At 58.7% G+C, this 87831-nt stretch carries 90 protein-coding genes, 4 tRNA genes and 1 rRNA gene; 50 read left to right on the top strand and 45 right to left on the bottom strand.

From position 1 onward, the window contains the following. The 5 genes from NIG5292_RS12155 to NIG5292_RS12135 form a co-directional block, all read right to left on the bottom strand. On the bottom strand, positions 1-405 hold a 405-nt coding region (locus NIG5292_RS12155; RefSeq protein WP_144412756.1), incomplete at its 3' end, for an IS3 family transposase. An 11-nt stretch (positions 406-416) separates the two neighbouring features. Continuing rightward, positions 417-704, bottom strand: a complete 288-nt coding sequence (locus NIG5292_RS12150; RefSeq protein WP_048599378.1) for a transposase — start codon at positions 702-704, stop codon at positions 417-419. A 602-nt stretch (positions 705-1306) separates the two neighbouring features. Beyond that, on the bottom strand, positions 1307-2788 hold the full coding sequence (locus NIG5292_RS12145; protein WP_038008245.1) for a tripartite tricarboxylate transporter permease: 1482 nt from the start codon (positions 2786-2788) through the stop codon (positions 1307-1309). A gap of 1 nt (position 2789) precedes the next feature. After that, the gene (locus tag NIG5292_RS12140; RefSeq protein ID WP_038008243.1) at positions 2790-3272 is read right to left on the bottom strand and encodes a tripartite tricarboxylate transporter TctB family protein; all 483 of its coding nucleotides are present in this window, start codon (positions 3270-3272) and stop codon (positions 2790-2792) included. Between the two features lie 80 nt (positions 3273-3352). Further along, a complete protein-coding gene (locus NIG5292_RS12135; protein ID WP_038008242.1) occupies positions 3353-4339 on the bottom strand; it encodes a Bug family tripartite tricarboxylate transporter substrate binding protein in 987 nt (328 codons plus the stop codon). Positions 4340-4444: 105 nt separating this feature from the next. Between NIG5292_RS12135 and NIG5292_RS12130 the strand changes: the two genes are divergently transcribed. The 3 genes from NIG5292_RS12130 to NIG5292_RS12120 are packed head-to-tail and all read left to right on the top strand — an operon-like array spanning position 4445 to position 7456. After that, positions 4445-5113, top strand: coding sequence for a response regulator transcription factor (locus NIG5292_RS12130; RefSeq protein WP_038008240.1), 669 nt, complete (start codon positions 4445-4447; stop codon positions 5111-5113). Beyond that, positions 5103-6470, top strand: a complete 1368-nt coding sequence (locus tag NIG5292_RS12125) for a sensor histidine kinase (protein ID WP_038008239.1) — start codon at positions 5103-5105, stop codon at positions 6468-6470. Before NIG5292_RS12130 ends, NIG5292_RS12125 begins: the two co-directional genes overlap by 11 nt. Further along, positions 6449-7456: an ABC transporter substrate-binding protein gene (locus NIG5292_RS12120; RefSeq protein ID WP_038008237.1), complete on the top strand. Its 1008-nt coding sequence runs from the start codon at positions 6449-6451 to the stop codon at positions 7454-7456. Before NIG5292_RS12125 ends, NIG5292_RS12120 begins: the two co-directional genes overlap by 22 nt. A 1-nt stretch (position 7457) precedes the next feature. On the opposite strand, the gene NIG5292_RS12115 is transcribed toward NIG5292_RS12120, so the two are convergent. The 3 genes from NIG5292_RS12115 to NIG5292_RS12105 all read right to left on the bottom strand — a co-directional run bounded on the left by NIG5292_RS12115 (position 7458) and on the right by NIG5292_RS12105 (position 10361). Continuing rightward, positions 7458-7730 (bottom strand): PfkB family carbohydrate kinase, encoded by a 273-nt coding sequence (locus tag NIG5292_RS12115; RefSeq protein WP_048599806.1) that lies wholly within the window; start codon positions 7728-7730, stop codon positions 7458-7460. 59 nt (positions 7731-7789) lie between these two features. Beyond that, the gene (locus NIG5292_RS12110; RefSeq protein ID WP_048599805.1) at positions 7790-9349 is read right to left on the bottom strand and encodes an ABC transporter permease; all 1560 of its coding nucleotides are present in this window, start codon (positions 9347-9349) and stop codon (positions 7790-7792) included. Between the two features lie 82 nt (positions 9350-9431). Further along, the gene (locus tag NIG5292_RS12105) at positions 9432-10361 is read right to left on the bottom strand and encodes a sugar ABC transporter substrate-binding protein (protein WP_038008232.1); all 930 of its coding nucleotides are present in this window, start codon (positions 10359-10361) and stop codon (positions 9432-9434) included. A gap of 178 nt (positions 10362-10539) precedes the next feature. On the opposite strand from NIG5292_RS12105, the gene NIG5292_RS12100 reads away from it, so the two are divergent. The 5 genes from NIG5292_RS12100 (at position 10540) to NIG5292_RS12080 (ending at position 17450) form a co-directional block, all read left to right on the top strand. Next, positions 10540-11322 (top strand): ATP-binding cassette domain-containing protein, encoded by a 783-nt coding sequence (locus tag NIG5292_RS12100; protein ID WP_038008231.1) that lies wholly within the window; start codon positions 10540-10542, stop codon positions 11320-11322. 71 nt (positions 11323-11393) lie between these two features. Continuing rightward, entirely contained in the window at positions 11394-12578 is a 1185-nt protein-coding gene (locus NIG5292_RS12095; RefSeq protein WP_038008229.1) for an ROK family transcriptional regulator, read from the top strand. A gap of 336 nt (positions 12579-12914) precedes the next feature. Beyond that, positions 12915-13817 carry a recombinase zinc ribbon domain-containing protein gene (locus NIG5292_RS12090; protein ID WP_053084910.1) on the top strand — a complete coding sequence of 301 codons (903 nt, stop codon included), beginning with the start codon at positions 12915-12917 and terminating at the stop codon, positions 13815-13817. Between the two features lie 226 nt (positions 13818-14043). After that, positions 14044-16344: an AAA family ATPase gene (locus NIG5292_RS12085; RefSeq protein ID WP_048599804.1), complete on the top strand. Its 2301-nt coding sequence runs from the start codon at positions 14044-14046 to the stop codon at positions 16342-16344. 284 nt (positions 16345-16628) lie between these two features. After that, positions 16629-17450: an RES family NAD+ phosphorylase gene (locus NIG5292_RS12080; RefSeq protein ID WP_158441663.1), complete on the top strand. Its 822-nt coding sequence runs from the start codon at positions 16629-16631 to the stop codon at positions 17448-17450. A gap of 114 nt (positions 17451-17564) precedes the next feature. Here NIG5292_RS12080 and NIG5292_RS12075 read toward each other — a convergent pair whose 3' ends face one another. Further along, positions 17565-18692 carry a helix-turn-helix transcriptional regulator gene (locus NIG5292_RS12075; protein WP_082136700.1) on the bottom strand — a complete coding sequence of 376 codons (1128 nt, stop codon included), beginning with the start codon at positions 18690-18692 and terminating at the stop codon, positions 17565-17567. A gap of 102 nt (positions 18693-18794) precedes the next feature. Here NIG5292_RS12075 and NIG5292_RS12070 point away from each other — a divergent pair, with 102 nt between their 5' ends. Continuing rightward, complete coding sequence (locus NIG5292_RS12070; RefSeq protein ID WP_048599801.1) at positions 18795-19391, top strand: hypothetical protein; 597 nt, start codon at positions 18795-18797, stop codon at positions 19389-19391. A 14-nt stretch (positions 19392-19405) separates the two neighbouring features. Here the strand turns inward: NIG5292_RS12070 and NIG5292_RS12065 are convergent, their stop codons facing one another. Then, a complete protein-coding gene (locus tag NIG5292_RS12065; RefSeq protein WP_048599800.1) occupies positions 19406-20671 on the bottom strand; it encodes a tyrosine-type recombinase/integrase in 1266 nt (421 codons plus the stop codon). A 785-nt stretch (positions 20672-21456) separates the two neighbouring features. On the opposite strand from NIG5292_RS12065, the gene NIG5292_RS12055 reads away from it, so the two are divergent. From NIG5292_RS12055 to NIG5292_RS12020, 7 genes are all read left to right on the top strand, one after another. Further along, positions 21457-21771 carry a hypothetical protein gene (locus NIG5292_RS12055; protein ID WP_306372344.1) on the top strand — a complete coding sequence of 105 codons (315 nt, stop codon included), beginning with the start codon at positions 21457-21459 and terminating at the stop codon, positions 21769-21771. After that, entirely contained in the window at positions 21768-22163 is a 396-nt protein-coding gene (locus NIG5292_RS12050) for a VRR-NUC domain-containing protein (RefSeq protein WP_048599797.1), read from the top strand. The genes NIG5292_RS12055 and NIG5292_RS12050 overlap by 4 nt, the downstream gene beginning before the upstream one ends. Then, complete coding sequence (locus NIG5292_RS12045; RefSeq protein ID WP_048599796.1) at positions 22160-23113, top strand: helix-turn-helix domain-containing protein; 954 nt, start codon at positions 22160-22162, stop codon at positions 23111-23113. The genes NIG5292_RS12050 and NIG5292_RS12045 overlap by 4 nt, the downstream gene beginning before the upstream one ends. Further along, entirely contained in the window at positions 23110-23784 is a 675-nt protein-coding gene (locus NIG5292_RS12040; RefSeq protein ID WP_048599795.1) for a hypothetical protein, read from the top strand. Before NIG5292_RS12045 ends, NIG5292_RS12040 begins: the two co-directional genes overlap by 4 nt. Before the next feature lie 319 nt (positions 23785-24103). Beyond that, complete coding sequence (locus NIG5292_RS12030) at positions 24104-25021, top strand: Abi family protein (RefSeq protein ID WP_158441662.1); 918 nt, start codon at positions 24104-24106, stop codon at positions 25019-25021. A gap of 549 nt (positions 25022-25570) precedes the next feature. After that, positions 25571-26833: a site-specific DNA-methyltransferase gene (locus NIG5292_RS12025; protein WP_048599792.1), complete on the top strand. Its 1263-nt coding sequence runs from the start codon at positions 25571-25573 to the stop codon at positions 26831-26833. Then, a complete protein-coding gene (locus NIG5292_RS12020) occupies positions 26833-27039 on the top strand; it encodes a DUF7220 family protein (RefSeq protein WP_370726551.1) in 207 nt (68 codons plus the stop codon). Before NIG5292_RS12025 ends, NIG5292_RS12020 begins: the two co-directional genes overlap by 1 nt. Before the next feature lie 9 nt (positions 27040-27048). On the opposite strand, the gene NIG5292_RS12015 is transcribed toward NIG5292_RS12020, so the two are convergent. The 5 genes from NIG5292_RS12015 to NIG5292_RS11995 form a co-directional block, all read right to left on the bottom strand. Beyond that, complete coding sequence (locus NIG5292_RS12015; protein ID WP_048599790.1) at positions 27049-27618, bottom strand: DUF3489 domain-containing protein; 570 nt, start codon at positions 27616-27618, stop codon at positions 27049-27051. A gap of 35 nt (positions 27619-27653) precedes the next feature. Beyond that, positions 27654-28055 (bottom strand): hypothetical protein, encoded by a 402-nt coding sequence (locus NIG5292_RS12010; protein WP_048599789.1) that lies wholly within the window; start codon positions 28053-28055, stop codon positions 27654-27656. 54 nt (positions 28056-28109) lie between these two features. Continuing rightward, positions 28110-28451, bottom strand: coding sequence for a hypothetical protein (locus NIG5292_RS14835; protein WP_058124210.1), 342 nt, complete (start codon positions 28449-28451; stop codon positions 28110-28112). Between the two features lie 102 nt (positions 28452-28553). Then, positions 28554-28838, bottom strand: coding sequence for a hypothetical protein (locus tag NIG5292_RS12000; protein ID WP_048599787.1), 285 nt, complete (start codon positions 28836-28838; stop codon positions 28554-28556). A gap of 10 nt (positions 28839-28848) precedes the next feature. Beyond that, positions 28849-29031: a hypothetical protein gene (locus NIG5292_RS11995; RefSeq protein ID WP_048599786.1), complete on the bottom strand. Its 183-nt coding sequence runs from the start codon at positions 29029-29031 to the stop codon at positions 28849-28851. 121 nt (positions 29032-29152) lie between these two features. On the opposite strand from NIG5292_RS11995, the gene NIG5292_RS11990 reads away from it, so the two are divergent. The 9 genes from NIG5292_RS11990 (at position 29153) to NIG5292_RS11950 (ending at position 37342) form a co-directional block, all read left to right on the top strand. Next, positions 29153-29707 (top strand): hypothetical protein, encoded by a 555-nt coding sequence (locus NIG5292_RS11990; RefSeq protein WP_048599785.1) that lies wholly within the window; start codon positions 29153-29155, stop codon positions 29705-29707. Further along, entirely contained in the window at positions 29673-31694 is a 2022-nt protein-coding gene (locus NIG5292_RS11985) for a phage terminase large subunit family protein (protein WP_370726550.1), read from the top strand. The genes NIG5292_RS11990 and NIG5292_RS11985 overlap by 35 nt, the downstream gene beginning before the upstream one ends. A 3-nt stretch (positions 31695-31697) precedes the next feature. After that, on the top strand, positions 31698-31907 hold the full coding sequence (locus NIG5292_RS11980) for a phage head-tail joining protein (protein WP_048599783.1): 210 nt from the start codon (positions 31698-31700) through the stop codon (positions 31905-31907). Then, entirely contained in the window at positions 31907-33403 is a 1497-nt protein-coding gene (locus tag NIG5292_RS11975; RefSeq protein WP_048599782.1) for a phage portal protein, read from the top strand. The genes NIG5292_RS11980 and NIG5292_RS11975 overlap by 1 nt, the downstream gene beginning before the upstream one ends. Next, complete coding sequence (locus NIG5292_RS11970) at positions 33403-34824, top strand: S49 family peptidase (protein ID WP_048599781.1); 1422 nt, start codon at positions 33403-33405, stop codon at positions 34822-34824. The genes NIG5292_RS11975 and NIG5292_RS11970 overlap by 1 nt, the downstream gene beginning before the upstream one ends. Before the next feature lie 95 nt (positions 34825-34919). Then, the gene (locus NIG5292_RS11965; protein ID WP_048599780.1) at positions 34920-35300 is read left to right on the top strand and encodes a head decoration protein; all 381 of its coding nucleotides are present in this window, start codon (positions 34920-34922) and stop codon (positions 35298-35300) included. Between the two features lie 66 nt (positions 35301-35366). Further along, positions 35367-36389 carry a major capsid protein gene (locus NIG5292_RS11960; protein WP_048599779.1) on the top strand — a complete coding sequence of 341 codons (1023 nt, stop codon included), beginning with the start codon at positions 35367-35369 and terminating at the stop codon, positions 36387-36389. Positions 36390-36401: 12 nt separating this feature from the next. Continuing rightward, complete coding sequence (locus NIG5292_RS11955; RefSeq protein WP_048599778.1) at positions 36402-36713, top strand: head-tail joining protein; 312 nt, start codon at positions 36402-36404, stop codon at positions 36711-36713. Next, entirely contained in the window at positions 36710-37342 is a 633-nt protein-coding gene (locus tag NIG5292_RS11950; protein WP_048599777.1) for a DUF6441 family protein, read from the top strand. The genes NIG5292_RS11955 and NIG5292_RS11950 overlap by 4 nt, the downstream gene beginning before the upstream one ends. Positions 37343-37348: 6 nt before the next feature. Here NIG5292_RS11950 and NIG5292_RS11945 read toward each other — a convergent pair. From NIG5292_RS11945 to NIG5292_RS11935, 3 genes are all read right to left on the bottom strand, one after another. Further along, a tRNA-Ser gene (locus tag NIG5292_RS11945) sits at positions 37349-37438 on the bottom strand. A 3-nt stretch (positions 37439-37441) separates the two neighbouring features. Further along, positions 37442-37525 (bottom strand) — tRNA-Leu (locus NIG5292_RS11940). A 2-nt stretch (positions 37526-37527) separates the two neighbouring features. Beyond that, positions 37528-37604 (bottom strand) — tRNA-Ile (locus NIG5292_RS11935). A 43-nt stretch (positions 37605-37647) separates the two neighbouring features. On the opposite strand from NIG5292_RS11935, the gene NIG5292_RS11930 reads away from it, so the two are divergent. The 23 genes from NIG5292_RS11930 (at position 37648) to NIG5292_RS11820 (ending at position 55423) form a co-directional block, all read left to right on the top strand. After that, positions 37648-38073 (top strand): hypothetical protein, encoded by a 426-nt coding sequence (locus NIG5292_RS11930; RefSeq protein WP_048599776.1) that lies wholly within the window; start codon positions 37648-37650, stop codon positions 38071-38073. 25 nt (positions 38074-38098) lie between these two features. Beyond that, positions 38099-39040, top strand: a complete 942-nt coding sequence (locus tag NIG5292_RS11925; RefSeq protein ID WP_048599775.1) for a phage tail tube protein — start codon at positions 38099-38101, stop codon at positions 39038-39040. Between the two features lie 2 nt (positions 39041-39042). Then, complete coding sequence (locus tag NIG5292_RS11920) at positions 39043-39405, top strand: phage-derived protein YdaY family protein (protein ID WP_048599774.1); 363 nt, start codon at positions 39043-39045, stop codon at positions 39403-39405. A gap of 59 nt (positions 39406-39464) precedes the next feature. Next, on the top strand, positions 39465-39731 hold the full coding sequence (locus tag NIG5292_RS11915) for a DUF7697 family protein (RefSeq protein ID WP_048599773.1): 267 nt from the start codon (positions 39465-39467) through the stop codon (positions 39729-39731). Further along, positions 39724-42162: a phage tail tape measure C-terminal domain-containing protein gene (locus NIG5292_RS11910; protein WP_048599772.1), complete on the top strand. Its 2439-nt coding sequence runs from the start codon at positions 39724-39726 to the stop codon at positions 42160-42162. Before NIG5292_RS11915 ends, NIG5292_RS11910 begins: the two co-directional genes overlap by 8 nt. 1 nt (position 42163) lies before the next feature. Then, positions 42164-42751 carry a hypothetical protein gene (locus NIG5292_RS11905; protein ID WP_048599771.1) on the top strand — a complete coding sequence of 196 codons (588 nt, stop codon included), beginning with the start codon at positions 42164-42166 and terminating at the stop codon, positions 42749-42751. Next, complete coding sequence (locus NIG5292_RS11900; RefSeq protein WP_048599770.1) at positions 42751-43311, top strand: hypothetical protein; 561 nt, start codon at positions 42751-42753, stop codon at positions 43309-43311. Before NIG5292_RS11905 ends, NIG5292_RS11900 begins: the two co-directional genes overlap by 1 nt. Then, a complete protein-coding gene (locus tag NIG5292_RS11895; RefSeq protein ID WP_233486484.1) occupies positions 43308-43721 on the top strand; it encodes a DUF6950 family protein in 414 nt (137 codons plus the stop codon). Before NIG5292_RS11900 ends, NIG5292_RS11895 begins: the two co-directional genes overlap by 4 nt. A gap of 15 nt (positions 43722-43736) precedes the next feature. After that, positions 43737-46283 carry a phage tail protein gene (locus NIG5292_RS11890; protein WP_048599769.1) on the top strand — a complete coding sequence of 849 codons (2547 nt, stop codon included), beginning with the start codon at positions 43737-43739 and terminating at the stop codon, positions 46281-46283. A gap of 102 nt (positions 46284-46385) precedes the next feature. Continuing rightward, positions 46386-47042: a tail fiber domain-containing protein gene (locus NIG5292_RS14655; RefSeq protein WP_072936736.1), complete on the top strand. Its 657-nt coding sequence runs from the start codon at positions 46386-46388 to the stop codon at positions 47040-47042. Beyond that, on the top strand, positions 47039-47350 hold the full coding sequence (locus tag NIG5292_RS11880; protein ID WP_048599768.1) for a phage holin family protein: 312 nt from the start codon (positions 47039-47041) through the stop codon (positions 47348-47350). Before NIG5292_RS14655 ends, NIG5292_RS11880 begins: the two co-directional genes overlap by 4 nt. Before the next feature lie 74 nt (positions 47351-47424). Next, on the top strand, positions 47425-48357 hold the full coding sequence (locus NIG5292_RS11875) for a C40 family peptidase (protein WP_048599767.1): 933 nt from the start codon (positions 47425-47427) through the stop codon (positions 48355-48357). Further along, a complete protein-coding gene (locus NIG5292_RS11870; RefSeq protein ID WP_048599766.1) occupies positions 48354-48572 on the top strand; it encodes a hypothetical protein in 219 nt (72 codons plus the stop codon). The genes NIG5292_RS11875 and NIG5292_RS11870 overlap by 4 nt, the downstream gene beginning before the upstream one ends. Beyond that, the gene (locus NIG5292_RS11865; RefSeq protein ID WP_048599765.1) at positions 48569-48826 is read left to right on the top strand and encodes a hypothetical protein; all 258 of its coding nucleotides are present in this window, start codon (positions 48569-48571) and stop codon (positions 48824-48826) included. The genes NIG5292_RS11870 and NIG5292_RS11865 overlap by 4 nt, the downstream gene beginning before the upstream one ends. Before the next feature lie 135 nt (positions 48827-48961). Continuing rightward, positions 48962-49315 (top strand): hypothetical protein, encoded by a 354-nt coding sequence (locus NIG5292_RS11860; RefSeq protein WP_048599764.1) that lies wholly within the window; start codon positions 48962-48964, stop codon positions 49313-49315. After that, positions 49312-49518: a hypothetical protein gene (locus tag NIG5292_RS11855; RefSeq protein ID WP_048599763.1), complete on the top strand. Its 207-nt coding sequence runs from the start codon at positions 49312-49314 to the stop codon at positions 49516-49518. The genes NIG5292_RS11860 and NIG5292_RS11855 overlap by 4 nt, the downstream gene beginning before the upstream one ends. After that, positions 49518-50501: a hypothetical protein gene (locus tag NIG5292_RS11850; protein ID WP_048599762.1), complete on the top strand. Its 984-nt coding sequence runs from the start codon at positions 49518-49520 to the stop codon at positions 50499-50501. Before NIG5292_RS11855 ends, NIG5292_RS11850 begins: the two co-directional genes overlap by 1 nt. Before the next feature lie 2 nt (positions 50502-50503). Next, entirely contained in the window at positions 50504-51637 is a 1134-nt protein-coding gene (locus NIG5292_RS15275) for a tail fiber domain-containing protein (RefSeq protein ID WP_053084907.1), read from the top strand. Beyond that, complete coding sequence (locus tag NIG5292_RS11840; protein ID WP_048599761.1) at positions 51634-52539, top strand: hypothetical protein; 906 nt, start codon at positions 51634-51636, stop codon at positions 52537-52539. The genes NIG5292_RS15275 and NIG5292_RS11840 overlap by 4 nt, the downstream gene beginning before the upstream one ends. Next, positions 52539-53279: a hypothetical protein gene (locus tag NIG5292_RS11835; protein ID WP_048599760.1), complete on the top strand. Its 741-nt coding sequence runs from the start codon at positions 52539-52541 to the stop codon at positions 53277-53279. Before NIG5292_RS11840 ends, NIG5292_RS11835 begins: the two co-directional genes overlap by 1 nt. After that, positions 53269-53565 (top strand): hypothetical protein, encoded by a 297-nt coding sequence (locus tag NIG5292_RS11830; protein ID WP_048599759.1) that lies wholly within the window; start codon positions 53269-53271, stop codon positions 53563-53565. Before NIG5292_RS11835 ends, NIG5292_RS11830 begins: the two co-directional genes overlap by 11 nt. A gap of 2 nt (positions 53566-53567) precedes the next feature. Then, the gene (locus NIG5292_RS11825) at positions 53568-54200 is read left to right on the top strand and encodes a hypothetical protein (RefSeq protein WP_048599758.1); all 633 of its coding nucleotides are present in this window, start codon (positions 53568-53570) and stop codon (positions 54198-54200) included. After that, positions 54200-55423: a radical SAM/SPASM domain-containing protein gene (locus NIG5292_RS11820; protein ID WP_048599757.1), complete on the top strand. Its 1224-nt coding sequence runs from the start codon at positions 54200-54202 to the stop codon at positions 55421-55423. The genes NIG5292_RS11825 and NIG5292_RS11820 overlap by 1 nt, the downstream gene beginning before the upstream one ends. Positions 55424-55452: 29 nt before the next feature. Here NIG5292_RS11820 and NIG5292_RS11815 read toward each other — a convergent pair whose 3' ends face one another. The 25 genes from NIG5292_RS11815 to NIG5292_RS11695 form a co-directional block, all read right to left on the bottom strand. Then, on the bottom strand, positions 55453-55941 hold the full coding sequence (locus tag NIG5292_RS11815; RefSeq protein ID WP_048599756.1) for an NUDIX domain-containing protein: 489 nt from the start codon (positions 55939-55941) through the stop codon (positions 55453-55455). Then, complete coding sequence (locus NIG5292_RS11810) at positions 55938-57902, bottom strand: polysaccharide biosynthesis protein (RefSeq protein WP_048599755.1); 1965 nt, start codon at positions 57900-57902, stop codon at positions 55938-55940. The genes NIG5292_RS11815 and NIG5292_RS11810 overlap by 4 nt, the downstream gene beginning before the upstream one ends. Positions 57903-58278: 376 nt before the next feature. Continuing rightward, positions 58279-59412 (bottom strand): DegT/DnrJ/EryC1/StrS family aminotransferase, encoded by a 1134-nt coding sequence (locus NIG5292_RS11805; RefSeq protein ID WP_048599754.1) that lies wholly within the window; start codon positions 59410-59412, stop codon positions 58279-58281. 3 nt (positions 59413-59415) lie between these two features. Next, on the bottom strand, positions 59416-60042 hold the full coding sequence (locus NIG5292_RS11800; protein ID WP_048599753.1) for an acetyltransferase: 627 nt from the start codon (positions 60040-60042) through the stop codon (positions 59416-59418). Continuing rightward, entirely contained in the window at positions 60039-60632 is a 594-nt protein-coding gene (locus NIG5292_RS11795) for a sugar transferase (protein WP_048599752.1), read from the bottom strand. Before NIG5292_RS11795 ends, NIG5292_RS11800 begins: the two co-directional genes overlap by 4 nt. A 41-nt stretch (positions 60633-60673) precedes the next feature. Then, on the bottom strand, positions 60674-61891 hold the full coding sequence (locus tag NIG5292_RS11790) for a glycosyltransferase family 4 protein (protein ID WP_048599751.1): 1218 nt from the start codon (positions 61889-61891) through the stop codon (positions 60674-60676). 2 nt (positions 61892-61893) lie between these two features. Then, positions 61894-63684, bottom strand: a complete 1791-nt coding sequence (locus tag NIG5292_RS11785; protein WP_048599750.1) for a heparinase II/III family protein — start codon at positions 63682-63684, stop codon at positions 61894-61896. Then, entirely contained in the window at positions 63666-65555 is a 1890-nt protein-coding gene (asnB, locus tag NIG5292_RS11780) for an asparagine synthase (glutamine-hydrolyzing) (RefSeq protein WP_048599749.1), read from the bottom strand. Before asnB ends, NIG5292_RS11785 begins: the two co-directional genes overlap by 19 nt. A 1-nt stretch (position 65556) precedes the next feature. Then, positions 65557-66864 carry an O-antigen ligase family protein gene (locus tag NIG5292_RS11775; protein ID WP_048599748.1) on the bottom strand — a complete coding sequence of 436 codons (1308 nt, stop codon included), beginning with the start codon at positions 66862-66864 and terminating at the stop codon, positions 65557-65559. Continuing rightward, positions 66861-68330 (bottom strand): MATE family efflux transporter, encoded by a 1470-nt coding sequence (locus NIG5292_RS11770; RefSeq protein WP_048599747.1) that lies wholly within the window; start codon positions 68328-68330, stop codon positions 66861-66863. Before NIG5292_RS11770 ends, NIG5292_RS11775 begins: the two co-directional genes overlap by 4 nt. Continuing rightward, positions 68324-70237, bottom strand: a complete 1914-nt coding sequence (locus NIG5292_RS11765) for a CDP-glycerol glycerophosphotransferase family protein (RefSeq protein WP_048599746.1) — start codon at positions 70235-70237, stop codon at positions 68324-68326. Before NIG5292_RS11765 ends, NIG5292_RS11770 begins: the two co-directional genes overlap by 7 nt. A gap of 4 nt (positions 70238-70241) precedes the next feature. Then, positions 70242-71402 (bottom strand): polysaccharide pyruvyl transferase family protein, encoded by a 1161-nt coding sequence (locus NIG5292_RS11760; RefSeq protein ID WP_048599745.1) that lies wholly within the window; start codon positions 71400-71402, stop codon positions 70242-70244. A gap of 12 nt (positions 71403-71414) precedes the next feature. Continuing rightward, complete coding sequence (locus tag NIG5292_RS11755; protein WP_143082012.1) at positions 71415-72485, bottom strand: acyltransferase family protein; 1071 nt, start codon at positions 72483-72485, stop codon at positions 71415-71417. Positions 72486-72529: 44 nt separating this feature from the next. After that, positions 72530-73747, bottom strand: coding sequence for an N-acetyl sugar amidotransferase (locus tag NIG5292_RS11750; RefSeq protein ID WP_048599743.1), 1218 nt, complete (start codon positions 73745-73747; stop codon positions 72530-72532). Continuing rightward, positions 73740-74393, bottom strand: a complete 654-nt coding sequence (gene hisH / locus NIG5292_RS11745) for an imidazole glycerol phosphate synthase subunit HisH (protein WP_072936739.1) — start codon at positions 74391-74393, stop codon at positions 73740-73742. The genes NIG5292_RS11750 and hisH overlap by 8 nt, the downstream gene beginning before the upstream one ends. A gap of 5 nt (positions 74394-74398) precedes the next feature. Then, complete coding sequence (gene hisF / locus NIG5292_RS11740) at positions 74399-75133, bottom strand: imidazole glycerol phosphate synthase subunit HisF (RefSeq protein ID WP_048599741.1); 735 nt, start codon at positions 75131-75133, stop codon at positions 74399-74401. Between the two features lie 10 nt (positions 75134-75143). Continuing rightward, positions 75144-75848, bottom strand: coding sequence for an acylneuraminate cytidylyltransferase family protein (locus NIG5292_RS11735; RefSeq protein WP_058124208.1), 705 nt, complete (start codon positions 75846-75848; stop codon positions 75144-75146). After that, a complete protein-coding gene (neuC, locus tag NIG5292_RS11730; RefSeq protein ID WP_048599739.1) occupies positions 75845-76990 on the bottom strand; it encodes a UDP-N-acetylglucosamine 2-epimerase in 1146 nt (381 codons plus the stop codon). Before neuC ends, NIG5292_RS11735 begins: the two co-directional genes overlap by 4 nt. 9 nt (positions 76991-76999) lie before the next feature. Continuing rightward, positions 77000-78028: an N-acetylneuraminate synthase family protein gene (locus NIG5292_RS11725; RefSeq protein WP_048599738.1), complete on the bottom strand. Its 1029-nt coding sequence runs from the start codon at positions 78026-78028 to the stop codon at positions 77000-77002. Between the two features lie 36 nt (positions 78029-78064). Continuing rightward, on the bottom strand, positions 78065-79327 hold the full coding sequence (wecC, locus tag NIG5292_RS11720) for a UDP-N-acetyl-D-mannosamine dehydrogenase (RefSeq protein WP_048599737.1): 1263 nt from the start codon (positions 79325-79327) through the stop codon (positions 78065-78067). Positions 79328-79338: 11 nt separating this feature from the next. After that, on the bottom strand, positions 79339-80466 hold the full coding sequence (gene wecB, locus NIG5292_RS11715; RefSeq protein WP_048599736.1) for a non-hydrolyzing UDP-N-acetylglucosamine 2-epimerase: 1128 nt from the start codon (positions 80464-80466) through the stop codon (positions 79339-79341). 111 nt (positions 80467-80577) lie between these two features. Then, on the bottom strand, positions 80578-80937 hold the full coding sequence (locus NIG5292_RS11710; protein WP_048599735.1) for a MarR family EPS-associated transcriptional regulator: 360 nt from the start codon (positions 80935-80937) through the stop codon (positions 80578-80580). 452 nt (positions 80938-81389) lie between these two features. After that, a complete protein-coding gene (locus NIG5292_RS11705; RefSeq protein WP_072936738.1) occupies positions 81390-82487 on the bottom strand; it encodes a plasmid partitioning protein RepB C-terminal domain-containing protein in 1098 nt (365 codons plus the stop codon). Positions 82488-82507: 20 nt separating this feature from the next. Continuing rightward, positions 82508-83389, bottom strand: coding sequence for a ParB N-terminal domain-containing protein (locus NIG5292_RS11700; protein WP_038008854.1), 882 nt, complete (start codon positions 83387-83389; stop codon positions 82508-82510). A gap of 69 nt (positions 83390-83458) precedes the next feature. Continuing rightward, on the bottom strand, positions 83459-85009 hold the full coding sequence (locus tag NIG5292_RS11695; protein ID WP_267884467.1) for a recombinase family protein: 1551 nt from the start codon (positions 85007-85009) through the stop codon (positions 83459-83461). Between the two features lie 215 nt (positions 85010-85224). Between NIG5292_RS11695 and nusG the strand changes: the two genes are divergently transcribed. Both nusG and NIG5292_RS11685 read left to right on the top strand, forming a co-directional pair. Then, positions 85225-85737 carry a transcription termination/antitermination protein NusG gene (nusG, locus tag NIG5292_RS11690; RefSeq protein WP_048599734.1) on the top strand — a complete coding sequence of 171 codons (513 nt, stop codon included), beginning with the start codon at positions 85225-85227 and terminating at the stop codon, positions 85735-85737. A 184-nt stretch (positions 85738-85921) separates the two neighbouring features. After that, positions 85922-87019: a Fic family protein gene (locus NIG5292_RS11685; RefSeq protein ID WP_048599733.1), complete on the top strand. Its 1098-nt coding sequence runs from the start codon at positions 85922-85924 to the stop codon at positions 87017-87019. A 218-nt stretch (positions 87020-87237) separates the two neighbouring features. Here NIG5292_RS11685 and NIG5292_RS11680 read toward each other — a convergent pair. Both NIG5292_RS11680 and rrf read right to left on the bottom strand, forming a co-directional pair. Next, positions 87238-87314: transfer RNA gene (locus tag NIG5292_RS11680), tRNA-Met, on the bottom strand. 332 nt (positions 87315-87646) lie between these two features. Then, a 5S ribosomal RNA gene (rrf, locus tag NIG5292_RS11675) occupies positions 87647-87761 on the bottom strand. Between the last annotated feature and the right edge of the window lie 70 nt (positions 87762-87831).

The raw sequence follows: 87831 nt of genomic DNA, 5'->3' as shown, positions 1-87831 counted from the left end.
CAGCATCTTGTAGCTGCGCCCGTTACTCAGCTTGTCGTGAACAAAATCAATTGCCCAAACATGATTGGGATGCATTGGGCGCAAACGGATGACCGAACTGTCTTTGTGATACAGCCGCCTTCGTTTCTTATGCCGCTCTGGCAGCTTCAGCCCTTCTTCGCGCCATAAACGCTCAACTTTCTTGTGATTGACGTGCCAACCTTCGATCCGCAGCAACTCAGCGATCTTTCGATATCCGTACCGACCATACTGCTTGGCAAGGCGGATCATGGCCAAGCGCAATGCGTCATCACCTTGAACCTTCGTTTTGTAATGCAAGCCAGAACGCGAGACGCCGAGAACCGCACATGTGCGCCGTTCTGACGTATCAAGTCTTTGGCGGGTATGGATTACGGCCTGACGCAACCCATCAACCGTCAGGCCTTCGGCTTTAAATAATCGAGGCTCTCTTTCAAGATCAGCTTGTCCAGTTGGAGGTCCGCAACGATTTTCTTCAGCCGCTCGTTTTCCTTCTTCAGTGCTTTCATTTCTGAGAGCTGCGGTCGCCCTAGACCACCGAACTTCTTGCGCCAATAGTAATAGGTCTTGTCCGAAATACCCGCCTTGCGACACGCGCCCACAACATCCAACCCATCATGCAAATGAACATCAATCTCGCGCAATAACTTCAGTGCATCCTCATGTGAATACCGTTTCCGTGCCATTCTCTGTCACTCCCTTAGTCAACAAATAGTGGCACAGTTTTAGGGGGCCAAGACACTCCAACGCCACAGCAATCCCCGTCAGGCATGCCACAGGCGACCAGTACGGCAACGTCACAGGCAGACTATGACAGGCTTAAGCCGCAAGGCACACAGGGAACTGTGGGTGGCTTGTAGTGCAGTGGTACCTAGTGCGCTGTGTAAGCAGGTGTAAGGCGGTGAGTTTGCTGGGATCGCTAAGTGTGAGTGTTTACGCGGGTTGATGTGTTACGTGCGCTTTTGGGCAGAATATATGCAGATGTTGGAATTCGTAGGGCTTGTAGGTTTTGGTTGTGAGAAGGCGCGAGAAGCATAGTTAAGAAGATGAAAGGCCAACGTTTGCAAATCCGACATTGATGCAAAGTGAAGCGAACAGCGACTTCGAGCCTGAGCAGCCTAATCCGACTGAGCCACGTTGATTGTAAGTACATGATTGACTTCTGGTTCATGATTATGATGGCTTCCGGTGCACATGGGCAATACCATAATAAGTTGTGCGGGCTATCGGTGTTGAGGTGAATACGCCGCACTGTTGCTACCCTCAGACAGCCCCTCAGTCTCCGAAGTCACTTGGCCAAGCGGGTCCTCAAGATCGGAACAATGATCAGACCTGCCGCAATGACCAACAGGCCAAGCGTCATGGGGCGTTCCAAAACAAAAGACACGCCGCCATAGAGTTGCATTGAACGAGAAAAGTTATCCTCCATCATGCCACCGAGGATAAATCCAATTAAAAGAGGTGGCAGAGGGTAGTTAGCGAATTTCAACGCAATGCCACAAATGCCAAACCCAACAAGCATCAGCAATTCCGTCGCGTTATTTTGTCCGATGTAGGCGCCCATCAATGTGAAAAACAGGATGAAGGGGATCAGGTAGTTGCGCGGGATTGCCAGCAATTTGGCAATGTAGGGGATCAGGGGTAGGTTCAAAACCAAAAGCACCAGATTGCCAATAAACATCGACATGATAACAGCCCAGAAAATCTGTGGTTCGTCAATCATTAGGCGCGGACCTGGCGTAACGTTCAGCGCGATCAATGCGCCCAGCAAAATAGCAGTTGTGCCAGACCCGGGAATACCAAGCGTCAGCAGCGGCACAAACGAGCCAGTGCAAGCCGCGTTGTTAGCAGTTTCAGGTGCGGCAAGGCCTTTGATAGAACCTTTGCCGAATTCATCTTGTTCATGTTTCGGGGCAATATTGCGCTCAACTGCGTAGCCAAGAAAAGACGCGATTGTTGCACCCGCGCCGGGCAGCACACCAATAAAAAACCCTTGAACAGACTGGCGGCCAATGACCGGAGCGATAGCCCGAGCTTCGGCGCGTGTGATGCGCAGGTCTTTGATTTCACCGCCATCAGCACCAAGGTTTTTTGGTTTAAGAACAAGAAAAATAGCTTCCGGCAACGCGAACATGGCCATAGCCAAGGTGATGAAGCCAAAGCCCGATTGAAGATCCATGATGCCGCCCGTAAAACGTGGCAGATTAAACAATGCGCCTTCGCCTACAGTTGCCATGATCAGGCCAAGAACGGTCATCATCAGAGCTTTGGTCACTTGACCAGGCCCCGCAAATGCCGCGATGGCCGACAGGCCGACGACCATTAACGCGAAATATTCCGGTGAGTGGAACAACAAGGCGACGCTCGACAACATCGGCGCAAAGATCATCAACAACAAAGCGCCGATCGTACCACCTGCAAAGCTAGCAATGGCGGCAATTGTCAGAGCCTTGCCGGCTTTGCCCTGTCGCGACATGGGGTAACCATCGAAGGAGGACGCAACGGTGCCCGCCACCCCGGGTGCATTTAGCAGGATTGACGATGTCGAGCCGCCAAAAATTGCCCCGTAATAAACACCTGCCAGTAGAATTAGCGCTGCCGAAGGATCGCCCATAGTGATCGCCACGGGTATCATAATAGCAATGATCGACATGGGGCCAAGGCCCGGCAACATGCCAATGAATGTGCCGATCAAACAGCCACCAATAACGACCAATAAGTTTTGCATGGATAGGGCCGTTTGCAGACCGATCAGAATACCTTCTAACATATCAGACCCCCACGAAAATTGGCAGGGGACGCAGGAATATCCCAAGCACTTCTTGCACCAGATACCAAACAGCTCCAGTAGCGATGAAGGCGACTGGGATCATCACATGCAATTTACGTTCGCCCAAGATAAACGAGCCAACAATCAGGAATGCCGAGGTTGAAAACAAGAAACCAAGCGGGCGCAGACACAGCGCGTAGACAACCATAAGGCCAAGCAACACCAAGGCCTGACCAAGGAAGTAATCGCCTAAGCGACGGTGGTCTATCTCGCCGATTTTCTCTTCGCCCTTTTCAAGTCCAATCAGAATAATAAATGAGGCGCTAATACCCAAAACGGATAAAACTTTGGGGAATGTGCTGGGCCAAATGGGGTTGCGGCGCATAAATGGCGCAAGGCTTGCATCCATGGTGAACCATGCCGTGTACCCGTACAAGATACAGAGCCCAAGAAGACAGAGTGCGATCCAACGATCCAAGGCCATTTTGTTCCCTCAAATTCCCGAAATAGAAAGAGGCGGAGCGTCTGTACGCTCCGCCCATTGATATCGAATGCCGCAAGCTTTTAGAGGAAGCCCAGCTTTTTCATCAGATCGCCAATGACAGTTTCTTGCGCCTCAAGAAATGTGCGGAAATCCTCGCCTGAATTGTGGATGTTGACCCAACCATTGCGCGCACGCACGGCTTCCCATTCGGGTGTGTCATACATGGCTTCGATTGCGGCTTGGTATTGGGCCAGCTTTTCGTCCGACATACCAGGTGCACCAAAGAAGCCGCGCCAGTTGACGAATGTTGTATCAATGCCTTGTTCCACCATGGTCTTCGCATCTGAAGCGGCAGCAACGCGTGCATCAGATGTGACACCGATGATTTTGACTTCGCCCGCGTTCGATAGATCAACTGCTTCGGAGAAACCGGTGGACAGTGCTGCGATTTCACCTGACAGCAATGCCGCCATTGCTGTGCCACCAGCGTCGTAGGGGATATAATTCACTGCAAGTGCATCACGACCAGATGCTTCCATGACCATCGCTGCAACTAGGTGGTCCATGCCACCAGGAACTGAACCGCCACCAATTGGTGTACCGCTCTGGTCTGCATCCCATGCCGCCAGAAGGTCATCCATAGAATTAATCGGGCTGTCTTTGCCGACAACGATTGCCGCATAGTCGCCGATGGTGCCGGCCACCAAAGTCAAATCGTTGAAGTTGTAAGGAAACACACCGGTCAAGGAACGGATCACGATGGGCGTAGAGTTAACCATCAAAGTGCCCTCAAGGCTTTCGGCGTTTTCGATCATGTAACCGATTGCCACACCACCGCCGCCGCCAGACATGTTTTCATAAGTCGCTGTGCCAACAAGTCCTGCTTCGGTCAACGCTTCGCCTGTGCCACGCGCAGTGCCATCCCATCCACCGCCAGCACCACCTGGGATGATGAAGTGAATTTCGTCAATAATCTGGTGGCCGTCGGCAAATACTGGCGCGCCAAAGCTAAGCGTCGCCGTAGCTGCAGCGATTAAGGCACGGCGGCCCATTTTCAAAGTTGTCATTTTACTCTCCCATTTGATAGCCATTCTTCAGACGGCTAGATGGTGTATGTAAACCATGGCAACCTGACACAAACCTGTCACGTACTTGAAAGGTTAGATGCCTAGATGAAATACCTTCTGGTCGAAGACAATTTGGAGCTAGCCGAGGCGATTGCCTCGCGTATCCGTCTGGATGGGCATGCCGTTGATCATGCTGCTACAATTGCTGATGCGCGTGCATTTGTGAACACCGGTGAATACGATCTGATTTTGCTTGATATTATGCTCCCTGATGGGGATGGTCGGACTTTTCTAAAACAACACCGTGCCGCTAAAAACCTGACATCGGTGATTGTTTTGACGGCCCGAAGTCAGGTGTCAGACAGAATCGGTTTGTTGGATTTGGGAGCCGATGATTACCTCACCAAGCCATTTGATCATGCCGAACTGCAGGCGCGGTGCCGTGCCGTTTTGCGGCGAAACGCAGGTTCTGCCCAATCGGTTCAGACAATCGGGGATGTAGATTTTGATGCCGTATCCGGTCTGTTGCGCGTCAACGGCAACAGTATCAATTTGCGCAACCGTGAACTTCGGCTGCTAGAACTTTTGATCGCCAATAAGGGGCAGGTTTTCTCGAAACAAAAGCTCGTGGATCGTTTATTTTCCTATAACGACGATGTGTCGGAAAATGCTATCGAGGTTTATATTGGGCGATTGCGCAAACATCTTGAGGGGTCACAGCTGCGGATCGTGACGCTGCGCGGACTGGGCTATAGGTTAAATCATGACGCCTGATGTTGTTGTCTCAGGATCATTGCGCAACCGGTTGGCGTTGATCTTGACGGGCGGTGCTGCGTTGTTGGCCGTCGTCTTGTTTATTGTGGTTCGGGTGTTAGCAGCGCAGGTGGCACAACAAGGCCAAGACAACATATTAAAGGCATCGATGTCGTCGGTGCTGGATACAGCAGCCATACGCGATGGCCGGGTAACGCTCGATTTCCCGTATTCGTCACTGTCTATGTTGAACACGGAGGCCGATGATCGCGTATTCTACGCAATCTACGAAGATAACACTCTGTTATCGGGGTATGATTGGCTGACATCACCGCGTGATGTGGCGCCCGAAAACACAATTTTTAAAAACACGACCCTCAAAGGGGAGGTTTTGCGCGTTGCCTCAGGGGCGCGAACCTTGATCGGATCAAACGGCCCTAGAAACGTTTTTGTGTCGGTGGCCCAAACACAGGACGCCCTATCAAACACACTTAACGCAATTTCACGCAATGTCGCGTTTCTGGGGCTTGGGTTCTTTGCAATGTCATCGGCACTTGCAATTTGGGCTGCATCCACAACAAGCCGTCAGATGCGCCGACTGACATCGTCCGTGACCCGCCGTGGTCCACAAGACCTAAGCCGCTTTACCAAACCTGTCCCATCAGAAATGGCCCCTTTGGTGGCATCTCTAAACACATTTATGTTGCGGCTGGATCACTCGCTGACACAATCCGAAGAGTTCATCGCCGAGGCTGCGCATCGCATTCGCACCCCACTTGCGACAGTAAGGTCACATGCCGAGGCGACGTTGCAGCGTGTGGACCGTGACGAAAATCGTACATCGCTACAAGCGATGGTACGCGCGATTGACGAAAGCAGCCGCGCCGCTGGACAGTTGCTGGACCATGCGATGGTGACTTTTCGAGCCGGGAACCTTGAAATGGTCCAGGTCGATCTGGCTGATTTATTGCATGAACTGGTCCAAAGCATGACGCCCGTGGCAGAAATGAAGGACATCACGATGACAATGGAACTGGAGCGCCCTGCAACGCTGCAAGGGGATGCGATTTTGCTCCAGAATGCGCTGCGCAACCTGATAGATAATGCGCTAAAATATGCGCCCGCAGAAACGGGCGTGATTATAAAAGCCTCTAACTCGCCAACCTTATCAGTTAGCATCTATGATGACGGACCGGGGTTTGCGGTGGACGAAATCGAAACACTGTCCGGACGTTTTGTGCGTGGCAAAGATATGGGCAACACGATCGGGTCGGGGCTCGGCCTGACGATCGCGCAAGAGGTTATCGTCGCCCATAACGGTTCAATGGCCTTGACCAACAGAGAAGAGGGCGGCGCATGCGTTACATTATCTTTCTGATTGCTCTTTGGTTGCCAGTGTCCAGCTTCGCCCAAGGCTGGGAAGACCAACAGTCTTTCGGTGAACCCAATCAAGCACAATTGCGTATTCTGTCCAGCACCGACACCTCGTTTTTCGCCCCGATTATTGAAGACTTTCTCGCGTCATCCCCGGACATTTCGGTGGAATACCTTGTCACTGGCACGGCTGATATCGATCGTCTGTACCGCGCTGCACCCGATGAGTTTGATGTGGTCATTTCCAGCGCAATGGACCTCCAGCTTAAGTTGGTAAACGATGGATTTTCTGCGCCAGTCATGAATATTGACCACCCTGAATGGGCTCAATGGAATAACAGCCTTTTTGCATTTACATCGGAACCTGCTGCTATTGTCCTTAACCGCCAAGCCTTTAAGCAGATTCACGTCCCAAGCAGTCGGCAAGATTTGATTCAGTTGATGCGAGACCACCCAGACCATTTTCAGGGACGGGTTGGGACTTATGACGTGAGGCAATCTGGCTTAGGCTACCTTTTTGCCACACAAGACGCCCGTGCTACCGAAACCTATTGGCGCTTGACTGAAGTCATGGGGCGCGTAGGAGCAAGGCTCTATTGCTGTTCCGGTCAGATGATTAACGATCTACGGACTGGTAAATTGATAATAGCTTATAACGTCTTGGGAAGCTACGCAAAGGCGCAGGCAGAGAATTCGGACGATTTGATAATCATTCTGCCATCAGAATTTCCAACAACTATGATGCGGACGATTTTAGTATCCGCGGCCGCTCCAGCCCCTCAGCACGCTAATAATTTTGTCCGCCACCTCCTGAAACTTCAATCGATCGGCGATCCGTTAACCTTCCCTCTACCGCCGCTTTCGCGGTCCCAAGATTTTCAAAACCTACGGACCATCAATCTAGACCCGGCTTTGATGACATATCTGGATCAAATGAAACGAGCAGCATTTATCCGGGAATGGGAGGATGCTATTGTTCAAGAGAAGTGAGTTAGCTGATGGCCTGCTCGGCCGTCCCTTCCCGATGGAACACATCGCTCGGTATGCCATTTTCGAGCGTGACAATGGCTTGGGTCGTCGGTTCGGACCGGCGTTCACCTGCCAATACGACGCCTTCGCGCTGTAAGTGATCTGCCAGCTGTTCACCAAAATCATCGATCGAAATCGGGGTAAGGTAATGTGGCGTCATCCCCTGACGCGCAAGGGCCACCGCAACATTATACGGTGACCCTCCAAGGTTATGATTTTGCGCAACTTCGCCCACTTGTCAAAGACCTGTTCACGGTGTCGATCAGGTTTTCGCCACCGATCGCTATGTCAAAATTACCGCGCATTTACGTCCAACATGCGAGCCTTCGCAAACATCGCATGCACATAGGTGCTTCCCAATAAAGCAGCGGCACCTAGGACAAGGAATGGCACGGTGATTTCATAGCCCAACAAGGACACCGGAAGGATCATCACAATGAACACGGCCGCCAAACCAAAACTGATCAGGCGCGATGTTTTCAGCACCACAAATGCGGTCGCAAGTACCAGAACCAGCAACAAGAGCGTTGCAGTAAGGTTCGCCGATGCAGCGGATTGCAACTGTGTAATTTCATCCGGCGACAAGAGGCGTGCATTTTGGCCCGCGGCAAGTGATGTTCCTGCTTCGCGTAGTGTGGTTGCAGCACCATGCTCCAACAATGCGATCTTGGCGCGAAGAAAGATAGCTCCGGGTGTCATCAGGGCAAGGAAGGCCATGACAGCCGCAATCGCCCCCAACAGCTTGCGCACGCTTTCAGGGTTCTTGGATTGACGCACGATGTCCAAGCCGACGGCGACCAGAATAATCAGACCGGTGACAACCATCTGCCAGAAGGTATCAAGCTGGGCCAATGTCAGGCCGTTGTTGATCAGCTTGAGCAGGATCACCCCCATAAAGGTCCCCCAAAGCGACCCACGTCCGCCGAAAAGGGACGTGCCGCCAATAACCACAGCGGCAATTGCGTCGAGTTCCCACATCTGCCCGTAGTCTGATTTTGCATAAGGAGCGCGGCCAAGGAACAGCAAGGCCCCCAATGCCGCCGAGAACGAACAGAACATATAGGTCAGCAGCGTATAGCGCGGCGTATTGATACCTGCCTGACGTGCGCCCGGCTCATTCGATCCAATCGCGTAGACCCAGCGACCATAGCGCGTGTTCGAAATAATAATGGTCAGGACGATGAAGAAGCCAATAAAGATCAGCATCGACATTTGAAAGGTGCGAAAAAAGTTTATCCAATTGTCATCAATAAAGCCACCCACACTTTCCCAAAAGCCCGACAATTCCCCCTCTTTATAGGCGTCGCGCAGACCTGAAAACGGGTTGTAGCGTCCAAACATGTCGAAGGTTTCAGGCAACTTTGGCGTAGCCTGCGCGCCTGTAGAAAGGTGACCAGTGCCCCGCCAGATCGAAAGACCAGCCAGCGTGACAATAAACGCGGGCATCCCAAAATAGGCCACGAGTGAGCCGTTGAAGGCCCCAATTGCAAGGCCGATCCCAAGGCCGGTCATGATAGCAAGGTAAGGCGGAAACCCCCAGAAACTGGCGACATACCCCGTCAGCGCGGCGGTCATCCCCATTACTGATCCAACCGATAGGTCGATGCCTGCGGTGATAATGACAAGCGTCATCCCCCCCGCCACGATGCCGATCGCGGCCGAGTTGTTGAGGATTGTCATCAAGTTTGATGGGTGAAAGAACGGGCGGCCTGACGTGGCAAGCTCGATGGATATGCCAAGGATTACGATCGCAAGAAAAGCGCCGGACCATTCCGCCTTAAAGAACTTGACCAAGCCGAGCACGATGCGGTCTTGAAGTGAAGTAGTGGCTTTGGCACGCGAGATGTCTGTCATTTTTTTCTTCCGCCGGAAAAATTTGAAGTTTGTATGAAAAAGGACGCGTCGAACGACGCGCCCTCATTAAAAAGTCGGTCGATTATTCGATGCCAACCATTGCTTTATAAGTGCCCGAAGTCATCGGCGTCACAAGGAAAAACCCTGTGTCGATGCGTGCGGATACGTCTTCACCGCGCGCCGCAGCGGAAGCCGCTTTGATGCCTTGGTAACCCATCTGGTACAGCATCTGCGCTGTGTTGGCGTGTACCCAGCCTTCATCCATAGCAGCAATCGCATCGCCAGCACCGTCGAAGCCAACCAGCTTTACGTCGCCCGCAGAGAAGCCAAGGTTTTCAAGGGCTGCTTTGGCACCCATTGTGCCGCCATCCCATGCGTTTGCAACCATTGCAACATCCTGACGGCTGTTGAGGATCGCCTCAACGCCTTCTTGCGCTTCCTGGCTGTTCCATTCGGTTGGAACTTCAAGGATTTCAGAGTTTGGACGCGCGGCAGAGAAGGATTCAACGAAACCGTTGCGGCGCTCTTGTCCTGTGGATTGTGCTTGATTGCCTGTCACATAGATGATCGGCTGGCCATCTTCGACCAAGGTCGCAGCAACAGCGCCTTGAACTTTGGCCACTGCGTAGTTGTCTGTCGCAACAAAGGACGTCACCTCTGCTCCAGCGACACCGGTGTCAATTGCGACAACTGGAATGCCTGCGCCCATGGCGTCATTTACGGCAGGCGCGATACCCGCGCTGTCAACTGGCGCCACGGCAATTGCGGCCGCGCCCTGAGCAACAAGGTTTTCAAAAACTTCGAGCTGGCTTGAAAGGTCACCTTGGAATGCTGGGCCAACAGAAACAAGGTTTACACCCTCTTCTTCCGCAGCATCAGCTGCACCTTGGTTAATCATCATCCAGCCAGCGTTTGTCGCGGACTTTGTGATATAGCCGATTACGTCCTGCGCGCTTGCAGTGGACCCGGCAATAAGCGCAGCAACAGCTACACCTGCGAATGTCATATTCATTTTCACGTTTATTCCTCCCAGAAGTTGCTGAGCCTCCAACGCCCAGCTTCGTGTGTCCCTAAAAGAGGAAATAATCGATTCAATGTCAATAATTAATTCAACTTGATTTAATTATTGACATTCCGGTCTGAAATGTTGCTTTTGGACCCAACAGAGACGCCGTCGGGAGGAAATAAAGATGGATGATGTCCGCAAGGTCATTCTAGAAACACGTGGGTTAACAAAGCACTACGGGGGTGTTCAGGCGCTCAACAACGCTGACTTCAAAATGTTTGCCGATGAACACATCGCGATCGTGGGCGACAACGGCGCGGGCAAATCAACCTTTGTGCGTAACATCACCGGCGTGGAACAACGCACCGCGGGCGAAGTTTTGATCGACGGAGTTCCCGTGAATTTCAAAGCGCCCAATGACGCGCGCGAACATGGTATTGAAACTGTTTATCAAAATCTCGCTCTCGCTGATCACCTAAATGTCCCGCAGAATATCTTCTTGGGCCGCGAAGATGTTTATTTCGAATTCGGACCACTTTCATGGCTTAAGAAAAAGGCGATGGCCAAGCGCGCTGAAGAGCTGTTGGAAGAAACTGGCATTAAGATTCCAGATACAACCCAATCGGTCGCTGGTATGTCTGGCGGCCAACGCCAATGCGTCGCGATTAGTCGTGCGGCGGGCTGGGGATCCAAACTGATTATCATGGACGAACCCACAGCGGCCTTGGGAATTCAAGAAACAACACGAGTCGAAAACATCATCAGAGGCCTTAAAGAACGCGGGGTACCCGTGATTATTGTGTCTCATAACTTACGCCAGGTCTTCAATCTGGTGGACCGGATTGTCGTCTTTCGTCAAGGGCGGATCGCCGGTGTTCTGAATGCCAAGACCGCAAGCGGAAACGACGTGGTAGCGATGATTACCGGCGTGGATCAGGGTGTGCATGAAGATGCCAGCTATATTTAGAAAATCGAGTTTCAGTTTTGAGAATAGTTTGCTCGCTTGGGCAAACGCGCGAAAAACAGGACTAAAGTTTAATGCTTAAAGACGCACCTATCGCAATATCTCCAAAACAGAGGAGCGTTGCACGACCCCAAAACGAGAGGCTGTTCTTAGACTTAATCCGTGACAACGGCCCCATGAGCAAAGCAGAGTTGACGCGCGCGTCAGAACTTAGCGCACAATCGGCAACAGTAATAGTTAACCGGCTTGTGAAAGACGGTTTACTACAGCCAGGTAAAGCCGTTAAGGGCAAGGTTGGCCAGCCCTCGGTCCCATTTTCATTGGACCCCACAGGTGCGGTTTCGATAGGCATCAAAGTGGGCCGCCGCTCGCTCGAAGTGGTCAGTATGTCATTCGATTACTCCATACTTGAACGCATTGTGCGACGATATTCATTCCCTAATCTCGACGCGATCCGTCAGGATATGCTGGCTTGTACGGCCGGACTCTTTGACAAAATGACCGCGGCCCAAAAAGAACGGGTTGTGGGCATCGGTATCGCGCTTCCAGACGAATTGAGCGCTTGGGAATCGACGGTTGGAGCACCGAAGGGTGCGATGGCCGACTGGGCGTCATCGGACCTTTCTAAAGATATGGAAGCCGCCTTCGGCCTCCCTACGACTGACTTAAACGACGCTTCAGCTGCCTGTCTGGCTGAAATCGCTGTGGGCGCCCGTCAGCGAAACAAAAGCTTCGTCTATTTCTATGTTGGAACTTTTATTGGCGGAGGCATTTCTCTGGGTGGGCAGCTCTACACAGGGCAAAACAACCTGGCAGGTGCTATTGCTTCGCTACCTACTGGCGCTGTGTCGTCTGGGGTGGCTAGCCAACTGCTTGAAGGCGCTTCCTTGCATTATCTTGAAGCAGCGGCAGAAGCCGCTGGACTAAGCCCGAATGGCTTTTATGAGAACAGGCCCCTGAACATAACTGAACGGGGATTGTTTGAAGATTGGTTGAAAATTGCGGCTCCGCAAATTGCTTTTGCTGCAGTCGCGGGGCGGGCCTTCCTAGACCCAGAAATGATTGTCATAGACAGCAGTCTGTCGCCGGAGCTTACGCAAGAGATGGTCGAGGCTGTTAAGGATGCTATGGGACGCAACTACGATAAACGCGGCTTGGCAAAGATCAACATTGAAGCAGGCGAAATCGGAATAGCGGCCCGCGCAATAGGTAGCGGAATCCTTCCATTCCTCTCACAGTTCGGATTAGAAAAGGAGTAGCCAAACATCGGATACTAGCGCTTACCAAGTTGGCTTGTGTAGGCCATTCAAACTCAAGTCTGAGCTCTTGAAGGCTTGGAAAAGCCGCCGTTCGCAATAGAACCATCAAGGTCCGCTTTGTCCCGCACTTCGGCCATAAACAATAGTCCAAGCGAACTTCCACTTCATTTAGTCCGTGTACAGTCTTGCGTCTTTTGGAGTGTTGAACAGTGTGTTAGCGTTGAAATCCTTCGATTACCGAGTCCAACACGGCGTTTCCGCCCTGCCCTCAAAATGACACTAAAAACACACTTACGCGCACACTAAAAATATTGATGCACAAGTCATTGATAACAAATGCCTAAATTACACCACCTCCATTGGGTCATCACCGAAGTTCCCGAGTTGCGCATTATTGAGCAACCGCTCTGGGACGAAGCAAAGGCCCGCCAAGGAGCCCTAAAGACCAAAGGCACAATCGACAACATCTGGGATCGACGCCGCCCGCGCACATTGTTTTCAGGTTTGTTGAAGTGTGGCTTCTGTGGGGGTGGGTTCTCGAAGGTTTCTCAAACCCAGTTCGGCTGCTCCACAGCGCGCAACAAGGGCAAGTCGCTCTGCACCAACCGCCTCACGATCTCAAAAACAGATCTCGAAGAGCGCGTATTGGGCGCCCTGCAGGACAACCTGATGGATCAAGACCTGTTAGAAGTCTTTTGCAAGGAATACGCCAAGGAGCGGAACCGCCTGAATGCAGAAGCCGAACATGGACGCGGCGCACTCGAGAAAGAACTGGCCACCGTAAACCGCGACCATGCAAAACTCGTAGATGCCATTATCGCTGGCATTCCCGCTGATCAAGTGAAGGACAAGATGCAAGCTCTTACAGAGCGACGTAAAGCCCTTGAGGCACAGCTTTCACACACAGCTCCCTCGGACCCCATTCGCATTCATCCAAATATGGCGGCAACATATCAAACGCGTGTGCGATCATTGATTTCAGGGTTGAGCAAAACGGGTGAGATGCAAGAGGCTCAGGAGGCATTGCGTTCACTCGTCGACAAAATCGTCCTGCAGCCCTCACCTGAGAGAGCCAAGCTCGATATCGTTCTTGAAGGTGCTCTATCTGGTCTTCTAACGCTTGCTTTGGGCGTTAAACGCAGAAAGGGCCTGAGTTTAAAAAATCAAGCCTTTGATAATGTTGGTGAATTAGTGTTGGTTGCGGGAGTAGGATTTGAACCTACGACCTTCAGGTTATGAGCCCATTATTGAATGAATTCAATAATTTAACGATTTCAAATACATAGGCAACAAGCCTTTGAATTCACAAAATTACAGCCCTAAAAATCGCTGACATTGGGACGCTTTCGTCGTGCCCCACACTCAAAAAATGACGTACGCTCGTTGACATGGCGTTGACATGGATGATCGTTAGACAAACGGGCAGTAATCGTTATCGACCCATAGCGGACTTTGAGGGAGTATCATGTTACGGAATATAACCGTCATAGAGAATGTCGGTCGATTTGCTAAGGCGCTCTCGACCCAAAATGTCCGCTTCGAAAAGTGCACGCTTTTCTATGGAGAGAACGGTTGGGGCAAATCGACGATTGCAGATATTCTACGATCTCTGTCACGCAGAGATCCGGAAATCATCATCGGCCGCAAGACACTCGCTGGGGGGCCGGACCAGAAGATTTCTCTTCAGCTTGATTCAGGTCGGGCGAATTTCGAGCGAGGCAGTTGGAGCGGAACCCAGAACCGCGTGGCAGTGTTCGACAGCCTCTTTGTGAATGAGAATGTCTATTCCGGCGACACGGTATCAGCTGACCATCTGCGTCGGCAGTATGGTCTCGTTGTCGGCGAAAAGGGCGTGCGACTCGTTCGCCAGATCGTGGCGCTGGATGAGGAAAACACCGAGAACAACAAGACCATTCGCGCCCTCGAAGCGGAGCTGACAGCCGGTATTCGAGGGATAGGCCCAGCAACCATGAGCCTGCCAGACTTCGAAGCTCTGGAACAGGATCCGGACATCGATACAGCAATCGCTAAAAAGCAGGCAGAGGTTTCCCGCGCAGCGAAATCGAAAGAGCTTAAAGCCGCTGCCGGTGCGAGCGCATTTCCGCTTCCATCCGAACCGGCGACCTTCGAGGCAGTCCTAAACAAGACGGTCGAAGGAATTGCCGCAGATGCCGTGGAAGCCGTAAGGTCCCATGTCGCAGCGCATGAATGCGAGGAGCCGACCGAACCGGGGCTGGAAACGTGGGTGGAACAGGGTCTGCCATTCAAAGCGGAGGACAATTGTCCATTCTGCGGCCAGGAACTTAGAGATCGGAGCCTGCTGGAAGCGTATAGCCGTTTTTTCAGTGAATCGTATCGACAGCTGGCCGAAGATGTTCAGAAGCTCCGTCGAACCTGTCAGCGCTACTCAAATGGCGACTTCCGAAACGCAGCGGAACAAGGCTCCAAATCCAACGAGAAACAATTCGAGTATTGGCGCGAGGCGGCTGGCGTCGATGCCCCCGCGACCATCGATCTTGACGCAATGATTTTAGGGATAGAGCGCGCTGCTGCGGAAATGGATTCAGCTTTGCAGACGAAAGCCGCAAACCTCACTGTGGCGTTAGGCATGGAGCAACTTGGCGCTGCAATCGATGCCTGGACGAGCGCGAGGGCGGCCATCGAAACTGCCAATGCAGCGCTTGGTGAGTACAACCGGAAGGTCGATGCCGTTAAGGACACGGTTGACGCTGGGCAGCTTGATTGCCTCACAAACGAGCTTAAGAGCCTTCAGGCTCGAAAGCATCGCTTCGAAGCGGAGGTCATTACCAAAGTCACGGACCTGCTAATGAAGAGGCAGCGCAAAGGCGACATTGCAAAAGAGAAAGCCAAGCTTCGCGATGAGCTGACCGCCCACGGCAAGACCATCACCGAAAGTCTCGGCAAGACGATCAATTCCTATCTCAAGCGTCTGAATGCGGGCTTTCGGATCGATTACAAAGAACCTGACTATCGCGGCAAGGAGCCTACCGCCAGCTACCAGATTCTCATCAACGAGGTTCCGGTTCCACCCCGAGTGAGCGGGGATACAACTGGTGCGCCGAGCTTCCGAAACACACTCAGCGCCGGAGACAAGTCGGTTCTCGCACTGGCGCTGTTTTTGGCGCAATGCAACGCGGACCCGGATCTCAGCGAAACAATCATCGTTTTCGATGACCCGTTCACGAGTTTGGACAATTTTAGGCGGCAGTTCACGGCCATTGAGATAAGAAGGATTTGTGACCGGTCCAAACAGACGATCGTTCTGTCGCACGACAAGGGATTCCTCCGCCTTCTATGGGATAAAATCGACCAGAAACTCATCAGGTCATTCGCGCTACAAACAGGCGCTCCCGGCGTGACGACCATCGCGCCCTACGACATTCCTGGCTCAACGCAACCGCGCTATGTTACGGAGCGCATGAAAATAGAAGAGTTCATCGAGGGCGAGCCCCACGAATTATCATACATAAGGTCGCGCCTGCGAACCGTCTGCGAGGACTTCTACCGCAAAGCTGACTCCGGACTCTTTGGCGAAGCTGCAACGCTCGACCAAATCATTCGAGCGCTAAATACTGCGAACGAAGATCACCCGTTCAAAGGTGCACTCGAGGGCCTTAGGGATATCAACGCCTATTCGAGGGTCGAGAACCATGCCGAGATCAATGGCGATCCATACGGCGATACAAATCCCGACGAATTGAGGGGGTTCTGCAGTCTTGTCCTCGGCCTGACGCGTGGGATGTAAAAGTCCGCTCCTGTCATTGTGATCAGATCGGTTTGCGACCGCGGCGAACGGCAGCTCTCCGTCGGACCTACAGGCGGGCGCATCCGTTGTAGTTGCAGAATGAATTTCGTGGAAAGGCAGGCTGACGTCATTATTATTGTTGGTGTCAGCACAGTGCAGCTTACCTGAAACGGCCATTCGAGCATCGGTTGATGATTGCTGCATTTTCAAGAGGTAGACACTAAATGCAAGAGTACCTTCGGAATGTTCGACGCGAATTAGACTGGTTCAGAGAGAAGGAGTTCTTGACTGAGTCTGTTGCTGAGGTCCGACAAAAACTAGACAAATTTTTTCATGTCTACAGCATTATGACGGCAAATCTTGGCAACTGCTATGTTTATCGGGTGCGCAGCTGCGACGAAGATCGGCCTCACCTCGAAACATCAGATATTTGGGTGCCGCCTTCCGAAGTTCTGGTAAGGGTAGCAAGAGCAAACGACATTGGCGAACGCATTTTTTATGGCGCGCTCCACCCAATGACGGCAATCAAAGAAGCCGCTATCACTGAAAGTCAATATTTTACGTTGGGAGTGTACCATCTTCGCGCGATGAATGAAGGCGATATGCCAAGTGTTGTCATAAAGACTCCACCAAAGCCAAACCCTATGGCGCGTCCACTAGAGCAATTGGGCCACGAGCTTAGCGAATTTGTCGAATCTGAGTTCACGAAAACCATAAATCGTGAAAACGATCATCATTACAAAAAGAGCTGCGCAATGGCTCAAAATCTTTTCAATTTACCATACAAGGACAGTCTACTTTATCCGTCGGTACAGGATGCTGACATGATCAATATAGCCTTACCGGAGGCTGTGGCGGCCAACCGGCTTACTTTGAAACAAGTTTTTCACTGCCAGTTGAGGGGCTGGCCCTACGCACTTTCCGAGTCACGCCCATTAGGCGAAAAATTGAAAACGGTAACAGACAAGTCGCCGATTGGTTTCAGACTAAATCCAATTGGTGATCCCATGCGTTTCTCGCTAATGTTTGAACACTCGAAAATCGAGTCACCTGACGAAATGCTCCGAAGAGCAATACAGGGATCCAATGCGCCGAAAATCTGCTAGAAAGGCAGCCTTGACCTTTTGGCGCGGCGCTCTCGCAGACGCCAAGAATTCATACTTAGCCCCCCTTCATCAACGAGTGTACAAGCCCCTTTGGAGGTCTTGGTGGATCCCACATCACGACAGCACGCGGATGGTTCTACCACGACATCCCGTCACAATCTCACGCAACGCCACAGGCTCAACCACCTCAACCTCGCTCCCCCACTTAGCCAGATGCCAGGCCATCTCGACCAACCCACTGGCTTTGAAGCTGACCAGTAGCCCACCATCCTCCAAGTCCGACATTTCCTGCTTTGGATGAAACTCAAACTCCCAGGCCGTCGGCGCGGCAGCTGGGCTGAACCGCCAGGCTACCCGGCTGAACTCGTCGTCCGAGTGAAACGACCCGAATGACCGCGCCGCATAGGCCTCAAGATCGAAGTCCTTGTCCTTCTCGAACCATTCATTTGTTATCTCTGCCTTTTCAATGCGATCTATGCGGAAGCGCCGCAGATTTTCATCTTTGGCGATATCAAGTGCAATCAGGTAGTGTCGCGTGCCGAGCAGAATTCCATAGGGCTCAATCACGCGTTTGCGCGGTTTGGCATCCTGCGCCCCCTGGTATCGGATGATGAGCCGGAAGGGCCCTCTGAGGGCAGCCGAAACGACGTTCAGCACAGCCGGAGAGGTTTTGACCTTTGGACCTGGGCGGCAGGCATAGCCTTTGGCCTCGAGGATCGCCTCGGCATCCACCTCCATGCTTCGGGCCTGTGCTGACGGCAAGGTTGCCACCAAGCGATCTCGCAGGGACCGAAGCGCCTCCACTTCCATATGAGCGCCCTCCCGCTCAGCCCGCGTGATGCTGGCCTCGAGCGCGACGAGTTCCCGGCGGTAGAGCCCTTGCATGCCGAGCATGCTGGTGTCGCGCAGCTTCCACCGTCGGCGGCGCTCATTGTCCGTCTGATGGGAGATGCTTGGAAAGACATCTTTCAAGGCCGCAATCATGCGCTGGGCGGTCCGCTCGTTGACGCTGAACTCTTCGGCAACTTCTTTCACAGTGATGCCGCCATGCCGGCTGGCAGACATACCAGCGAGCTTCAACAGGTCTTGTGCCTTTTGGAACGACATGGCGCTTATCCCCGACAGTTCTTGACGTAGTGCCTGGGTTATAACCCGAGAGAGGACGATTCGTCCTAAGGATGCCGATCGATTGAAGAATTTGGCAGTCACCGCACGACCATGAATGCGGCGGTGCAGCTTCATGCGGCCTGCTCCCTGGAGTTTCTGCCTCGCTGCCACTTGGGCGGCGTCAGCAAGTTGCGAGGCCGCCCACCGTCTTACCTCGACATCAGAACTGGAGCCCGCATGGCACTACCTCAAAGAGCATTCTTCACCCTGCACGAAACCGCGTCCCGATGGGGCTGCACAATCGCCGACATTGGCGGCTGGGCCACCGAAGGCAAGCTGGACATCGTCACAGGGGTTTCTCTCGCGATCTGCGGCGACGAGAAAGTCTCCGGCAAGATCACGATCTCGCCGATGGACATGCTGCCCCTCTTTCGCCGCGCGGGCACCGGCCCCACGGTCATCAAGCTGCAAAGGATCAAGCCGGAGAATGCGCAAGACTGGTGCTATGTCACCGAACCTGCCGACGGGGTCGAAGTCTCGATCGCAGACCTCCTGATCACCGGTCAGGACGTCCTGAGGTTCGAAGACGAATATGACCTGCTGCGCCGCATTGGCGGCGGCACGGGCGCGCTCTCACCCTATGACTGGGAGGGCATGTATGTGGCGCTTCTGAAGCGCGTCCACGAACATGGCATTCCCGAGACCCAGGCCGAACTGATCGGTTATCTTCAGGACTGGTTTGCCGATGTTGCCGAGAACGGCGAGATCCCCGATGAGAGCACCATTCGGCGCCGTCTGCGGCCCTTCTGGCGCGCCATGCGCGGCGAGAAATAAACAGGCCCTGGCTTTTAGGCCCGCTTTGCCTCTTTCTCGGCATCCGCGTCATGCACAATCTTCGGGCGTGGCCGGAACATGCCGGCCACGGCATCGACCCCGGCGCGCAGAGGCGAGTCCATCAAATGCGCATAGCGCAGGGTCGTCTGCATTTGGCTATGGCCAAGAAGCTTACCGATCATTTCCAGCGAAGCGCCGCCGCTGACCAAGAGCGAGGCGAATGTATGACGCAGGTCATGGATGCGCACATCCGGTAGGTCGGCCTCGCGCTGCACCATAACCCAGAACCGGCGAATTTCTTTGACGGGCTGGCCCGGCACGTCACCGGGAAAGAGCCAAGGATTGCCCTTGGGCACCACAAGCGCCCGCTGGCGCACGATCGCCGCAACATCGGCCGAGATCGGCACCCGGTGAATTTTGCGCTGCTTGGTGGTGGCTGCGGGCTTTGACCAGATCCCCAGCTCCAGATTGAATTGCTCGAACTGCGCCTGCCGCACCTCACCCACCCGCGACCCAGTGAGCATGCAGATGCGGATGATGCCGGCGGCGCGCTGATCCTCGGCCGCATCCAGCACTTCGGCCAGCCGGCCGATTTCTTCATGGGAGAGGAAGCGCTCGCGCGCCGTCTCGACGCGCTTTTTGAAGCCGGCAGCAGGATTGTCCGTGCGCCAGCCCCATTGGATGGCAAGGTTGAACATCTTACGCAGAACTTCGCCAACGCGGTTGGCACGCACCGGTGTGGGCTTGCGCCCTTGCAGTTTACGCGCGCGGTTGTTGGGCTTTGCCTTAGACGGCCGCGCCCTGCCCTCTGCAATCAGGTTCAAAAGCTTTGTCACATCATGTGGCGTGATCTCTGTGACCAGCTTGTTGCCCCAGAGCGGTGCGACCAGCTTGGTCAGGAAGGATTTATGATCGGACGCGCTCAAAGGCGTCAGCGTCGAGGCATGCTCGATCAAATACCGCTCGATCATGTCGTTGAAACGAGGGGCTTCTCGCAACGTGTCGCGTTCTTCCAGAGGATCTGTGCCCTCGTCGATCAGGCGGCGCAGTTCTCGCGCGCGCTCACGAGCAGCAGTGACACTCCATTCTGGCCAGCGCCCGATCGCCATGCGGCGCTGCCGTCCTGCAAAGCGGTAATCCATCACAAAAGACCGCTCGCCCGAGGGCATCACGCGGATGGACAGCCCCCGTATCTCGGTGTCGAAGACCTGGTAGGCTCGATCCTCTTCCGGGATCTGCTCACGCACGGTTTTATCATTTAATCGCAATCGGTTGACCATATTCATACCTCCTTGGTGCGCATGACACAGGCGTAGATGCGCAGGCTTATCAAGCGAAGCATGGGGATCTGGGCGGCATATAGGCGGTGACCGGCGGTGATGCGCCAAAACCCTGCCGGTCATTGAAAACATGGAAAAAAATAAAGGCGGTGTTAATGGCGCTGGGCGAATCTGTGGGCCAGCGGAGTATGTTTCGCCGCCTAAAGCGTGCTCCTCAGGCCATTTTGCTCCCAGACCATGCCCTGATTTTGCAAATTCCGTTTAAAATCAATGACCGGCAAGGGTCCCGACCCCTTGCCGGTTGGGCGAATACCCCTTGAACGCCTGCGAAAGCCCACGAAACACGGCGAAATCTTGTAAATTAGCCAGTTTTGGACGGCTGCGACTCTGTATCGGTCAATTTGCGAGGGTTCTGCGCCGTCCTGCGCCGCAACCTCGACCCGCGCCAAAGCCGCAAAAGCTCAATGATATCAATGACCGGCAGCCATTTGGCGCATCACCGCCGGTCTCTGCCTTTCCGCCACCCTTTCCGCTCTGCGCTTCTGAACTCCTGAACCCTGCCCTCGTCGGGCCAAACTCAGGAGAAACCAGATGCCAGACCTTGGAACTGCCCCCCGATCCAGTAGCCCTCAGCGCCTGATGAGCGGCTGGATCAGCCGCCTCGACCTCGCCCTTGAACTCGGGGTCACCGTCGAAACCCTGCACCGCTGGGAGAAGATCCGTTTCGGCCCGCCCTGTGTTCGCGCCGGTCGGAAGATCTACTATCGCCGAGATGCAGTGCAGGAATGGCTGATGCTGCAGGAAGCCCCTGCGCCACGTCGTGCGGGGTCACGCCGATGAGCCTCCCCCTTCCCTTCCGCAAGCCCAGCGCCCGGGACCGTGTCCGCCATGAGTGGATTGAAGAGCGCCGCCGCGAGGCGCGCATGGTGGTCGCCGATATGGTGCACCATTCCGACTATCTCGTTCGGCTCGCCTGCAATGTGTTGGTCCAGCATGGTGAAACCCCCGAGGAGCGCGAGGATGCCCGCCTCCTGCTTGTCGTCCTCGATGCCAAAACGCCTGGGCGGCTGCCCGCGCCAGATCGGGAGGGCCGCTCATGAAGCGACGCGGAACTCCAGAAGCTGATCTGCAGCGCGCTGTCGTGACCGCGCTGCGCTTTGCTCTCCCCAAGGATGCCATCATTCATCACTGCGCCAACGAGGTAAGGGAGGCAGGCCCGCGGGGAGCCAAGCGACAGGCGATCCTCGTCGGCATGGGCGTCCATCCCGGCTTTGCTGACCTAATCATTCTCTGCGCTGGCCGCGTGCTGTTCCTGGAGCTGAAATCCCTCAAGGGGCGGCTGAGCCCAGCGCAGGAGGCGTTCCGCGACGCAGTGCTGGCGCAGGGCTTCGGCTGGGCGCTGGTCCGCTCGCTTGATGACGCGCTGGGCGCCTTGGCAGACCACGGGTTCACAACGCGTGTTGCCTCCCCAACCGGGAGGGGCGCGCCATGAGCCATGCCGCCACCAACTGGGCCATCCAGCAGAGGGGTTTAAAGCCTGCGACGAAGATCGTCCTCTGGCATCTTTGCGATCGTCACAACCCAGACTTTGGCTGTTTCCCGACACAGGTCCGTCTGGCCGAGGATGCTGAAATGTCGATCTCTTCGCTCAACGATCACCTCAAGAAGCTGGAAGGGCTCGGGCTCATTCAACGCATTCAATGTCAGGATCATCGGACCAAACGCCGCCAAGCCACACGCTATATCTTGGGGTTCGAAATGGTCGACCCACAAGAGCCATCTCCAGAAATCGGAGACGGCCAGCAAGGCATAACCCAAGAAAATGACGCCGAACCGTGTCCGGAATTCGGAGACGGAGCCAACTCCGAATTTGGGGCAGTTCCATTTCCGGAAAATAGCCAAAGCCATCTCCGAAATTCGGAGACTAACCTTGTAAGGGAACCTTTAAGTAAACCAGTAAAGGAGGAGGAGGACGCGCGAGCGCGCGAAACCGCTTTTGATGATTTTTTTGGAAAGCTGCTCGCGGCGCTGGGCGTCGATCCTGACGGGTCGCTTCCTGGCTGGTGGCAAGGCTGGCCACCCCGAGAGCATGTTCGGCGCTGGCAGACTGACCTCGGGCTGAGCGAGGCCGAGATCCTCGAGGCGGCAGAAGCGTCGCGGCAGGAGCATCCTGAGCCACCTGACGGGCCAAAGGCTCTGGATCGCGTCATGCAGCGCACCGCCCAGCGCAAGGCGGATGAAAAATCTCGAGGTCGGCGCAAAACACAGAAGCCAACAAAACCGGAACGCCAGCCGATCTCCGATCTTCCCGCCTTCTACGCCGATTGGGTGAACTCGGAGAAATACCTACCCTCCAGTGCAATCAGCAACAGCATGCGCGACCAGATGCTCGCCCGCGGCCTTGTCACATCACAGCAACTTCGTGAGCGAGGCGTCCAATGAAACACGATCGCAATTTGCACAGGGCGTCACGGCAAGCTGGTCATGGACGCCCGAAGCGCATCATGACAGTGCAGCAGGCGCTGGAATGGGCCTTCCGCACCGAATGTGCACAGCTGGAGCTGCCCGAACCGCCTGATCCGGAGCGTGGCCAGGGATTTGGCTTCGGTCTCGAACACGTGCTTATGCAACGCGCCGCGCTGGGCTGCAAAATCGATGGCGGTCGCTACAAGCTGGGCGATTACACCCACGAGGATGCCGAGGTCATTGCTGCGACTGTTTCTGGAATGCCAGATAGCTTAGGCGGCAAGCGTATGGCCATTCGAGTGGCAGAGCTCGCGCGCGCTGGGCTCACCCCTGATTGGATGCCAGGGGCTGTGCCGCGCTGCTTGCCGGTCGAGATGAAGCGCAATCGGCACGGGGATCATGCAACGACCGTGGTAGTCGGCACCGAGCGTGTGCTGTCGCGCGGCAAGTGGCGGACCGTAGAGGTGCGGGCCTGTCCGGTGATGTTTCGGCCAGATGCAAGGCAGATTGAGGCAGCGAGGCGGGCGTATGACGCCTGGTGGAAGGCGCTGGTTTGGGTTGGAGATGGGCTTATCGCAGGTGGAATGTTGACCGAAGTGCAGGTGACAAACGAGATGCCAAAGGCCAAGCCGTGGGAGTTATGTTAAAGACGGTCAATACGGGTGAGAAACAGAACTTCGTTGCACTGGCACCAATGGCTGCAAAGCGCAGTCACGATTAAGTCCGGGCGCAGCGAACCGATATCCCGCACTGCCTCACCGTTCGGTGCTCCATCTACAATGTTGACATCGTCAGCGCCGACGCTATTATCCTTTCTTGCCTTATGACCGGTGCTCCCTGACCTGGCCTCAGTCGCCTCGTTACAGCCCGGTCTTCTAATTTCTGGATGTAGCCGTATCAACATTGAAGTACCTCAAGCAGCACAAGTCGACCGATGAATGTATCGACATAATGTTGATGAGGGGCATGGAAATTCGTGACCGAGGCCATGCCGAGCGCTCCCTGCACCGCATAGGATACTACCGACTCAGCGCGTTTGGGTATCCGTACCGTGACTTCTGCACGATCCCAGCGGCAAACGGTGAGGAGGACCAGAAAGTTCGATGCGACAAGTTCAAAGTGGGTACGACCTTCGATCATGCGATCAACTTCTATCTCTTCGACAAAGCCTTGCGTATAGAACTTCTGGACGCGATCGAGCGTATCGAGATCGCGGTTAGAACCGCGATGATTGAAGTCCTCGGGGAGCTGGGACCACATGCCCACCGCGACAGGCGCTCATACAAGGATCGCTTCAGCGAAAAGGACGAAGATGAAAGCACGCCTCTCGAGCGTTTCATAGCCGGCCTGGATCAGCACTTCAAAAGCTCGAAAGAGGACTTCGCGAAGCATTTTGCACGAAATTACTTTGGTCCCCCACCGATCTGGATCGAGGCTGGGACATGGACCTGGGGCAACCTGACCCACATTATCGCCCACCTCTCCGACAAAAACAAAATGGCAATCGCGGCGCGCATTCACCCAGACCTCCCCATGAAGACATTCGCTTCATGGATCACAGCGCTCAACGACGTCCGCAACAGCTGCGCACATCACGCCCGGACGTGGAATAAGCCCTTGGTAAACAGCCCAGGCGTCCCCCCGAAAAAGACATTCGGACAGCTTGACCACCTCCGACAGCCCAGGATGGGCGACGATGCGCCCACGAAAAAGATCTACAGCGCGATCGTCATCATGACCTTCATTATGCGGCAGTACTATCCGCGCACCAAGTGGCACATCCGTCTTCGTGACATGATCCTGACCCAAGACCTCCCGTACGAGATCCGCCCGCAGACCGCTGGGTTCCCGGAGAATTGGGAGCAGGAGGCCATCTGGAACTGACGCGCCAACCCTCACCCATCCAAAATTGCTGCACGATGTCTCAAAAGGCCGGTTCGGGGAAGTTACGGCCCAGCGATGGCCAGCCGCATGAATTTCCGAAGAGGGCCGTGTGCGTCCGCCCCCCCCCCCTCCCATGGTTCCTCCTCGGGCCTTTGCGTATACGGGCGTACTCAGCGCGCAAGTTTCCTAGCGTCTGGCCTTTTCACCGGGGAATCCACCTGGAAGCCAGCACGCGGACGACGCGCAAAAACCTGAATCATTATAAAGGGTTACGCTTTCCTGCATCCGTGCAAGTGGATTCCATCGAGGAATCCAGGAAGCCACCTTTGTTGGAATCCACCACACGACTTTAAGAAGCCGTTGATTCAAAACAGAAAACGGATTGACATTTCTAGCCCCCTTGACCTATCAACGAACCATCGAAGAATTGCGCCCAGAGGACACCCTCGTGGGCGCTTTTGTTTTTCCGGCACCGCGATCGCTGACACGCCCATGCATTTGGAGCTGGCTTCAGCATGCCTTGCCTGCAGCCAGTGAGCGTCCCGCCCCATGGATCTTGTCTTTGCACCGCGCCAGATCGAGCTCTGGCCGATCGAGAAGCTGCGCCCTTATGCCAAGAACGCGAAGATCCATGGTGAGGCCCAGGTTGCGAAGATTGCGGCCAGCATGGCGAAGTTCGGCTGGACCGTTCCCTGCTTGGTCGCGGACGACGGCGAGTTGATTGCGGGCCATGGGCGCGTGCTGGCAGCCGGCGCGCTGGGCCTGACCGAGGCCCCTGTCATCAGGCTTGGCCATCTAGATGAAGCGGAGCGTCGCGCCTACCGCATTGCCGATAACAAGCTGACCGAGCTTGGCGAATGGGACGAGGCGATGCTGCGCGACGAGATCGCAGGGCTCTTGGCGGAAGACTTCGACCTCGATCTGCTGGGCTTCTCGGATGAGGATCTGGATGCCCTACTGCAGGATCCAGAGACGGTGGGCGACGATGGGGCCGTAGAGGGCGAGGATGACATCCCGGAGCCGCCGGTTAACCCGGTGTCGGTGGCAGGCGACCTTTGGCAGCTTGGGTCGCACCGGCTGATCTGCGGTGACAGCACCAGCGCCGATGTGGTTGGACGCCTCCTGGGCAGCGTCAGACCGTTGCTGATGGTGACTGACCCACCCTACGGCGTGGAATACGACCCGTCCTGGCGCAACCAGGCAGGAGCTGCAAAAACCAAACGTACCGGCAAGGTGCTGAATGACGACCGCGCTGACTGGCGCGAGGCCTGGTCCCTCTTTCCCGGCGATGTGGCCTATATCTGGCATGGCGCACTTCATGCAGCGACTGTGGCCGACAGCCTGATCGCCGCGGGCTTCGCCATCCGCTCCCAGATCATCTGGGCAAAGGATCGGCTAGTGCTCAGCCGCGGCGATTACCACTGGCAGCACGAGCCCTGCTGGTATGCCGTGCGCGCCAAGGGCAAAGGCCACTGGGCCGGTGATCGCAAACAGACCACGCTCTGGCAAATCGCGAACAAGGACCAAGATGCCGAAACCGTACACGGCACGCAAAAACCGGTCGAATGCATGCGCCGCCCGATCCTGAACAACTCCAGCCCCGGCCAAGCAGTTTTCGAGCCCTTCATGGGATCCGGCACGACGCTCATTGCAGCGGAAACCACGGGGCGCATCTGTTACGGCGTCGAGCTGAACCCCGTTTACGTCGACGTCGCCATCGAGCGCTGGCAGGCCTTCACCGGCGAAGAGGCTGTTCTGGAAGACAGCGGCGAAAGTTTCGCGGCACTCAAATCCAAGAGGTTGGCCGCTTGATGCAGTCGCGGCGCCAATCGCTGATCGAAGCGATCACCAATGTCGTGGTGGGCTATGCGCTGGCGGTGCTGACGCAGATCGTGGTGTTTCCGTGGTTCGGGTTGAAAGTAAGCCTGAACGACAACCTCGCGATCGGCGCGATGTTCGTGATTATCTCGCTTCTGCGCAGCTATGCGCTGCGCCGGCTGTTCGAGCGCTGGCGATGACTGGCGGAATCAGGCCGCGTCCAATTTGTAAACAGTGCCACGCTCAGGGTGTTTCTCGGAAGTGATTGTCAGGCCAAGCTTCTTCTTGAGCGCACCAGAGATTGCACCTCTCGCCGTATGTGCTTGCCAAGATGTCGCTTCAACAATCTCGGTGATCGAGGCACCTTCGGGGCGCTGCAGCATTTCGATCAACATGGCCTGCTTGGTACCTTGCCGGATAGAGACCAGCTTAGGGCCTTCACTTGCGTCTGCGGCCACTTCTGTAGATTTAGCCGCCGGTCGAGCCTTGCGGATAGTGCTGACCGTGCTCGCGACAACCGGATCAATGCCGATGGCATCAAGTCCGGCCTCAGTTGCAATCAAGGTTGTGCCATGACCATCGCCGGTCTCACGCCAGAGCGGTTCGTGACGACGAAGATTGGCATCGACCTCTTCAAGCCAACCGCGCTCGATCATCTTGGTGACGGTCATCTTGGCCGCAGCCCCAGCCAGCCCGTCGGGCAGAGGCATAGCCAAATTGCCAGGGCGGGATGCAGCGCGGGTGAGAATAATGGTTTGTGTATCGGTGAGTTTGGGCATCGTTTGCGCCTTTTCAAAAGGTGTCGTGAAGCAGGTCAGTGGGCATCATCCATCGCGGCAGTGACCGCGAAGTGCTGCACCCAACCGGTTAGGTAAGGCAGCCCAGCAGGGATGCCGTGCTCACGCTCAGTCTGGCGGTCGATGCGCCAGCCCTGCCAGCGGCGGATCGCGGAGCCGATAGCAGCCTCGAGCCCAATACCGCCGCCGGTCATGTTGCCGACGACATCGTCGGCGAAATGCCGACCGATGCGGCTGTCCAGAAAGTCGCGGATGCCAATCATCTCGTCTTCGCTGTCGGCGTGGATGGCTTCGGCGATCAGGCGCGAGGCAAGGCTCCAGACCTCCGAGCTGCGGCGGTCGCGCTGTGGGCAGACGGTCAGGGTGCGGAAGAAGCCGTAATCTTCGTTGCGGCTGGGCAGGATGGGGTGCTTGGTCATGGTGGGATCCTTTTCATGGAGGGTGGCGGGGCGCTTGGCCCCGCCGGTGTACGATCAGGCGGCGCTGAGGGCTTCGAGCGTGGCAATGTGGCGGCGCAGCGTGGCGGCTTCCTCGCGCGCAGCGTCGGCCCAGAAAGCGGCGCGGGCGTCACAAGCAGCTGCAAGGCGCTCGGCATCTGCCTTCGTGAAGCGGTTGACCTTGTGGGCGCTGCCATGGCCCGTGCAGGTGGCGCGGTGTTTCTTGCCCTCAGGCGTCAGCGTGAAGGTCAGGGGTCCAAAGTCGTCGATCACGATCCAGTTGTGCGCGGCGATCATGGCGCAGGCGCTGGGCGCGAGGCGTGCTTCGATCTCTTCAGCGGCGGCGCGGAAGTTGGCGATCAGGGTGGAGGTGGTCATGGCATGGGCCTTTCAGGTGAGTTGCATCGTTTTGGTGCAATAACAATCGCTCTGAAGAGCCGATTAACGTAGCAAAATAGAAGCAATATCATTGCTTTATGATCAGGAACTGTTGCCTGTCGCATCGACCCATGCCTCGTCCTGCCAGACATAGAGATGGGACAGTTCGCAAGTTGGGCGCGGCAGGATGCGGGGCACTCGGGGCGGATCAAAACAGTCCAGCGCATCAGCCCGGACCTGCCGGATTTCGCGGGCGGCGAGGATGTCCTCAGGCGCCCACGCGGCTAGCGCGGGAAGCATGTGCTCGGGGTAGCCATCGTAATGGACATATACATGCGCCCACTCTTCGGGCCCGGTCTGGATAGCGATCTGTGCGCGGGTGCTCATAGGATCGCCCTCACTTCTGCTGCGCAATCAGGGCGAGGAGGACCGCCGCCATGCCGCCCAGGTATTCGCTGCGGCGGAACACGATCTCGTCGATGTGGCCGGCGTTGTCGATCGCGGGGTCAACCGCGAGATCGTCTGCCATGTGCGGCATCAGGCGTTTGGCTTGGGCGTTGTAGCGGGTGGCAAGGGTCATCTGTGTTTCTCCAATCAGGCAATTTGCTTGATGTGAGAATCGCTCGACACCGAAGTGTAATCAACTCAAATATACAGTTTTTTCTGTTTATTTTCAATGTTTTGAGGTCAATCCAACCGCCATGGAAGGTATGTCAGAACGCGCCTATGCCGAGCATGCCAGGATCTCCCGCGGGGCTGTTCAGAAGGCCCGCAAGACCGGTCGCCTAGTGCTCTTCGACGATGGCTCGATCAACGCCGCGGCCTCGGATGTGCGGCGCGGTTCAGCGACCGATCCGGATCAACAGATGCGCTCGCGGGGAGGGCTTGGCGCGAATGGTGAAGGGCCTGTAGTCTCAGGTCCCGGTGACAGCACATCCTATATCAAAGCACGTACGGCGCTGACCGTATATCAGGCGCAAGAGCGCCAGCTTTCGATCCAGAAGAAAAAGGGCGTGCTAATGGATCGCGCGCGGGCCGAGACCTTGGTGTTTCGTCTGGCCCGTCAGGAGCGGGATCTTTGGGTCACCTGGCCCACACGCGTGGCGGCCCTCATGGCCGCACAATTGTCCGCAGACATGGAGAAGGCATCCGGCAAGGCGGTGACGATCGAGACTGCGATCTTGCAGAGGGTGTTGGAAACCCATGTCCGAGAGCAGCTCGATGCCCTGGCCGACCTCAGGGTCTCGCTTGAATGATGAGGAGAACACATCTGATCTGACCGAGGGCCTCGATCTCGCCTTTGACGGCGCCGAGGATATCCTGCGTGCCTGGCGTCGAGGCATGCGGCCTGACCCTGACCTCACAGTCTCCGAATGGGCCGACAAGCATCGCAAGCTGTCCTCGCGCGCCTCTGCTGAACCAGGGCAATACCGAACAGCCCGCACGCCCTATTTGCGCGCCATTATGGATGCGCTGAGCCCCGGCCACCCAGCCCAGCGGATCAGCTTCATGAAGGCCGCCCAGGTCGGCGCAACGGAAGCTGGCAACAACTGGATCGGCTTTGTGATCCATCACGCGCCTGGCCCGATGCTGGCGGTGCTGCCCACAGTGGAAATGGCCAAGCGCACCTCACGGGGCCGCATCGATCCGCTTATCGAAGACAGCCCGGCGCTGAAGGAGCGCGTCCAGCCGGCGCGGTCTAGGGATGCGGGCAATTCGATGCTGTCGAAGGAGTTCCCAGGCGGCATTCTCGTGCTGACCGGTGCTAATTCGGCGACGGGCCTGCGGTCCATGCCGGCCCGATATGTGTTTCTGGATGAGGTCGATGCCTATCCGGCCTCCGCCGACGAGGAAGGCGATCCTGTGAGCCTCGCCGAGGCGCGGACTACGACCTTTGCGCATCGGCGTAAGGTGTTCATGGTCTCGACCCCGACCATCCGGGGGCTCTCGCGCATCGAGCGCGAGTTCGAGGCCAGTGATCAGCGGCGGTATTTCGTGCCGTGTCCGCATTGCGGCCATATGCAATGGCTGCAGTTCGAGCGGCTGCGCTGGGACAAGGGCCGGCCGGAAACAGCGGCCTATGCCTGCGAAGGGTGCGAGCGCCCTATCGCCGAGCACCACAAGACGCAGATGCTCGAGCGCGGCGAATGGCGGGCAACGGCGACCAGTTCCGACCCGAACGCAATCGGGTTTCACCTCTCGGCGCTTTATTCGCCGATCGGCTGGAAAAGCTGGGAGCAGATCGCACGCGACTGGCTGGCGGCCCAGGGTTCAGACGAGATGCTGCGTGCGGCGCGCAACACGCTCCTTGGCGAGACCTGGGTTGAAAGCGGGGACGCGCCGGAATGGCAGCGGCTGGCGGACCGCCGTGAGGCATTCGCCGCGCAGGTGCCCATGGGCGGGTTGTTCCTGACCGCCGGAGCCGATGTGCAGAAGGACCGGATAGAGGTCGATGTCTGGGCTTGGGGCCGTGGCCTCGAAAGCTGGCTCGTCGATCACATCGTCATTCCAGGCGGTCCTGGTGATCCGGCCTGCTGGCAAGCACTGACAGAACTGCTCGGTCAAACCTGGGTGCATGAGAACGGCGCGGTAATGCCTCTGGCCAAGCTGGCAATCGACACTGGGTATGAAACCTCTGCCGTCTACGCCTGGGCACGTGCGCAAGGCATTGCGCAAGTTGCACCTGTGAAAGGTTTGGAGGGGTTCAACCGCGCGACGCCCGTGTCGGGGCCAACCTTTGTCGATGCGACCGTCAATGGTCGGAAACTAAAGCGTGGGGCGCGGCTATGGACGGTGGCCACCGCCACCTTCAAGGCAGAGACCTATCGGTATCTGCGGCTAGAGCGGCTCTCTGATGAAGATCGTGCGCTGGGCATGACCAATCCGGCGGGTATGATCCACCTGCCGGACTGGGCAGACAGCGAATGGCTCAAGCAGCTCGTGGCAGAGCAGCTGGTCACAATCCGCAACCGGCGCGGCTACGCCCGCCAAGAATGGCAAAAGATGCGTGAGCGCAACGAGGCGCTGGACACACGGGTCTATGCCCGGGCGGCCGCGTGGATCCTCGGTGCCGACCGTTTCGACGAACGCATGTGGCGTCAGTTGGAGAAACAGGCCGGCGTGGAGACGGCTGTCCCAGCGCAGGGTGCCGAGCCCGATAAATCGACCGAACCGCAAGCGGGGCGGATCGCATCGCCCCGGCGGCGCGGCTGGAAGATCAGCACGCCAAAATACATGGAATGATGAATGACCCTCGACGAGCTAAAACTCCGCCACAGCGCGCTTTTGGCCGCGCGCTACAGCGGCACGCGGTCGGTCAGCTATGACGGCAAGACCGTAAACTACGGGACCGACGCCGAGCTTGCCGCGGCCATAGGCGATGTCGAACGGCGCATCGCCAAACTCGAGCGCGGCGCTGGGCGTGTGCTACGCCCCTTTGCTGTGAAAGACCTCTGATGAACTGGCGGCAGCGCCTCGGCGCCTTCATCGGCGGGTTTGATGCTGGACAGCAACATCGGCGACTGCGCGGGTTCCAAGCGACCCGCGCGCATGTGAATGCGCTGATCGCCGCCTCGGGGCCTGACATCACCGCTCGCGCCCGCTGGCTCGTGCGCAACAACGGCTATGCCGCGAATGCAGTCGAAAGCTGGGCGGCGAATACCGTGGGCGACGGGATCAAGCCGATCTCGAAACTCGCCGATGCCGCGCGGAAGGAAGAGCTGCAGCGGCTTTGGCTCGCCTGGACCGATGAGGCCGATGCCGAGGGCTTGACGGATTTCTACGGGCTACAGCGCCGGGCGGCGCGCGAGGTGTTTCTGGCGGGTGAGGTCTTTGTTCGTATCCGGCCGCGGCGGGTGGAGGACGGCCTCACGGTTCCGCTCCAACTGCAAATGCTGCCCTCGGAAATGCTGCCACTCCATGAAACCGGCGTGGCGCGCAACGGCAACGCGATCCGCCAAGGGATTGAGTTCGACCGGATTGGACGGCGCGTCGCCTATCACTTCTTCCGCCGTCATCCGGGCGACAGCACCGATCCTGTAATGTCTGGAGAAATTGTCCGCGTGCCCGCCTCGGAGGTGATCCACGTCATCGACCCAGTCGAGGGTGGTCAGCTGCGTGGCGTGTCGAAATTGGCCCCGGCGATCGTGAAGTTGTTCCTTTTGGATCAATACGACGACGCGGAGTTGGACCGGAAAAAGGTCGCCGCGATGTACGCGATGTTCGTGACCTCGCCCGCCCCGGAGAACCCGCTCGCCCCCTTGGACGATGAGGAGATGCCCGCAGGTGTCGAGATCAGCCCGGGCCAGATTGTGCGGCTCGATCCCGGCGAGGATGTCACTGTCGGCCAGCCCGCTGACAGCGGGGCGACGTATGAGCCCTTCCAATACCGGACGCTCCTGCAGATCTCGGCCGCGCTCGGGATCCCCTACCCCTACCTCGCCAATGACATGGTGAAGGGGAACTTCTCGAACTCGCGCCTTGCCCTAATCGAGTTCCGCCGTCGTGTCTCGGCCTGGCAGCATTCAGTCATGGTCTATCAGCTCTGTCGGCCGGTCTATGCGCGCTGGCTGGATCTAGCCGTGCTATCAGGCGCGCTGGCCCTGCCAGGCTATGAGGCCGAGCGCCCGCGCATGCTGGCCGCCGATTGGCTCCCCACGAAATGGGACTGGGTCGATCCGCTCAAAGACGCCAATGCCGAGATCGCCCAGATCGAGGCAGGGCTGAAATCTCGCACCCAGGCCATCGCCGAGCGTGGCTATGACGCCGAACAAGTCGACCGTGAAATCGCCGCTGAACGGGAACGCGAGCGAGCGCTGGGCCTCGACTTCCGCCGTCCGGGCTCGCCCGCGCAGGGCGTACAGGCCCTGCCGGCCGAGGGCGATGGGGCTGAGCCAAACAATGAGACCGATGACGCGGAAGACCGCCCACGCCCTGACGAGGACCAAGCCTGATGCTCCATGCCCGTATTGCCGCGCGCGCCTTCAATACGCCGCTGCTGGTGGAACCCTCCAAGGCCATGGCGTTTCTGTCAGGTCTCGGGCCACGCATCCTCGGGCGCCGGGTGGAACTTCCAGGACCGGATGACGAGAACGAAGGCGCGGCACCCCTGCCCGCCCGCGCCAGTATCCTCGCCGGAAACCTTAGCGAGCGTCTCCGCAATCACGGCGATGCCCCCTATCCAGTCGTTGACGGCATCGCGGTGATCGAGATTTCCGGCGTGCTTATCCACCGCGGTGGCTGGATCGGACAGTCCTCTGGCCAAACCAGTTACGAGGGAATTGCCGCGCAGATCGATGCGGCGGCGCGCGATCCATCCGTGCGCGCGGTGGCGCTTGAGATCGACAGCTTTGGCGGAGAGGTGGCGGGCGTCTTCGACCTGGCTGACCAGATCCGCGCCCTACGCCGTAACAAGCCCGTTTGGGCTTTCGTCGCCGAACATGCCTTCTCTGCAGGCTATGCGCTGGCCTCTCAGGCCGACCGCATCCTGCTGCCGCGCACCGGCGCCGTTGGCAGTATCGGCGTGGTGGTGATGCATGCCGATCTTAGCAGCCAGTTGGATCAGGACGGCGTTCGCGTCACGCTGATCCATTCAGGCCAGCACAAGGTCGATGGCAATCCCTACGAGCCGCTGCCCGAAGCGGTCCGCGATGACATCCAGCGCGAGATCGATGTTTTGCGGTTCCTCTTCGCCGAGACTGTCGCCGTGGGCCGCGCTGGGCGGCTGAGCCAGGACGCAGCGCTGGCGACCGAGGCTGCGACCTTCCGCGGGACGGATGCCATCGCCGCAGGCCTCGCCGATGAGGTGATCGACCTCACCCGTGGCTTTGCCCGCTTTCGCGAAAGCCTGTCTGCCCCATCACCTACCGCGCGGCTGCCCCGCGCCAGTCATCCCCGAGCAAAGGAGGCCGCCATGAGCGCCACAACTGACGCCACTGAGGCAAATACGGAAATCAGAGATGCCGAGGACACCGTGCTGGAGAGCGCGACTGAACAAGATGAGCAGGAAGCTGAACAAAGCGTGCAGGAAGAAGACCCCGCGCCCGTCGCAGCTGCCGCGCCTTTGCCCGCCCCGGCGGCTGCGCAACCCAGCAATCTGGCGGACCTGTCGGCGCAGCTTCGCGAGGCGGCAGCGGAGATCGCCGAGATCGCGGCGCAAGCAGGTCGCCTCGGCATCGCAATCGATGCCGCGAAGGCGCTGCGCGAGGGCACGGCCCCGGAAGCCCTCCGCAAACTGGTCCTTCAGCGCGCCTCTGCAGCCGCAGATGCACGCGACATCGTTGCCGCTCCACCCTCACCCGTTCTCCCCAAATCCGCAGAAAGCCCGATTGTGGCTGCCGCGAAGAAGGCTGCCTCGGCGGGCAGCAGGGGCTGAACCGCTCTCCCCAAAAGCTGCCGCCCACCTGATCCCCCGCCGCTCCTCCCCGGCGGGGGATTTCTTTTTGACCCTCACATCTTCGGAGATTGCCCATGTCCATGCTGACCCAACCGCCCACCATGGGCGATGTCCTCAAATACGAGCTGAACCCCAACTTCACCCGAGAGACCGTCACGCTGCTGGCCGGCACCAGCTACCCCGTTGGCGCTGTGCTGGGCCGCATCACCGCGAGCGGCAAGATGAAACTCAGCACCGCCACAGGCACCGACGGAGCTCAGAACGCGGCCGCTGTCCTGCTTTACGACGTGGATGCAACTGCGGCTGATGTAGCCGGCATCGCCGTCTTGCGCGGCCCAGCCATCGTCTCGAAAGCCGCGCTCGTGTTCGACGCCAGTGTCGATGACGCGGCCAAGACGGCGGCCAAGCACGCCCAGCTGGCAGCGCTCGGCATCATCCCGCGCGACGCTGCCTGATCAGGCGCATCGCCAGTTCTTCCCGTCGCGCTTTCGCGCGTCACCCCTTATTCCCCGGAGTTCCTCATGACCATCACGCGCAACCCGTTTGATGCGGGCGGCTATTCGCTCGCCGAGATGACGCAGGCCATCAACATCCTGCCCAACCTCTACACCCGCCTCGGCCAAATCGGCCTGTTTCGCTTTGAAGGCGTCACGCAACGTTCCATTGTCATCGAACAGCGCGAAGGTGTCCTCAGCCTCCTGCCCTCGGTCCCGCTGGGCGCGCCGGCCACTGTCGGCACCCGCGAGCAGCGCTCGATGCGCAGCTTCGCCCTGCCTTGGATCCCACATGACGATGTGATCCTGCCCGCCGATATCCAGGGCATGCCGGCGCTGGGCCTGTCAGACGCGGCTGATCCGCTGGTCGAAGTGATGAACCGCAAGCTGACGCTGATGCGCCGCAAGCATGCCCAGACCCGCGAATACATGGAGATGAACGCGCTCCGCGGCATCGTGAAGGATGGTGCGGGCACGACCCTCTACAACTACTTCACCGAGTTTGGGCTGGAGATGATCTCGGTCGATTTCGTCTTCGGCACGGCCGGCACCAATGTGCAAGGCAAGGTCCGTACGGTCCTGCGCGGGATCGAGGACAACCTCCTCGGCGAGACGATGACCACGGCGCATGCGCTTGTGAGCTCGGAGTTCTTCGACAAGCTGATCAGCCACCCCAAGACCGAAGAAGCCTACAAGTTCTTCTCGGCGACCGGCGGCCAGCCCCTGCGCGAAGACATGCGCCGGGCCTTCCCGTTCGCAGGCATCCTCTTCGAGGAATACAACGGCTCGGTCACCCTGTCGAATGGCACCTCGGAACGCCTGATCCCCGCGGGCGAAGGCATCGCCTTCCCGCTTGGCACCTTCGACACCTTCACCACCTATGGCGGGCCAGCCAACCTGCTCGAGACCGCCAACACCGTCGGCCTGCCGCTTTACGCGCGGCAGATGATGGACACCAAGGGGCGCTGGATCGATCTCATGACCGAGGCCTCGATCCTGCCGGTCAACAAGCGCCCGCGGCTGGCCATCCGGATCTTCAGCTCTAACTGAGGCCGCTGAGACATGACGGCCTTTGCCCTGGCCCTCGATCTGCTCTTCGCTGATCCGAACCTCGCCCACGAGGCCTGGCATCGTGACAGCGAAGGGCAGTTCACCCGCATCCGCATCATCATGCGGCGCAATGATGATGTGACCGCATTCGGGGCCGCGCGTCTGCTCTCAGAGACCATGCGCTTCGATGTGCGCGTCTCGGAGCTCCCCGCGCCTCGCCCCGATGAGCAGATCCTCATCGGTGACGAAACCTTCCTAATACAGGGCGAGCCGATCCGTGATCGGGAGCGCTTGATCTGGACAATCGAGGCAACGGCCGCGTGAAACTCGACCTCTCCGTGACCGGCGACATTGTCAACGCGATGCGCGCCGAAATTCTCGCTGGCGAAAAGGCCGTGACCACGGCCATGCGCGTTGCAGGCGCTGGTCTCAAATCCGACTGGCGCGCCCAGATCACGCGCGCGCGCCTCGGTCAGCGGCTCGCCAACACGATCAGGTCCAAAACCTATCCTGCGGCGGGCGAAAGCCTGGAAGCGGCCGCGCTCGTCTGGTCAAACGCACCCCAGATCATCGGGGCGCATGACACCGGACCATTGATCCGGTCAAAAGATGGGTTCTGGCTTGCCATCCCAACGCCTGCGGCCGGTAAGGGCAGCCGCGGCAAGGCGCTCACGCCCGGCGAATGGGAAAGGCGGCGCGGTCTGCCCCTGCGCTTTGTCTATCGGCGGAGAGGACCAAGTTTGCTCGTGGCCGACGGGCGGCTGAACAGTCGCGGGCTGGGCGTGGCCTCGCGCTCCAAGACTGGGCGTGGACAGAGCACTGTGCCGATCTTCCTGCTGGTACCACAGGTGAAACTCGCCAAACGGCTTTCGCTGGCGCGGGATGCTGAGCGGGCACAGGCGGCGATACCGGGGCTGATCGTGGCGAATTGGCTCGATGCACGGGCGTCATGAAAGGGCTGGCGGAAGCGGTGGGATTCGAACCCACGGTAGGCTCTCACCTACGCTGGTTTTCAAGACCAGAGCCTTAAACCACTCGGCCACACTTCCTTTTGGTGCCCCCTGCCGGACTCGAACCGGCACGCCCGAAGGCAAAAGATTTTAAGTCTTCAGCGTCTACCATTCCGCCAAGGGGGCTTTGGTAGGCCCGGCAGGACTTGAACCCGCAACCAAAGCGTTATGAGCGCTCTGCTCTAACCAATTGAGCTACAGGCCCGCTATCAGGCTAGATGCCGGATTCTGCGCTGGGAAACAAGTAAATGCCCACCACCCGCGAAACCATCCTGACCGCCCTGGCGGACCTGCTCAGGACGATCCCGCATGTGCCGGTTCTACGCGGAGAAGTTCTACCGGAACGCATCCCGCCTGCAGGTCTCATGATCCTGCGCGACGGCACCCCGGGCGAGCCAGGCGTGACGTTGTCGCCGCTGACCTATCATTTCCAGCATCGCGCCGAACTCGAGATGATCGTGCGATCAGCAACGGATCGGGACGCCCTTTTCGACGCGCTTGTCGCTCAGATCGGCGCGGTGATCACCGCCGATCGGACATTGAGGGGGTTGTGCGACTGGGTCGAGCCGGAGGCTGCTGAACCTGTCGATCTTCCGGTGGAGGGGGCCGCCTCTCTGAAAGCCGGGATCATTCCGATCACCCTTCACTACGCGACCAGTGACGCGCTGGGCTGAGCAGACCAATTCGAGGAGAAACACCATGGCACGAGCCCAAGGGGCGCGGGCGCAGATGGCGCTGGCGTTCGAAACGACCTATGGAACGCCGCCCGCGAGCGGCTACACCAAGATGCCATTTGCCAGCACGACGCTGGGGGCTGAGCAACCGCTGCAGACATCGGAACTGCTGGGCTACGGACGCGATCCGCAGGCCCCAATCAAGGATGCGGTGACGGCCGATGGCGATGTGGTCATCCCGATTGACGCCGAGGCCTTCGGCTTCTGGTTGAAGGCAGCATTTGGGGCACCCACTACCATAGGCGCCGACGCCCCCTATACCCACGAGTTCCGTTCCGGCAGTTGGGCGCTTCCATCATTCTCGGTCGAGACCGGCATGCCCGAGGTACCGCGCTTTGCCATGTATTCCGGCTGCATGGTGGATAGCCTAAACTGGCAGATGGCGCGTTCCGGGCTGCTGACTTCAACGGCCAGCATCGTGGCACAGGGCGAGGCCATCGCCACGACTACGGCGGCGGGAACGCCCGCCAATATCGCGCTGAAACGTTTCGGCCACTTCAACGGCTCGATCACACGGAACGGGGCAAATATCGGCAACGTTGTCTCCACCGACCTGACCTATGCCAACAACCTCGATCGCATCGAGACGATCCGTTCCGATGGAAAAATCGACGGTGCTGATCCGTCCATCGCGGCGCTGACCGGCAATGTCGTTGTCCGATTTGCGGACCAGACGCTCGTGACCCAGGCGATCAACGGCGAGGCCTGTGAGTTGGAGTTCTCCTACACGCTGCCAACGGGCGAGAGCCTGACCGTTACGGCCCACGCTGTTTACCTTCCACGCCCGCGGATCGAGATCTCGGGCCCGCAAGGTGTACAGGCCACCTTTGATTGGCAGGCGGCCAGCGATGCAGTGGTGGGTCGTATGTGCACCGTTACCCTGACCAACGACCGCGAGGTTTACTGACCATGCTGCGCTTGAACCTTTCGAATGAACCCCGCTGGCTCGACCTCGGCCATGGCGTGCGGCTGCTGGTGGAGCCGCTGACCACAGCCATCATGCTCGCCGCACGCAGCGATCCGGCGATTGTCGCAGCTGCCGCTGGAGCTGAAAGCAGCGATTCCAACGACGACCTCGCGCGCATCGTCGCCAAGGCCGTCGCGCGCATCGTAGTGAAGGATTGGGAGGGCGTCGGAGACGAGGACGGCGAGCCAATGGCTATCTCACATGACGGCATCGATGCCCTGCTGGAGCTTTGGCCGATCTTCGAGGCGTTTCAAACGAAATACATCGCGGGCGCGCTGATCCTGGATGCGGAAAAAAACGCCTGACCGCTCTCGCCGACTGGGAGTTCGGCGGGGGCGGTGACTATTGCGCGGTGTGCCCCTCTATGTGCGCGGAATGCCCACGGACCCAGCACAAACCTCTCACCCTGGAAGGCTGGCAGGTCTGGGATCTGGTCCAGCGCCTCGGCGGACAGGTGCGCGCCGTGGGGGGCATGAGCGGCGGCGCTGTCCTCGGCTGGGACATGGGCGCAGCCCTGCAACTCGGCGCAGCCCTCGGGCTCTCGCCCCTCATCATCGCGGAACTCTTGCCACCCATTGAGGCGGTGATGGTGCGCAAGACAAACGAAGAGATCGAACACCGACATGGCTGAGAAAAAAGTCTCCGTCCGCCTCTCCGCGACCGGCGGCCGCCAGGTGCGTGCCGAGCTGGAAGGTGTCGGCGAGGCGGGGGCGCGCGGCATGGGGCGTCTCTCGCACGAGATGGACCAGGCCAATGCGCGCATGGCGGCCTTCGCGCGTCGGGCCCGGATCGCTGCGACTGCTGCTGCCACGGCGCTCGCTGCTGCCGTCGTGTCGATGACCCGCTCGACCGTTGCGGCCGCCAACGAGATCGGCCAGCTCTCCCAGGTTGCCAATGCCAACCCCGAGGTGTTCCAGCGCTGGTCGGCGGCCTCGGCTACGGTGGGGATCGAACAGGAGAAGCTCGCGGATATCCTGAAGGACGTGAATGACCGGGTGGGTGATTTCCTGCAGACGGGCGGCGGCCCGATGGCAGATTTCTTCGAGAACATCGCGCCTCGGGTGGGGGTGACGGCCGACCAGTTCGCACGGCTCTCGGGGCCAGAGGCGCTGCAGCTCTATATCGACAGCCTCGAACGCGCGGGCGTCAGCCAACAGGAGATGACCTTTTATCTCGAGGCGATGGCCTCGGATGCGACCCGGCTGATCCCGCTGCTGCAAAACGGCGGGGCAGAGATGACCCGGCTCGGGGCACAGGCACAGGCGCTTGGCGCAGTGCTGGACGCGGATGCCATCGCTGCCATGCGCCGCTCGGAGCTCGCGCTGGTCAGCATCGGCCAGGTCTTCACCGGCGTTCGCAACCGGATTGCCGTGGCGCTCGCCCCGTCGCTGGAGGCAGTGGCCAATGCGTTTGTCGCCCTTGCGTCCAGCACCAGCCCGATCAGCCGGGCTTTTGACGCGGTGCTGAGCAACCTTGATCGGTTCGCGATCTACGCCGGGACCTTTGCCACCTTCCTCGCAGGCCGCTGGGTGGCCGCCATGGCGGTGGCCGCACTGTCGGTGCGGGGATTGGCAATGACGCTCGTCATCCTTCGCGGGGCGCTCATTCGCACCGGCATCGGTGCTCTCATCGTCGGGGCGGGCGAGCTGGTTTATTGGTTCACGCGGTTGGCCTCCGGCGCGGGCGGCTTCGGCGAGGCCATGGGCCTCTTGAAAGACGTCGCGGTCGAGGTCTGGGACCGGATCAAGATGGGGGCATCAAGCGCTGGGGCTGCGGCCACCGCCATGTTCTACGATCTGAAGGCCGATGCCGCTTCCGGCATGGCTGGGGCCATCGAGAGTGTCGTGGCTTTTGGCAACACCACAGCCAACGCCTTCGAGGGTGCCCTACTGGCTGTCCGCGAGATCTGGTCGCGTCTGCCAGACGTGATCGGGGATCTCGTCTTCTCGGCCGCCAACCGCATGCTCGATGGGATCGAGGCTATGCTGAACGGCGCCATCGCCCGGATCGATGCCTTTACGGGACGCATCCGCGATGCGCTTGCCGCAGTGGGCATCGAGACCACCTTTGGTCAGATCGGTGAAATCAATCTCGGTGACATCCCCAACCCCTTCGCAGGCGCCTCCGCAGATGCCGGAACGGCTGCGGCAGAGGCATTTCGCCGAGCCTTCGAGGACAACCCGCTCACGGCCCCTGACCTTGGTCTTGATGGGATTGCCGCCGAGGCGCTGGCCACTGCGAACACCTACCGTCAGGCGGCAACCGATCTCGCCAATGGCGCGACAGCCCCGCTCACATCCTGGGGCGCGCTTCGTGACGCCGTTGCGGGCACCGGCGAAGAAGGCGCGGCGGCGCTGGATGAGGCGACTGTCTCAGCAGATCGGCTGTCGGATGCCATGGGGCGCGCGGGAGGGGCTGCGGGCAGCGCCGGGGATCGGATCGCCACCGGTTGGCGTGCAGTCTCGGAGTCCCTTCAAGCCTATGCCGCAGATGCGCTGAACTGGGGCAAAGGCCTCGGTGAAACCCTGACCGGCGCTTTCAGTGGCGCGGAAAGCGCGTTCCGAAGCTTCGTCGAGACCGGCAAGTTCGACTTCAAGGGCCTCGTTCGCTCGATCCTGGCGGACCTTGCAGTTCTGTCCTTCAAGCGTGCGGTGCTGGGGCCCATCGCCTCGGCGCTCTCCGGCATCTTTGGCGGCGGGTCCGTTGCGGCGGCCGTCTCGCATGCGGGTGGTATTGTCGGACTGTCCGGACATAGCCGCTCGGTGCCAGCATTGGCCTTCGCTGCTGCGCCGCGGATGCACTCCGGCGGTTGGGCAGGTCTCCGCCCCGACGAAGTCCCGACGATCCTGCAGCGTGGGGAACGGGTGCTGAACCGCCGCGAGGCGGCGAGCTACGGCCGAGTCAGTGCTGACACAGGCGTGACCGTGAACATCGACGCGCGCGGGGCGCAGATGGGTGTGGCCGAGCAGATCGACGCGCGCCTTCGCGCTGCGATCCCGGAGATCGCCCGCATAGCGAAAGAAAGCGTGGCCGATGGGCGGCGGCGGGGTCAGGTGATCTGAGATGGCCATTCCTGTCTTGCCCCTGACGCTCGTGTCCTCGCTCGAGCGGCGCTTGGTGACATCTGTGGCCGAGGCGCGCTCGCCGTTCACCGGCACATCCCAGATCCAGGACTGGGGTGCGTCGTGGTGGGAATACCAGATCGAGATGGCGGTGACCCAAGGGGCTAAGGCCCGTCGGCTTTCTGCCTTCTTCACCGCCCTTGGTGGATTGCGCGGCCGGTTCCTCTTCCCCGATCCCTCGATCGAGGTGCCGGTGGCGGCGGGCAATCCTTACGTGACCGAGGCGCAAGCTGCGGGAGCCTCCACCCTGCGCACGGCTGGTTGGGGACTTGGCCTTCGCGCGGGGGATTTCTTCCAGTTGGGCGGAGATGCCACCACACGGCTTTATCAGCTAACGGCGGATGTGGTGCCCGTGGGCAGCGAGGCGACGCTCACCCTCGTGCCGCCGCTTCGGGCTTCCGTGCCGGTCGGCACGCTGCTCGGCCTCGATGCCCCGTCGGTTCTGTTGCGGCTGACGGCACCCGTCCCCTCGGTCATCGGCCGAGCGGATCAGCATCGCTTCACGATCTCGGCACGGGAGGCGCTCTGATGAGCCGCGATCTCACCGTCGCCTTCGCCACGGCATTGGCCGATCAAAGCCTCAGGCCCGTCATCTTCTTCGAGGGTCAGTTCGCCACGGGCTGGGTCCGGATCTGGTCGGGATTGGGAGAGGTCAGTTGGAACGGCCAGGCTTGGGCGGGGGCTGGGTCTTTGCTCGGGCTCGGGGCCATCGACGAAACCGGAGAGGTCGTGGCCGGCGGCACGGCCGTCTCGCTTTCCGGCGTGCCACTGGATCTCGTGCAGATGGCGATCGATGAAGCGCGTCAGGGCCTGCCGGGCAGGATCTGGCTGGGGCTTCTGGCCGAGGATGGCAGCATCATCGCCGATCCGGTTCAGGCCTTCTCGGGCCGGCTCGATGTGCCAGAAATCAAGGACGATGCCGATACCTGTACGATCACCATTAGCTATGAAAGCCGTCTGATCGATCTCACCGTGGCGCGGACCTGGCGCTACACCCATGAAAGCCAGCAGGTGCTGTTCCCGGGCGATCTCGGGTTCGAATACGTCACCGCGATCCAGGATCGCGAAATTACCTGGGGGCGCGGATGATGCTCCCCCGCGTTCACCACTGGGAACGCCTGCTTGCAGCAGCGATCGATACCGCCCGCGCGCGTCCTTTCGTTTGGGGCGTGCATGACTGCCCGACCTTTGCCTTCGAGACGCGCATGATCCTGACCGGCGGTGAGGATGTCGCGTCCCTCTGGCGCGGGCGCTACACCACAGCGCTCGGCGGCGAGCGGGTAATGCGCCGCTTGGGCTGGGCCTCGCTCGAGGAGATGGGTCGAGCTCTTTTGGGTGAGCCACGCTCGGCCGTTCTTTTGGCTGGGCGCGGCGATATCGTTTTGGCCGATACCGGCCTCGGCTTTGGCGTCTGTACCGGGGCCCAAGCGGTTGGCATGGCACCTGAAGGCCTCGTGACCGTACCGCTGCCCTCCTGCCGGCTTGCCTGGCCCATCTGAACCCGGACCCGTTTCATGCCCTTCATCGTGACAGCCGTCACCGCGATCGCGGGGGCGATCAGCGGCGTTTTGGCTGCAGGCGGGATTGGCGCAGCCCTTCTGCGCATCGGCGGCACGCTGCTTCTATCCTACGCGGCGCAGGCATTGATGCCGAAACCGCAGACAACGATGCAGCCGCGGACGGTCACGATCCGCGAGCCGGTGGTGCCGCGCGACCTCGTCTACGGCCGCACCCGCAAAGGTGGGGTGATCGTCTTCCTGCACTCCTCGGGGTCGGACAATAAGTTCCTCGATCTGGTCATCGTGCTGGCCACGCATCGGGTCAAATCGATTGGGGCCATCTATTTCGAAGGCGAAGTGGCGATAAATGCCGCCGGGACCGCGCAGGGCCGCTGGGCCGGAAAGGTTGTCGTCGAGAAGAAACTGGGCGCCGCCAATCAGACCGCATTCGCGGGCCTCAAGGCAGCGTTGCCGGACAAATGGACCGAGAACCACCGGCTGCGCGGCTGTGCCGCGATCCGGTTGCGCCTCACCTATGACCAGGACGCCTTCCCGGGCGGGATCCCGAACATCACGGTCGATCTCGAGGGTAAGGACGACATCTGGGACCCTCGAACACAAACGGCAGGTTACTCAGAAAACCCCGCCCTCTGCCTAGCAGATTACATGGCCAATCCGACTTGGGGCATTGGCGCGCGCATCGGCCAGCCCGACGGGATTGACGAGATGTCCTTGGTCGAGGCCGCGAACATCTGCGATGAGACCGTCCCGCTGGCCGGTGGTGGGTCTGAGCCGCGCTATGCCTGCAACGGCGTGATCACCCTCTCCGAGGTCCCGAAGACCATCATCGAGGGGATGCTGTCGTCCTTCGCCGGTCGCTGCGCTTTCTCGGGTGGATCCTGGCGTATCCACGCGGGCGCGTGGCGCGCGCCTGATGTGGCGCTCACCTCCGACCATGTCCGCGAGGGCGGGCTCACCCTTGCGACGCGTGTGACGATGTCGTCCAACTTCAACGGCGTGCGCGGGCAGTTCGTCAGTCCCGAAAACGACTGGCAGCCTGACGACTTCCCGGCCTATGCCTCGGATGTCTACCTCGCCGAGGATGGGGGCGAACAGAAATGGCGCGACATCTCGCTGCCGTTCACGATCTCGGCGTCTATGGCGCAGCGGCTGGCCAAGATTGAGCTCGAACGCGCGCGTCGGCAGATGACGGTGCGGCTGTCGGGCAAGCTCTCAGCCTGGGCAGCCACAGTGGGCGATGTGGTGACGCTCTCCTATGCCCGCTGGGGCTTTGCCGCCAAACCCTTCGAGGTGCATGGGGTGAGCCTCGATTTGACGGCATCGGGCGATGGCGCGCTGCTCCTCCCAGAGCTGGTCCTGCGCGAGACCTCGCCCTTGGTCTATGACTGGTCGGCATCCGAGCAGCAGATCTACGCCGCCGCCCCGCGCACGGCGCTGCCCAATGCGTATGACATCCCGGCCCCCGGCGCGCCGCAGGTCACCGAGGACCTCTATGTCACTCGAGACGGCGGCGGGCTGAAGGTTCTGGCACGCATTGCGTGGGAGGCAGCACCGTCTGGGTTTGTCGCGGCCTATCAGCTGCAGGGCAAACTTTCTGGCGGGGCCGACTGGATCGACTATGGCCGCACCGACGGAACTGCGCTTGAAATTCGCGACATCGCACCGGGGGCTTGGGCTTTCCGGGTAAAAGCGATCTCGGTTCTGGGCGTCTCCTCGCCCTGGCAGGAAACACAAGCCGAAATCCTCGGGCTCACCGCCCCTCCGGCCCAACTCGAGAATGTGACCCTGCAAACGGCAGGTGGCCTTGCGATCCTGAAGTGGACGCGTTCGGCCGATCCCGACGTCCGCGTGGGCGGCAACATCGTGATCCGGCACTCAAAGGAAGCGACGGCAACCTGGGCCGACAGCTATTCGATGGACCGGGTCTCGGGCGGCGAGGCCATCGCCGTCGTACCGCTGAAACCCGGCACGTATCTGGTGCGGGCTGAAGACAGCGGCGGGCGCGCTGGCCCCGAAACACGCGTCTCGACCAAGGGCGCGCAGGTGCTGGCCTTCTCGACCTTAGACTTCCTGCAGGCCGATCCCGGCTTTGTCGGTCCAAAATCTGGGCTACAGGTTACGGGTTCGACCCTGACGCTCGCTACAGCGACGGCAAATGGCGTGACGCAGGTCAGCACGATGGAGGGGCAATACGGCTTTGCCGCCGGGCTCGATCTCGGCGCGGTGAAACGTGTCCGCCTCCGATCCGAAATCGGCGTGGCGGCGCTCGCGCTCAATGACCGGATCGATGCGCGAACGGCACTCATGGACACATGGGCCGACTTTGACGGATCGGCTGGGGCAGAGATCGACGTGCTATTCGAGATCCGCGAGACCGATGACGATCCAGCGGGTGCCCCCGTTTGGGGTCCTTGGGGTCGCCTAGACAACCACGAAATCGAGGCCCGCGCGGTGGAAGCGCGGGCGCATCTCACGACGAAGGACGCGTCCTACACGCCCATCGTCAGCCAATTACGGCTCTATGCCGATGAGGTCGCGTGAACGCGCTTTGCGCCCCTCAGGCACACGCATTCGCTGCCTCTCGGCTGCGCTTTGAGCGCGAATGCCTGCACGCCTTTTTGATTGAGAACGGAAAACGCTGAAATGCCCCAGACATCCAGCTTTGTGATCGCGAACGACGCGGGCGCAGCCGTTCGGGCGCGGATCAACGAGGTGATCGCCGCCCTGCAATCGACGAGCGCAGGGGCCTCGGCGCCAACAGCGACGACGGCAGGTATGCTCTGGGTCGACACCTCGGTCTCTCCGCCGGTTCTGCGCCGCCGGAACGCCACGAACACGGGCTGGGATGCGTTGCTGGATGCGGCAGGCAATCTGGCGGGGCTCGCGAACACGGCCGTAGCTCGCACCAACCTTGGGCTCGGCACAATGGCCACGAAATCCGCAGCCGATTATGACGCGGCGATCGCGGCAAAAGCGGCACTGTCCGGAGCAACCTTCACCGGCGTCGTCACGGCCCCGAACTTTGTCTCCTCGTCAGATGCGCGGTTGAAGTCCGAGATCGAGACCATCGCCGATGCGCTGGCTCTGGTCTCCGCCATGCGCGGGGTGCGCTTCACCATGGATGGAAGCCGCCAGATCGGCGTCATCGCTCAGGAGGTCGAGACCGTGCTGCCCGAAGTCGTCAGAGACAACGAGGCGGGCCAGCTCTCCGTCGCCTACGGCAATATCACCGGCCTTTTGATCGAGGCCGTCAAGGAACTGGCCGCCCGTGTGGCGGCGCTTGAGGAGGCACGCCCATGAATGACGGTGGGTTCATCGACATGATCAACTCGTTCTTCGGCGGGGCGGTTACCACGCTGATTGGTGCCTTCACCGGACGGCTGATGTGGCATTCGGGGGAGGTAAAGCTCGGCAACCGCCGCTTCTTCGGCAAGGAACTCCTCTGGGAAATCCCCGTCGCCGTCGGCATGGCGCTGATCGGGGAGGCGGCGGCGCGTTACATCGGCCTATCACAGCCGGTCTCGACCGGGTTCGTGGCAACTCTCGCTTATCTGGGCCCGCGTGGGGCGGAAGCTCTGCTGGCGGCCTGGCTCTGCCGCAAGAAATAACCCGCCCACCACTTACGGAAATCCTACGCGCCGCCCCGTCTGGGGCGGCGTTTTGCATTGCATGGGAGAGAACCATGACACCATTCGACATCGCCCGCAGCTACATCGGCACAACCGAGGGGCCGGGGCCCGCCGACAATCCCGTCATCATGGAGATGTATGCCTCGGTGGGGCACGACTGGGTCGAACACGACTCTGTGGCCTGGTGCGCGGCCTTCGTCGGACATTGCCTCGAGAAGGCCGGGATCAAATCCACCCGCAAGCTGACGGCGCGCTCCTATCTCGACTGGGGCATCCCGATCGAGGTGGCAGACGCCCAGCAGGGCGACATCGGTGTGATCCCGCGCGGCTCCTCCAGCTGGCAGGGCCATGTGTTCTTTATCGACCGGATCGAGGGCGCTTGGGTTTGGGGCCTTGGCGGCAACCAGGACGACGCCGTCAATGTGAAGCGCTACCCGGTCTCAAAGCTCCTCGGGGTACGGCGCGCGGGCAATGTCGCGCCAAGCGTGACGATGTCCGTCGAGGAGGTGCAAGGACGTCTAAAGGAACTCGGCTATCACGAGGTGGGTCAGATCGATGGAAAGATCGGGCCGCGCACCCGCGCTGCCATCCTGGCCTTTCGGCAGGACAACGACCTGGCCCTCGTGCCCATCATCGACGTTGCGCTGACCGAAGCGCTGGAAGATGCCACGCCTCGGGAGATCACACCCGATAGGGCTTCTGGTGCGCCCGCGGAAAGCCGGATCGTAACAGCCTCCAATGCGCAGATCGGTCTCGGTGTCATTGGTGCAGCGGGCTCGATCGGCAGTCAGATTGCCCCTGCGCTTATGGAGGCAGAAGAGGTCCGAGACATGGCCGGGCGCGTCTTGACGCTAATCGGGCTGGAGAACGCGCTTTCCAATGTCCTGCCATGGATCGGCGCGGCGGTGTTCATTGGCGTGGTGATCTATGCCCTACGCGCCAAGGCGGCCCGGATCGACGACCATCGCACGGGGAAAACGCCATGACCTGGGTCTTGATCGTTGTCTCCTGCATCGCGGGCGACAGCCTGCCTGACTGCGGCAGTGGGATCAGCCCAGTTCGCTTTCCTGACTTTATCGCCTGCGAAGATGCCGCTGTCCGTACGTATGAACACATGCGGGCCGGCGCCGATGCGCGCGGGCAAACCGTGCTGCTGCTCGATACGCGCTGTTTGGCCCTCTCACCGGGGGCACCCGCATGATTGCCATCCTGACCACGCTGTTCTCCGGCCTTGGTCGACGCTTTGCCTATTGGGGCGCGATTGTTGCGGCAGTTGGCGTCGCCATCTGGCTCCTGATCCGCCAGGGCAAGCACGCCGCAGAGGCCGACCTCGCCATCCGCCGCGCCGATGCCCGTGTCCGCGCGCTGCAAAAGTCCAAGGACATCCGTCATGACCTTCAAAACACTGATCGTACTGATCTTGAGCGTCGGGCTGACCGCTGGATGCGCGATTGACCCGCGAGTTTTGCGGGACGATTGCGATTGGGCCGAGCCTATTCGCCCCTCGCGCCAGGACCTGATGAGCGACGGCACTCTGGCCCAGATCGTTGCCCATAACGAAGTCGGCGCGCGGCTCTGCGGGTGGCAACCATGACGGTGGCCACTTTGAGCGAGGGCCCGGCCATTCTCATCGGCTACGCTTGGCGTCTGCAGATTGAGGCCGAGGCATCGGTTTTTGCGGACGGTGCAAGCTATACCGGTCATCTGCGCATCAAACCCAGTGATCCAGCGCTGCTGGCAGAACTGTCCAGCGCCAATGGCGGGATACAGCACGTCACTGAGACTGTGCTGGAACTGTCTTTGACACCGTCCCAAACCGCGGTGCTCCCACCTGGGCGCGTGGTGTTGGATTTGGTGCGCACCGATCTCGAGCCAGACCTACACTTGGGCTTCCTTCTCGAAATCCCCGTGATGATGCCGGTGACGCGAGGGCTAAGCCCATGAGCGCAACAACGCTGCAAACGGGCCCGATCACCATCACAGCGCCGATCAAGGTGCGCGTTGTCTCCGGGCCTTTCCGCATACGCCTCGGCGGCCAGCCAGGTCCGCAGGGCGCGACAGGCCCACAAGGCGACAAGGGCGATCAAGGTGATCCGGGCATCACGATCCTGCCCACTGATACACCCATCAACGGAGGCTTCTTCTGATGGCCAATACCATCCAACTCAAACGCCGTGTCTCGGGCGTGGCGGGTGCGCCCGCTGCACTAAAATCCGGCGAGCTTGCCCATAACGAGGTCGACAATACGGTCTATGTCGGAAAGGGCGATGACGGCAACGGCAATGCGACCTCCATCGTCCCCATAGCAGGGAGTGGTGGCTTTCTGGCGCTGGTGGGCACGCAGACAGTTGGTGGGGCCAAAACCTTCTCTCTCGTGCCAAAATCTGGACAAGATGCCAGCGGCGGGACCGACCTTGTTCGCAAGTCGCAGGTAGACAGTCTGCTATCGGCGAAAGCGCCCTTGGCGTCACCCACCTTCACGGGATCACCCACGGCGCCGACGGCGGTCGCGGGCACGAACTCGACGCAGATTGCAACGACGGCCTTCGTCAATGACGCCATTGCCGGCTTTGGCGCCGGCGACATGGCAAAATCCACCTATGACACGGACAATGATGGCAAGGTGGATGCCGCGGAAATTGCAGATGCCGTTCCTTGGTCTGGGATCACGGGCAAGCCCACAAGCTTCACGCCCTCCAGCCACAGCCATTCGATCGCGCAAGTCACGGGACTCCAGACGGCGCTGGATGCAAAGGCCGCTCACGCATCACCTGCCCTTACAGGTTCGCCGACGGCCCCCACGGCAACGGCCGGTACGAACACAACGCAGATTGCGACAACAGCCTTTGTGGCTGCCGCCATCGGTGCGCTTATTGATGCCGCGCCCGGAGCGATGGACACGCTGAACGAATTGGCGGCCGCGCTGGGCGATGATCCCAACTTTGCGACCACGGTCACGAACGCGCTGGCGGGCAAGCTATCGGCAGCCTCGAACCTCTCAGACCTACCGAACAAGACAACATCGCGGTCGAACCTCGGACTGGGGTCCATGGCCACGCAAGCCTCCAGCAATGTCGCGATCACCGGTGGGTCGATCAACGGGATCACCCTTGACGGTGGGACATTCTGATCATGGCAAATACCGTTCTGGTAAAACGAACGACCGTGGCCGGCCGGGTACCCAGCACGGCGCAACTCGCTGCCGGAGAACTCGCCGTAAATGTTACTGACGGAAAGCTCTTCCTGAAACGTGTCTCCGGCGCCGAAACCGTGATCGAACTCGGACAGACTGGACCGCAAGGCCCCACCGGACCGGCCGGTCCCCAAGGTGCGACCGGGCCAACAGGACCAAAGGGGGATACTGGCGCGACAGGTGCAACGGGTCCGCAGGGCTCAACGGGTGCCACGGGTCCAACGCCGGCGCATCAATGGTCTGGTACGAGCCTTCGGTTCAATACCGGCACCGCCTGGGGCACTTACGTCAATCTCAAGGGTGCAATTGGTGCCACAGGGGCAACCGGTGCAACTGGGCCTCAGGGCGACACCGGCCCAACTGGACCGCAAGGTCCAGCAGGTCCGACCGGGGCAACAGGCCCAAAAGGTGACACAGGCGCGACCGGTCCGCAGGGTCAGACAGGGCCAACAGGACCAACGCCTGCCCATCAGTGGTCCGGAACCAGCCTTCGCTTTTTCAACGGATCGACCTGGGGTGCTTACGTCAACCTGAAAGGCTCAACCGGTGCGACAGGGGCAACAGGTGCGACGGGACCTGCAGGTCCCACGGGTGCCACCGGGGCTACGGGTCCACAAGGCCCCGCAGGGGCGGATGGGTCTCCCGACACGGCCGCGCAGGTCCGCGCCAAGCTGGTGACCGTGGATGGGTCTGGCTCTGGCATTGATGCCGACCTTCTCGATGGCAACCACGCCAGCGCCTTTGCCCGCCTGTCGGGAGCGACCTTCAGCGGTGCCGTGACCGCCCCGAACTTCGTCTCCTCCTCAGACGCGCGCCTCAAATCCGACATCGCCCCGATCCACGCGGCGCTGGCCAAAGTGCAGGCGCTGAGCGGCGTCACCTTTTCCATGGCGGGCAGTGATGCACGGCAGATGGGCCTCATTGCCCAGGACGTGCAGGCGGTCGCACCGGAAGCGGTTGTCGAGACGGAGGGAGTGCTGCGCCTCGCTTATGGCAATCTCGTCGGCCTCCTTGTCGAGGCCATCAAAGACCTCGCCCAAGAGGTCGATCAGCTGAAAAGGAGCGCGCCATGATCGAGACCGGACTACATGTCATCTACAACACGGGCTCGCGGCTGCATTACGCCGTCGATGTCCAAGACACCTATGCCGGGATTGCCGTCTTCGATCCCTGTGAGATCGGCCAAGGGCTGCGCGATGGCATCGAGCCACTGCCATGGGCAGACTTAGCGGCAGCGCTTGAGACACCTCATGACCGCTCGAATGCGGCAGGCTTTGTCGATATGCGTGGCAACGGCGTGTTCATTCCAGATTTGCCCGGATTGACCCATGGGGCGATCTATAGAGGGCGTTCTTATGTGTTTCTCGACGGGATGATCGGCCATGATGAAATCACTGATTACGCACTGATTGATATCATGACCAACGAAGCGGGATTCCCGCTTCCTTGGCGCAACCGTTTTGCGCAGTCTGCGCGTGAAAAAGTTGACTTTTCCTTTCGGCACAGGGCCCGAACGCAGTGCTCCAACGCGTTGGTGATCTTCATGCCGATCGCGGGGGCCCTGTCCAGTGCGCGCATCGAAGTCCTCTGTGAGCAAGAGCCAATCCTACTGAATGGTACGACCGTCGCGGGCCGGATCGATGACGCGACGATCCCGAATGACGGGCAGTGGTTCAAGCAGTTCTATTTCCACACGGTGGCGACCGAGACGGTGACCGTGCCCGCGGGAGGGCGGGCTCATGTGCCGATCGCGCTGCGCTGGAATGGCGATGGCGCGCCATGCGCACATGCGCTGGCGCTCAAGCTCGACAGTGACGCCGGCTATCTGCCGAAACGGCGGCTGACGACGGACATGAATGGTGCGGGCAGCTTTGTTGCCGAGGCGCTTGGGCTCAGCCCAGGCGAGCGGATCGCGGTCAAGATTAACACCGAGCACTATACCGCGATCGGCAAAATCATCCTGGAGGTGGTGTGATGGAGATTGCCACCACGACCGAGTTACAGCTGATCTATCCCACCTTCGTTTTGCACAAGCACTGGGAGTTGCCGGAGGGCTTTAACGACCACCTACACGCGTTAGCGGCCGACGACGCGGTGGCGAACCGCATTCAAGACGCGGGCGACGGCCGTAATGTTGGCGACCAGACCAACCATCTTGGACATCTGCGGCACAATTTCCTGATGGACCGACAGGACCCTGCGATTGCGGTGCTGGCGCAGATGGTGGCGGCAGCTGTCAGGGAATATCTGCAGCTTGCCTATGGCTACGACCACACAGGCGAGATCGCCATGATGTCGGACACCTTCTGGCAGCGCCGCGCCCTGCGCGAAAATGTCGGTATAAACGCCCACACCCATTTTCAGACCGACATCGTCTGCACCTATTACCCGCGTGTGGTGCTGGACGCCGATTGCCCCGAGACCTCGCTCCATCGCGGCGCGGTGCGCTTCTACGATCCGGCGAATGTCGGTAAGCGGCTCTGGCCCTGCAACAACCCAGACGCCTATGTCGGCGGCTGGTATGCGGTCGAGCCACGCACGGGCTCCATGTTCGTCTTCGAGGGCCATGTGCCCCATGACAGCACCTATTTCGAGGGCGAGGAGCGAATGTGCATCCCCGTCCTCTGTTCGCTCGAACTCCCAAATTCCCACTGCAAGGCCGGGCTCTCCGAGATCCTGGCCCATCAGGCGCAAGGAGGCAGCCATGGCCTATAAGGTCGGAACAACTATCGTGATCGACGACAGCGGCAACGTGGACTGGTCGCGGATCACCAACAAGCCGGCAATTGGTGCAGGCACAATCACGGGCGTATCTCTCAGCAATGGCTCCCCGACGTCTGGAGGGTCTTTTTGGCCGCGCAGTTACAACACTTCCGGCGGCAACTGTAACTGCGTGGCAAACTGCACGGTTCACAGCCTCTCAGGCGGCGGCAGTTCCGGTGCTGTGACCATTACAGCCAACCGCTATAGCTTCAACTGCAACTGTAATTGCCGGTGCTGACGATGGAAATCCGAAGCACGAGTATCGACCTCTGGCCGACGCGGGTCACGTTCGTAGAGACGCCAGTCGACTGGGTGGTGAATAGGCAACTGGCCGACGAGGCCATCGCCACAGTCGAAGCAAATGGCAGCGGGTCGATGGCCAATGCAGCCAAGCGCCGTGTGCGCGGCATACTTGAGCAATGCGACGCAGGTCAGACCTTGAAAGCCCATCTCTTCGCTTGCGCGCGCGCCGTGCTCGGCCCTTGGGCCAAATATCTCGACCCCGATCATTGCGAAAACCGTGCGCTGGTGATCACCAAAGGCGGCTTCATCTCGACCCACAAAGACAGCCGCGAGGGCGACCTGACCTGCGTCCACTTCCTGACCGGCAGTGGGTCGGGCCAGCCGGTGAACAGCGTGGGGAACCCTCGGTTCGTAATCGAGGACCCGTCGCGCTACTTTGACGAGGGGCGGCTGCCTTATGAGAGCCGCCATGGCTACTCGGTTAACCCGCGGCCGGGGCTCTCGGTCTTCTTCCCCTCTCATATTCCCCACAACCAGCACCCCTACGAGGGGAGCGCGCCGCATGTGCAGGTCGTCGCGAACTTCCGCGTCAATCTCCCCGTGGCGATCGAGGAAAGGCTATTCGACTGATGTGGTTCGATCTGAAACTGGAAGCGCGTGACGGCAGCCGTCATCACGTGCGCTACAACCCGCACACATCCGAATGCGAGGGGCTGCCGCTGCTGGTAGAACCGGGAATCTTCGCGGCGGTACCGCGCGTGGCCAAAGACAAACCCCTCGGAAAATCCCGCGCACCCCGCATCCTGAAAATCCAACTTGGGCTCTCGTGTAACTACGCCTGTAGTTATTGCAATCAAGCTGTCCAGATCGGTGATGCAACCGTCTCCAAATTGGCAGATGTCGCGCAGTTTCTGACCCAGCTTGACGGATGGATCGCGCAAGCCCCAGAACAGATTGAGCTCTGGGGCGGCGAGCCTTTTCTGTACTGGGCCAAGATCAAACGGTTGATCCCCGCACTGGCGGAGCTGTTTCCAGGGGTTGCTTTCTCAATCATCACCAACGGATCCTTGCTTGATCGGGAAAAGCTCGAGTTCATCGCGCAATACGACATTGCCATCGGGATCAGCCATGACGGCCCGGGGCAGCATTTGCGCGGGCCCGATCCACTTGATGATCCAGATAAGCGTCGATGGATCGAAACCCTGCTGGCCGATCGCCCCGAAAAGACCGGGTTCAATGCGGTGCTGACGCGCCAGCATCACGACCTTCGGGCCCTCAAGGCCTGGTTCGCCGAAAATGTCGGGCCGGATGTGTTTGTCGGGCTCGAAGGCGTGGTGAATGTTTATGATGCGGCGACCGCAATCGGCACGGGGCGGTTTGAACCTGCGGAACTCAATAGCCTGACGCGGTCGATCTTCGAGGCGCTGGTTGAGGACCCGAACGCCTTTGGTCTCGGCGAGCGCATTGATGAGTTCTACGCCTCACTCCAGCGGCAGAGGCCCATTGAGGCCCTTGGACAAAAGTGCGGCATGGACCGGGAAGACACTATCGCCGTGGATCTGCGCGGCAACGTCATGACCTGCCAGAACACCGGGGCGAAGGGCGTGCACAAGATTGGGCATGTAGCTGACTTCGATGGGATCGCGCTGAATACCGCGACGCATTTTGCCTTCCGGCCCGAATGCATGTCATGCCCCGTCGTTCAGCTCTGCAAGGGGTCCTGCATGTTCCTCGAGGGGGAGTTCTTCAAGCAGAGCTGCGCCAACGAGTTTGCCTTCAATATGGGGATCATGATGGCGGCCGTCTGGCATTTGACGGGGATGGTTGTGGTCGGAGTGGAAACCCATCATTGAACGATCGAACAGTGTTGTGACCGAACTGGTTACCAGCCTTCAGTTTGAGCATCTCCGCATACAATTTCACGAATGCGGCGAACTGTTCCAGGATCAGTATCCGGCGGTAGGTTTTCGAAATCGAAATATCCGATTTCGGCGATTTCTATGCTCTTTGGCTTGGCATCGACAGCCCCTTTGGCATCACAAAGGTATGCCAGAACGTGATCCCTTTTGCTCACGCCATTATTAAAAAACACGCCGTGTAAAACAGGTTTATGAGCAAGTTGCAGGCCGGTCTCCTGTCGCAATTCGTTGATTAAAGCCTGTTCTGTCGTTTCGCCCTTTTCGACTCCGCCCCCAGGAAAATGCCATCCGGGAGTGTAGGTGTGGCGGACGAGCAGGAACTTACCATCATCTGACCGCACAATCGCGCGAACCCCAATCGTCAGTCCGCGGCGCATTAGAAAATATGTGTGAAGGGTGCGGCTGAACAACACGCGCGCGAGTCTAGGTTTCTTCTCGGCGGCAAATGTCATGTGCGAATGCCTGCCTCGATCGCCATGCTCTGCTGCTCGTCGGTGTCGTGATCAGCCCTCCAAAGCAGGTCTGAGATCTCTGTGCTCGACGGCGCGTACTCGAGCGGTAATTCGTGTAAAATGATTACGATTGCTGGCAAGTCGAACGCCTCACAGGCCTGTAGAAGCCGATCCAGAACTGCCATCAACGCGTCGCGTGGCAGTGAGACTTCGGATGCTGTCATGATCCGTGGGTGCTTGGTTGGAGCTGGGTTGTTGCCGATCAGAAGCTCCTCGAAAAGCTTCTCGCCCTTGCGCAGACCAGTGACACAGACCGGGATGTCACCCTTTTCCGGCAATACCTGATCCGGGTGGTCGACCATGTAAGGGATCAGACCATGCAGCTTAACCATGCTGAAGGCGAGGTCCATGATCTTTACAGGGTCTCCCATGTCGAGCACGAAAACATCCCCACCCTGACCCAAGGCACCTGCCTGGATCACCAGCTGGGCCGCTTCGGGGATCGTCATGAAGTAGCGATTGATGTCCTTGTGCGTGACTGTGACAGGTCCCCCAGCCTCGATCTGGGCCCGAAACCGCGGGATGACCGACCCGGACGAGCCAAGAACATTCCCGAACCGGACCATCGAGAAGACTGTGGAAGATGCCTCCTGCGCATGGGCCTGGCAGATCAACTCTGCGATGCGCTTGGTCGCGCCCATGACGTTTGTCGGCCGCACCGCTTTGTCAGTGGAAATCAGAATGAAGTTTTCGACGCCAAGTTTCTGGGCGGCGAGCGTGATTGCGAGTGTGCCAAACACGTTGTTTCGGATGCCCTCAACTACGTTTTCCTCTACCAGCGGCACATGCTTATAGGCTGCCGCATGGTAGATCGTCTGAACCTTAAAGCCCTTGATAGCGGCCTCTAGCCGCCGGCTATGCTGCACAGACCCTAGGATGGGCACGACCTTAGTCTGATGCAGCAAGCGCACGGCTGTTGCGCTTAGTTCAGCTTCGATCGCGTAAAGCGCAAACTCGGACACGTCGTAAAGGACCAAGACGGACGGATTCTGGGTCAGAATCTGCCTGCAGAGCTCACTGCCGATCGATCCTCCAGCGCCAGAGACCATAACCACACGCCCGGTGATGTTCCTGCCAAGCAGTTCGGTGTCCGGGGCGACAGGATCGCGCCCAAGCAAGTCTTCAGCTGAAACTGTCCGCAGTTCTGAAATCTTGGCCTTTCCGCTGATAATGTCGGACATGCCTGGGATCGTCTTGATCTCCAGCTGCAGGTCTTCCAGCGCGCTCACAATCTCGCGGCGGCGGACACGACCCAGGCTGGGTATGGCCAGCAAGATCACCCGGGCACCCGTCTCATGGACCAGGCGCGGTATTCTATCGGGTGAATAAACGCGCAATCCTCCGATGCCCAAGTTCTGCAAGGAGGGGTCATCATCGACCAGAGCGACCGGAGCAAATTCTTGGCCGTGGAATAGTGCGTTCAGCAGTTGAAGTCCGGCTTCCCCAGCGCCGTAGATGATCACGGGTCGTTTGTTCAAATGATTTGGGTTCCGGAAATACGTCCGTGCTGCGAAACGCAGCCCACCAACGGAAAGAAAGGCAAAAACAGCAAAAATGATCGGAACAGATCGAGGAATGCTGGCGTCAAAAACAAGTCCTGCGGCAAAAAGGGAAATTGCTGCCACCACAGCCCCCTTGCCAATGATTATTAGGACCCTTCCGGTGATGAAACGCACTACAACCCGATAAAGGCCCAATCCCCAAAAGGCCAGCAGGGTGGCCATGATGGAGGACAGCAACGCGCCCCAGATACCTGGCTGCCCTGCAAAATCTAGACTCTCGAGCCGTAACAGCATGGCGCCAAGAAATGAAATGGCCAGCAGCATGGAGTCGAGAACAATTTGCAGCGCAATTTTATTGCGCCGGCTCAGTATTGAAAAATGTTCGATGTAATTACGCATTAAAGGTTACATCCTAAACTCAAAGCGCGGCCGACCCGCGAGAAAACGCTAATGGAACAGAGGCTTGCCTACAACACGCTACGGCGACTGCGCCGAAGAAGATCATCAGTAGTAGCGCTACCGGCGTGATCTAGACGATAAGCACAGTGTTCTAATTGCCCGGCACGGCTCTGATTACCGTTTGGTTTCGGTCGGTGACGTCGAACGGGCTGGTGGCTCAGAGCTATTGAAGGGTCCGGCAAGTCTGCCTTAAAAAGCCACAGCAGCTGGTATGCACACGATCATTCTCGCCAAAGAGGCCAAGGATCCGAGCTATCTGAGGCTATTGCCTGCTTAAGCCGATCTGACCTATTCGCATCAGGCTGACCGGGATAGTTCAACGACCTTTATCAAGGAGCGCTGAGACCCGCTCAATCACCTCATCCTGCTGCTCATCAGTCATGTCACTGCCCGAAGGTAGACAGAGACCGTTGGCGAAGAGGCGCTCGTCGAACCCATTTCCGTGATAGGGCGCGCCAGCATAGAGCGGCTGCATGTGCATCGGTTTCCACAGCGGGCGGGATTCGATTTGGTGCTCCAGCAGCATCAGGCGGATGTCTTCACGCGTGATGCCGGTTTCACTAGGGTCGATGGTCAGGGCTGTCAGCCAGCGGGTCGAGTGCAGGCCTTCGGGCTCAGGCATGAAGGCGATGCCGGGGCGGGCTAGCGCGGCTTTGTAGCGCGCGAAGATCTCGCGGCGGCGAGCCACGCGGGCGTCCAGCACCTCCATTTGCCCCAGCCCAATTGCCGCGCAGATGTTTGACAGGCGGTAGTTGTAGCCAAAGGTGGAATGCTCGTAATGCGGGGCGGGGTCGCGCGCCTGGGTGGCGAGGAAACGGGCCTCATCGGCCCAAGCTTTGTGACGGGTGACCAGCATGCCGCCGCCAGAGGTGGTGATAATCTTGTTGCCGTTGAACGACAGGATCGCGGCATCTCCGCCGGTGCCGGCCTTGCGGCCATTCTTGTAGGTCGCGCCCAGGCTTTCGGCACTGTCAACGATGAGGCGTACGCCGTATTGCGCCGCGAGGCTCTCCAGCGTGTCGAGATCGGCGGACTGGCCGTAAAGATCGGTCGGTACGATGGCCTTGGGCAGGCGGTTTTCGGTAGCGGCCTTTGCGAGCTCTTTGGCCAGCAGCGCTGTGTCGACCGTCCAGCTTTCAGGTGAGAGATCAAAAAAACGCGGACTTGCGCCGAGGTAGTTTACCGGGAAGATGCCGCCCGCGAAGGTCATGGAAGAGATCCAGACCTCGTCGCCCGGGCCCACCCCCGCGATGCGCAGCGCGAGGTGCAGCGCCGCCGAACCCGAGGACAGGCCGACGCAATGCACATCCGCCCCGAGGTAGTCGCGCACGGACGCCTCAAAGGCGTCCAGTTGGGGTCCCAGCGGGGCGATGAAGTTCGACGCAAAAGCTTCGGCCACGCGTCGCTCCTCATTGCCGGACATGTGGGGGCGGGAGAGGTAGATACGCATGGATCAGTCCTTGATAAGTGGTTTGGCCGGATTGCCGACGACGGTGACGCCCGGTGGCACATCGCGGGTGACGACCGCACCCATGCCGACAATGACGCCAGCGCCAATGGTGAGACCCTGGCGGATAATGGCGCCCGAGCCGATATAAGCGTGATCGCCGATGGTGACATTCCCGTTCACCTTGGCGCCCGGTGCGAAGGTCACGAAGTCACCGATGATGCAATCATGCTCGACATAGGAATAAAGGTTAGCGTGGAAGCAGCGGCCAATGCGGATGTTCGAGCTCAGGGTCACGAAAGGGGACAGGCATGCACCTTCTTCGATCACGACTTCATCCATCTGCACGACAGAAGCGGCGCGTACCTCGATCAGTGGGATATTTGCAGCGGCGCATTTTTCCGCGAGGGTCTGGCGGATATGTGAGGCGGCTATGGCGATGCTGACTGCCTTTTGGTCGGTTTGGCGTTCGAGAAAATCGGTCCAGGTCAAAATATCGTGGCCGTTTACGTAGCCTGGGGCTTGGCCATCGTCGATGAAAACAAGTTCGGGCGCGCGGTATTGTGAGCGAAGCAAGGGCATGACTCCGCGCCCGCATCCGGCAGCGCCATATACGCCGATCAACCGGCTCACGATCCGTTCCCCGTAAACTTTGACATGGTAGCTTCTCCCGCCGCTGAAATACCATCGCGTTTGATCACCTTGCGGATCGTCTGCCAAATGATCTTCAGATCCAGCCAGAGGCTTCGGTTGTCGACATACCAGAGGTCGAGCGCGAACTTCTCATCCCATGATATCGCATTTCGCCCGTTCACCTGCGCCCAGCCTGTCACGCCGGGGCGCACCTCGTGGCGGCGTGCCTGTTCTGCGGAGTAGAGCGGCAAGTATTCTATCAAGAGCGGTCGCGGGCCGACGAGGCTCATGTCGCCCTTCAGCACGTTCCAAAGTTCCGGCAGTTCGTCGATTGAGCTGGACCGCAGGAACCGGCCCAATTTGGTGAGCCGCTCCGCATCAGGAAGCTGGCGGCCATCTGCGTCAATCGCATCTCGCATGGTGCGGAATTTGATCATCTCAAACGGCTTGCCATCGCGCCCGGGGCGAGTTTGGGTGAAGAGCACTGGCGCTCCCATCTCGCGGCGGATTTTATAGGCCACAATCGCCAGAACCGGCGAAAAGAGGAGCAACCCCACGCTGGCTCCGAGAATATCAATGATCCGCTTCATTTACCGTATCGTTCAAAATTGTCAGCTATTTGGCTTAAAGCTTAGCGCGCGACCCCTGTCACCCACTGAACCCAGTCGTCAGAAAGCTCCGAGCGTGCAAAACGAGTTTGGGCAAGCTCTCGTGCGTTAACCCCTTTCAGTCGCAGCGCGTCCCGATGCTCTGCAGCCTCGATCAGTGCATCTGCGAAGGCCGATGGATCATCGGGCGGCACAGCGAAACCACAATCGTTTTCACCGATCAAACCCGCAAGCCAGCCCGGATAGTTGTTTAAGACTGGCAACCCTGCAGAGATGTAGTCGAAGAACTTGTTCGGAGACGTGCCGAAGTAAAATGCAGGAACATTCCTAAGAACTTGCAGGCCTAAATCAGCACCCGCCATCAATCCAGTGAGCTTGGTCTTGGGAACCGGATCGACGAAAAGAACATTGTCGAGGCCACGTTCTTTAGCATCGGCTACGAGTTTTGGCTTCTCGCGCCCTTGCCCGACCAAGGCGATCCTTACGTCGTCGCGCCCGCGGTCTTTCAAAACCGCTGCAGCATTGAGAACACTTTCCAGACCATTGGCGTTCCCATGGGTTCCCGTGAAAATCGCAAGCAACTGATCATCCTGAACGCCGTCTGGCCGCCAAGCCGCTTCGGGCGTTGAGAAGAGATCCATATCGCAACCATTTGGCACCATGGCGATCCGCGATTTGTCGACCCCGCGGGCTGCGATGCCCTCGACGATGCCAGGCGAAAGGCCCACCAACCGGTCTGCCGAACGATAAGATGCCCATTCCAGCAGGGACATAAGCCACAGCATAACCGGGTTGGTGATCACGCCCATCGCTTTGGGTAATTCCGGCCAAAGATCCCGAACCTCGAACACAAAGGGTTTTTGCGTTAGCCAGCGTGCGAAAATGCCCGGAATGCCAGCGGTAAGCGGGGTTGTCGTCGCGAACACTACGTCAGCAGGCTCCCGAAGCGCCACACCGATCGAACCAACCGCGAATTTCAAGAATACGCCAAGTCGCTGAACAAACCCCATGTGATTGCCATAGTTGAGAGCGAACTCGATCACGTCGATCCCATCGACCGCGCCGCGCCGCCTACCTTTTTTAAACGGCATGCTCAGCCCGGTATTGCCCTGCGCGTAGCTGCCACAGACCATCGTGACGCTGTGCCCGGCTCGGATGAGTGCCTGGGCCATCTCATATGATCGGGTGCCGGCTGATCCCTGCGGGGTTGAGAAATGCTGATGGAAATAAAGAACATGCATGATCAGAAGCCGACTTTCGTGATGAGTATTCCCGGCCGACTCACCTTGACCGAGATTTCCGGAATCTCTGTTTTCCGCAGATAGTAGCGTGATTCCATCGTGGTGCCGAGTGTCGGGGAGATCGGCATGCCATCGAATTCAATCGCAACCGAGTAGTTTCCATTACGGACAATGTCACCTTCAAAGTACCATTCGCCAGGTACCAAACGCCAACGCAAGCATGCCTCTTCAAAATTGCCGGTTATCGCATCCCAACAAACCAAGGATCCAGCGCTCAGGGTTATCGCCCGATGATGCTGGGCACCACGGGCATCTGTGTATGCCGCCGCTGCACTTGCCTTAACACCATTATCCAAAACAGGCTCAACAGCTTCGGCCTTGAGCCAGTCTCCAAAAAGGAAACGCCCAAGTCGGGGCATCTGGTCGCGCCCGTCGAACTCGATGGTATTATGTGCTGCCGTGCCTGCGAACCATTCGGCTCCCTCGGCATTGTAGCTGAAGGTTCCGCCGTCGCGCAGAAGGTTGCGCCCCGCGTGCCACAGGTCGACATGCAGGGCGTCCGCTTGGCTAGGTCGATAGCGGAACCGGGGATAGCGCAAAACCGCCATGGCCTGTCCGACGCGCAACACATGATAGCCGCCGACATCGGAACTGCGCGACGTAGGTGAGGGCCAGAAATGATCGCCTTGTTTCAAGCCGAGCGCGGACACTCTGGGATCATCGTAATCCGGCCATGGTCGCTCGTTGTCAAACAGTACCGCCGCCAGCGCCACAGTCGGGCGAAAATCGCGGTAGTCTGCTTGCGACACGGTAAACAGGTGCGAGCCGTCGTTCGGACCCAAGTTTGGTGCATCCCCGGTTGCCGGGTCGACGATAGCCTGCAACCAGCGCGCCCCGTCCAAGATACGTGACCGCGCCTCGGTTCCCAGTCGCGGTGCACCGGTCTTTTCCGCCCACAGGCCGGCCAGGCAGAACCCCTCGAGATTGGCTCGGTGATAGGTCGTCGAATACTGACACGGGCTGCCGTCAGCCTGAATCATCCGCAGCGCACGATCATTCAGCCATCGCAACCCGGTCCGTGCACACCGGTCGGCGTTCGGCATCGACCAGCGTTTCCCCCAGCTACCTGCGACGTAGATCCCGCAGGCTTCAGCGGTGCCGTGGTTGTTGTCCTGTCCAAGGGCATATGACAATGTCGGCCGGATCCGCCGTGCATGGACTTCAACGAGCCACCGCATTGTCGGCGATGGATCGCACCAGGTGTCCAGGATCAACGCCGCCAGTGCGAGGTTCATCAGGCGAATGGAGGCCTCCTGTCCGCAGGCCCAGTTGATACTACGATAGGGCGGGTTTGCGTCAACCCAGTCTCGCAGCCAGTTTTCCATTCGAGTTGCGGCATCCGCGTCCCCATTACGCGCTGCCAGCGCAAATTGGGGCAACCAGTAGAAGCGCGACAGCTCCCAATACCTCTTGACGTCCCCGTCGCCGATCCGTTGCAGCGCGGCGACCCAGTCGACATCGGGATCCTGCCGGGTGCCCGCACCAAAGGGATCGGCGTGCCAATCTGGTGCTGCCCCCAATTCGACTGGATACCAGCCAAAGAGCTTCAGTGTGACTGAACCGCCCTGTCGGTCACTGTCACCGAGGCCGTAGACCGCACCCTCGGGGCAAGGTGTGTCGGGCGGCCTCGGCCGCCACCCCGACTTAAGCCTTGCACGGTAAAGTGCCACTCGTGCGACGTTGCGCAAGCCGAGTTTCGGTGCGGTTCTGGCGATCAGGCCGTAACGTGACATTGCATCTGCTTCTTCAGGTCCTGTTCGATCTCGGCAGCGGTGCCCATCCACAGTTCAAGGGCAAAAGGCGCAAACACGTCACGGAACCAGACATGCCCCCGCCCGGCGCAATAGGCATCGAAGCGTTCGAGGTAACCGGCCTTGTCCACCAAGCCGGTTTGATAGACCCGCGCGTCGTTTCGCCCCATCAAGTCGCGGACAACGGGTTGCAGGTTGCCCTTCAGCCAGTCGTCCTGTGGGTTCGCAAACCCTTTCTTGTCCTTGCGCCACGCGATCGAGGGCGGAAGGTCGCACTCGAAGGCCTTGCGCAAGGCGTATTTCGTCCAGCCGCGCGACAATTTCAACCGCTCGGGCATTCGTAGCCCCATATCCACCACGCGATAGTCGAGGAACGGAGAGCGGACCTCGCGCGACCACGCCATCGACATGCGATCCTCATAATGGCACAGGTAAGGGACCGAATATTTCGAAACATCCAGCCACTGCCGCTCTCCCAACGAGGTGATCCGGCCGAGAGGTTGCAGATCCAGCGCGCTCGCTGCGGCTTCCCCCAAGATCGACTTGTTCGAAGCACCAGTATACCGCTTGGCGTCGTTGAGGTTGAATTGAGGAAGGATCGTGCCGTTTGCGATGAACCCCGCCGCGAGTTTTGTCGCTTCACCCACACGGCGCGCCCTGAGCAGACGTTTGATTTCCAGGATCGGGTATTTACGATAGCCGCAAAAGGCCTCGTCCGCGCCCTGTCCCGTCAACACAACGGTGATCCCAGCCGAGCGCGCGCTTTCCATCAACTTGTAGAAAAGCAGACTCGAGAATGACGTGACCGGTCCGTCGGCGTGGCGAATGCAGGTCTGCAAGAGACCGAACAATCCGTCGCCTTCCTCTGGATCAAGACGGACGCGCCGGACATCGCCGTCCAAATGGCGGGCCATAGCGTCGATATGGACACTCTCGTCGTCTTTCGACCCAGGGTTCACGGCTGAAAAAAGCTCGGTCCGTTGCCCTTGGGCTCCGGTCGTCTGCGTCGCCTGCACAGCGATTATCGACGAATCGATGCCCCCTGACAGGGCAACGCCGACTGGAACATCGGCGTGTAAGCGCAGTCGAACGGCATCCTGGACCAGTGATCTGAGTTCCTCGATGCAATCGTCCGGGCTCTGCGCCCGCAGCGGGGTTTCGTATCCGGACTTCCAGAAGGTGCGGATATTCGAGACCCCCGCGGTGGGATCGGTGCCGTCGATCTCGCCGATCGACGCGGGCGGGAATGCCTTGATGGACGCCAGCCAACTGCGGTCATCCACATTCTGCAAGGATTGCGCCAGAAATCTCGAGGCCGTCACCGCGTCTGGCGTTAAATCGACACCGGGCAGCCCCAGAAGGCTGTGCATCTCGGAGGCCATGAAGACGCCGCCGCTGTCGCGATGCACGTAAAGTGGCTTCTTGCCGAACCGGTCGCGCGAGACATAGAAGCGGTTGGCCGCGATGTCATGTATGACCATCGCCCACATGCCGTTGAAATGCGCCACAGCCTCGTCGATGCCCAACCGCTCGACAAGCTCGACAATCACTTCGGTATCGGTACCCGATTTCAAATCGTGCAGACCGAATTGCCGGGCCAGCTCGCGAAAATTATAGACTTCTCCGTTGAAAAGTATCCTGAACCGCCCGGAGGCCGACAGCATCGGCTGCGCGCCGCTTTCGCTCAACCCAACAATGGCCAGACGCTCGTGCGCCATGCCCATGTGCACACCGCCAGTCTCTTCGAACAGCACGCCTTCGCCATCCGGTCCGCGATAATGCTGCCTTGCGTGTGCGACCAATACGAAGCTGCGCACCGGCCGCGCCGAGATTGCAAAAACCAGTCCGCACATATCAGCCGTATCCTCTTTGTTGACCAGTGACCAAGGTCTCCGGTAGTTTCGACGCTTTGGTCCGGCGGCTGCCAACCATCGACATCGCGATATAAAACGGGACGAACATATTGATGAAAAAGCTATATGCGAAAAGCGACTGAGCAAGCATCGAGATAAAGGCGAGTCGACACGCGTACTCGGCAAAGGACTTACGATTGATCCTGGTACTCAAGACCTGCGCTATCAAAATGATCCATATCATCAAGCCAAACAGACCAAATTTGGCCGTGATCGCCAGCGGCGTAAAATGGGCGTTCGTCACTTCCAGATGATCGGCCATGCCGAATTCGAAAAGGAAGTCGGAATCAAGATCGTATCGAAAACCGTATCCATTTCCGAACCAAAGCGACCAGTCAACGAGATGGGGCAACAATGATACGTATTCCACATAACGCCCTGGATCCGTGTACATCAGGATTTCAAGGAGATTGTCCGATTGCTCCATCGCACGCTCGATCTGGCGGAAGGTTCCGAGGATCTTGTTGACGGATACCAGGTCGGAACCCAGAAAACTGCTGCTGGCAATGAACGCGACTGGAAGAAATACCACGCCGACGACCAGGAACCGGATAAACCCCTTTCGCACCTTCGGATGCGCCAGAGCGGCGACAGCTGCAATGACGATCAGCCCTAACATGACCATCCGCTTGCCTGCCGCAAGCGCGATCGCGAGAAAAACGAGATACGCGAATATCTTTCCCTGAGCTAACACCAGGGCTGCAGCAAAGGTCAATTCCGCCGGTGCCTGATAATAGCGGCCTGATGAGGTTCCCAGCAGGACCGAGGCCACCGCAAGGGCAATTACGGCAAAGAGACCGCACCAAAGCACGAGTTTGCGTGCCGGTTTCGTGAAAACCGCATCAAGGTCGGTAACTGCATGAATGCGTGACAAGATCGTTCTGAAAATCACGATCTTTGCGATGAACATGAAGAATATTACCGTGTCGTTTGCAAAGGTGATCGAAAGATTTCCACGGGCAATACCGATCAGGAATGGATAGGTCGCGAAGATGAGCAGCAAAAGGTCGATGCCGCGAACCTTGACCCGCGATCCGCAATACTTAAGGAACGAAATCACGATCAGCGCATCCATCGCCCGATACAGCAACAACAGAAGCGGCGGCAGCCCCGGAACACCCAAAAGCCTGAGAAGAGCCACCAAGTTCAAAGCGGCAAACACGATCATGAAAAAGACGGCGACCTTCAGAACCTTAAGTTCACCGCGGATCGACAGCAGGTCGGAGCTCTGGGCAGCTTGGTCACTCATCGCGCGATCTCATCTTCCTGTGAACGTTCGCTGAACCGTTTCGACGCGATGATCAAGCCGAGACCGGTCACGAGCGACAAAAGAACGTTTACGACGATAGCCGGTCGGGCATCGCTTTCGAGATAGGCCATGCATATCATCTGAAGCTCCAGAACCCCAAGGGATACGACCATGACCACGGTTGCAAGCCCTGCGAGTGTGACCAGGCGGCGCCTGGCAACGTCGCACGCGAATCCGACGGCACGCATGCACAGCCACACACTACGGCCACTCATCAGGATCATCGCGACCAGAACTGACGCAGCCATGCCCTCGATCCCGCCGCCAATGTTCCACGCGACACCCAAGAACAAGATTTCGAGGAGTAGGGTAATGACCGTGTTGACCAAGACTGCTGCCTTGATGCCCAAGGACATGGTGACATCGCTCATAGCCTGTGCGAGGCCTGTGACCCCCCCCGTAATGGCAAGAATACCAATGACGCGCACTGCGGGTTCGTATTCTGGCAGTACAAAGTGAATAAGCAGCGGTGAAAATGCGCAAACCGTGAACAGCGCGCCGTAGGTAAGGAGCTGAATCAGCACCAGCATCCGGTCGAACTCGGCTTGCATCAGCGCGGGGCCGTTGGTTCGTTCACGCAGCCGCAGATGCGTCGGCAAAGAGACCCTCGCGATTATCGATCCAGGAAGCCCGGTCACGCTGGCCGCAAGCGCCCCGATCCCGTAAAATCCCACGGCCTCGGGACGCGCAACCCAGAACACCGCGATCTTGTCCACGCTCATCAAGCCGAAACGCAGCAGCCCTTGCACCATGATCGGGAAACCATCCCGAAGCATCGATATGGTCCTGGGATAGTCCAGCCTCGGGAACACCACGATCCCGCGCGCAATCACATTCAACATTATCAGTGCCAAAGCCAGTGCCACGGCCCAACCGAGCGTCAACCAGAGCAGTGGCGGCTCGAACCGAATGACGACCAGTCCAATCGCAAGGAAGGCGAAGGCGTAAACCAACCTTGCGATTGACGAAGCGATAACCTTGTATTCGTTCAGCGCGCTTGCCTGTGTCGAAATGGTGAACTGCTGGGCCAAGATCACGACAAGCAGCGCAAGCGCGGTCGACAAACCGCCGATCTCATCGAATGCATCGTCACGGACACCGGAGATCGCCACAAGCAGCCCAGCAACCACCACGATTACCATGATCTGAAAACCGTAAGCCGCCGCTCGATTGGCAAGCACCTCGTTCGGCGAACCGAGTTCGATCAAACCGGGTTCCCGCCGGGCCATTGACGATGACACGCCGAAATGCAGGAAATTACCGTATGTCGCAAATGTCTGAATAATTGACCAAATGCCGTAAACGGCCGGACCAAGCAGCCGCGCCAGAGTCACCTCGAGCAGGAGAAGAGGCAAGCGGCTTCCCAACTCGCCGACCGCCAGGCGCATCGCGTTTCTGGTCAGCATCCAGACGATCCAGAAGCGATCAAGTCGGCCACGCGGTCGGTCGCTCGTCCTTTGCCAGGAAAGAACTCGTCGATAAACTCCGCCCGCCGGTTCGCATACGCCTCGAGGCTTTCGACCCGTTTTTCCGGCGCATAAGCCCGCAAAAGCGCCCTGAGGCCGGAGGTGTCGTAGCTCTTGTCGTTGACGGATGACCTCAGATAATCGAGCCGATCCACGATGTCGCGGGGGTATCGATGCAGGTGCGCAATGCCGGGCACTCCGCCCAGTGCCGCAAATTCGAGGCTCGTCGATGTTCTCGAAAGAACCACGTCGGCCTCGGACAAGGCATCCTCGAAAGGCCCGTTGAACAGTGTGACAGACTGTGACCGCGACGCGAGTTCGTCACGAACCGTTTCGTATTTCCCGAGGGGCTCACGCGGATGAGGTTTCAGGATCCAGACCAGCGGAAAATTCAGGTCGCTAGCTGCGGTTTCCAAGGACTCAACCAGTGCCGCGTTATAGTCGAACTCTTGCACGAACGGCTGAGTCGCTACGAGCACGCGTAATGGCGAATGACCCTGCGCGGCGCGATTGATCAACGCGTCCAAACGGGCATTTCCCGCCGTCAGCACATCGTCCTGAAGTGGCAGTCCGAAAGCATGGACGCGTGCGGGATCCGCGCCCGACGCCGTAAAGATTTCCCGAAGGCGCTGGTTCCCCACAACGAGATGATCCATCGCCAATGGCCATGGATAGAATACGTCGTCTGCCGAGGTGTTCTGTATCATCACAGAGCGCATCGACCGCTGAAGGGCGAGTTCGCCCTGGAGGGCACCCCAGCGATCGACGGTATCGAACGATACGACGGCCGAAGGGGTCAGGGCGCCGAACGCGCGACCAAGCTGCAAACGGTGAACGAGAAGTTCGGGCACAGATGCAAAAGCCGTATACATAATCTGGGTCGCAATGTCCTTCTTCCCTAGAAATCCCCAGTCGGCCACGCGCTCTGGCCGCGACGCCAGTGCGCGCCGTGCTGCGCTATGCCGTCGCGAAATACAGGTGAGAAAGATCCGCGCAATTTCGCCGGGAGTGGAATAGCCGTGCAAGGGATTCCAGGGGCGTGTTCCCCGCGATGCGGCAGCGGTTCCGTCAGGTGATTTGATAAGATCATCGACGAGCATGATGTCGCGGTAACCTTGCCCGGCCCGGTGCCGCATGATCGGTTCGGCAGCGACAACTTCGGTTCTAGCCCGGGTGATGAACACGGCGTCAACACTCTGTCCCTCTGGGGGCCTGCGCGCTGCGCGGCTGCGCAAGAACAGCGTCTTGCCCTTATACCCAAGCAAAAGCAAGTCGCGCAGCGCATTCTTGAAAGATGCGAGGCGGGCGCCCTGACCCACATGCTCCTTCTTGATGCCCGCTTCATTGCACAAATGCAGTAACAGGGGCCCAAACCCCAGTTCGATCTGAAGTAACGTGCGGATCTCGAGCCTCTCGATAAGCCGATAGCGACCGTGAAAACGGAAAAAACGCGCCTTGCGCAACCCGTTACCGACCAAGGCGCGAAACAGAAGTTCGAAGGCGAATGCGTTGTGGGTCAACAGGCCGATGTGATTCAGCAATGCGAGGCGGATGCTTTCGTCCGCGTTCACACCAAGCTTTGGCAAGACCTGCCCGATGACGTCGCGGTCCATCAAGGCTAGGCAATATGCGCTTTCCGGGGTCGAGATCGCACGCTGGGTAATCCCGAAAGCTTCCAGAGCCTGTTCCAGCGTGAGATGTGCGACCCGCTCGCCCAGAATATCCAGCGATACACCCGGAACGCCAGAAATCACGCAATCGACGCCATCGAGCAAAGCCGAGTTGCCTGCCAAGCGCGCAACACCCCTGGCATTGAAGACAAAAAAGACAACTCCGGTGCTCGGCATGGGGTCAGAGCCCCTCGATCCAGGTGACGACGCGGGGCGTAATGCCATCGCGTAGGGCCTGTGCCGTATCAAGGGCCTGCTGCGGCGTTCCCAAAAAGGCGCTGTCTGGTTCGTCCAGGGCATCGGAAATCCGATCGGCGAGGATCGTCGAAAACCCGGGCTCTGAAACGTCGATACAGCGGTCGGGCTGGCCGACCTCGTCATAAAGCGCCGAAATCTGCGGGTAGCACACCAGACCGAGAGTTTGACGCCTGTTGCCAATCGGCACGACATTGGCATGGAAACGGGTTCCGACACAGACATCCGAGGCCGCGTAATGGCCAAAAACCAGCCGTGCGGCCGCATCCCCCGTTCCATAGGGTGCCTGCGCGACCCGGGTGCGGCGCATGCGGTCCGGCAGGCGGTCGATCACCCTGTTCACGACATCGAGATCACGAAAGATGTGCGGCGCGAACAGGAATCCGGTCGCCGGATCCCGTTCGGAAAGGGTGCCTATTGCGTTGGCAATTTCCTTGGCAAACCCCTCGACACCGTCGTCGAGCCCGGCAAACCGAATTTCGGCCATGTCGCTGGCCAGGTTTATCGTGACGATGCGGCTGACATTCGGGTCGCTGAAAAGCGGGATGCCCTTGGCCGGCTGAAAATCGGCAAAGAACCCATTGTCTGGAGCGTGCAGAACGGCGTTCGCATAAGGTGTTCCGATATGATCGGACAGGTTTCTTTTGGCCCCGTCATTCCGCACGCTGACGAGGACCTTGTCGTTCGCGAGCAATGTGTCGAGGAACCCGGTAAACCGCGTGCGACAGGCATCGGGAACGCCTTGGCCGGGATCGACCCCCAGGGCGTTGAAATATACCGGCACATTGATTTTCGCCCACAGGTCGGGCGCGATGCCGATCGATGTTCCGGTCGGCGAGTTTTCAACCCAAAGCTCGAAGTAGTTGCCGCCGCCGATCACCAATCCGTCAAAGCCGTTGATGTAATCGACCAGGTCCGCGTCCCAGGCGCGCTCACGCCAGAAGAACTGGCGGATTTCAAGTTCCGTCCAGGCGATAGGACGCAGGCTTAGGTTCTGCAACCAATCGCGAAATCCGATGTGGTTGGCGTTATCGCCGATGTTTCCGCTGAAGCTGGCGATGTGAAGTAGGCGCAGTTCGGACACCATGAAATCCTCTGGCTATGCGATCTTTCTGGCGGCAGATCGGGTCATGAAAGGGCGTTCGGCAAAGACGAAAAAGATCATGCTGACGACAAGAACAACGACGACAGCAACCGCCAGAAAGACAGCGAAACCTCCAGGAAACGATGTCGCCGCCCAGATTTTCGAGAAGGCGGACAAAAGCGGATAGTGGATCAGGTAAATCGAATAGCAGGCCCCGCCCACCACGAAGAGAAAAGGCATGGACAGGAACCGGCGCACCGGCGCGCAGCCCAGTGTCGTCGCGAAGATCGCGGTCAGCAACACGATCTTGGCCAGATTTCCCCACACCGACGCATAGTCGGCTTCGATCAGGAAATACACCAACAGCGCCGTGGGGAAAACAAAGGCCAGCCGTGCCGGGATTTCGAAACGGCCCAGCAGGGGGAACGCGGCACCGAGCAAGAACAAATGCCCATGCGACAGCAGCGTCAGATAAAAGTCACCCACCAGATACGCAGTCGCAATGAAAACCAGCATCCCACCCGCGAAAAGGGTCTGCGCCAGCCTCGGCTCCAGTCGATAGATCGCATAGAGAGCCGGTGCCAGGACATAGAACTGCAACTCGACCTCGAGGGACCAGGTAACGGTGTTGATCGGACTGGGCTCGAGATAGATCAACCCGTGCAGGTAAGTGATCGACGCCAGGTAATGCCCAAGACCATCGAACAGGCCGAAACGCCCGCTCGCAACCAGCAAGACGAAAAAGATCGTCATGATCAAGATGAACGGGGGTTCCAGCCGGCGAAGACGCCGCACGAAATACCGGCCCAGGCCAACCCCGCGGCGCTCTTTCGCGGCGCGGAAGAAACCCAGCCCGAGCACGTATCCACTGATGACGAAAAAGAGTTGAACACCCAGTTCGCCCGCTGAAAACACGCGTCCGAGCGGGGACTCGAGCGCAAAACCCGGGTCCCCTACATTGGCTCTGTAGGTCCACCAGGCGTGGTCCAGAACCACCGGCAAGATGGCAAAGAACCTCAGTCCGTCGATTTCCGCGACGAACGCTCCGCTTCCGGAGGGCCGTCGCAGACGATCAATCAGGCTCATATCCCAACGCTCAGCATCGGCAGCCACAGGGGCCGCGATGCCCCCTATTCGACGACGTGGCGCAACGCCCACCCGTTGTCCGAGTGCTGCCAAAGATGCGGCGAACGGAACTGGTCGACCGTTTCCCAGAATTCGGCGTCGGACAGTCCGATGTAATCAAGGAAGTCCGCATAATAGCGCTGCGGGAATTCCTGATCGTACTTGCGGACAAGATGCACTGCCTCTTCGCGGTTGATCTTGCCGTTTCGGACTTCCTGGGCTGAGTCGTAGGTTGCGCGACCGATGCCGAATTTGATCAGCGTGGTGAAGTAATGGAACATGTCGATCTTGTCGTCGATGCTCGAATACTTCGAATAGGTGCCGGGCGTCCGCTCGGAGTTGGCCTGAAAACCGGTGTTCTCGACGGCGTAGTAATAGCACTCTTGCGGGTCCCAAGGCAGGTAGAAGCCCAGATAGTGCACCTCGACCCCCGCTTTTTCGAGACTTTCTGCGGTCGGCGGGATGTAGGGCGCAAAGTCGTTGAGCGTGTAGTCGTAGTCGCGGATGATATCCGCGATCTTCACACCGCCTAGGCGCATTTGCATCGGATCCTGAGCTGAGAAGAATTTGGTGTCCATCGTCGGCTTGAAGTTTTCATTGGGATCGTTGCCGTACTCGGCCTGGTTCTCGCCGTACATCACCAATTGCACGCCATATTTCTGCGCCATCGCCGGCCCGATGATCCGTTGACCGACAATAAACGGCTGAAAGGGGTGCAGCAGGTTCTTGAAGGCCAAACGCGTCAGTAGCCTGTGAAGGCGCCCGTTGGGCGTGAACAGGATGTTGTCATGGCCACCTTCATGGATCCAGTTGGTGAAGTTCTGCCAGCCGATATCTGTGTAAAGGTGCGGGGCCCACGTCACGGTCAACGGGTTCATACCATATCGATACTTCAGGATGTGCGATGTGTAGGCACTATCCTTGCCTCCGCTTCCGGGAACGATCATGTCATAGCTGCCGTCGTTGCGCCGAAACTTGTCCAAAGTAGCTACAAGCTGATCCTCGCGTTTCTTCCAGTCGATGCGGTGCGCTTTTTCCTGATGATAATGACAGGCGTCGCAGATGCCATCCGCAGCGAAGCCGATGGTTTTCTTCTTGTCTTCCTTCTCGTGCTTGAATTCGACAGTCGAGCTGGGACGTTGGTTGGAGATCACACAGCTCTTGCAAAAACGAACCTCGTTCGGAAGGCCATAAAAGGCTTCGAGGGCTTCCGTCTCAGACATGGATCATGTCTCCTTTCATTACGAAATTTTTCAACATTTTAAGGCCTTCCGGCCCGCTTTTCTCGGGATGAAATTGGGTTCCGACAACATTGTCTACGGCAAAAACCGCGGCGAACTCGTTTCCATCAATCTCGGCCACCGCGACAACGTCCGGCGAGGTTGCGGGCACCGCGTAGGAGTGGATAAAATAGAAACGGGCGTCCGGGTCGACACCGTCGAACAGCCACGCGGCGGCGTCGCTCCGTCGTTCAAGTGTCTTCCACGCTACGTGTGGCAAGCGCAGCGTGTGTGCGGGGTCCGAGGAAGGGATCAACGATACAACGCCTTGCGCAAGACCCAGGCCTTCGGACTCGCCGAATTCGAGGCTGCTTTGGGCCAGCATCTGCATGCCGAGGCAAATTCCCAACAACGGCATGCCGTCACTCACGGCAGACTTCAGGGCTGTATCAAGCCCGCGCGATGTGAGTTCGGTCATTCCATGGGCAAAGGCACCGACACCGGGCAGAATAAGACGTTCGCATCCAAGTAGTTCAATGGGGTCCGAACTCAGAATCGGTCGTCCGCCGACAGCCTCGACGGCACTGCAAACGCTTCGGACATTCCCGACCCCATAGTCGATGACACCGGTCAAATTGGTCTTTGTCATATCAATCACGCCTGACATAAGTTCAAAGCGGCACGCAGGTCATCGACGCTGCTGCGCTGGTAGTGAAGAACAGCCGCAAAGGCAACGGCAGACGGTTGCGTCGCGGCCAACAGATCTTGCAGATGCTGAGGTTTTCCATATCCACCCGATACAATGACCGGGCGAGTAACCGCATCGTTTACCTGCCGGACAAGGTCGATGTCAAAGCCGCGGCTGGTGCCTTCCTTGTCGACCGAGGTCAACAGGATCTCGCCGCATCCCGCGCTTTGCAGGGTGCGGGCCCACTCCACGACATCAAGATTCGTCGGTTCACGACCGTTGTCGATATAGGCCTTCCAGCCATTATCGCGTCTCTTGGCTTCGATCGAGCCGACAAGGCATTGCGACCCAAACTTGTGGGCGACTTGCTCGATCAGCCTGATGTTCTGCACGGCACCAGTGTTGATCACGACCTTGTCCGCCCCGGCCCCCAGCGCTTTGGACACGTCCTCTACGCTGCGCATGCCCCCGCCGACGGCAATCGGCACGAATACATCGCGGCAGGCTGCTTCGATGATGTGAAACAGGTTGTTGCGGTCATAGAGGCTGGCCACAGCATCCATGAACACGATCTCGTCGATACCCTGGTCGTAGTAGTTGCGGGCCAAGACGTTTGGATCTCCGACCTTGCGCAGTCCCTCCAGATGGATTCCCTTGATGACGTGCTCGTTCTTGATGTCGAGCCTTGCAATAAGTCTCATCTTTGTTTCATCACCCCTTATTTGCGGAGCTTTGCATCTGCAGCACCCACTCCACACGATGCAAATCATCCAGCGTATCGATATCCGCCGAGCGATCGGCCGGCATGGCGATTGCTCCTATGCGTTCCGACGGAAACCCGTTCACGTCAAGAAACCGTTGGGCCTGAAAAACATATACCGCTCCGTTCGGGCCGAAGACCGGCGGCAATTGCTGGCGGTTGTAGAAGCAAAACGCTTGGTCCCTCATGGCCGTAAAGGTGTTGTTTTCCAATGTCCCGTACTTCAGAACCCCTCGATCGCGCTCGACGACACTCAGAACCATGTCGTGACCGCCCTCTTGAAACAGGGTCACGGCTTTTTGGACGTCCTGATCCGAGCGCAAGGGCGAGGTGGCCTGCAACAGCACGATTGTGGCACCTTGCAACGAACGTTCGACGATCAGGTGCTCGATAACCGCGGCCATCGGTGTGTCGTCGGCTGCCAGATGCTCGGGGCGCCTGCACAATGTGCAGCCCTCCGGCAGATCGGCCTCGTCGATTTCCACGATATCCGTGCTGAGCAGGGCACGACCGACGGTGCGAAGTCCTTGCCGGACGGCGTGCAGGTACAGGGGCACGCCGTTGAGCGGCATGAGGTTTTTTCCGGGCAACCCCTTGGAACCGGCTCGAACCGGCACGACCGCAATCGCTTCCGGTGTTGTGCGATGGGCCGTCATTCCACGAAATACTTCTGCAACGGCCGGTCCCAGAAATCTGCGCGGTTCAACAATTCAACGAAGCTCTTCGCCGAGTCGCCGCTTCCAAAGCTCTGACTACTGGGAAACCGCTGCCCCCAGAACTCAGACAGGAAACGGTCGATGGTGCCTCGGTCATGCGCGTCGCTGCGCAGCAGCGAAGGCGCGTTTCCGCGGTTCGACTGCCGCGTGCCGATATCGAGCGACGGCACGCCAAGGAATGGCGCTTCGCGCACACCCATACTGGAATTGCCGATAATCGCCTGGGCATTGCGCATCAGTTCCGAGAAATAGGCAAAACGCATGGACGGAAGGACCCGAAACCGGTCTTTTGGCAGCTCTCGGATGACCGAAAGGATCAACTCGGACCCGGGGTCGTTGTTGGGCAGGATGACGACATAATAATGTCCCGAGTCGATCAGCGCCCCGAACAGTGCTTCGGCCTGTTTACCCATCGCGGAAGCTTCCGAGGTAACCGGATGGAAAACGCAGATCCCGTAATCGACGGGGGCGATGTTGTAGCGCGTCCGCACCTGTTCCAGCGTCACGCCCGACGGGCGGCCATGGATGTCAAGTTCCGGTGAACCGATCACGTTGATAGTCTCGGGCGGCTCTCCCAGACGCTCGACGCGGGCCTTTGCTTCGTCCGAACTGACAAGGTGCACCGAGGACAGCTTGGTATTGCAGTGCCGGAATTGTTCGTCGATCGTTCCCGAAACCTCACCGCCTTCGACATGGGCGCAGCGGACGTAATTGGTCGTGCAAACCAATGAACATGCAAGCGCTTCAACGCGGTCGCCATGTATGATCACCAGATCCGGTTGATGTTCCTGCAGGTAATCAGAAAACCCCATGACAGTCTTGGCGAGGATGATGTCCTGAGGGTCGCCATCGCGCTGGTTGATGAACTCGACAACTTTAAAGCGCTTTTGTTGATGAACCTCTTCCTTGGTCAGCCCATATTTTTCAAGCATGTGCATGCCGGTGACAAAGAAAGTCACCCGGTGACCAGCATCGAGTGCTGCCAAGGCAAGCGGTTCCAGTTTGCCATAATCGGCCCGCGTACCCGTCACGAAGAGCAGGTTATGCCCGGCCTTGGCATTCAATTCGGGTTTTCCAGACATTGTAACCACTCAGTCCAAATCCGACCAGCGAAGCTGAGTGTTACGTTTCATGTCGCGGTTCACCCGACGACCGATCAGCGCATCGAATTGATCCGCCGGTATCTCGCCGCTTCCAGGACGGCGTGCCCAGATGTCGCTTTCGCCGATCGTTTCCCCGGCTTTCAGGTCGCGGTCGGCCACGACCGACCCGCGGGCAAACCGATACACGTCTTCTTCAGGGGCGCTGCGCTCCTTGGAATTGCGCGCCGCGATATGGATTTCGCGCGACCGATCAACAAGATATCGCAGCTCTGCCGGATCCATCGAACAGGAAATGTCCGGTCCGGCGCGATACCGCGTATCGGTAAAGTGACGTTCGAGAATGCAGGCACCCAGCGCGACGGAAGCAAGGGCCATATCCGGCCCGATCGAATGATCCGAGAAACCGACCACCGCGTCCGGGAAGGCCTGCCGCAACTCGGTCACACCGCGAAGCGACACGATCTCGGGGGGGGACGGATACAGGTTGGTGCATTCTAGCAGTGCAAATGGAACGCCCGCATCGCGAAGGATCTGAACCGAGCGCGACATCGAGTCGATCGTCTGCATCCCGGTCGACATGATGACCGGCTTGCCAAATTTCGCAATGTGACGGATCAGCGGCAAGTTGTCGGCTTCGCCTGAGCCGATCTTGAAAGCCGGGACGTCGATTTCTGCAAGGAAATCCGCCGCTTTCCTTGAAAACGGCGTCGAAATATAGATCACGCCCAGACTCTCGGCGTGCTGCTTGAGCGCGATTTCATCGGCGGGGGACAACGCACAGCGTTCCATCACTTCCCAGATCGACACATCGGCGTTGGGCGGAAAGATCGACTTGGCTTCTTCGGTCATTTCATCATCGACGAAATGGGTCTGGTGCTTGACGCATTCGGCACCGGCCCTCGCGGCGAGGGTCACCATGGACTTTGCGACCTCGAGACTGCCGCCATGGTTGATACCGATTTCGGCGATCACGAGGGGCGGATGTTCGGGGCCGATCTTGCGGTCATTGATTTGCATGTCTTGATTCCCTGCTAAGCTCTGATGGACTGTCGATCACCACACGCCACGACAATCGACCTTCCGGCCGACCGGTGCCGCTGCGTTCTTGAACGCGGTATGATCGACGAGAAGCACGTTGATGTCGGCCTCGGAGGCTTGGGCATAAGTGACGAGGCTGGCGTCTTTCAGATCGCGCGGAAGGCTATCGATGAAAGGTTCGACTATCATCAGCGGCCCCGCATGCGTGGCCGAAAGCGAACGTGCTATTTCCATTGCAGGACTTTCCCGCAAATCGTCGATGTCCGGTTTGAACGCCAAGCCGTAAACGGCAAGGGTCACCTCGGCAGCGGTCTTCGCGGGGTTGGCCAAGAGATAGCATCCAATCGCGGCCTGCACCTTTTTGAGCACCCATTCCGGCTTTCTGTCGTTCACTTCGCGCGCGGTGCGGATCAGATGTGCCTGCTCAGGAGCGGACGAGACAATGAACCACGGGTCTACGGCGATGCAATGGCCTCCAACGCCGGGACCCGGCTGCAGGATATTGACCCGCGGGTGGCGGTTGGCCAGTCGAATGAGTTCCCAGACATCCATGCCCAGCGCGTCGCAAATCAGCGAAAGCTCGTTGGCGAATGCGATGTTGATATCGCGGAAGCTGTTCTCGGTGAGTTTCGCCATTTCCGCAACGCGAGGCCCGGAGGCGACCACGCACTCGCCGGTGACGAAGGAGCGGTAGAGGCTGGCTGCCGCTTCCGAGCAGGCTGGCGTCATGCCGCCGATCACGCGGTCGTTGGTGATAAGTTCCTGCATCACCTTGCCGGGCAGAACCCGTTCGGGACAATGCGCTATGCGGATGTCAGAGTCTTCACCGGCAGTTTGGGGAAAGCTAAGGTCTGGGCGGGCTTCTGCAAGCCAGCCTTCCATGGCTTCAGTAGCCCCGACCGGCGATGTGCTTTCCAGGATCACCAGATTGCCAGCTTCCAGCACCGGCGCGATGGCGCGGGCCGCGGCCTCGATGAAGCCAAGATCGGGCTGGTGGTTTTGCCCCTTAAACGGGGTCGGTACCGCGATCAGAAAGGCCTCGGCGGGTTCAGGTACCGTGGTGGCCCGCAAATAGCCCTCTTTCACCACTGCGCGTACCACCAAGTCGAGGTCAGGTTCTACAATGTGAACCTCGCCACGATTGATCGTGTCGACAGTTTTCTGGTTCACATCGACACCCACCACATCGACTTTTCGCGAGGCGAACATGGCGGCGGTGGGCAGGCCGATATAGCCTAGTCCGACGACAGAAATGCGTTTGAAAGGGAGCTTAGGCATTATTGCTAATCCTAGTCGATCGTAAGAAATGACAAAGCGGCATCGCGGATCCTCTGAGAGGCCAACCCGACGCCGTAGGGATTATGCGCGCGCGACATCGCGTCGTAGGCGGCTTGATCGTCGAGGAGCCTACTCGTTTCTCGTACGATCAGATCGGCATCAGTACCCACCAACTTGACCGTGCCGGCGTCCACTGCCTCCGGCCGTTCTGTGGTGTCTCGCATTACGAGCACAGGTTTGCCGAGCGACGGGGCTTCTTCCTGCACTCCGCCTGAGTCAGTCAGTATTATGTCTGCGCGACGCATCAGATGCACAAAAGGCAGATAATCCTGCGGCGCAATGAGTTTAACACGCTCAAGCTCACCGAGGCTGATCTCGACAGGGCCCTTAACATTCGGGTTCAGGTGCACCGGATAGATGATCTGGACGTCTTCCCTCTTCGCTATGGTGGCAAGTGCAGAGCAAATACGCTCGAAGCCGCCCCCAAAGCTCTCCCGACGATGCCCCGTCACAAGGATCAGTCGCTTGGTCGGATCAATCCCGAATTTAGTGTCGAATGCTGAGCTCTGCTGTGGATCGTTCTCGAGTCTCTCAACCACCTCAAGCAATGCGTCGATGACGGTATTTCCAGTAATCGAAATCTGGTCTTCTTCGACGCCCTCGAATTTCAGGTTCGCAGCGGCCTTTTCTGTCGGAGCGAAGTGGAGCCGAGCAATAGCGCCAGTGACCTTACGGTTTATCTCTTCAGGCCAGGGCGAATAGATGTTGCCGGTCCGCAGCCCCGCCTCGACATGGCCCACCGGAATCTGCTGATAATAGGCCGCGAGCGAGGCCGACAACGTTGTTGTCGTGTCTCCGTGGACCAGTAGCAAATCTGGCGAAAACTCTTCCAGCACCGGCTTGAGCCCAGCAAGCACCGCCGCGGTGATCTCGGTGAGCCCCTGCCCAGGTTTCATCACGTTCAGATCGTATTCGGGTTCGATCCCAAACAGACGCAGAACCTGGTCCAGCATCTCGCGGTGCTGGGCAGTGACAGCCACCCGCACATCAAGGCCGGGATTTGCCCTGAGTGCTTCATAAACTGGCGCCATCTTGATGGCTTCTGGCCGCGTCCCAAAGACCAGCAATACTTTTTTCATTGGATCCTCAAATTCTATTTTTTGTGGACGCTGCCTGCAATCAAACTCTGCCCGAGCAGTACTTCGCCGTTCCTCGTGAGAGATGCCCCGCCAAGCGAGTTGCGAATGCGATCAGGACAGCTTCTTTTCAGCGTTGGCATCGAGCTCGACTTGAAGCGACTCGATCTCTTCCTTGAGCCCCTCGTACTCTTCCATCTTCCTGACCAGAAATGCTCGCGTCAGTGCTACCTTCCGCGCGATACCTCTCGGCGTCAAAACGTAGGCATATCGGCGTTTGTCTTCCGCCGCCGTGAAATTCCCCAGTTTCACCAGACCTTTTTCGATCAGGGCGTTCAAAACGTAATGTATTCCACCGACACTGACACCAACCGCCTCAGCCAGCTCTCGCTGGGACATTTCTGGGTTTTCTTGCAGGAGGCGGAGCACGCGAAAATGCGTGTCTTCCTGCAGTTTGGTGCGCTTGCTAGTCATATTTGAGATTTTCTCAGGCTACCGCACAAGAACTGCCCGCAGGGCGCCTTGTTGGATGCAAAGATGACGTTGAAAATAGATTCCACATCGTTCATCTTTGAGCGGTAACAAATGCTGCATGCGCAAACAAGAGGGAATTTCACAATTTCAGATGTTTTCGTCAGTTCGGACGATGAAGTAGCCACTAACCCACAGGTGCAGGCCCAACTAGAGGCGGACCTCACTCACTCTGAGGACATCGGCGGACCTTCAACCGCGCCACTATCAGAGAACCTGAATATGTGACAAGCTCATAACTGAACGACCCCGTCAGCACAAGGCTGGTTCATCACCGCCGCTGATCGTCGGCACCGAGCGGTGCATGGCGGCTGACCCATGAGACTCGGCCTTATGTCGCTCGGAAATAAGTCACTTTGGCAGATCTACTACAATCTGACCCCGGGACGAGCCCGTCATCCGAGTTGGCCATCCATTCCAGGGGCCGGCGCTGCGTCACTGTCGTCTTTCGCCATTTGGGTGTGTGCTGTCGCTTCGGCGGCGATTGGTCCTTCCTCCCGTTCGGCCTGTTCGACTGCCTCCTCCATACTGACCGTGTTCAGCACCAGGTCGAACTGCTCGAGGATCTCGGATGCATGCCGCGCCACGTAGGAGCGCACCGCCTCGTTTTCCATCAGCTTTTTCAGGTAGCCTTTGGCGACGACCAGGTTCAGCAGCTCGGACCCGTAGTTTTCTTCGGCATGCTTGTACTTTTCCTGCACCTGGCTCATCTCTCTCTCAAGCTTGACGATTTGCTCCAGCGGGTCGCCTGTCGGTTGTTCCGGCTGTGGTGGCTTGTAGTCGGTGCGCTGTTCCGGCGGCGTGGCCTTCAGGAGGGCGTCCGCGTGGGCGGCGGTGATCGTATTTGCGGCTATCATCAATTCCACCGCCTCGATCTGCCGGGCGGCCTTCATCTTGCGTAGGTGCCGCGTCACGTCCGGAGTGAACTGGTGGTCCTGCAGCAGTTCCACCGCCTTGGGGCAGATCCCGTGCAGCAGGTTAATCCGGCTGTTAATGGTCGAGAGGTTCACATTGAAGGCCCGCGCAAGTCGTTCCTTGCTGACACCTTTGTCGATCGCGCGCCGCAGCATGTAGTGCTCCTGCACGGTTGAGAGCCGGTTGATCCGGTGATTGTAGGTGTAGGTCTCAAAATCCTTGGCAATGAGGCAAGGCGCGGTGTCCTGGCCCAATTCCTTCAGCGCCAGCACCCTCAGATTGCCATCAAGCAGTAGAAACCCCGCAGCATCCGGATCTGGCTTGATCACCGAGAGCGGCTCAATCAACCCAATTTCCCGGATCGAGGAGACAATCTGCTTGAACTTGCGTGTTGTCATCACGCCGTCGGGAACCTTTTTCGAGGGCATCAGCTCCTCAAGCGGGATCTGGAAGGTTTCCAGATCAAACCCGAGCGTCAGGTTCAACGGGGCCTTGGGATACGGCGCGTCGTTTTCATCGCTGTCTGGCTGGGGGAAAGCGCCCGGGTAAAGTGGCTTCACAGTGCTGAGGTCATTCATCGTATGTTCCTTTTCGGGTTTCAGGCGGTTTCAATGCGGTCGGCGAGGTATTTCGGCAGGCTGTCGAGGCCCTCGGCGCGCAGGAGCGTCACGAAGTGCTCATCGGCAAAGAGGCGTTTCAGTCCTTGGACCACCAAGAGCAGTTGCTGATGCGCGTGATCGGCCTTCAGCATCAGCTTGTGTTGGCGGGCGACCTCGCGCTGGTATGTCTTCACCAGCGAATGCGCCGAGTTTGGCAGTTTCGGGCGATCACCACCGGTTTTCGGGCCCTTTTCCCGGCGCTTTTCAATAAGCCGCTTGGCATCCGTGATCTGGTGCCCTTTGAGTTGGCCGGTCTTATAGGCCTCTTCCAGCATGTCGCCGAGGTTTTCATCGTCATGCTTGGCGCGGGCGATTTCGAGAGCGGTGGTCAGCGGAATGGTCCCGTTTTGCACCGCCTCGATCAGGCGCTCCTCACCCTTTTCCAGCAAGAAAACGATGTCCCGAACGTATTTCTCGGAAAGCCCCGTTCGAGTGATGATGTCGTCGATGCTGTAATCCCGCGCCAGCAACAGCTCGATGTCGGCCAGGATCTCCAGCGGCCGATGGCCCCGCCGGGCAATGTTTTCGGCGAGCGACATGATGAAGGCGTCTTCATCGGTCACATTGACCACCAGCGCCGGGATGTGGCTTTCACCCAGCAGCCGAAAGGCATTCAATCGTCCTTCGCCACAGACCAGCAAATAGGCGGGCGCCCCATCGGCACCTTCGCGCTCTGTCACGGTGATCGGCTTTTTCAAGCCGATGGAACGGATGTTTTCAACTATCTCTTCAAAGACCTTCATATTGCGGTCCCGGGAGTTCAGGACCTCGATCCGGTCGATGGGGACGAGCGTGACGCTCTCGGGTGTGTCAGTCATCATAGGGTTCGCTTCCTCTTTTAGCGCAATTGTTCATGTTGTGTTCTCCTTCCGATTTCCATCATCAAGGCCTCATCCCCATTTCCGGCGAATGCCGACCCGTTCTGCCATTCCGTAGAAAAAGCCGAGATCCTCAAACCGGAAGGCCTCAAAGGCGATGCTGGTGCGGTTGCAAAGGCGGATTTCCTGCCGGGGTAGATCGAGCCAGGGCAGCAGGTAGTAATCGAGCTCGTCGCGGTTGTCGGGGTCAAGCCGGACCGCCAGCGTGACGTCGGCCTGATAGCGCATCGGGTCAAAGCGGATTCTCCAGCGTAGCCGTCCGTCGCCCTGAGGCTGGCATCGCGCCAGCACTAAGCTGACGACCATCTCGTCATTTATGGTCAGCAAATCGGTCTTAGGATCACGCGCAACTGTGCCACCCACCTCGGCAATTGCCGCCTCAGTGCGCGCTATGATCTCCGGATGCATCCCGCGCAGGCGCTTGTTGAGCGCGATGCGTTCCTGATCCCGGTCCGAGCGATAACCAATCATCTCATAGGCCCGGGCCAGAGACCCGAAGCGGTTTCGATAGGCTGATGAGGACGGCATGTCGGGCGTCTGATCGATCAACACGCCAGAAAGCTGGCCCGCGTCTGCATAAAGCCGTTTCAAATGATCCAGCAGCTCTTCGTCTGACAGGCGCGCCGACCGTGCCGTGATGATCTCCTGCGCCGTCAGGAAAAACTCGAGCGGTACAATCCCCTCGAAGGCGCCTTCCTTGCGCACCCACATATCGGGTGGGTTTTCCACATGCAGCTTCTTCAGCTTGAAGGAGGAGCGGTTGTAGACGTTGTTGCCGATGTATTTCTCGTTGGTCAGAACCGTGCGCACCGTGCCAGAATTCCAGGGGCGGTCCAGATCGGTTTTGACACCTTCTCCGTTCAGGCGATCGGCAATCTCGCGGAAAGAAAGGTCCTCCTCGATCAGCCAGCGATACATCTTGTTGACCCAAGCCACTTCCTCGTCGGGCCCGGGCATCAGGATCACGCGATCTGTTTGCAGCGATTTGTGCTCACCGCGCTTCAGCTCGCCCTTGATCTGGCCGCGCTCGTTTACGAGAACCCGGCGCAGCCCGAAGCCTGCCGCGCCACCTTGACGGAAGCCCAGCTCAATTAGGCGGCATTGGCCGGCGAAGACCTTGACCGAAAGCTCCCGGCTGTATTCGCCGGCCATCGCACGTTTGACGCCCTTGACGATGGTTGAGACGGGCGAGCCGTCGTTCTCGAACTGCTCGGCGCAATAGGCGACGTTGATGCCGGCGCGCTTGCAGATGTATTCGTAATAGGCGCTCTCATCCGCATCCTGGAAACGGCCCCAGCGGCTGACGTCATATACCAGGATCACGTTGAAGTCGGCCGCGCCAGATTCCACATCCGCGATCAGCTGCTGCAGGGCGGCGCGTCCGCCGATAGAAAGGCCGCTCTTGCCGTCATCGGCGTAGGTCTTGATGATTTCGATGCCGCGCTTTTCGGCATATTCGCGGATCTTGTCGGACTGGTTGTGGGTTGAATACTGCTGATGCTCCGTCGACATGCGCACATATTGCGCCGCCCGAAACTCGGTAATCTCGCCACTCCCGTCCAACTCAGCCTCCGATCTGTGTGTCTGTCGGTCGGACGTTTGCTCGGGTCGCAAAGTGTATCAAGCTGATAGTGCTGGATTATCTCATTATATCAATGCTCTGAGGGCGAGGTGCGCAGTCTCCTTCATCAAATTATCGCATCGCACCCGGAAAACCTTACTTGCATGCGTTCGAATTTGAGCGATAGGTGTGGAAATTACATTAACTAGGTTGCAAAATGACATTTCACGATCGCGGCACAAACTGGTTTCTGGCGCAACTTAAGCCGAACTGCGCCAACATCGCGGATAAGAACCTCAAGCGCCAGGGCTTCAACACCTTCCTGCCGATGGAAGAGGAAACGCGCCCGCGGAACGGCAAGTACGTCACTGCCATGCGGCCACTGTTTCCGGGCTACATCTTCGTGGCCTTCGATGTGACCCGCGGGTTCTGGCGCACAGTTAACTCGACCCATGGCATCACGCGGCTTGTGAGTTTCGGCAAGGAGCCGACGGCTGTGCCGCTGGACCTGGTCTCGCAGCTGATGTTGCGCTGTGACGCAAAGGGCAAATTGCTGCCGCCAAAGCTCTTGAAGCCTGGAGACCAGGTGATGTTGACCAAGGGACCTTTTGCAAATTTTGTGGCAGAGGTGGAAACAATCGCGCCAGATCGGCGGGTTTGGGTCCTGATGGAGATCATGGGTGGTCAGACCCGTGTTGCAGTTGGGGCGGATCAGTTGCGGACTGTTTGACCGTCAGCGTCGCCAAAAAGCATATCTCTGTGTGCAAACTTTATACTATTAGCCTTGATCACGAGCACAACTAGCTTGTTGTGCGGAGATTGATCCCCCCTATTCTCCGCAAATACTACGGCTTTTACTCTTGCCAGTGCGGAGAAAAAGTCGGATCATCCCTGCAAATTTTGCGGAGAATGTGATGCAAACCTGGGAACGGGACACCTGGCCTAACCTTACTTGGCAAGACGCGCGCGTCGCAGCCTACCTAGCTGAGGTGCGCCATATCCAGGGCAGACTGATCGGCAGGATGGAAGTGCTGGGCTTCAAGCTGCGCGAGGAAGCAGTGCTGCAGACGCTGACACAGGACGTCGTCAAGACAAGCGAAATCGAAGGCGAACAGCTCGACGTCACTCAGGTGCGCTCATCGCTGGCGCGTCGTCTTGGCATCGACATTGGCGCCCTGCCCCCGACAGATCGCAACGTCGAAGGCATCGTCGAGGTCATGCTTGATGCGACGCGCAACTACGACGCTCCACTGACAGCGGAACGCCTATTCGGCTGGCATGCCGCCCTGTTTCCGACCGGGCGCAGCGGCATGACACGCATCCGCGTCGGGGATTGGCGCGATGACAGTACCGGGCCGATGCAGGTGGTGTCAGGACCCTACGGACGGGAACGCGTGCATTACACAGCGCCACCTGCCTTTTGGGTCGCAGCAGAGATGGAAGCATTTCTCGCCTGGTTCAACGCGCCGATTTCATCCGATCCGGTAATCAAGGCGGCCCTGGCGCATCTGTGGTTTATGACGATCCACCCCTTCGAGGATGGTAACGGACGGATTGCTCGTGCCATCGCTGATCTTGCGCTGGCGCGGTCAGAGAGGAGCTCACAGAGGTTCTACAGCATGTCAGCGCAGATCCGAACAGAACGGAGCGCATACTATGATCAACTGGAGCAAACGCAGAAGGGCGACACGGACGTAACAGAGTGGGTTCTGTGGTTCCTCGCGTGCCTGGATCGCGCCATCCGTGGAGCGGATAGCGTACTAGCTGCAGTTGTCGCTAAGGCTCAATTCTGGGAGCGCGCAGCTCCGATGCCGCTGAACGAGCGACAGATCAAGGTTCTGAACCGTTTACTTGACGGCTTTGAAGGTAAGATGACCACGTCGAAATGGGCGACAATTGCCAAGTGCTCTCAGGATAGTGCAAATCGCGACATTGCGAGCTTGATTGAACTTGGCCTGATGCGGAAGGGCGAAGCCGGCGGTCGCAGCACGAACTACGAGCTGGTACCGTAACGCGAGCAGACCTAATTGTCAGCCATCACCCGGCCAAACCAATTCGTTCCAATACGCCCGAACATCATCGACCGTCCTTGGGTGCGGTTGATTACCAACGATTACGGCTTATCGGGGGGTGCGACTCGCCAAACGTTGACATGGCGTTGACATGAAACAAACGCAGAAAGCCCGACTGATTAAGTCGGGCTCTAAGCGTTTGATTTAGCGTATTATTTTGGTTGCGGGAGTAGGATTTGAACCTACGACCTTCAGGTTATGAGCCTGACGAGCTACCGGGCTGCTCCATCCCGCGCCAACTTGGTTTGTTTAGTTTGGGGTTGTGTTGTCTGCAAGGGCGGATTTGGGGTTTGGTTGATTTTGTTTAGGGGAGGTAGGTGAGGTCTGCTGCGTTGTGGTCCATGGCGTCAATTGGGACGGGCAGATTTCAGGGGGTGCGATTATGATGCGGCTCTCAGGATAGCCGGTTTCAGAGGGGGGCTATCTGTAGCTGCGGCGCAGCAGACCCCACGCCTCGCACCGCGCACTAAGATTTCAGGTGGTATAGACACAAAAAGGCCGCCACGAGCTGAGCTCGTAGCGGCCTAATGTATGATAATCGAATATAGAGTATTGGTTCTTTGTTAGGTTTGGCGATGACCTACTCTCCCACGCCTTAAGACGCAGTACCATCGGCGCAACAGTGCTTAACTGCCAGGTTCGGGATGGGGCTGGGTGTTTCACTTGCGCTATGATCACCAAACCAAAGAAAGAACCATTACAAACATTTTTAATCCAGATTTTCGTAACTTGTGTAGTTGTGTATGCTTTTG

Origin of the sequence: Nereida ignava (assembly GCF_001049735.1) — a bacterium.
In the GTDB taxonomy this organism is placed as follows: domain Bacteria; phylum Pseudomonadota; class Alphaproteobacteria; order Rhodobacterales; family Rhodobacteraceae; genus Nereida; species Nereida ignava.
The sequence above is the reverse complement of the archived record's forward strand: the minus strand, read 5'-3'. Positions and strand labels throughout refer to the sequence as shown.

What these genes read in the sequence shown, in the direction of transcription:
- NIG5292_RS12150 (WP_048599378.1), bottom strand. Translation starts at nt 704, where the DNA reads ATGGCACGGAAACGGTATTCACATGAGGATGCACTGAAGTTATTGCGC.
- NIG5292_RS12145 (WP_038008245.1), bottom strand. Translation starts at nt 2,788, where the DNA reads ATGTTAGAAGGTATTCTGATCGGTCTGCAAACGGCCCTATCCATGCAA.
- NIG5292_RS12140 (WP_038008243.1), bottom strand. Translation starts at nt 3,272, where the DNA reads ATGGCCTTGGATCGTTGGATCGCACTCTGTCTTCTTGGGCTCTGTATC.
- NIG5292_RS12135 (WP_038008242.1), bottom strand. Translation starts at nt 4,339, where the DNA reads ATGACAACTTTGAAAATGGGCCGCCGTGCCTTAATCGCTGCAGCTACG.
- NIG5292_RS12130 (WP_038008240.1), top strand. Translation starts at nt 4,445, where the DNA reads ATGAAATACCTTCTGGTCGAAGACAATTTGGAGCTAGCCGAGGCGATT.
- NIG5292_RS12125 (WP_038008239.1), top strand. Translation starts at nt 5,103, where the DNA reads ATGACGCCTGATGTTGTTGTCTCAGGATCATTGCGCAACCGGTTGGCG.
- NIG5292_RS12120 (WP_038008237.1), top strand. Translation starts at nt 6,449, where the DNA reads ATGCGTTACATTATCTTTCTGATTGCTCTTTGGTTGCCAGTGTCCAGC.
- NIG5292_RS12110 (WP_048599805.1), bottom strand. Translation starts at nt 9,349, where the DNA reads ATGACAGACATCTCGCGTGCCAAAGCCACTACTTCACTTCAAGACCGC.
- NIG5292_RS12105 (WP_038008232.1), bottom strand. Translation starts at nt 10,361, where the DNA reads ATGAATATGACATTCGCAGGTGTAGCTGTTGCTGCGCTTATTGCCGGG.
- NIG5292_RS12100 (WP_038008231.1), top strand. Translation starts at nt 10,540, where the DNA reads ATGGATGATGTCCGCAAGGTCATTCTAGAAACACGTGGGTTAACAAAG.
- NIG5292_RS12095 (WP_038008229.1), top strand. Translation starts at nt 11,394, where the DNA reads ATGCTTAAAGACGCACCTATCGCAATATCTCCAAAACAGAGGAGCGTT.
- NIG5292_RS12090 (WP_053084910.1), top strand. Translation starts at nt 12,915, where the DNA reads ATGCCTAAATTACACCACCTCCATTGGGTCATCACCGAAGTTCCCGAG.
- NIG5292_RS12085 (WP_048599804.1), top strand. Translation starts at nt 14,044, where the DNA reads ATGTTACGGAATATAACCGTCATAGAGAATGTCGGTCGATTTGCTAAG.
- NIG5292_RS12075 (WP_082136700.1), bottom strand. Translation starts at nt 18,692, where the DNA reads ATGAAGCTGCACCGCCGCATTCATGGTCGTGCGGTGACTGCCAAATTC.
- NIG5292_RS12070 (WP_048599801.1), top strand. Translation starts at nt 18,795, where the DNA reads ATGGCACTACCTCAAAGAGCATTCTTCACCCTGCACGAAACCGCGTCC.
- NIG5292_RS12065 (WP_048599800.1), bottom strand. Translation starts at nt 20,671, where the DNA reads ATGGTCAACCGATTGCGATTAAATGATAAAACCGTGCGTGAGCAGATC.
- NIG5292_RS12055 (WP_306372344.1), top strand. Translation starts at nt 21,457, where the DNA reads ATGGCTGATGCTGCAGGAAGCCCCTGCGCCACGTCGTGCGGGGTCACG.
- NIG5292_RS12050 (WP_048599797.1), top strand. Translation starts at nt 21,768, where the DNA reads ATGAAGCGACGCGGAACTCCAGAAGCTGATCTGCAGCGCGCTGTCGTG.
- NIG5292_RS12045 (WP_048599796.1), top strand. Translation starts at nt 22,160, where the DNA reads ATGAGCCATGCCGCCACCAACTGGGCCATCCAGCAGAGGGGTTTAAAG.
- NIG5292_RS12040 (WP_048599795.1), top strand. Translation starts at nt 23,110, where the DNA reads ATGAAACACGATCGCAATTTGCACAGGGCGTCACGGCAAGCTGGTCAT.
- NIG5292_RS12030 (WP_158441662.1), top strand. Translation starts at nt 24,104, where the DNA reads ATGGAAATTCGTGACCGAGGCCATGCCGAGCGCTCCCTGCACCGCATA.
- NIG5292_RS12025 (WP_048599792.1), top strand. Translation starts at nt 25,571, where the DNA reads ATGGATCTTGTCTTTGCACCGCGCCAGATCGAGCTCTGGCCGATCGAG.
- NIG5292_RS12020 (WP_370726551.1), top strand. Translation starts at nt 26,833, where the DNA reads ATGCAGTCGCGGCGCCAATCGCTGATCGAAGCGATCACCAATGTCGTG.
- NIG5292_RS12015 (WP_048599790.1), bottom strand. Translation starts at nt 27,618, where the DNA reads ATGCCCAAACTCACCGATACACAAACCATTATTCTCACCCGCGCTGCA.
- NIG5292_RS12010 (WP_048599789.1), bottom strand. Translation starts at nt 28,055, where the DNA reads ATGACCAAGCACCCCATCCTGCCCAGCCGCAACGAAGATTACGGCTTC.
- NIG5292_RS14835 (WP_058124210.1), bottom strand. Translation starts at nt 28,451, where the DNA reads ATGACCACCTCCACCCTGATCGCCAACTTCCGCGCCGCCGCTGAAGAG.
- NIG5292_RS12000 (WP_048599787.1), bottom strand. Translation starts at nt 28,838, where the DNA reads ATGAGCACCCGCGCACAGATCGCTATCCAGACCGGGCCCGAAGAGTGG.
- NIG5292_RS11995 (WP_048599786.1), bottom strand. Translation starts at nt 29,031, where the DNA reads ATGACCCTTGCCACCCGCTACAACGCCCAAGCCAAACGCCTGATGCCG.
- NIG5292_RS11990 (WP_048599785.1), top strand. Translation starts at nt 29,153, where the DNA reads ATGGAAGGTATGTCAGAACGCGCCTATGCCGAGCATGCCAGGATCTCC.
- NIG5292_RS11985 (WP_370726550.1), top strand. Translation starts at nt 29,673, where the DNA reads ATGCCCTGGCCGACCTCAGGGTCTCGCTTGAATGATGAGGAGAACACA.
- NIG5292_RS11980 (WP_048599783.1), top strand. Translation starts at nt 31,698, where the DNA reads ATGACCCTCGACGAGCTAAAACTCCGCCACAGCGCGCTTTTGGCCGCG.
- NIG5292_RS11975 (WP_048599782.1), top strand. Translation starts at nt 31,907, where the DNA reads ATGAACTGGCGGCAGCGCCTCGGCGCCTTCATCGGCGGGTTTGATGCT.
- NIG5292_RS11970 (WP_048599781.1), top strand. Translation starts at nt 33,403, where the DNA reads ATGCTCCATGCCCGTATTGCCGCGCGCGCCTTCAATACGCCGCTGCTG.
- NIG5292_RS11965 (WP_048599780.1), top strand. Translation starts at nt 34,920, where the DNA reads ATGTCCATGCTGACCCAACCGCCCACCATGGGCGATGTCCTCAAATAC.
- NIG5292_RS11960 (WP_048599779.1), top strand. Translation starts at nt 35,367, where the DNA reads ATGACCATCACGCGCAACCCGTTTGATGCGGGCGGCTATTCGCTCGCC.
- NIG5292_RS11955 (WP_048599778.1), top strand. Translation starts at nt 36,402, where the DNA reads ATGACGGCCTTTGCCCTGGCCCTCGATCTGCTCTTCGCTGATCCGAAC.
- NIG5292_RS11930 (WP_048599776.1), top strand. Translation starts at nt 37,648, where the DNA reads ATGCCCACCACCCGCGAAACCATCCTGACCGCCCTGGCGGACCTGCTC.
- NIG5292_RS11925 (WP_048599775.1), top strand. Translation starts at nt 38,099, where the DNA reads ATGGCACGAGCCCAAGGGGCGCGGGCGCAGATGGCGCTGGCGTTCGAA.
- NIG5292_RS11920 (WP_048599774.1), top strand. Translation starts at nt 39,043, where the DNA reads ATGCTGCGCTTGAACCTTTCGAATGAACCCCGCTGGCTCGACCTCGGC.
- NIG5292_RS11915 (WP_048599773.1), top strand. Translation starts at nt 39,465, where the DNA reads ATGTGCGCGGAATGCCCACGGACCCAGCACAAACCTCTCACCCTGGAA.
- NIG5292_RS11910 (WP_048599772.1), top strand. Translation starts at nt 39,724, where the DNA reads ATGGCTGAGAAAAAAGTCTCCGTCCGCCTCTCCGCGACCGGCGGCCGC.
- NIG5292_RS11905 (WP_048599771.1), top strand. Translation starts at nt 42,164, where the DNA reads ATGGCCATTCCTGTCTTGCCCCTGACGCTCGTGTCCTCGCTCGAGCGG.
- NIG5292_RS11900 (WP_048599770.1), top strand. Translation starts at nt 42,751, where the DNA reads ATGAGCCGCGATCTCACCGTCGCCTTCGCCACGGCATTGGCCGATCAA.
- NIG5292_RS11895 (WP_233486484.1), top strand. Translation starts at nt 43,308, where the DNA reads ATGATGCTCCCCCGCGTTCACCACTGGGAACGCCTGCTTGCAGCAGCG.
- NIG5292_RS11890 (WP_048599769.1), top strand. Translation starts at nt 43,737, where the DNA reads ATGCCCTTCATCGTGACAGCCGTCACCGCGATCGCGGGGGCGATCAGC.
- NIG5292_RS14655 (WP_072936736.1), top strand. Translation starts at nt 46,386, where the DNA reads ATGCCCCAGACATCCAGCTTTGTGATCGCGAACGACGCGGGCGCAGCC.
- NIG5292_RS11880 (WP_048599768.1), top strand. Translation starts at nt 47,039, where the DNA reads ATGAATGACGGTGGGTTCATCGACATGATCAACTCGTTCTTCGGCGGG.
- NIG5292_RS11875 (WP_048599767.1), top strand. Translation starts at nt 47,425, where the DNA reads ATGACACCATTCGACATCGCCCGCAGCTACATCGGCACAACCGAGGGG.
- NIG5292_RS11870 (WP_048599766.1), top strand. Translation starts at nt 48,354, where the DNA reads ATGACCTGGGTCTTGATCGTTGTCTCCTGCATCGCGGGCGACAGCCTG.
- NIG5292_RS11865 (WP_048599765.1), top strand. Translation starts at nt 48,569, where the DNA reads ATGATTGCCATCCTGACCACGCTGTTCTCCGGCCTTGGTCGACGCTTT.
- NIG5292_RS11860 (WP_048599764.1), top strand. Translation starts at nt 48,962, where the DNA reads ATGACGGTGGCCACTTTGAGCGAGGGCCCGGCCATTCTCATCGGCTAC.
- NIG5292_RS11855 (WP_048599763.1), top strand. Translation starts at nt 49,312, where the DNA reads ATGAGCGCAACAACGCTGCAAACGGGCCCGATCACCATCACAGCGCCG.
- NIG5292_RS11850 (WP_048599762.1), top strand. Translation starts at nt 49,518, where the DNA reads ATGGCCAATACCATCCAACTCAAACGCCGTGTCTCGGGCGTGGCGGGT.
- NIG5292_RS15275 (WP_053084907.1), top strand. Translation starts at nt 50,504, where the DNA reads ATGGCAAATACCGTTCTGGTAAAACGAACGACCGTGGCCGGCCGGGTA.
- NIG5292_RS11840 (WP_048599761.1), top strand. Translation starts at nt 51,634, where the DNA reads ATGATCGAGACCGGACTACATGTCATCTACAACACGGGCTCGCGGCTG.
- NIG5292_RS11835 (WP_048599760.1), top strand. Translation starts at nt 52,539, where the DNA reads ATGGAGATTGCCACCACGACCGAGTTACAGCTGATCTATCCCACCTTC.
- NIG5292_RS11830 (WP_048599759.1), top strand. Translation starts at nt 53,269, where the DNA reads ATGGCCTATAAGGTCGGAACAACTATCGTGATCGACGACAGCGGCAAC.
- NIG5292_RS11825 (WP_048599758.1), top strand. Translation starts at nt 53,568, where the DNA reads ATGGAAATCCGAAGCACGAGTATCGACCTCTGGCCGACGCGGGTCACG.
- NIG5292_RS11820 (WP_048599757.1), top strand. Translation starts at nt 54,200, where the DNA reads ATGTGGTTCGATCTGAAACTGGAAGCGCGTGACGGCAGCCGTCATCAC.
- NIG5292_RS11815 (WP_048599756.1), bottom strand. Translation starts at nt 55,941, where the DNA reads ATGACATTTGCCGCCGAGAAGAAACCTAGACTCGCGCGCGTGTTGTTC.
- NIG5292_RS11810 (WP_048599755.1), bottom strand. Translation starts at nt 57,902, where the DNA reads ATGCGTAATTACATCGAACATTTTTCAATACTGAGCCGGCGCAATAAA.
- NIG5292_RS11805 (WP_048599754.1), bottom strand. Translation starts at nt 59,412, where the DNA reads ATGCGTATCTACCTCTCCCGCCCCCACATGTCCGGCAATGAGGAGCGA.
- NIG5292_RS11795 (WP_048599752.1), bottom strand. Translation starts at nt 60,632, where the DNA reads ATGAAGCGGATCATTGATATTCTCGGAGCCAGCGTGGGGTTGCTCCTC.
- NIG5292_RS11790 (WP_048599751.1), bottom strand. Translation starts at nt 61,891, where the DNA reads ATGCATGTTCTTTATTTCCATCAGCATTTCTCAACCCCGCAGGGATCA.
- NIG5292_RS11785 (WP_048599750.1), bottom strand. Translation starts at nt 63,684, where the DNA reads ATGTCACGTTACGGCCTGATCGCCAGAACCGCACCGAAACTCGGCTTG.
- asnB (WP_048599749.1), bottom strand. Translation starts at nt 65,555, where the DNA reads ATGTGCGGACTGGTTTTTGCAATCTCGGCGCGGCCGGTGCGCAGCTTC.
- NIG5292_RS11775 (WP_048599748.1), bottom strand. Translation starts at nt 66,864, where the DNA reads ATGAGTGACCAAGCTGCCCAGAGCTCCGACCTGCTGTCGATCCGCGGT.
- NIG5292_RS11770 (WP_048599747.1), bottom strand. Translation starts at nt 68,330, where the DNA reads ATGCTGACCAGAAACGCGATGCGCCTGGCGGTCGGCGAGTTGGGAAGC.
- NIG5292_RS11765 (WP_048599746.1), bottom strand. Translation starts at nt 70,237, where the DNA reads ATGCCGAGCACCGGAGTTGTCTTTTTTGTCTTCAATGCCAGGGGTGTT.
- NIG5292_RS11760 (WP_048599745.1), bottom strand. Translation starts at nt 71,402, where the DNA reads ATGGTGTCCGAACTGCGCCTACTTCACATCGCCAGCTTCAGCGGAAAC.
- NIG5292_RS11755 (WP_143082012.1), bottom strand. Translation starts at nt 72,485, where the DNA reads ATGAGCCTGATTGATCGTCTGCGACGGCCCTCCGGAAGCGGAGCGTTC.
- NIG5292_RS11750 (WP_048599743.1), bottom strand. Translation starts at nt 73,747, where the DNA reads ATGTCTGAGACGGAAGCCCTCGAAGCCTTTTATGGCCTTCCGAACGAG.
- hisH (WP_072936739.1), bottom strand. Translation starts at nt 74,393, where the DNA reads ATGACAAAGACCAATTTGACCGGTGTCATCGACTATGGGGTCGGGAAT.
- hisF (WP_048599741.1), bottom strand. Translation starts at nt 75,133, where the DNA reads ATGAGACTTATTGCAAGGCTCGACATCAAGAACGAGCACGTCATCAAG.
- NIG5292_RS11735 (WP_058124208.1), bottom strand. Translation starts at nt 75,848, where the DNA reads ATGACGGCCCATCGCACAACACCGGAAGCGATTGCGGTCGTGCCGGTT.
- neuC (WP_048599739.1), bottom strand. Translation starts at nt 76,990, where the DNA reads ATGTCTGGAAAACCCGAATTGAATGCCAAGGCCGGGCATAACCTGCTC.
- NIG5292_RS11725 (WP_048599738.1), bottom strand. Translation starts at nt 78,028, where the DNA reads ATGCAAATCAATGACCGCAAGATCGGCCCCGAACATCCGCCCCTCGTG.
- wecC (WP_048599737.1), bottom strand. Translation starts at nt 79,327, where the DNA reads ATGCCTAAGCTCCCTTTCAAACGCATTTCTGTCGTCGGACTAGGCTAT.
- wecB (WP_048599736.1), bottom strand. Translation starts at nt 80,466, where the DNA reads ATGAAAAAAGTATTGCTGGTCTTTGGGACGCGGCCAGAAGCCATCAAG.
- NIG5292_RS11710 (WP_048599735.1), bottom strand. Translation starts at nt 80,937, where the DNA reads ATGACTAGCAAGCGCACCAAACTGCAGGAAGACACGCATTTTCGCGTG.
- NIG5292_RS11705 (WP_072936738.1), bottom strand. Translation starts at nt 82,487, where the DNA reads ATGAATGACCTCAGCACTGTGAAGCCACTTTACCCGGGCGCTTTCCCC.
- NIG5292_RS11700 (WP_038008854.1), bottom strand. Translation starts at nt 83,389, where the DNA reads ATGATGACTGACACACCCGAGAGCGTCACGCTCGTCCCCATCGACCGG.
- nusG (WP_048599734.1), top strand. Translation starts at nt 85,225, where the DNA reads ATGACATTTCACGATCGCGGCACAAACTGGTTTCTGGCGCAACTTAAG.
- NIG5292_RS11685 (WP_048599733.1), top strand. Translation starts at nt 85,922, where the DNA reads ATGCAAACCTGGGAACGGGACACCTGGCCTAACCTTACTTGGCAAGAC.